The sequence below is a fragment of the Bacillus sp. FSL H8-0547 genome (genome assembly GCA_038002745.1).
Taxonomy (GTDB): Bacteria; Bacillota; Bacilli; order Bacillales; family Bacillaceae; genus Bacillus_P.
This window is the reverse complement of the sequence record JBBODD010000001.1, coordinates 3,842,912-3,958,254: the sequence shown is the minus strand read 5'-3', so window position 1 is coordinate 3,958,254 and position 115,343 is coordinate 3,842,912. Positions and strand designations below refer to the sequence as shown.

Sequence of the window (115,343 nt, the reverse complement as noted above, 5' to 3'; positions counted from 1 at the left end):
GCCGTTACGAACCTTATTGCCATTGCCATCCTTTCAAAAATTGCATTTGAAGTGCTGAAAGATTATGCACGCCAGCGCAAAGAAGGCAAAAATCCTGTATTTAAAGCAAGCTCCATCAAAGGACTTAAAAATACCGAATGCTGGGGAGACGATGAGGTTTAACCTCTGAATACGAAGCATTAACGGATTCATCCACTGCTAAAGCACACCTTTCAGTTTCTGAGTGGTGTGCTTTTTCTTTTGAAAAGCGGAGGCCGGCAGATGGGGAGGAAGCAGAATTTTTATAGAGAAGGCATAGGGGCTTTGTCAAATGTCCTGCTGTAAAAACAGCGAAGAGTTTGTGAAAATGTGAACAAACTTTATCAATTCATGTATTTCTATCGTTTTACAGATGAATTTGGGCTAAACTAATCAGTAGAAGCAGATCATTCCATTTATTTATGTGAAAACATTCACAAACACTTGTTTTAATTTTCCTGATTAGAGGAAAAGAATGGATAAACTGCTATTTATTGCGTGAAATAGGGGGGAACGAAATTGTTTGAGTATGATCCGGTATTGTACAGCAGAATTCTGACAGGCTTGACACTTGCATTTCATACGATTTTTTCCACACTTGGAGTAGGTGTGCCGCTGCTCATTGCTCTTGCAGAGTGGATTGGCATCAGGCGAAATGATGAACATTATCATCTGCTTGCAAGGAGATGGGCAAGGGGCTACATCATCACAGTGGCTGTCGGGGTTGTTACAGGAACTGCAATAGCCCTTCAGCTCAGTCTGCTGTGGCCGAACTTTATGCAGGTTGCAGGCCAGACAATCAGTCTGCCGCTGTTTTTGGAAACTTTCGCATTTTTCTTTGAAGCTATTTTTCTTGGTATCTACCTTTATACATGGGATCGCTTCAAAAAGAAAATCTACCATTTGCTGCTGCTGATTCCGGTGGCTCTCGGAGCGACGCTATCGGGTTTCTTTATTACGACTGTGAATGCTTTTATGAACGCTCCGCTTGGATTTAATATGGAAAACGGAGTTTTGACTGGTGTAAACCCGCTGCTTGCGATGTTTAATCCGGCAACGCCGACAAAAATGGCGCACGTGCTGTCTTCAGCCTACTTAACATCTGCCTGTGTGCTGGCTGCCATTGCCGCATTTATGATTCTAAGGGGCAGAAAGCATGTTTATTACAAAAAAGCACTCAGACTTTCTATGACTGTGGCTTTTGTCTGTGCAATAAGTACAGCCGTTATTGGCGATCTATCAGGAAAATATTTGGCAGAGTACCAGCCTGAAAAGCTGGCTGCTGCAGAATGGCATTTTGAAACAACAGAAGAAGCATCATTAATTCTTGGAGGAATCCTTGATGAAAACAACGAGGTCAAGTATGCACTTGAGATTCCCTACGCATTGAGCATTCTTGCGCACGGAACTCCGGATGCAGAGGTGACGGGGCTTGAAGAGTTCCCGGAAGAAGAATGGCCGCCGCTGATTGTCCATTATTTCTTTGATCTGATGGTTGGAATCGGCATGTTTTTGGCGTTTGTGTCCTTCCTGTACATGGTCATGAGATGGCGGAAAAAATCTAATGAGCTGAACCGGATTCTATTGTGGCTGATTGTCAGCACGGGTCCTCTTGCCATGCTTGCCATTGAAGCGGGGTGGTTCTTTACAGAAGAGGGCAGACAGCCTTGGATCTTAAGAGGCTACATGACAACGGCGGAAGGTGCCACGACATCAGGCTACGTTGACATCATGCTGTATTTGTTCATCGCCCTGTACGCGGTGCTTGCTGTATCAGCCGTTGCTGTGCTTCGCCGTACATTCAAGGCAAATCCCGCTGAGCGCGAGCTTGAAAAATTAGGATTGAAATAGGAGAGGACAAGATGGATTATGAACTGATTGGAATTACCGTGCTCTGGACATTTTTGTACGGATACCTTATTGTAGCGTCCATTGATTTTGGTGCAGGTTTTTTCAATTATTACTCTGCACTGACAGGACGCGGGCCTATTGTAAAAAAAGTGATTAACCGGTATTTGTCTCCGGTCTGGGAAGTGACGAATGTATTCCTGATCTTCTTCTACATTGGATTGGTCGGATTTTTTCCGTCGCTTGCCTATTATTACGGTACAGCCCTTCTCGTGCCAGGAAGCATAGCCATTATTCTGATTGCCCTGCGCGGTTCGTATTATGCGTTTCATCACTACGGTAACCGAGAAAGTCTCTGGTATCAGTTTTTATATGGAGCGACAGGCCTGCTGATTCCGGCATCACTGTCTGTTGTGCTTACACTGTCTGAAGGCGGCTTTATCGACGTCAGCGGGGATGAGGTGCAGCTGAATTACGCCGAGCTCTTTACAAGCGCGTATGCGTGGGCCGTCGTCTTTCTGGCGATAGTGAGTGTGCTGTATATTTCTGCAAGCTTTCTGACGTTTTATGCTCATAAAGCGGGAGACAGCAGTGCCTTCAACCTTCTGCGCAAATATGCGCTGTTTTGGAGCGGCCCGACCATTCTTGCAAGCCTGCTCGTTTTTGTGTCCTTAAGAGAGCATAATCCGGGTCATTTTCAGCGGATGATGGATATGTCCTGGCTTTTTGGTTTATCACTTCTGTTTTTTGCGGGTGCCGTGTATTTGATTTGGAAAAAGAAGCGTTTGGGCGTTTCGTTTATCCTGGTCATGCTGCAGTTTGCGGCGGCATTTTACGGATACGGTGCATCGCATCTGCCGTATGTGCTTTATCCGTACGTCACGATCTACACAAGCTTTACAAACGATACTATGGCCCTGGCACTCATCTTTGCATTTCTTGCAGGATTAATGCTCCTTGTACCGTCGTTATACTTGCTGATGAGGCTGTTCCTTTTTGATAACGATTATGTGAAAGGCAAAAAATAGGAGGGATACCATGCAGACTTTTTTAATAATGGTGGCACCGGTACTAATTGTCGCAGTGACCGTTACAGGATTATTTGTCTGGGGTGCTTACGCAAAAGAGCCCTATGAAAAATAAAACGTGCAAAAGCTTAATAGGCTTAAACGCATAAAGGAGTCCGTGTGATGCAGCTGAAACATCTGTCGTCAAAACATAAAAAACATATTTGGCTTTTGAGGCTGCATGCTTTTTTAACAGGTGCAGCCGTTATAGCACAGGCGTGGCTGTTCGTCAGTATCACAGATGCCGTCTTTTTAAAAGACACGTCTTTCCGGGATGTTGTTCCTGAACTTTTTATTTTGCTCGCAGTGTCCCTTTGCAGGGCAGGATTTATGTATTTCGGCAAAAAAACCGGCGTTTCATTAGCGGCAGCCGTTAAGAAAGATATACGGTCATCGCTTCTTAAAAAGATGTCCAGAGAATCTGTTTTATCCTCTTCCGGCGGACAAACCGGCAGGAAAGTAAATGTACTGCTGGATGCAGTGGATGAAATAACACCTTATTTCAGCACATACATTCCCCAAATGATCCAGACGGGAATTATTCCGCTGATGATGGCCGCTGCCGTATTTACCCAGCATGTGTACTCCGGCATCATTCTGCTGGTCACAGCGCCTTTTATACCGCTTGCCATGGCACTTGCAGGCAGGAAAAGCAAGGATAAAGCAGAGCAGCAGATGGAGAGGCTCTCGCAATTTTCCGGTCATTTTCTTGATGTTCTTCAGGGGCTTGTGACATTGAAGATGTTCGGACGTTCAAAGGAGCAAAAAGACAAGATTGCAGAGAGCAGTCTGGAAATCCGTGATGCCACAATGCAGGTTTTGAAGGTAGCATTTCTCTCAGCGCTATCCTTGGAGTTTATTTCAATGCTCAGCATTGGACTGATTGCCTTTGAACTTGGCCTGCAGATCGTTGTCTTTCAGACTGTGACATTCTTTTCTGCCTTCTTTATTCTCATTCTTGTTCCTGATTTCTACCTGCTTCTTAAAGATTATGGCAGTGCCTTTCATGCAGGCAGAGGAAGCATGGGGGCTGCGAAGCTGATAGCAGAAGAACTGGAGGAGCGGGATAAAGCTGCAGTGTGGGGAGATCAGGAGACTGGCGGAGGACCGCCTGAACTTCATCTGAAAAAGGCATCTTACTCATATAAGAACAGTTCATTTTCTTTGCATGATATTGGTGTACATCTTAAACCGTTTGAAAAAGCAGCCATTGTCGGCAGAAACGGATCAGGCAAGACGACCCTTCTTCATCTGATCAGCGGGCTGATACAGCCTGATGAAGGTGAGTTGATCATAAATGGAAAAGAGAGGGCAGCTTATGATGAAATGAGCTGGTTCAGCAGGATGGTTTACATTTCTCAGCATCCCTATATCTTCTCCGGGACAATCGCAGAAAATATTGCCATTGGCCAGCTGAAAGAGGCGAGCCGGCGGGAAATAGAAGATGCAGCCCGCAAAGCGGGACTTGCTTCCATGATTGAAGCGCTTGAACACGGGTTTGATACGGTCATTGGAGAAGGGGGAAGAGGTCTTTCCGGAGGCGAAAAGCAAAGGCTTGCTCTAGCCAGGGCATTCCTGAAGAAACCGGCATTCATCTTGTTTGATGAACCGACCACAGGCCTTGACCTTCATACAGAAAGGATTCTCCAGCAGTCGATAAAAGAGCTTGGGGAAAACGCATCAGTGATTACCGTGGCTCACAGGCTGTACACAATTAAAGACGCAGACGTTATTTTTTATATGGAAAACGGAAGACTTGCGGCTCAGGGGACTCATTTGGAACTGCTGGACCGTTCCGAGTCTTACCGCAGCATGTTTCATATGCAAGTAAAGGAGGCGGCCAGATGAAAGACATTTCTCATATTGCACGTTTAATGTGGAATGAAAAAAAGGATATTTGGCTCACAGTCTTATTGTGCTTCCTTGCGGGTATAACGGGAATCGCGCTATTTGCATCGAGCGGCTACTTAATTTCAAAAGCCGCTCTGCTGCCGCCTCTTTACACACTCACAGTTATGCTCGCTCTATTGAAGCTTGCGGGTATTGGGAGAGCTCTCAGCAGATATGCAGAGAGGCTTGTTTCCCACAGGGCAACCTTTACCATTTTGAAGGATGTGCGCGCCTCCTTTTATGAAAAGCTGGAACCAATGGTCCCTAGGATCTTCAATACGTACCGGAGCGGCGACCTGCTTTCAAGAATAGTCGGGGATGTAGAGAACCTTCAGAACTTTTTCCTGAGGGTATTTTATCCCCCGGTCGTCTTTCTGTTTGTCTTTTTAAGCACGATTGCATTTGTATCGTTTTACTCCGTCCCCATTGCCATGATGCTTTTAGCTGGTATGGTGCTGACAGGAATGGTGATCCCGGCATACTTTGCATTTCTTCAAAAAAAAATCGATGACTCTGTCCGGGACATGAGAAGCCTTTTCTCATCAGAAGCGGCTGAATTTTACTATGGATACAGAGATTTAAAGATCTATGGACAGACGGCAGAAAAAGAAGAAAAGCTTCGCAGGCTGTCTGATATGCTTGCCGATAAACAGGCGCAATTAGATAACAGGGTGAATCAGACACAATCGATTAACACGGCGATTACGGTCATTATAAACTGCGGAATTTTAGCACTCGGGGCTTACCAGGCAGCAGCGGGTGAGCTGAACGGTCTGTATCTTGCCATGCTGGTGATGATTTCTCTCAATGTATTTGAGTTTGCTGTTCCGATGGCTGCTTTTCCAGTTTATTACGAAGAGAGCAGGCGTGCTTCTAAAAGATTGTACTCACTCCCGGAAGAGCCGGTCATACAGGAAGAAAAGAAGCAGGCTGACATCACAAAGGATGGGTTCTCTATTCACGTAAAGAATGTTCATTATTCTTACGGCACAGCGGGCTCCGGTCTAAATGGTGTTACTGTCACGTTTCCGCAAGGTTCAAAAACGGCTGTTGTCGGACCATCCGGTTCAGGAAAATCCACGCTGCTTATGCTGTTAATGAAAATGTATGAACCGGAAGCTGGAGAAATTATTTTGAATGAAAAGCCGCTTTCCGACATCAGCAGTGAGAGCATGTGGGATAGCTGCAATATTGTTCTGCAGGATAACCACTTTTTCTATGGGACTATCCGTGAAAATTTGCTGATCGCTGTTAAAGAAGAAACAGAGGACTCAGAGCTGATACACGCACTGAAGGAGGCAGGACTCGAGAACAAACGGCTTGATGATCCTGTTCTTGAAAAAGGCGATAACCTGTCAGGCGGCGAAAAACAGAAGCTTGCCATTGCAAGAATCCTGCTGAAAAAAGCGGGTCTGTGGCTGCTTGATGAACCAACAGCTTCAATGGATCTCCTGTCAGAGCAGAGCATTCAAGAAACCTTATTTAAGTATGCCGGCAGCAATACACTCATCCTCGTCAGTCACCGACTGACAGGACTTGAGAAGATGGATCAGATCATCGTTATGGATCAAGGACGCATTCTTGAAAAGGGATCCTATGCAGAACTCATGGAGAGAAAAGGTTATTTTTACGGTCTGAAGCAGATTGAACAAGAGGTGCTAGTATAAAAGATAAAATCCCTCTCGATATGGAGAGGGATTTTTTTGTGTGCCTACTGTCCTTTCGACAGCAGGCTGTCTATATGGAACTTCTCAGGCGGCGTTTCAAAACCGGCAGAGGTCTGTAAATCAAGTATTTTAAAAGTAACTTCAAGGCTTGATGCAGCATCAGTTAGCGGGATAGTAAACGTTTCAGCACCTTTAGAGACAATAAACAGCTTCTCATCCGATGCCAGTTCAACCCCATCCTGGAAATAGGTGATGTCTGCTTTAATGGCAACCTGTGATTGACCGGTAGCAGCAAAGGTAATTTTATCTTTTTGAATCTTTTTTAATTGGGGTCCTGTAAGAATTCTGCCCCGGTCAGCCTTTACGCCTGTTTCTTTTTCAAGATAATCAATCAGCTCCTTATTTTCAAGCACATTAGGAAGCTCCTTGTTCTCATGCTGTGTCATTTGATAGAAAGGCTCATTGCTTGAGAGGATTTCGTTTTTGTCTGTTTTTCTCCCTGAACCGTACAACATCACATAGTCATCAGCCATGATTTCCTGAGGATACCACATATGATCTGCATCAGAATAGTTCCAAAAAGCATCCCACCGTACAGGGGCATTTTCAATGCCTCTAAGTTTACTCCACTCAGAGAACGGAAAGTGATGGCTTTTTATATAGTGATAGGCAAAATGATGCCCATATTCATGTGAGAGAGTATCTCTGTAGGAGGAGACATCTGTATATGTGTCTCCCTTATAAAGGGTAATTGTGTCTGTTAGAGCGTGAAACCTTCCTTTTGTCGCTGATCCGTTTAAAGAATCTCCTTGAATACGCACTTCCTGAAGAAGAGATATCTCTTTTCCATGTTTATTTTGAATCAATTCCTTATAAAGTTCTTTTAACTTTTCTTCATCCCATTTATCGCTGTAGCTTAGAAACATAATCCCTTCTGGAGACTGATAGCTTGCTTGATAGTGTGTATCATATACCAGCGGGTCAAGACTGAGCATAAACGGAAGGGAAAACAGCAATAGCAGATGTTTCATCATCGTGTTCACTCCTCTGTCATGAGTCTAACATGCTGAGAACCGGTAATGGATTACCAATACTTGTATGTAAAGAAAGGCATGATAAATTTCCCAGAATGATTCACATGATTGATAACATTCTGACATCTCAATTTCACATTGGATACATATTCATCCAGTAAACTGAAGCTGTTCTTACAAATGAAGACAGAGGAGACGATGAAATGATGAAAACTTGGGCAGCCGGAGCGGGAATGGCCATCATATTGCTTGGAGCACCGTTATTGCAGCCGTCAGCAGCAGAAGCTTCAGCGGTGAAAGTGGAAAATGTAGCACACAGGGGGGCTTCAGGCTATGCTCCGGAAAATACACTTGCAGCCTTTGATAAAGCGGTAGAGATGAAAGCGGATTATATTGAAATCGACGTTCAGCAGAGCAAGGACGGCGAGCTCGTGATCATTCATGACACCACAGTGGACCGGACGACAGACGGAAGCGGCAAAGTAAAGGATCTTACATATGATGAACTCAGCAAGCTTGATGCAGGCAGCTGGAAGGGCGAAGAATTTACTGGCGAAAAAATCCCCACATTTGATGATATTCTTGACCGCTACAGAGGCAAAACCGGCATTCTGATTGAGCTGAAAGCACCTGAGCTTTATCCGGGAATCGAGGAAAAAGTGGCTGAAGAGCTTCAGGAACGCAACATGGACAAGCCTCAAAATGAAAAAATCATTGTTCAGTCGTTTAATTTTGACTCGATGAAAAAGATGGATTCCCTGCTGCCAACTGTACCAATCGGTGTGCTGACATCTTCGATTCTTCATACAACTGATACGGCACTGAATGAATTCAGCACATATGCAGATTACTTTAATCCAAACTACGGCATCGTTTCAAAGGATTTAGTAGCAAATGTTCATGAAAAGGGCATGAAAATCCAATCCTGGACTGTTCGCACACAGGAAACTGCCGATTTTCTGCTTGAGATGGGTGTAGACGGAATCATTACGGATTATCCTGATTATGTTGATCCAAGAAAATAAGATGGTAAACCGGCTCTCTGCAGAAAAGAGGCCGGTTTTTTACTTTAGCAGAGAAAACAGCTGGAAATGAGTGGAATATTAAAACTAATAAAACAATGTTCTAAATAATCATTCTAATCAAACTCCAGCCATAAGAGATGATAACCATTAGTTTAAAAGCGTCAGCAAGTTGTAAAAAGAACCAGAAGAAATTATTCACTCATAAAAACGTTATGTAAACTGAGCTGGAATTAAAGAAGAGAGTCTTGGAATTAGTTCAATGAGTAACGTGCGTAATCAAGAGCTTAAATCTAACGAAAATAAAACATCAGCTGCAAAAATGCGTAAATATATATGAGCAGCTAAAATAGAAATATTTCAGTGATCTGCAGAAAAAATCTTACTAATCTATAGTGAAATACGTGCGGCAGATACAGTGTGTCTAAGACGTTATTTTTTCTTTCTGTCTCATTTACTTAAGTTTACTTGTTATTTGAGACTGGAAATGACTATTATAATACAGCTGTCTATAATTTATATTATGTCTACTGCAAAAAAGTAAGTAAGGTATTAGACTTTAAGACTCAATCCCTCCTGCCCCTGGGATAATGTTAATCAATGCTAGTTTAATTTCAAATGTAAAAAGAGCTACCTCTAATTTAGATGGTAGCTCTGATCTTTTGATAGCCAAATCATAATCTCCCGTGCTTTATAGTTGATCTTTGAAGTTCTTGTCTTTTTTTATCCATTGAGTATAAGTTGTCTTGCTTATCCCGCAAATACTGCATGCTTTATCAAGTGAGCTTGAATTTCTGTAAGCTTCAATAAACTTTTGTTTTCTGTCTTGTACGGCTTTTTTGTTCACTTTTAATGGAGCGTCGGTTAATTCAGCAGCATCAAGATCTTTGTCTGGGAAAAGATCAAACTTACGTTTAAGGTGAATGTCACTGCAATTGTAAATGTACTCATAAAATAGTTTGATCGTTTTTCTTCCACTTATATAAAGTCTTACATGTTTATCTTTTTGAACTAAGTAAGGATCAAATCCCACTTTGATAAAAACTTCTTTCAATTTCTCCATAAAAGGAAGTGAACCCCCTACAAAACTAACCATATACCCTCTGGAATAGATGTTGCCGTCACCATCGAAATAACCTCTAATAAAATGCGGCATGTATTCTTCGGGAACATCAGGAAAATCAATGGTCAATGACTTTTTTGAAGTTACTCCGTGAAGTTCAATTAAATCTCTTTTTAAGATTTTGCTGTTGAGGTTAAGAAGAAAAACACCGGTTTTTTCATTTTTATAAAGAGGTTGAATTGTTTTAAGTTCCTTTTTAATTCTTTCGAGTATTTCGCTTTCTTTTTGAGCGATGATAACGCTTTGTGTTCCCTTTGCAATCGTACCATCTGCCAGTATAAACCCGAGGATATAGGCCATATTGGGTGTCCATTTCTTAAAGTAACCTTCATCTAAACTGTACTTCCTCTTCCAGCTCCCCCTCGGCCGCATTTCTACCCCGTGTTTTGAAAGGATATTAAGTATGCTCCCTGCTGTAACACCTGCCAGTTTGGCAATTTCCGAGGTGCTCTTACCATCTTTGTAAAGCCTGATTACTTCTTCGCTTTCAAGCAAACATTTCCTGTTTTTAGATGCTGACACGGAATAACAGCCTCCAGTACAAATGGTTTTCGGTTCATTATTATTATATCGAACATTTGTTCTGTATGTCTATTTTTAGCACTTTTCTATGTAAACAAAAGAAAAAGCTCCTTTAAAGGAGCTTTTCATCGCTTATCCCAAACTTCTTTCAGCATATCCCTGAAAAGTTCATTCAATTGTGCAGTGGGATCCTTCTTGACTGTCTTCCATTGTTCTGCAGCGAGCTTCAGCCGGGTTATCTCTGCATCAAGGAACGAATTGATCACATCTATTCTAGGTTCTTTATCAAGTTCGTCTCCTTTTATTTTTCTTGCAAGCAGGGTGTGTATCTCCTGCTTAAGAGGACTTTCAGGCAGCAATTCAAGGAGTGTCTGGAATTCCATCGGCGGAAACTCATTCTTTTCCTCAATCCATTTGGCTGCAAGCACCGGGCGAAGCACATAGAAGTACTTTTTGATTTTAACGGTGCTTCCCTGCAGATAGTCCCTGTAGTTCCCGCTTGCCATGTTCAAATAATGGTACATCGCAGACTGCGGGGTAAAAACGCTGTCCTGGATCTCAGCCATGCGCTCAAGGGCTGAATAGGCACGATAGTATACAATCGGAGACTTCATCCATTCCATGAGCGGCGGATTGGATTTTCTGAATAGCTTCAGCGCTTTTGTCAGATCCCACCCTGAAACATCGAGCAGATCATTGATGGGTCTTTCTATCACATCACGGTTGGAACCTACTCCGACCGGGTCAATGCTTAAGTAATGCTCTGGTTTGTGTATGTACAGAAACCGCACGTCGTAATCGCTGTCCTTTGAAGGAAATCCCCATGCTCTGCTGCCTGATTCACAGGCGTAGAGGACTTTAACGTCGTTTGTTTCCTCTATATCATGTAAAATCTCAAGAATCTGTTCTCTCATTGCTGTTTCTCCTAATTTGTTTTGTTATAAGTATTCACCCTAAAAGGAAAGGGATGGAAAGAACAAAAGCGCAAGCGCCTTGGTCAGATCCGATAGGCAGATAAGAATCCGGCGGAAAAGTCCGGTTTTGACTTTTTTGACGGATTTGTTCTGACAGAGGATCTAGGCGCTGGAGCTGGACGATGATAACTTTGTTATGTTTTCCACAGCCTATTATTCTTTATAATTTCTTAAACAAGAAAAAAGCCGCAGAAGCAGCTTTTCTCACTGTTTATTTCAATGTAGCGAGCAGTTCGTCAAGACACTCAAATTGTGATGACATTCCTTCTACTACGCCCATTTCTGTCACCTTTTTAAGTTCTTCCTCAGTTGCGAATTGGGATTTGACGACTAGTTTTGTTGTGTCACCATGATCTTCGAAGACCATCGTAATCACCATTTCCGGCATTTGCTCTGAAACCACGCCTGTTTCATCTGAAAATGCATCCACATAAACAATTTTCTCAGGAACCGAAATTTCTTTGTAGGTGGCAATTCCCCATGATTCCATGCCGTAAAAGTCACCCTGGTCTTTGTCTTCGCAGCGCATGCAGTAATGCCAGACGCCGCCAGGCTCAAATTCAAACCGTTTGTTTGCAGTACTCCACCCTTTAGGACCCCACCAGGCTGCAAGCAGATCAGGTTCGGCGTATGCTCTGAAAACAAGTTCTCTTGGAGCGTTAAACATTCTTTCAATAATAAGTTCTTTCCCCTCAACTCTTGAAGCAACAGTAGCGGCACTCTTATTTACTGACATGGAAATTCCTCCTTTTTATTGCATACACTACTCTCTTTCGTGCCGCATAAACGAATTCCTGCACAAATCCTTAAATAAAAAAACTCTCCATGAACAGAGAGTTTTTTAGAGACAGAATCAGCTTTCTTTAACTTGAACGGTCTGCTGGGCAATCACGTTCTCATCCTTCAATTTGAACAGCGGCATGATCAGCATCGTGCCAAGCAGGAACAAAATGCCGGATACAGTATAAACGCCTGAAAGCGTCAGCGGAGTTTTTAATAGTCCCGACAGCGACATGCCTGCAACCATCATCCCCATGAAGAGCGGGTTGAGAACCCCATTGACGCGGCCGACAAATGCTTCATCTGTATTTTTTAGGATCAGCGTGTTGATGCCGATGTGAATGCACGGGAAGAAAAATCCGTTAAGCAGCTGCAGGCCGATTGTCAGCGGAAAGCTTGTGGACCAGCCGATGCTGATGGTGAAAATCATGCTTGAGAAAATACCTAAAGCAAGCAGCTTTTGCGGTGAAATTTTCTTTGAGAAGGCAATGACAATTCCCCCTCCGGCAAGCATCCCGATTCCATTGGCCATAATCAGCCACTGCAGGTAGTCTTTCGTCAGACCGAGATTTTCAATCGTAATAAAAATCATCAGCGGCGAAATCAAGCCGACAGCAAGACCGCAAACCGCAAACACTCCGCCCATTGTCGTCAGAACTTTTTTGCCGATGACATAACGGAATCCGTCTGCAAGTTCCTTTTTAAAGCTTGTTTCGTCATCTGATTTGACTTTTTCAAGATCGCGGGGCAAAAACGTCAGAACAGCAGCGGACAGCAGAAACATGACGCCCATGACAATAATGGATGTGTAAATGCCGTATGATTGGTACACAATGGTGCCAATGACAGGACCGATTACCATAAAAACAGCCATCAGTGATTGGAAAATAGCCATTGCTGACTGCAGCTGGTCTTCAGGAACGTGCTGTTTGAGCAGTCTCATCGCCGATGGCATTGAAAACTGTGACAGGATGGCGGATACGAGCGTTGCAAAGAAAATCGCGTGCCATGACCCGTATACAAGAGTTAATAAAACAACAAAGATCGATACAGCGGACAGTACGTCACACCAGACCATCGTCAGTTTCGGTTTCCATCTGTCAGCAAACGTTCCGCCGATGATGGAAAAAATAAAGATTGGTGCAAACTCGGCAATGGAAATAAGCGACACATAGACAGGATCGTTATTCGTAAGCTCTGTTACATACAGTAAAATGGCAAAGTTCCGTATCCAGATTCCGAGCTGCAGCAGGAAGTTGGATCCCATGATCGCAAGAACGATCCGGTTTTTGAATAAATTTCCTGAAGGCGTGCCTTTTGCCGGCATGGCTTCAGTCAAACTGTTTTCCATACATATCATGCCTTTCAAGCTTAATGTAAGTCTTTTACATGATTTCCGTTTCTGCAGAAACTAAGACAAGTGACGTCATACTTATTCGTGCTCCGGTCTTAATCCCCTTTAAGAATTTATAAAGAATAATCACAATGAAGATTATATACGAAACTCATAACGTTTAGATACTAAATTTTTCAAAATAAAAAAAGGGACAAAGCCTCTTATTTTACCTTCTTTACAAGTCCATGCCACACGCTGTAAACATCCGTGCATAGCGCAGCGGCATCCTGCTGGATCCATCCGATTACATCTCTCAGGCGTCTTTCGTTCTCAGAGACCGGCACAATCCCTTTACCGACTTCAAGCATGATGATGATGGTTTCCTGTTTCCGTTCAAGCAGTTCATTTAAAAATCCGCTGTATTGTGTTCTAACTTCCTTTAAATCGGTCAGATCCTCTTTCTCAATCCATTGTTCAAAGCCTTCAAGAACAAGAGGACCATCATCGACCTTTTTCCAATCAGGCATATGATCTCCGCTGTAAGCCGTAATCCATGCTGCATGGGGCCATCTGCTTTTCACAAATGCTCTTTTCCCGCTGCAGGCTCCTCCGATAATGAGATGCACGTCCATCCCTCCTCCCTTTCTTCAGCGTTTAAAATGACTGCTTTACCAAATGGTGCCGAGATGTGCCAAAAATCCGGAGTGTTCAGAAAAGAAGAGACAATCTGTCTGATCACTCCTCCGTGTGTGACGATTACTGCTGAATCAAGTTCTCCTTCAAGAAATTCTCTTAAAAAAGACGATACTCTCTCCTGAAATGAAATGCCTGTTTCTCCGCCTGGAGGGCCGGTGCTTTCCCAGTTGTCGAGCCAGGAGGAATATATGCTGCAATGTTTCAGCTCTTCATACGTCCTGCCTTCCCACTCCCCGAAATGGAGTTCTCTGAGGCGGGCATCATATGTTACCGGCTGGCTGGGAAAAAGAAAGGCTGCTGTTTCCCTGCATCTGAGGAGGTCGCTTGAATACACCTTTCGAGTGCCGTATTGATGCATAACATTTTTTAATGGAAAATAGTCCTCCAGAGAACGGCTATTCACCGGAATATCGCTGTGTCCTAAATACTTTCTTTCAGCATTCCATTGCGTCAAACCATGCCGAATAAGAAAAAGCTGTACAGTACGCCCAGATTCCAAATTTCTGCCCCCTCAATAGAGGCACCTGCAGTGTCTCCGTTTATTCCGTCAAACTGCTTTTGTGACCACCGGCCGAAAAGAAAACAAAAAAGAATCTGCAGCAGAAACATCAGGCCGACTATCCAATTGAACGCCATAAATGGAAGGAGCCAGCATGCGGCAATGATCAGTTCTTTCATTGAAAGATGCTGTTTCCAGAAGGATGCCATTCCGCCAGTCTGAAAAGCTTTAAACCCATACAGATGCATAAGGACCTGAAATCGTGAAAGTATGGGAATGACAATCAGATACATGCCTGTTTGGTCCAGGGGAAGCAAATTGTGCACAATCAACAGTTTCCAGCCCAATAAAAAAATCACGGCCAGCACGGCAAAACTGCCTGCACGTGAATCTTTTAAAATCTCTCTTTTCTTCTCAACATCACCATTTGATCCAGCTGCGTCTGCAACATCCATGACGCCATCAAGATGAAGCCCGCCTGATAAGTAAACCCAGACACTGATCAGCAGGAGCGCCAACATGGAAACTGGCAGGATATCATTCAGCAGCTGAAAAAGCACAAACATGCAGGCTCCTATGACTAGCCCCGAACCAGGAAAAAAACGCAAAGCCCACTTTAGTGTTTTTTCATCCGTGCCGCACTCGATCTTGAGCGGTATTCTCGTCAAAAACTGCAGAGCAAGAATTCCTCCGTGAAAGACTTGTTTCATTGATTATTTCCTCCCCAGATCCCTTCAGGGTATTGACCATCTTTTTTCCAGACAACCGGCAGGCCGCATAGGACTTCATAAACATCATCCGCCGCATGGACAGCTAGTTTATGAACCGACTCAAGACATTGAATATAGTGATCTATTCCTTTGTTTTTTAAAGGAATTCCTTCATTTACATCATTTGATACTAGATACAGATTAAGGTTCTTTCTTTTAGAAATGCTCAGCAGGTTGTTGAAACGGGCTGCTGTCTCCTCAATAGACAAATGCTCTGAAAACATGACATTGCTTGTCCAGACTGTCAGACAGTCAATTAAAACAACAGCTGAATCAGGAAGATTTCCGGCTGCCAGGTCTATGTGCAGCGGCTCTTCGATTGTTATCCACCTGTTTCCTCTGTCCAGCTGATGAATGGAAATGCGTTCTGGCATTTCGCTTTTCAAGGCAGTGGCCATATAAAATGGCTTCCTGTCCCCTGCGGCGTCCGCTGCCATTTGTTCAGCGAGCCTGCTTTTACCTGACCGGGCTCCTCCTGAAATAAATGTCAACATGACGTATTTCTCCATTTTCTTAACGCTTTAAGCAAAAGCATGTTTTCCTCTCTCGTCCGGACAGCGAGCCGAAGAGCGCTCCCTTCAATCAGCGGGAAATTAACCGTGTGCCTTGCCAGTATTCCTTCTCCTGCAAGAAACAGCAGAAGCGGTTCATGATCTTGAAGAAGCGGATCTCGGAGCAAATAGAAATTTACTTCTGTATCAGACACCTGAAACTTCATCTCCAGGAGTTCACCTCTTAAAAACTGCCATTCCTCCCTCAGCCATGCTTTTGCTGCAATCAGAAAGTCCTTTGTTTTCGGAAGCGCATGTATGACGGAAAGAGCTATAGAATTAACGCTCCAAGGGACTGAAAGGGACGCAAGCTTTCGTATGATTTGCTCATGTGCAAGCACATAACCAAGCCGGATGCCCGGCACGGCAAAGATTTTGGTCAATGATCTCAAAAGGATGAGGTTTGGAAATGCTCCCAGTAAATGAGCAAGACTAGAGTCAGAAAAATGGACAAAAGCTTCATCAACGACTGCATATTGACCAGTCTGTTTTGCTGTTTCAAGCAATCTGACAATCTTATCTTCAGGAACCATCTCTCCTGTAGGATTGTTTGGGCGGCATAGAAATAATAGGTCGGTATCCTGGATGAAAGCTTCAGAATCTTTTAGATCCTCATAGCTGAAGTGTTTTATGTGAAGCTGATGGATGCTGCATGCCCGCTCATACTCGCTGAAGGCCGGCTGAAAGATACCGGCACGTTTCCCTTTAAATAACTGTGCAACTAAAAAAATAGCTTCCGCACCGCCGTTAGTAAGCCAAATTCTTTCCATCTTCACGCCTTCAAAAGAAGCCAGCATTCCTCTTTCCTCTGTATAAGAAGGATCAGGATAAACTGTGATTTTTTGAAGGAGGCTGTTCTGCATGGATTGCAGGACGGTATCAGGGATGCCAAGCGGGTTTAGATTGGCGCTGAAATCAAGCATGTTACTGCCCGCTTCAATTCCTTTCATTGTCAGCAGATTCTGAATGGCAGATGAATTACCCCCATGCTGCGGCCACATAGTATATCCTCCTTAACATGAACAAGCAAAGATAGATTGCAAGTAACACAATCCAGGCACCGTTCATGATATGTATTGATTGTTTGATATGGACCGGTAAGAGACTCGACTGTGCATCACCGAGCTTTGCACGATGTGAAACCGTTCCTGAATACGTATTTGTTCCCCCAAGCTGAATGCCGAGCAGTCCTGCAGTCATCGCCTCCGGCCAGCCGCTGTTAGGACTTGGATGCTTTTTGGCATCCCTCCATGTGATCTGCCAGCCATTTCTTCTTTTCATTCCCCTGACAAAAAAACTGCCTACCCACATGCATAAGGCGCAAAGCCTTGCAGGAAAAAGATTCATAAGATCATCAAGTCTTGCGGAACCAAAGCCAAAATCACGGTATCGCACATTTTTGTAGCCAACCATAGAATCCAGTGTATTTACTGCCCTGTAGGCAAGGGCAAGCGGTGCTCCGCCAACAATGGCAAATACGAGCGGACTTATGATAGCATCAACTGTGTTTTCGGCTACTGTTTCCGCAGCTCCCCTTGTGATTTCACCGGAGGGCAAATCGGCGGTATCTCTACCCACGATCTCACTCAGTTTTTTTCGCGCTTCTGAAAGATTGCCTGCAGCAAGAGGCGTGTAAACCTCCAGTGCAGCTTTCTTCAGTCCTTTGATTGCCAAAGTTGTAGAAATCAAATAAACCTCTGCACACAAGCCTGCTGCGTAGTGGATGGAATAAAGCCACTTTAGAAGAATCATTGCTGTGATAAATACAGCTGCCGGCAAACAAACGGCAAGCATGATTCCTTTTCCTTTTCTGCAGTAACCTTTGTTCAGTGTCCTCTCTGCTGTGCGGATGATCTTACCAAATAGGATGACCGGATGAGGCAGCCATTTTGGATCGCCAATTATCAAGTCCAGCAGCACACTCCCTGCCACCAGTAATAGAGTATGTTCAGCAAATGGCTGCAAGGGAATTCTCCAGTCTTTTCAAGGCTTTCATGATCAGCGCATCAGCAGCCTGCATGACGGAAGGATCATCCGGTTTGCTGCTGCTATAGGCTCCTGCCGCAAGTTCAGGCTCTGCGTCCGGAGACAGTCTAGTTATCCCCGCATTCAGCTTAAGAGTAAGATTCATAAGACCGCTGTCGCTGACTGCAGCATCTGTTAAAAGGGCAGCAGTCAGCATGCTGTCCGAATAGGAAAAAATCATGCATAACGTGTGCATTGACTCATTTTTGATAAAGTGATCAGGGACCCTTTTATGATTGCAGATGAAAATGTTGTTTCCAAGTGACCACAGGATAAGCTGTCCGGCTGTTTCTTTCTGACCTGCGTATATTTCCAGACGGCTGGACCAGTGCAGGCCGCTGCCGTTTGGTCCAGCTGTCAGCATTCGAAATGGCTGTTCCATCGTAATGATTGGAGGATTTCCCTGGTCAATATGCAGCGCTGAAAGCAAATCGCTCCTTTTCCCTTGCAGGTAATCCGGCGATAAAGTAATGTGCGGCTTGGGAGCAGCAGGATGGGACGAAAAGTGAAGAGAAAGGTCATAAACGTCCGAGAACGTTTGCTCATTTTCTTTTTTTAGTCCAGTGTAGCAACCTGCAAGCATACCCCGGTCCAGCAATGCAATTTGATCTGCATAAAGCGAGGCAAGATTCAAGTCATGAAGGATGGCCAGGATGGTCAGATTCATTTCCTTCTGCAGGGTTTTCAGAAGTTCAAGAAGCTCTTTTGTATGTTTCATATCCAGATGGTTTGTCGGCTCATCGAGCAGCAGAAGCTCAGGCTCCTGTGCGAGAGCTTTTGCAAGAAGCACACGCTGCTTTTCTCCGCCGCTTAATGCCTGAAAAGGTCTTTTTCTGTACTGCCAGACAGCCGTCTGTTTCATCGCTTTTTCAGACGCTTTCCTGTCTGCATCAGAATGTTCTTTAAAAAACATGCCTTTTTGATGAGGGTATCTCCCGAGCATCACGATTTCCTCTGCTGTGAAATCAAGCCCTGATTGATTTTCCTGCGTCATGACGGCTGTTTTTCTGGCAAGTTCTTTTTGCGAGTAGGATGAAAGCTTTTTTCCATCTAAAAAGATGTCGCCATGACTTACAGGCAGCGCTCCCATGATTAAGCGGATCACAGTCGTCTTTCCGCTTCCGTTTGGTCCTGCCAGCGCCAGGAAATCACCTTTCTTAATGGTGAAGGAAAGATCATGGATGACTGTTCTTTTGACATCATAGCCTCCTGAAAGGTTTTTAACTTGCAGCATAGTGCCTCCTCCTTTCTCATCCGTGCTTTTGCTTCCGGTTTTTCACCAGCAAAAAAGTAAAGATCGGTGAGCCGATCAGGGCTGTGATCACACCGATTGGCAGCTCCTTCGGTGAAATGATGGATCTTGCAAGCAAATCTGCAAGCACCAGATATCCGCCGCCAATCAGCATAGACAGCGGGAGAACGTGCCGGTGGTTTGGCCCTGCAAGCAGTCTCACGAGATGAGGAATGACAAGACCGACAAAGCTGATGGCTCCTGAAACCGCAACGGCGCTCCCTGTAAGAATCGACGCGGCTATTAGAATGATCGTTTTCTTCCTTTTTACATTCATTCCTGCAAACTGTGCAGACTGCTCACCAAGTGCCAGGTTGTTCAGCTCCCTGTAATGATAGAGGATCATCAGTGCGCCTATCACAAAAAAGGGGAAAATCAGCTGGACATGTCCCCATCCTCTCATAGAGACACTTCCCATGATCCAATAGAGAATTTGACTGATGTCCTCACGCGGAACGAGGGCAATCAGCAGTGAGATAAAGGCGCTGATAAAGGAAGAGACAATAATGCCTGCAAGGATAATGGTTTCATTCGTCAGCTTTCCGCTTGCAAGCTGTGTGAGAGCAAAAACAATGAGCAGGGTAATCATTCCGAAAAGGACAGCGATTACCGGGAGCGTGTAACTGCCTAAGAATGTCAGCTGAATCTGGAAAAAGATAATGATAACTGCCCCAAGCGAAGCACCTGAAGATACACCGATTGTATACGGATCTGCAAGCGGGTTCTGCAGCAGTCCCTGGAAAGCGGCTCCCGCCAAAGAAAGGGAGGCTCCAACAAAAAAGGCAAGCATCACCCTTGAAAACCTGATTTCCCAGATGATCATTTCTGTGCTCTGCTCCCCGTCATACAGCGGTACATGAAAGATCTTGCCGGCAAGAATAGTTAAAATATCAGGGACGGTTACTTGAACCGCCCCGGCCAAAACCCCTAACAGGATGCTGCATGCTGCAAAGCAGATAGCACCAATCATTAAGAGCCATTTTTTATTTTTTGAAGATGTCTGGATAGATAAGTCTGCCAAGCTCTTCAGCTCCATCCGCAAGACGCGGTCCCGGACGGGTAACCAGGTCACTGTTTACATCAAATACCTGTTTCGACTGTACGGCTTTAATGGAGTTCCACCCGCTTCTTGAAAGGACTTGCTCTGCAGGGTTTTCAACATAGTAGCCATACGTTGTGATAATGGTGTCCGGATTGCTGCTGACGATTTTCTCCTCATCCATTTTGACCCAGCCTTCTTCAGAAGCTGCAACGTTTTCTGCGCCGATCATTTCAAGCATTTCGTTCATGAAGGTTCCTTTGCCTGTCGTGTAGATTTCAGGCTGAGGCGACACTTCAATCCAGACGCGTTTTGGGTTTTTTACTTCTTTGGCTTTTTCTTTTATGGAAGCAACTTTCTCTTCCATGTCTTTTATGATCCTGTCTGCCTCGTCCAAAGTGTTTGTTGCTTTTCCAATCGTTCTGATCGCCGTGTAAACCTGATCAAATGAAGTCTGTGAACCAACGATAAAAACCTTTATGCCGGCAGCTTCAAACTGCTTGATGATTTCGCCGTGATTTTGTGCATGGTACTCCTGCAGAAAAGCAAGATCAGGCTGAAGGGCAATGATTTTTTCTGCATTCATGTCCTGAGCACCGACTTTTTCTTTTTGTGCAGCTTCTTTTGGGTAATTGTCATAATCGGATACTCCGGCAATTTCATCTTGAAGTCCGAGAGCGAAAAGGATTTCCGTCGTGCTTGGAAGCAGGGAGACGATTTTCTCCGGCTTTTCTTCAAGCGTTATTTCGTTTCCTGCATCATCTGTGACCGTAACTGGATAGGAGGCATCTTGTTTTTCAGCCTGTTCTGTCTGTCCGCCTGCCGGCTTTGTTTGATCTCCCTGTGCACATCCTGTGAGGATGCCTGCAAGAAGCACCAGGATCAGGCTTATTCGGGTAAAATATGTAGTCGATTTCATAGATTTTTCCGCCTTTATTTGACTTTTTTCTTACCTATGTTCTTTTGAAACACATGCTGCATCAAAGGTGGCCATTCCTTTTATCATGTCTGAAGCTGCCTGGACAAAAGGAAAGACAAGAACAGCTCCAGTCCCTTCCCCAAGCCGAAGACCCATTGATACAAGCGGTTTTTTTCCGAGTTTATTCAAAATCAGGAGATGACCGGGTTCAACGGATAAGTGGCCGGCAATCATATAGTCTTTTGCATGTTCACATATGTGTGCAGCTAAAAGGGCTGCTGTGGTGCATATAAAACCGTCCAGGAGCACAGGGATTCTGCGGTAAGCAGCATACAGCATGGCTCCTGTCATGGCGCCGATTTCAAATCCTCCAACCTTTGAAAGAACATTAATCGGGTCACTTGGATCCGGCCTGTGAAGCTCGAGCGCCCTGCGGATGATTTCGGACTTGAACGCAATTTGCTTCGACTTAATTCCTGTGCCTCTTCCAGTCAGATGTTCAGGCTTGATTCCGGTAAGTGCAGCTGCTATGGCACTGCTTGACGTTGTGTTGCCAATGCCCATTTCACCGAGAATCAGCAGCTTTGCACCCTTTTCAATGGTTTCTTCCGCAAGGGTCATTCCCATTTGAATGCTCCTTAGTGCATCTTTTCGCGACATAGCAGGTTCAGCTGCGAAATTTTTTGTGCCGTATCCGATTTTCTCCGCTCTGACACCGGGTATATCTGTTTTGACGCCTGCGTCTACGATTTCAAGAAACCCTTTTACACGTTTTGTGAACACATTAATCGCAGCTCCGCCCGTTAAGAAATTCCTGACCATTTGCCCTGTCACTTCCTGGGGATAAGCAGATATTCCTTCTTCAGCAACCCCGTGGTCGGCAGCAAAGACAATCACGCCTGGAGGGGAAATATCGGGTTTTAACTCTCCCGTCATTTCAGCCAGTTGAACAGCCAAACGTTCTATTTCTCCTAAACTGTTTACAGGTTTAGTCAGCGTTTGTATATAAGCTTCTGCCTCCTGTCCTTTCGCTTTGTTTACTGGTTTAATTGCATCAATAATCTGATAAACATCTATCATTTTTTCACCTCCTTTTCATGATTTCATAGATTTTATCTAAATCCAGTGCAGCTCTTACATGATCTGCAAGTCTGTCAAATTCTCTTTCTTTCAATTCGCGAAAGTAGAGCGAGCGCTCAATCGGCTGCAGCCCTTTCTTGCTGCGGAGCCTGTTCAAAAAGCGCCATCTGAATGCATCATTGTGAAACACATCGTGCAAGTAGGTTCCCATTGCGTTTTCTTTTGCGTACCCTTCACCGGTCCCTTTTTGGATTGAAAATGGTGATGGGTCATCAGACAGCAAAGTTTGTCCCATGTGTATCTCGTAACCTGAAAGAGAAACACCCTCATATCCCGGGACGGCACAAGGTCCTTCCGTCTGAACGGTTTTCTTATCCGCATACAGGACAGTTGAAACAGGGAAAATGGCAAGCCCGTCCTGTTCTCTAATACCGGATTCAACGCCTTCTGGATCAGACAGTTTTTCTCCCATCATCTGATACCCGCCGCATATCCCCATGATTTGGGTGCCATTTTTGTAAGCAGACAGCACTCTGTCAAAAAGGCCGGTCTCCTTTAGAAATCGCAAATCTTCAGCTGTATTTTTACTACCTGGAAGAATAATCAGATCCGGCCGGCCGAATTCTGATGCTTTTCGGACATACCGGATATTCACATCAGCTTCCAGTCTCAGAGGATCAATATCCGTAAAATTAGACAGTCTTGGGTATGCAATAACTGCGACATCCAAATCTCCCTCAAGATTTGTGCCTCGGGAGTACTGATTGAGGACGAGGGAGTCTTCACCATCGATTTCAAGATCTGGTATATACGGGACAACACCAACAACGGGTATTCCCGTGTACTCCTCAAACCATTGGAGCCCCGGTTCAAGCAGGGTGAGATCTCCCCTGAATTTATTAATAACGACTCCGGCAACCCGTTTTCGGTCTTTTTCCTGAAGGAGCTGAAGCGTTCCGACAAGGCTTGCAAAAACACCCCCTCTATCAATGTCTCCCACTAGTAAAACAGGTGCATCAGCAATCTCTGCAACGCGCATGTTGACGAGCTCCCTGTCATTTAAATTAACTTCAGCAGGTGAACCCGCCCCTTCGATTACAACCGCGTCATAGTTCGTCAGCAGCTTGTGCAACGATTTTTTAATCGCTTCAAGTCCAAGTCTGAAAAAGTCTTCCCGGTAGACTGCGGCGTTCATGACAGCAAATGGTCTGCCGTGAAAAACCACCTGAGATTCCATCTCCCCTGAAGGTTTAATTAAAATTGGGTTCATATCCGTGTCAGCTTCAATTCCTGCTGCTTCTGCCTGAACTCCCTGGGCTCTGCCGATTTCTTTGCCGTCTTTTGTTATGTATGAGTTCAGTGCCATGTTCTGTGATTTAAAGGGAGCAGTTTTATACCCGTCCTGCTTGAAAATCCTGCACAGTGCGGTTGTCAGAATGCTTTTGCCCGCATCCGAATGAGTCCCCTGGATCATGAGTCTGAGCGCCTTTTTCTTTCCATTTTCTTTAATATTCAATTCCATATATGGCGTCGACACCTTCATCGTAATAATGCTTTTCAACATCGATCACAGAGACGAGATCAGCTATTTCCCTGATTTCTCTTTTGGCGTTTCTGCCTGTCAGGACAAGGTGGACATGAGGGGGACGGTTTTGAATGGTCAAAATGACGTCTTCAAGAGGAAGAACATCGTCCACAGGAAAGGTCTGAATGGCAAGGGCATTATTGATTTCGTCAAGAATGACAACATCGCTTTCCCCGCTCAGAATGGTTTCTTTCGCTGTTATCCAAGCCTGTTTTAAAGCTTCCCGGTGAATCTCAGGTGTTTTGGTCCAGGTAAATCCGGCACCGAGCTGCTGAATACTGACTCCGGGCAAAGCATTTAAAATTGTTCTCTCGCCGTATGTCCGCTCAGGAGATTTAATAAATTGCAGAATGGAAACGCTCATTTGTCTTCCTGCAGCCCGCACAGCAAGACCGATTGCAGCTGTCGTTTTTCCTTTTCCATTGCCTGTGTAGACAAGCACTCTTCCTTTTTCGTTTTTCATCGCCATACATCCATCTCCCATCTTTTTTACCAATATAAAAAGGCCCTGACTGAAGACAGTCAAGGCCTAAATAAGCATAGTGAAGTAACGCATACAGGGGTCCTGACTCGTTCTTCCCACCGAAAAACAAGCAAAAATCAATTAAAGCAGGTCTCCTGGCTTGCGCTTCATCTTAATACTGAGCCTTCCCGACATTAGAGTCAGTGGCGATTCAGTTCAATCTGCGCTTACAGTAGCGGGGGCTGCGCCGGATTTCCACCGGCTTCCCTATTATCCTGAGTATTCAGGCACTTTAAAAGAATCATATTTTTTGTTCATTGTAATCTATAAAACTGGAAAAGTCATCAAGATTTTTTTGATTTGTCGTTTTTTCTCTTAATTTGGTTTTCTCAAGCTCGAGTCTTTTTGTCGTTTCCAACTGAAGAACATTCCCGAACGTAATGTCGATTTTTTTTGTAAACAGCGGCCCGTCATAGACGAATGTATGGTATTCACCAGCCTCTCCCATCGGACAGATGTCTGTATTTAAGGCGCGGTCGATGAATGGCTGATTAACCTCCATTCCGAGCCAGGATGGATCGAGTTTGTCATCTCTGACTCTGATTACAGCGGCTTTATATCCGCTGTCTGCAAACTGCTGAAGTGCAAGTATAGCGTTCTCTTTTTCCATCCATAAAGGGTAAAGCGGTTCAAGACCTGCTTCGGCCGAAGCTTTTTCTCCCCACTCCCGGTGCTCGTCCAAATAAAGGTCGCCGAAAGCAATAGCTGTAAAGGAGTATTGCTCCTTCAACTCTTTCAGCGCACCGATAAAGTGATCCGTATAGCTTTCATAGGTGCATGATATAAAATGCACTGGTATTTCAAGAGCAAGACTTTGCTGTTTGATCGCATCTATTTTCTCTCCGTGCCCGAATGTTCTTCCTGTTTCAGCCGGAACCGTCGTTATAAGGCATGCGATTTCATGCCCCTCGGCTGCAAGTTTATGAAGGGCCATGCATCCGTCTTTCCCTCCGCTCCAGGATACAGCTGTTTTCTTTTTCAATTCCATCCACCATCCCATCAAGAGTATAGCCTTGATTATGATGGGTTCAGAATGTTTAGTCAAAAAGAAAAATAGACTGCTTTGGTTATTTCACTGCCATTTTTAAGGCTGTCCTGTACAGCAGCTCTGTTCCAAGCGAAATATCTTCCATCGTTGAATATTCTTTCGGATTATGGCTGATGCCGTCCTTGCAGCGGACAAAAATCATCCCGTAGTCACATTCATAAGACATCGCGAGCGCATCATGAAACGGTCCGCTCATCAGTTCAGGCGCATTCAGACCGATCTCTTTGCTCGCTGCCCTCATAATATCCATAATGTCTTCCGAGCAATAGCGCGGTTCACTATTTGTGTCTTCAGATACGGTATATGTCAGTCCGTGATCCTCGCAGATCAGATGCAGCCGTTTTCTCAACTGATTTTCTATGATATTTCTCCTTTCCATTTGAATATCCCTGAGGTCCACCGTAAACATCACTTTTTCAGGTATGATATTACGCGAATCAGGAAAAACCTTTAAGCTCCCGACGGTTCCGACAGTAGGTGCAGATGGATCTTCTGAAGCGAGATCATTCAGGGCAACGATGACCTTTGCCGCTCCAACTAAAGCATCCTGTCTCATATGCATGGGCACAGATCCGGCGTGGCCTGCAAAGCCTTCAAGCTCAACTGTCAGCCATAACGGGCCCGAAATGCCTGTTACGATACCGACGGGTGCATCCTTCGCTTCCAGGACAGGTCCCTGTTCAATGTGCAGCTCAATATAGGCTGAAATGCTTCCGGAGGCGTACTCTGACTCCTTAAAGCGCTCGGGATCACATCCGAATGAAAGCAGCGCATCCCTCCGTGTCATGCCGTTTTTATCTTTCCGGTCAAGTTCTCCTTCTTCAAGTTTGCCGAGAATCCCTCTCACACCAAATAACCCTTTATTAAAGCGTGCTCCCTCTTCATCACAAAAAGCAGCAACTTCGATTGGCATTTCGGGAATAAACGAGTTCTCCTGCAATGTCTGGACGGCTTCGATTGCCCCAAGAACACCGATGACTCCATCAAATCTTCCGCCATACGGCTGTGAATCAATATGGGACCCGAGCATAAGGACAGGTGCTTCAGCTCTTTTCCCCTCGAGTCTGCCGATCAGATTTCCAAAGTGATCAATCCGTGCTGTAAGGCCTGCTTCCTCCATCCAGCCTTTGACTGTTTCAACTGCAAGTTTATCTTCCTTTGACAAGGCAAGCCTCGAAACCCCGGTTTCGCCAATCTTTCCGATTTCAGCGAGTGTATGAATTCTTTCTTCTAATCGGGTTTTATTGATGGTCAGTGTCTGTTCAGGCATGTATGACCCTCCTGTGAAAGTAGTAGAATATTCTGTCTTAATACTATAGGATATCAGAGCATTTTTCATTTTTCTAAATGTAAAAGGATTCCATTGAAGTTCTTACACTTTGTCCATTTCCCGCCGGTCTATTGTGCTTTTCAGATGAAACCGATAAACTAAAAGAGATAACCAATATCGGCCACTGGAGGTCTTTTTTTCATGAAAGCAAGGTATGAACTTGATAAAATGCAAATAACATTAAGCAATGTGACGCTGAGGCATTTTGCAGACAGTTATGTTCTGCTTAAAGCAGCAGATGATAATAAAAATGAAGTGACAATCAAACTCTCACACGAACAGGCTGATTTCCTCGAAGCTGAATTCAGAGAGCTGAACCGCAGGAGGAGAACATACTCTGAAGCTGATCGGGAAATGGATGAGGAAGAAGATGCATATAATTTGTTCTCACCTGAATTTTTAACAGAAGATTAACAAAAAGGATGTCTGCTGCGAGACATCCTTTTTTGCGCTTAAAAAACAGCAGACAAGTTTCCCCCGGACGGGCATATAGTATGGTAAGTACTGCTCTGGGAGGGAAACTATGAAATTTATCGTCATAAAGAAGAAATGGATTGTGATTGCTGCTGTTTTGTTTGCTCTCATTGGCTCCGGAAGCTGGTTTTATCTGAATCAAGATGCAGCTGAGGTCCTTTCCGCACAGCATACAGACAAAAAGGCAGAAATCCATATGGTGACCGGAGAATTCACATCTAAAACAGATGACGGTCGAAAAATTGAAGCGTATCGTTTTGATCCAGGCTCCATTACGATTCAGAAAGGTGAAAACGTTACGTTGACCATCCACGGAGTAAACGGCGCGGAACATCCCTTCAGGATTGAAGGAACAGACATAAAAGGCGTGGTTAAAAAAGGTGAAAAAGCGGTCATTCCTTTAAAATTTGATGAAGAAGGAACCTACCGTCTAATTTGTGATACGCACTCCCGCCATGGCCAGGGTGCACCGATGATTGCTTATATTGTTGTGGATTAATACTTTAAAAGAGAGCTGATAAAAATTCAGCTCTCTTTTTTTTTAGCTAAACGGCCGATTCAGCTAAGTGCTGCGGTCATGCATGGCTGGTTTAGCAGCACAAATTAGCTTGCAGGACGTAACGTTAGTGCTGTAAAGGTGGTTTAACAACACAAACTCCGGTGCAGGAAGTCACGTAAGTGTTGCAAACATCGTTTAACAACAGAAACTCGGGTACAGAAGTCATGTAAGTGGTGCAAAGCTGGTTTAACAGCACAAACTCGAGTGCAGGAAGTCAATATAGTGCTGCGAACCGCGTTTAACAAAATAAACTTGGGTGCGGGAAGTCACGATAGTGCTGCAATATTTATCTAACTGTCGTATCTTTACAGCCTGTTCCGCTTTTCTTATGTTTCTTCCCCAAACACAGCAATACTCTGCCGGTCTGTTTTAAAAGATGTGCCATCCCATTTCAGAACATTCATCATGTACCCCAGACCATCAGCGCTGTATCTGCCTGCAACGTTCTGATAGGTGTCCAGTTCATAAATGCCGTCGCGCTCAAAATCGACAGGGTACAGTCCCGAAAGCGGCGCGACCCACCCTTCAACAGGCTCTTTCAGTGTCCTGTCGCTGTTATAGATTTCACTCAAATACTCTTTTCCTTTATACTGAAGATCAAGCAGGTATTTTTTCGGGGGATTTGCGCTTGTCACCCTTGCTTTAAACTGATCAAGGTAAGTAACGGTATAGGTGTTTGATTTGTTGAATGATTCATCATCAAATATCAGTTTATATTGTCCTTTTTCATAGGTGTATATATAAGCATAAATGAGGCCTCCGCTTCCTCCGGTATTAATGATGACGAGGATATCGTCTTTTTTATCTCCCGTAAAATCTCCTAAAAATACGGTCGGGTCATATCCTGCATTTTCTTTGAGCGGGATTTTCTCAACCTGCCCAGTTGCTCCGTTTCTAATCTGAAGAGTGATGTTCTGCAGAAATGGGCTGTCAGGCGTCTGTGATGCCGTCAAAAAAACGGTATCCTGTATGCCGTCTCCTGTGACATCCCCGACTGCCTCTGCAGCTACAAATCTTGCTTCTTCCTTGTAAAAGTCCATGAAATAACGACTTTTTCCTTGAAAGTGTCCTGCTGGAAACCAACCTTGTGCTCCATGTTTCAATATGAGCACATAATCATCGTTTTGGAATCTGTAGGCGGCTGCCACCTCCAGAGCATGATCGCCATCAAAATCAGCAGCGAGCACCGCCTTGCGCATCGCAGGTTCTGTTATTTCAAGCACATAAGCACCTGCAGGCAAAAATGGTGAAATAATCGCAGTATAGTCAGCTTGATACATGCTGCACCCCGCTTTCATCAGATTTGATACTTTATCCTATGCTCTTTTATAATGAGATAGGTGCATAAGTGGAATTGAAGCAAAGGATGAGATACATATGAAGAAAATTGCTGTAATCGGGGCCGGCATTTTGGGTGCTTCCGCAGCTTATCATTTATCAAAACTTGGAGCGCAGGTGACAGTGATTGACCGCAAAGACGCAGGTCAGGCGACAGACGCAGCGGCCGGCATTGTCTGCCCCTGGGTTTCACAAAGACGAAATAAAGCCTGGTATCAGCTTGTTAAAAAGGGCGCCCGCTATTATCCCGAGCTGATTAATGGGCTCAAACAGGACGGTGAAACCAGCACTGGCTATAAGCGGGTCGGCGCTCTCATTCTTCAGCAGGACCCGGAGAAAATTGAAAAAATCATGGTGCGTACGGAAAAAAGAAAACAGGATGCTCCAGAAATTGGAGACATTACACCACTGACGAAAGAAGAAACAAAAGAAATGTTCCCTCTCCTGTCAGATGAGTATTTATCTGTTCTTGTAGAAGGAGCCGCACGGGTAGATGGCAGAGCTCTGAGGGATGCGTTAATCCGTGCTGCCCGGAAAAATGGTGCAGAGCTGATTGAAGGCGAGGCGGCCCTTATTTTTCAGCATGGCCGGGTTTCAGGTGCCAGTGTGAATGGAAAAGAAATTGAAGCGGATGAAGTCATTGTCTGTGCGGGTGCCTGGGCAAATGAGCTGCTTCAGCCTCTTGGCATCCATTTTCAGGTTACCTATCAGAAAGCGCAGATTGCCCATTTTAAAATGGAAACCGAGCAGACCTCAGACTGGCCCGTTCTTATGCCCCCTGCCAATCATTATCTTCTGGCATTTGATGATGGAAGGATTGTGGCAGGCGCCACACATGAGGACGATGTGAACGGCTATGATACGCGAGTGACAGCGGGTGGAATGCTTGATGTCTTTTCTAAAGCCGTGAATGTCGCGCCAGGACTTGAAGAATGCACATTTCTGGAGGCAAGAACCGGGTTCAGACCGTTCACACCAGGATTTTTGCCGGTCATCGGGCGGATTCCCGAATGGTCAGGGATTATTGCTGCAAATGGTTTAGGCGCATCCGGACTGACGATGGGTCCTTACCTTGGGCTTGAGCTTGCAAGACTTGCTCTTGGTTTAGAACCCGAAATCGATTTAGCGGATTATCCAATTAAGGCTGCATTGAAAGAGTAGATAAAGAAATCCCCCAAAAAGTCAAACTCGACTTCTTGGGGGATTTCTATTTTTATAGCTTTTTTAGATCAGTCCAACCAGCTTCAACCCGATGAAAACAAAGATCCAGCTGTCAAGACGATCCAGAATACCGCCATGACCCGGCAATAGCTTTCCGGAATCCTTCACTTTAAAGTGACGTTTCAAAGCAGATTCGACGAGATCTCCTACCTGACCGGCAATGGACACGACGAAAATCAGCATAAGCGTTTCTCCGTAAGATGCAAATGGATGGAAACTTGCCTGCATAACCAAACCTATGATCAGAGCAATGATAATTCCTCCGACAGACCCTTCAATGGTTTTATTCGGGCTCACATTTGGCGCAAGTTTTCGTTTGCCGAATTTTCTCCCGACGAAATACGCGCCTGAATCCGTTGCCCAGATAGAAATCAGTACGGCGAGGGTCCAAATTAAGCCTTCATCAATTCTTGCCTCAGCTAAAAACACAAATCCAAATCCGATGTACAGGACACCAATCAGGAGTGTGCCTGCTTTTTCAATGGAATATTCAATGTTAAAGATTGTTGAGGTTAAGAAAAACAATACCAGTGCCAGCAGCACTTTAATCTGAATGATTTCAAATGTCACATTCAGAAACGGCAGCAGCGGCAGGAACAAAAGGATAATCCCGATAATTCCCACAAAATACTTCGTGCCGTACTTTCTGATTTTTATAATGGTCGTTAATTCATGAAAGGCGATAATGGCCAAAATCAGTGCCAAATAAGTAAACCAGAATGCCCCTACATAAAAGGGAATCATAAACAGAATTAAGATAATGATGCCTGTAATCACACGTTCTTTCATTCTTTGCTACACTTCCTTATCTTTTTTTCCATTAATTGATTGTACTATAAAGAAAGGAAAAACGAAAAACAATTCTTTGAAAAGGTGATTTTAATTCGATTTTCATAAATAATCATCCTGCCAGACCAATGAAAAAAACATGCAAGTGGCTCTTTGCATGTTTAAGTCGCTTCATTTGAGCTAATAGGTAGTGTACCCGTTTTGCTTCCTTTATATTTACTTACTGCACCAATGCCCCAAATCACAGCATTTACAGATAAGACAGCCAGTGTAATGATGCCGTCCCAGAATAGCAAGCTGTTTAAAGAATAGACGGAAAGCTGCACCATTGTCTGCTTCAGCAGCATGTAAAGCCCTGGCAGACTATACAAGAACAGTAGTCCTGCTGCAATGATGCCGCCAATAAGGTAACATGATGCAAAGCTTTTAACATAGGACATTTCTTTTTCGGATAATTCTTCTTTCAGGCTTTCGGCACGATCTTTTTTCCGCATATACCCCGTGATTATTTCTTTTGCATATCCATGGAGGCTTGGCATGTTAAGTTTGTTCATGATCAGAAAATAAATATCTGTCCGCAGAAAAATTAAAAGCTGCCAGGCAAATCTCATCACAAGAAGCAGCGTAATCATTTTCAAAAGCTTCAAGGCAAATCCTGCAGCCGTCATCTGACCGGCTAATGATAAAAAAAGAAGAAAAGAATCAATAGCCATTCCTGCAGCATAGGGCAAATACCTTTTCTGCTTGGAAACTGACCAGAGCCCTGTCATATCTGCTTCGACCACAAGCCAGTAAAATCTCAGACTCAAATTAAATTTAACCGGTATACCAAGTCTTAAAGCAGCTAAATAATGGCCCAGTTCATGAAGAATGGTCAGCGGCCAGGAAATGAAAAATAATAACAAAAGACTTAGCCCTGTTGCTTCTGCAGCCCAAAAATCTTTGTAGTCAGGACGCAATTCAGGAATACCTGCAATCATACCAATACTGAGAAGAAAAAACAGGACATAACATACTTGACTGATCGGATGAAAAATGAAGGAAGCTGCAGCAGAAAGAGATCTGCTGACAGGTTTTTCATCAGGCGGAATTAAAAAGACCTTCCCGTCAATCGAATAGATCAACTCAAGCTCATGCAGAATTTCGACAAAATCTAAAACATCCGCATCCATTTGTTCTTTTCTCAGCTGTTCAGAAATTTCGTTCAGCGTTCTGACACCGTCCAGCATATGAATGATGTGAACAGCTTCATACGGGACCCGGATAAATGTACCGCTGACTGGGTCTCCGACTGTAAATTCTTCTCCGTCTGCCTGAACAGAAAGCTTTGCCGTTACTTTAGAATCTAATGTTATATTCATTCAGACCCTGCTTTCTTTAGATAATTCCAGAATTATATTCAGTTCTGCAGGCTCATCTGAGTTCATATGGCCATTGCACGTCGGACAGCCCGATGCTTTTTTCCATAGAGTTTCAGATAATCGTTCAAATGATAGACTGCTGATTTCAAGAGACGAAGATTGATTCTCGGCTCTTTCATATCCCGCAATTTGTTTAGCCAGTTCATTTGTTACCAGACCAGTAATCATGGCAATATTAGGAGCAAAAGCTGTGTTTCTCTTTTGAAAAGAAGCTCCGTAAACCGCTTTCAGCTGGTGGATAAATTCTGGTGCTTCCCGTAAACTGTTCATCAAATAGCAATCAAAGCACCCGTTTTCTTCACCAGGAACATATTTTTGGAGAATAATACTCGTGTGTCCAATGCCTCCAAGAATGTAAGGCTTGCCTAATTTGACACAGGCAAAATTCACCCATCTTGTAGATAAAATGCTTGGCTGATCGATCCCGTTAATGACAATATCCGCTTCCTTTATTACCGGCAGCAGACTTTTTGCATCTTCAATTTTCACATTATGTACATCAACATCAATTTCACTGTTAATCTTTTTTAAGCGATTGCTTGAAGCCTCTGTTTTAAGTTTCCCAATGTCGTCCTCACAGTATAGAAACTGGCGGTTAAGGTTGCTGAGTTCAACCGAATCATAATCAAGGCCTATAATTCTGCCGGTTCCCATCCCTGCAAGTGCAGCTGCTGTTAAACTAAAGCCTCCGAGTCCAAGCAAGGCAACCGTTGTATTTTTTAAGGTCTCCTGGTAAGTGAATCTGCTTCTCTTCAAGGTTGAAAAATTGGAAAAGTAGTTGAGATTTGATCTGTACCTTTCCAGTTCATTTTCACTTAGACATGTGTGTTCGATTGCTGAAGCATCTTCAACAAGTCCATATTCATCCAGGTCATTCAGTATTTCAAGTAAATCTGCATGATCTATGTTCATTTCATTTGCCAGCTCAATTGTATTTCTTGTACCGTCCATCAGGTTCAGCAGGTGCTGGACACTTCCATCAAGATCCTCAAGTTCAAGATTGCCATCCTCTTTGCCGATCTGAACTTTGCCTTCAAATACGATGATTGGCGTATAAATGGTTTTTAAGACAGGTTTCATCTGTTTTTCAGCTCCCTTATACTAAAAAAGGCTTTAGGGACTCTGATGCTTGTCCTAAAGCCTTTTATTCATTACGCGTGATGGTTTACAAGAGCAACCAGCTTTTCAACTTTTTTGATTTTAATTTTCTTCATCCTGACAGCCTCCCCTGTTTTTATTTAATCCATATTTATGTAAATATTGAATTATAATGTAATAGTAAGAAATGGTGGGAATTATGTCAATATTTGATTTATTTTGTTTATTGTGACTTTTTACCTGTTTTTAAAGCTTACGTCAAAATAAGAATAGAAAAAATGTTGGAAAATACCAATATCTTCTTGTTGGACAACTAGAATACTCCGAGAATTATTTATGTCAGTATAGTTGTTTTCACAGTAAAAATGATTCTTTCTGCCTGCGCTATTCCGACTTTTTTCGCATAAAAAAACCGCCTGCACTCAAGCAGACGGCTCCGGGTATGTATTAGTTTGACTCTTCTTCTTCCATCATTTGGTCAAATGCAGACGACACTTTGTCGAATTCTTCGTCTGTTTCAATCGCAGAAAAATCGCCTTCTTCATCTACCTTTAAGAAGTAAATATCGATATCTTCATCTGTGTCTTCCTGAATTTCTTCCACAAACCCTACTGCAACGTATTCTGAACCTTCTACAGTCAGCACGCCAAGCACCTCTACCTCGTGCTCCTGGTTGTTCTCGTCGCTAATTGTGAAGATTTCTCCAATTTCAATTGGTTCCATGTTTTTGAACCCCTTTCAAGCATTCTTCTTGCATGCATTTTATTATACCATTTCTTACTTGCAGAAATACAGCTCAGACAGCAGCTCTTTTTTGAACCACAGTTGTTTTTTCTTCCTTAAACACGATGTAAAAGTAAATGGCGCCTGCCAGGTATATGATGCCGGTCAGGCTGAAAACATTGGCATATCCCCAATAGGAGCCATATTCAGCGACAACATAAGCAGACACAGGACCCATCGCCGCCCAGCCGAATGAAAAAGCCATCTGGCTTAAAGAATTTGCGATTCCTTTCTGATGATCCGGCACTTTTTTCATCATGAGGGAGGTTTGAATCGGATTGCCTGCGTTCATCAGCGCCTGGCGGAATAGGAATCCGATGACGGCAAGATAAATGTTTGTTGTAAAGCCTGTGATCAGCAAAAATGGCAGGGACAGCAGCTGCAGCAGGACAACCGCCTTTACTTCTCCCATTTTGCTGACAATGGCAGGTCCAATCAGCATCGCGACCGCTGTTGCGCCTTGACCGAGCGAAAGGATGATTCCGATGGCAGAAAAGGAAATGTCAAACCGGTCTGCAAAATACAGATTTAAGTACGGTATGACTAAACCTGACCCAATCCCGATGATGGCCTGTGCGCCAACAAAGAGGATGACCAGCTTCCACTTTTGATTGCCGTCCCCTGTTTCTTTTTGCTTTTTAGGACTCTGGCATTTTCTTTCTTCTTTCATAAGAATGACAGGAAAGAGTCCGGCCAGGTAAACAGCATTTCCAATCAGCAGGGTCAGTCTCAAGCTGTCTGTGGAATTTATGCCCGCAAATGTAAAGAGGTCGGTCAGGACTCCGCCCGCAAGATTGCCGATGACGCTGGCTGCCATCATAACGGCAAAATGAAAACTGAAAAGCTTGCTTCTTTCTTTTTCAGTTGAATTTTCAGCGAGCCAAGGAATCATGGACACCTGAATGAAAGACATAAAAATACCGCTGCCAAATGCGAATATAAGTAAGAGCAACTCCCATTCCATAACAGACCTGCCTATCATCAGAACAGCAGAAAGAGCGGCCCCGACAGCCATCATGTTCTTCCTTCCCTTTCGATCACTAAGAAAACCTGCAGGAACAAGAAAGAGTGTCTGAGCAAGTGCAGTCAGAGCAATGACGTTTCCATTGGTCTGTTCACTGTACCCAAGGTCTTTCAAGTACAGGTTATATAGGGTCATAAAAATACCCATTCCAATCTGAATGAGAATGTTAGCCATAATGGCCAATTTAACGTTTCTGCTGTAAGAGCCGTAGTCTGTTTTAAAACCCCGGAAATAAGTGACCATCAAGATATTTCGCCTCACTAAATAGTTGATCTTCTATTATCATAAGACAATCTCCTGAAATCGCCTATCTTTATTTTCTTAAAAATAAAAAAACATCCAGCTCCGCCGGATGTCTGTTTTCCTTATTTATAAAAAACCTTCTCAACATTATATTTCGCCTGAAGCTCATTGATCAGATACGTTTCGTAAATTTCGCGTTCCATTGGGCTTTCAACGATGCAAACAGCAATTTCGTGCACTTCATCGCGGTGATCTTTAATCGGAGAAACCTGATCCTCAAAATGCTTTTTAATGCGCTGTCTAAGCTTGCGTGCTTTTCCTACAAACAAAAGCTCATCATTAATATTAAAAAACATAAAAATTCCGCCTTTATCGCGGGGAATTCTGTTGTAATCTGTAAAGCCGTATTCGCTGCTAAGAGGAGCTTCTACAGGCTGTCCTTTTACGGGGTTTCTTGTCAGTACAACGTCTGATCTTGGTATATCGATTTTTATCATAAATTACACTTCCTATATTCTTGTTTTTTAAACAACTTATGTATTATCTCATATTGGCGCATAGGATTGCTACCGTTTTTAATAAATGATTTTACGGCCGTCAATCAGGTAAAAATGGCTGTCTTTTTCAGCAAACTGCACGTTTTCTCCTTTTTCAACCCGTTCAAAAACAGATGACGAAACGGCAAACACCTTCCCGGTTGATAACCTTATCATATACACAGCCTTTTTTTGAACGTTTATTCCAGTTTCTGCAATTGAATCTTCCCGGATTTTTTCCATGATTTCTCCACTGAGCGTGTTAACCGTTAATTCTTTTTCTATAAAGCCTGTCCAAGCAGCATACAGGAAGAATCCAGTTAGAAAAAGAACAGCTGTATGGAAGAAAACTCTCATGTTTAATCACCTCTTTATAGTTATACCCAAAATGAAACGCTGCAGACTCAGTCTGCAGCGCTCTTAAGCTTTATTTCTTTCACTTGTTGCCTGAGGTCATCCGGCCACCATGCTCCGCAGTCATCCGAAACCACACAGGCTGCGCACTTCTCTAAATCGTACACTTTCATGCCCGTGATAGGCGGTGCGTACAGATGAAGGGTAATCAGTCCAGTATTGCCGGCCTCAGCCATTTTGTGTATGCCGAATTTTGGTGCAAAAAAAGTCTTTCCTTCTCTTTTTAGTTCTGTGAAGAGTTCATAAGGAAGTGCTTCGCCTTTTACCTTATACACTGTATTTTTGGACACACCGCTTATGACCTGTATCCACCCGAATGAATGCCCGTGGTCATGAGGAGCACACTCAAGGTCAGACCAGTTCATGACAAGCAGTTCAAGCTGTTCATTTTTATAAAGAAGTTTTCTGTAATAGGGTTTGCTCCTGTCGTCTTTTATGAGAGGCATCAGCTCCTCTTTGTGAATGTTTAATTGAATCAGAGCTTTATAAAGCTCTTCCTCTGTAGCTGTTTTTACGCCATCCAGGATAAAGGTGATTCTTTCTGACAGATTCAGGCGGCATTCCTCCCTCTTTTGAGCCTTATTACATTCCTATGCTCTGAAAACTTATCCTTATGAGGCTTCTGCATGTGATATGATGAGTGATGGAGAATATTTAACAGTTAGGAGCATGAATGTGAATTCGAAAGAAACGCAAGAACAAATCATCCGCAACTATCAGCGGGATGAGCAAATGATGGTCCTTGTCTTTGCGCAGTGGTGCGTAAACAATGATCTGGATCCTGCAGAGCTGTATGCGCGTGCATACCCTGACCAAATTGAAAATGCCGAATTAAAACAGGCAATCGAGCTCACTGTCCCGAAAGAGGAAGCAGGAGAAATACCTGATCATACCCTGCTTGGCGTCCTGTCACTGTTCGGAAATGATGACTTGGCATTTATCGTGACAGAAGAAATCTCAAAAAGAAAAAAAGGATAAAAAAAGATCCCGATTATTTCATCATGGATCTGAACGTTTCATCAGCTTGTTTTTTTACTTCAGACTGCAGTTTTTTCCATTGAAGAAAGACTCTGAATTCATCCTTTGTTTTATCTGAACGTGAGGCAGTCATGACGAGCTCTCTTACTTTCTGTTCTGTATGTTGTTTGCCCATATTATGACCCTCCTGAAGCATGTTTTTAAATAATTCGTTTTAAAGAACGGTTTTATGGGCGACTGCTTTCCATTTCAATAACCAAAAAACCTGGAGCTGTTAAAGGGCTCCAGGTTTTTTCTTATCCAGTCATTTCAGAAATGATGATGCTGCAGACCCTATCGAATTGTCCTTCAGCCGCACAGCCCTTTCCTCTCTCAAGCTCCTCAAGCAGGCTTTTAGCTTTAGAAAGATACGATATTCCATCTTTCATTTTGTCTTTATAGGCTTGAGTCGTTCGGTCAATTTCAGCAGAAAAGGCCTCATCCGTTCCTGGTGCAATGCACAAATCATACATATCGACTATTTCATCCGACTCTTTTTCCGGTTCATATTCATGCGGGGCCGTACTGTCAAAAATCGCAAGTCCAAGCTCGCGCAAAATGACCATATCAAGACTGTTCGGGTCAAAACCGCAGTGATAAATTTCCACGTCGAACCCTTTGTCTGCTCCTGCAGAGGCGATCTTTTTCAGCATCGTTGATTTTCCAGATCCTGCTCTGCCTTTTATAAAATAGCGCTTATCTATGTCTGCTGTCAGATTTGGGACAAAATCTGCCGCTCCATCCGGGGTGGCTGCTCCCAAAAAACGGTGTTTGACCACTGCGGTTTTACCTGCAGTCTGTTCTCCGTAAAAGGTTTGAATCAAACGCTGTGCCAATTGATCTGCTTCTGAAAAGTCCATTTGTGAAATATATATATCCTCTATATCATCATGAGCTTTTAGGGAGGCAGAAAAAGCTGCATATGCCTTTTCATATTCAGCAGCCACTCTTGCTGTAAGTTCGCCTTTGCGATCTGCAGACAGCAATTGGCTGTTTTCAGTCTCCATAACAATCACCTGGATGGCATCGGCAGAAACAAATTTCCTGATTTCTGACACGTCGCAATCTAAAAGAGCAATTCCCTTATTGGTTATAAGCAGCCCTTCCAGCCAATCCGGATGAAATGGACAGTGGAGGATATCGAGTGATTCCCCGTTCGCTGTCAGAGTTTCACTGACAGACTGCATACATGAAGACCTTGCCCTTCTTGACCCGCCTTCTAATAAGAACACCTGATTTATGCCCTCCAGTACGGATTCGTACAGACTGTAGTAGCCCTTCGCTGTATTGCCGCAGGGGAAGTAATGAAGCGGTTTTCTGCTCATCCAATCATCCTCTCACCTTTTCTGTTAACATATGTAACAGAGACGGATGGGTGAACGCCTAAAAACAAAAGTTGAAGCAGCTTGCTCAGATTCGATAGGCAGATATGAATCGGGAATAAAAGTTCGGATTTGTTCTTACAGAGAATCTAGGCGCTTTCTCTTGCCGAGTGATTTCAATGATCATGCATGAAATAAATAAAAGATAATACTACCTTAAAGGCAATTCAACAACAAAGATCGTTCCTTCATATTCCATACTCTTCACATGAATCAGTCCACCATGCAGTTTAACAATAGCAGCAACAATGGATAGTCCCAATCCTGTTCCCTCAACTGAACGCGTCCGTGCGGTATCTACTCGATAAAAACGATCAAAAATTTTTTCTTTCTCTTCATCATTCAACCCGATCCCCGTATCTTCAAAGGTTACCAATACAGATTTTTCTTTCTCTTCAATCGATATGTCAATACTGCCATTTGATTTATTGTATTTGATGGCATTGGTTAACAGATTATCCCAAACCGTATTAAGTAAAGAAGGGTCCCCGACGATTTCCACATTTGGTAATGTAAAACTGAGCGTAATACCTTTTTCACCCATTTGCCACTGATAGCTTTTCACCAGTTCCTTCATTTGCTCCCCAACATTAAATGGCTTTCTTTTCATGATATCCTCATCGCGATCTAACGAAGCAAGAAGTAGTAATTGTTTCGTTAATGTAGAGAGCCTTTTAATTTCTCCATTGATGACAGAAATGTAATTGCTTTTTTCTTCTGGACTTATTGATTCACTTTCCAATAGGTTTGTATATCCTTTTATATTGGATAGCGGTGACTGTATATCATGAGAAATATTTGAAATGAACTCTTTCCTCATATCATCCATTTGTTCCAGTTTACTTGCCATTCGTAAAAAACTACGTGAAAGCTCTCCTAACTCATCATGACGAGTAATATCAAGGTCAACATTAAAATCCCCATTAGACAGTGACTTTGTGGCTGTTGTAAGTTTTGAGATTGGATTCACTAAATATTTTGCAGTAAAAAGAACCATAACGATACTGATAATAATTATTAATGCAAGCATCCACGCAAATAAAATATGCATCTCGTTAAAAAGGAGTTTAATATCCGGTCTAAGGAAGAGAGCATACTTTTCCTTATTATGAGTTAACGGTACACCAATCGTATTCTTCAATTCGTTTGCAAAAAAACCAGTGACGAATGTTTCCTGTGGAAAATTTAGAATGCCATGAAAAATATCACCGTTTAATACTTGTTCTTTAGCGGAATTAGACAGAGTATTTTCCCTAAAAGGTGCACCAAAATAAAATTCATTTCCAAAATTGTCAACCAAGAAAATTTGATACCCAGTGGAAGAGATATTATCCAAATAATCTTTAAGATTTATATCGGGATGGTTCTCGGCAAATTCAGCAATATCTAATGCGATTTTTGTATTTTTTTGATCATTGTAAGGTTTTAATTTTTGTTGATAATACGTATTGGAGAGTAAAAAAGCAAAGATTCCGCTAAAAATCATAATTCCAATAGTAATGACAACAAACTTCACATATAGAGATTTCATCTGCGATTTGCCTCCAGCGCATATCCAACTCCACGCACTGTCTTAATTTGAAAATCATCCGTCAATTTAGAAAAACGTTCCCTTAACCTTTTCACATGAACATCAACAGTTCGTTCATCCCCTTCATAATCCAAACCCCAAATATGTTCTATTAGGTGATCACGAGAAAATACTTGCATAGAATGGAGAGCCAGAAAATACAGTAGTTCGAATTCCTTTAAGGGTAAAAGAATTGTTCGATCCCCAATCTGAACCTCATAGTTTTTTTTATTTATCGTTGTATTTCCTAAGCGAATGATAAATTCATCTGAGTGTTTATCATATCGTCGCAATAAAGCTTCAATTCTAAAGTGTAATTCTTTTGGTTCAAATGGCTTGACCAGATAATCATCCGTCCCTGATTTAAATCCTTCTTCTTTATCCTCAATTTGATTCTTGGCTGTTAAAAGGATCACTGGTAGATCATAATCCCTTCGAATCTCCCTTGTTAATGCATAACCATCCATAAAAGGCATCATCACGTCCACTACTGCTAAATCACATGTTTCTCTATTAAGAACTCCTAACGCTTCAGTACCGTCTTTTGCTTGAAATACTTTATATCCAGCTTCGGATAAGTGGATATTTACCAGCTGTAAAATATTGATATCGTCATCTACAATTAGAATGGTTGTCATTTTGTATTCCCCTATTTTTAATTTAATCAAAATATTAGTTTTTACCATTAAATGTACATTCAGTAAATAATAACAAATAAACAGCCCCGTAGAAATATGCAGGCTGTTCATTTACATTTTACTTAAATTAATGTGTCCTCCAGCTTTCAATTTCCGTTTTGCAAAACCATTCCATCACTCATTTTGATGACATGGTCAACGTATGAAAGCATCTCTTCATCATGGGTAACCATCAATGTAGTAATATTTAATGTTTTAGTTAACTCTCGAATTAACGACATAACGTCCTTAGACCTTTTTGAATCCAGGCTTGCAGTTGGTTCATCTGCGAAGAGAATTTTAGGTTTATGGATCATTGCACGAGCAATTGCAACTCGCTGTTTCTCGCCACCCGATAATGAAGATGGATAAGCATTTTTCCGATGATCCATTGCAACTAGTTTTAGGATCCTATTAACTTCTCTTTTTTGTTCATGTTTCCTTAATTTTGATTCAGAAACCTCCAGCATCAGCATGAGTTGTTCTTCAACTGTGAGAAAAGGAACAAGATGAGCAAACTGAAAGACAAAACCAAATTTGCTTGCCCGTATTTTTCGAACCTGTTCAGAACTCATAGCAGTCATATTCTTACCATCAAATATAACGTGCCCATTTGATGCAGGCTGCAGTCCTGCAGCTATTGTAAGGAGTGTACTTTTACCAGAGCCTGAGGCACCCACTAATGCTGTTACCTCTCCTTCTTTAAGAGACAGGTTAATTCCTTTTAGTATTTCTTCCTCTACTTCACCATTAGTAAATGTTTTTCTTACTTCATCAAGTGTAAATATTGTCATATTAAGCCTCTCCTTGCTGTATTGCTTGTAAAGGTTCGATTTTTTGGATTTGTATACCTGATAGTGTAGCTCCGATAAAACCAATAATCAGGAAAATGACAGATAATTGTACTGTTGCTTCAAAGGTTAAATGGAAAGGCATTCCTTCAGGTGCAGCCATATTAAAAACTTGGCTGAGTGTAATAGACAAAGTAAGTGCAATGATTGTAATAAAAAGCATTTGTGTCCACATCATTTTAAATAGTCTGCTTGTTTTCATACCGATTGCTTTTAAAATACCGTATAAACCAATTTTTTGAACGTTCATCATGTAGAAAAAGATAGCAAACAACATTCCGCTAATGACAACCAAAAACCACACAATCATATTTAAAGACATCTGTTCTGCATTATAACTTGGAATTGTATCGAGGAAATCTTCGGTTGAAAATGATTGTAAGCCAGTAACTTCTTGTGAAGAATCTCCTCCTGGCATAAAAATCAATTGCATTTCCATCACTCGATACATTTCTTGATAATTCTTCATGTTTATATAAGCAACTGGGGTATGGCTATATTTCTTTTGATCAACAAAACCCTTTACGATAAACTCGCCACTAAATTGATGATTAGTTAAGGCATCTCCAACTTTTATACCTTTATTCTTCAATGAGCTATCTAAAATTATTTCTCCATCTTTAACATTACTAAATAACTTTGAATCAGTGGATGTAACAAAGGCGACGCTTTGTTGTTTGTCATCCTTGTCATTTAGAAAACCCATTTGAATAGAAAATGCCACAGCATCTTTTTGTTTGTTTAGTATTTCTTTTTGTATATCACTGTCTATTTTTGATAGGTTATAAGTTTCTTCTGCGTCTTTATTCATATAAAAATGCCCTTTTGGCAAATCTTTAATGAGGGCGGCATTGTCTTGCGATAATCCATTTGCCAAACCAGATATGATAAATGTTAATAAACTAACGAGAAAAACAATTGAACTTAAAATCAAAAACCTTACTTTATTTTTCTTGATTTCTTTCCAAGCAATATTCATCTTTCATTTCCTCCCATCTCATCTCGACATCCATAGTTTATAAATCGAATATGAACGGAAGATGAACAGTAAATGACATTTGAACTGAATTTTATTGAACAATGAAAAGAAAAAACCTGCATGGCTGCAGGTTTTAACAAAGTTTATCTATTCATTTTTTTCTAATGCTTCTGCAAGCTGAAAAAGAAAGCTGTAAAGCTTTTCAAAAATTTCCTCAAGTGCATCTTCTTCGCTGAAGTCCGCGAGCAAGCTGCAGTCAAAATTAACATCCCACATTCCGTCCTTATCATTGAAAAGAACCTCGAATTTTTCAGAATTACCCCCGGCCTTTTGCAAGAAGTATTCTTTTAGCGCTGTTCCTTTAGCCTTTTTATATTTTAAACCAAGCAGGAACTTATAAGTTGAAAACACGTCATCATGCTCAAAAGAAATGTTTTCTGCCCCGACATAGTCGAACCAGTCAGATTCAATATAGATGAATTCCGACTTGTTCACTCTTGCATATGAACCTTTTTCCTTAAGGAAGGATTCAGGGTTCTCAGCGGAGATCAGCTCCTCTGTTTCCTTGTTTACGCGCTCAAGGTACGCTTCTGCAAAACGGGGAAGATCAGGTTCCTCAAGTTTCACGTGCTCTGGCAGAAAACCGTTCTTTTCTGCATACATTTTTTCAGTGGTATAGATTCCAATTGCATCCGGTTTTTCATCAATCAGATGCTGGATATACGTTTTCATTTTACTTTGCAGCATAGTTCATATCCTCCATTACTTCCAATTCACTTCTTATCATAACCCAACAGCAGACAAGATGAAACAAAGAGAGAATCCTCTCGCGGATTCTCTCTTATGTGTAATTATCCTGAAGCGCTTTTCCGAGCAGTTTTTGGCATCTGTCAAGCTCTGTTTTCAGCTGCTTTTTATATAGCTTTGCTTTTTCGTAATCCTCGAATTGATAATACACAACCTCCTGAAGCTTCATCCCCTCTTTTTTCCGCTTGACCTGTTTAAGAATGCCGTCCTCGATCAGTTCGTGCAGGGACTTGTAAACCTCTGAATGATTTGGCCTGTATCCGTAAATTCTGAACTCATCGCGCAGAACATCAAGAAGCTTCAGGCCGTAGAGTCTGTCCTGCTCTGTCATTCGAATCATATAAAGCTTTAAAAAGGCTCTTTGCTTCAGCAAAAACCCGCTGGCACTTCTCTTCTCGCCCATTGAAGACATCTCCTTTTTGTTTTACATGTTCTAACTATTCAATGTTTTATAAGAAATTCCTGCATCTTAAGGGAAAATAAGACTTTTGACCCTTTTAAATACTTGGGCGAGATTAAAATGAAGGCTATACTGAAATTTGGGCACGTGTTTATATTTATCATTGATTATTTGGAACATAGTTTAAGAAGAATGTTTCTCCCGGTGTTCTTTTGCTGATAGCTATTTTGTCCTTTTAGTTCTTTTATTTAAACCTTTATTTATTATTTAGAACATGGTTCAATTAGTAAGGGTTTTTAAAAGAAAAGGACTTGATTGAATGATCAAGTCCTTGCTGTCTATTCATTTTTTTCAATAAAGTATGGATTAAATCCAAGATTTTTTCTCATTTCATCGGTAATTTGCAGATCTTCTGCAGCACCTGCAGCTCCATTTTCATTTTCTGCCTGAATGCTTCCATCGTAATGCATTGGTTTTTGATCCATATGGATGACCACTCCTGCCTTTTTGTGTAAATTATACCATTTTCATCCAAAAATATCCTTATTAATAAGAAAAATTTCCTGTGAAGAATGTGGCATTATATCTTTGTTAGAATGCCCAGAGCCGGCTTTCTTAATCAAAAAAGACAGGAAAAACCCTCCTGTCTCAAAAACCTTTATTCCAATGTCTGATCTTTATACCGTGCCTGATCCTCTTTGCTCCTGGTCCCTTTCTCTACATGCTGCGTTTCTTCCCCCATTCCCTTTAAAAAGGTAAGGAGCAGGGTAACTGCCCGGTTCACTTCAGGGTCTTTGAGAGATTTCGCGAGATCGAAATAGCCCGTTTTTTCGTTCGTTTCTTTGTTTTCAGCCACTCTTGCAATTCCGGCGTTCACTTTCATTAAGAACGGCTCAAGCTGTTTGACGTTAATCATGCCCAAAACACCAGTCATCAGAAGCAGATTTTTTATGGTATTTGCCGTTTCTTTGTTGTCAGCGGTTTTCACAAGTATGTCCAGGACTTTGTCCCCCTGGCCAAAAAGTCCTTTCATGAGCGAGAGAATGCCCTTATCCTGCATATGATCAAGGACTTCAAGTGTGTCCTTGATCACTTCTTTATGAGTGATCAAGGCATCTTCAATTTCTCTTAACTCCCGGCTTCTTTTTTCTTCGTCCGATATTTCCTGCCGGACAATGGTCTTAGTCGCTTTTGCCACTGCTTTTCCCCTCCTTTTGAACAAGGTCTCCCGGAAACACGTAATCTTTTCGTTTCCACTTTCGTTCAACTTCAACGCCTCTTTGCGGATTTGGATGGCCAAAACGGAAGTTTGTCCGCGGCAGAGGATTCACTCCTTCTGTCTCAAGAACTTCAAGCTTGGCCTTCACTTCTTTATAGGCAGGGGTATCTGTATCTTTATCGGCATAGCTGCTTGTAATCAGATTGATCGCCGCCTCCCCGGAGTCATTCATCGGCAAGTAAACTTCTTTCCCCTTCACCCTTTCTGTTACGATGCACTGCACTTTCACCTTTCCATACGGTGAAATGAGTCTTACAAGAGAGCCGTCTTTTATTCCCCGCTCCAAAGCGAGCTCTGGTGAAACTTCAAGGAAGGTCCGCGGTGTTTTAGATGTAATCCCTTCGGATTTGTATGTCATATTGCCTTCATGGAAATGTTCCAGCAGACGGCCGTTGTTTACATGGATGTCAAATTCTTCGTCAAATTCAACCGGTCTTGTCCATTCCACCGGATGAAGGCGCGCCTTGCCGTCCGGAAAAGGAAACTCATCCAAAAAGAGGACGGGTGTATCTGTACCGTCCGGCTTTACCGGCCAGACAAGACTGCTGTAGCCTTCAAGACGTTCGTAAGTGACTCCTGCAAAAAGAGGAGCAAGCTGTGCTGCTTCTGCCATAATGTCTGAAGGGTGATCATAGGTCCAGCCTGCGCCAAGCTGATTGGCAACATCCATAATGATCTTCCAGTCAGGTTTAGAATCTCCGAGAGGTTCCAGCACTTCGTAGAGTCTTTGAACTCTCCTTTCTGTGTTTGTGAAGGTCCCTTCTTTTTCAAGACTTGGACTTGCCGGCAGGACAACATCTGCAAATTCAGCCGTTTTTGAAAGAAATAAATCCTGCACAACAAAAAAGTCGAGCTTTTCATAAGCAGCATGAACATAGTTCATATTAGAGTCCACTACACCCATTTCTTCCCCTTTTAAATACATCGCTTTTACACTGCCGTGATGAATGCCGGCAACCATTTCATGATTGTTGAGGCCTGGCTCGGCAGGAAGTTTCACTCTCCAGGCTCTCTCGTACTTTTCTCTGACAGTATCGTCCGTTATTTTTTCGTAGGACGGCAGCCGGTCAGGCATGCTGCCGAAGTCGCTTGCCCCCTGGACATTGTTATGGCCTCTCAGCGGATACGCGCCGGTATGAGGTCTGCCATAGTTGCCCGTTACAAGAAGCAGATTTGAAATGGCCGTGCTTGTATCACTTCCGCCTGAGTGCTGCGTCACGCCCATGGCCCACAGGACAACCGTGCTTTCCGCTTCGTGAATCATTTTTGCGATTCGAATCATCTGCTCTTTCGAAATTCCTGAAAGCTTTTCTGCTTCATCAAGCGTGAATTTCTTGATACTTGAGAGGTAGTCTTCAAATCCATTGACTCTATTTTTAAGAAACTGGCGGTCTTCCCATCCCTGTTCAATCATGTAATTTGTTACAGCTGAAAGCCACACAAGATCCGTTCCGGAAGCAGGCTGGATAAACAGATCAGACCGCTCTGCCATTTCATGCTTTCTGAGATCCGCCACGATCAGCTTTTGACTGTTCATCTTGTTGGCCCGCTTAACCCTGGTTGATAATACAGGATGCGATTCAGAAGTGTTCGAGCCGATGATCAGGACCAGTTCTGCCCCTTCAATGTCTTTGATTGTTCCAGAGTCGCCGCCGTACCCGACTGTGCGGAAAAGTCCCATTGTGGCCGGAGTCTGACAGTACCTGGAACAGTTATCAATGTTATTCGTCCCGATTACAGCTCTTGCAAGCTTTTGCATCAGATACGATTCTTCATTCGTACATTTGGAAGAGCTGATGAAGCTCAGAGCATCCGGACCGTACTCACTTTTAATTTCAGTGAATTTTTTTGCAATCAGGGACAGAGCTTCATCCCATTCTGCTTCTCTGAAGTGGTTTCCTTCTCGAATCAAGGGTTTTGTCAGCCGTTCTTCACTGTTTACAAAATCCCAGCCGAACTTTCCTTTGATGCATGTGGAGATTCCGTTTGAAGGAGCATCCGGATGGGGTTCCACTTTAAGGATCTTGCGGTCTTTTGTCCAAATGTCAAAGCTGCATCCGACTCCGCAATAGGTGCAAACCGTTTTTGTTTTCTTGATGTTCTCATCCCTCATCGCAGATTCCATATCCGAAATGGCGAGAATAGAGCCGTAGCCGGTTTCCACATTTTTCGTCAGTTCAATCATGGGACGGAGAGTCTGTTTGCTGATACCAGTCAGATAACCAGCTTCCCCCAGCATGCCTTTTTCCATCATGGCATTGCACGGACACACAGTTGAGCAGTGGCCGCAGGAGACGCATGAAGATTCATTAATGGGAACATCGTTGTCCCAAATGACACGGGGCTTCTCTCGCTCCCAGTCAATGGAAAGCGTTTCTGTTACTTGAACGTTCTGGCACGCTTCCACACATCTTCCACACAGAATGCACTGATCAGGATCATATCTGTAAAATGGATTGGACATATCTTCTTTGTAAGGTTTCTGAGTAAAAGGAATGCTCTGATGATTGATTTTCATCGCTTTTACCGTATTATGTATATCGCATCCTCCGTTGTTGTAGTCGCAAACCGTACAGTACAGTTCATGATTGTGCAGAATTCTGTCCATTGCGATGAGCTGTGCTTCTTTCACCTCGGGAGATTCTGTGTCCAATACATCTCCTGGATGTATCTCAGTTGAACAGGCTCTTCTAAATTCACCGTTCACTTTAATAAGGCATGTGTCGCACGTCTCAATCGGCCCAAGACTCTCGTGGTAGCAAACGGAAGGAACGTCTGTCCCCTGACTTTTTAACAGCTGAAGTGCTGATTGGTTTTCATCAGCATAAACCTTCCGCTTATTCACTTGAATAAACTGTTTTTCAGACAAAAGAACCTCTCCTTTCTAAGAAACCTCTCTCTCTGTATTTCTTTTTCCATCGTTTGAATTCCTTTTCGGCAATTATCTGAAAGCGCTTACTGAATAAAAGTAAACGAAACCCGGGCATGTTCCCGGGTTTACCCGCCGCTCACAGGCGGTATAAAGGCGATCGTATCTCCATCATGCAGCACGGTGCTGTCATCTGCAAATTCTTCATTCACTGCAATCATCGCCGTATGAATGCCCTTAAGCCTGTATGTTTCAGAGAGAACCTCTTTCATTTCACCTGCAGTCATGCCGGCAGCCTGCATTTGAACGCTGCTTTCTCCGGCCTGGTCCCCAAGATGGGCGAAAAAAAGAATGGTAATCATGCAAGCTCTCCTTTCCCCGTTTTGCCTTCCGGGTAGGAAACAGTCTCAAGCTGGTTCCCGATCCATTCCGTACCGTCATCCCAATGCTCTTTTTTCCAAATAGGGACGATTTCTTTTATCCGCTCAATCGCATATTCATTGGCTTCATAGGCGGCCTTTCGGTGAGGGGATGAAACGGCAATGACGACAGCCGCTTCTGAAATCTCGAGCCTGCCGGTTCTGTGTGTAATGGCTGCTGCTGTCCCCGGCCATTTTTCACTTATTTCTTTTCCGATTTGCATGAGCATTTTTTCTGCCATCGGCTTATATGCCTGGTATTCCAGAAACAGCGTTCTCTTTCCATTTGTCATTTCGCGAACCGTTCCGATAAATAGGGTAATGGCACCGGCATTTCGGTTTGCTACTTTGTTTGCCGTTTCTTCTGCTGATATCGGCTTTTCTGTTAGTTCAAATAGACTTTGATTCATACTGTTTTTTCACAACCTTCATTAAAAAATCCAAATAGAGATGCTCCTCATCATGAAAACTGAAAACAGGCACACTTGTATGAACCATTTCCTTCTTATCCGCAATGACACAAACAATTCCATTTAGTTCAAGGAGACTCAGGTCCTGTTCGTTTCGTATGCACACTGCTTTTGGATACAGTTCATGTTTATAGCCTTCAATTAAAATGAGATCCAAATCAAGCATGCTGTAGATCTTCAGCAGTTCTTCAAGCGTCCATGATCCAGATCCAAGCGACAGCTGAAGAACGCCGCCTCCTTCAACTCCTGCAAGCTTTGAGCCGGCCATTAAATGCTTCCCGCTGTCCTTTTCTTTCACGATCTGATCAGGAGTTCCGCCGTGGCCATGATGTTTGATTGTCCCAGCCTTATAGCCTTCATTGTGTGCCTTTTTGATCAGCTGTTCCATCACGGCGGTCTTTCCTGAATTCTGAAAGCCTGTTATCTGCAGGATGGCGCGTTGTTCACCCAAGGCCATTCACTTCCCTTTTGATCGTCCAGCAAAAGAATGTCCGTCATCATTCCTGCTTTATATCCTCTTGTTCCGCCCGGAAGCACGATCAGGGCATTCGCATCAGCCAGCGAAGATACGGCACTTGACTTATCGAATCCTGACGGCACGGCTTTTATAACTCCGTCTTCATAAACGATGGTTCCGCGAACAAATCTTGTAAAGGGATTTGCTTTCTCAAAATGCGTTCCTAAAACGGCTTTTTCTTTTCTGATGTGGGGCTTTCTGCTGAAGCAGCAGAACCTGATCACGGGCCTGACAAACAGTTCAAAACCGACGAAACAGGCTGAAGGATTTCCCGAAAGACCAAAGAGGAGCTTCCCGCGGTGTTCAGCCACTGTCGTTACGCTTCCGGGTCTCATGGCGACTTTATTAAAGAGGACGGATGCGCCAATTCTTCTATAAATATCAGGCAAATAATCATAGTCACCGACAGAAACTCCGCCTGTCGTCAGCAGCACATCCACTTTTGAGAGCGCGTGCTGAACGGCCTCTGTGCACTGATCAAGGTCATCGCTGAATTTGCCAAGGTAAAGAGGTTCTCCTCCTGCCCGTTCAATTTGGGAGAGGAGCATATATGTATTGCTGTTGCGGATTTTTCCGTCCTCTAGGGGTTCATCAGGATTCAGAAGCTCGCTCCCTGTTGTAAGAACGCCAATAACCGGTTTTTTAGCAGCGGGAACTTTTGCATACCCGAACGCTGCCAGAAGGGCTGATAGTCCCGGTGTAATGAAAGAGCCCTTTTCAGCAAGGACTGTACCGCTCCTCGTATCTTCTCCCCGGAATGAAATGTTTTCGCCCTGCTTCATCTCTCTCTTTAATTCCACTTTTGACCCATCAAGAGGTTTTGTCAGCTCGAGCATCACAACGGCATCAGCCCCTTCAGGCAGCTTGGCGCCGGTCATAATTCTTACTGCCTGCATGTATCCGATTTCCCCTTCAAAGACAGATCCGGCACCGATTTCTCCAACAACTTGAAAGGCTGCTCTCTTTTCTCCTGAGAGTCCTGCTGTATCAACAGATCTGACAGCATATCCATCATAGGGGGAGCGGTCAAACGGCGGAACATCATGATCTGCAATGAGATCTTGTGCGAGAAATCGGCCGTAAGACTCCTCAAGAGGAATATGTTCCGCGCCGCCGCGAACGGCATGAGCCATTACTAGACTTACAGCTTCTGAGACTGGGATTGGGGTTCTTATTTCGATCATGGCTACCCTCCTATATGGGACATTTCAATCTTATGTCTCGCTTCTTTTTTATTCATCCGTTCATCTGAATAACGGTCATGGCGGAGATTCCAGACATTCGCAATCTCTGCTTTTAGCATTGCGTCATCTATATTTGAACGAAGCAAAGATCTTAAGTCATGGCCTTTTGAAGCAAACAAGCATGTGTAAAGAGTTCCCTCAGCTGAAATTCTGGCCCTGGAGCACGTGGAACAAAAAGAATCCGTCACTGATGAAATGACGCCAATCTCACCGGAACCGTCCATGTATTCATACCTTGAGGCAACCTCGCCCGGATATGCCGGCGGTATCGCTTTAAGAGGGTATTTATCCTCAATCACCTGCAGTATTTCCTGCTTTGATGCCACTTGAGAGAGCTCCCACCCGTTTGCATTGCCGACATCCATATATTCGATGAACCTCAGCGTGTGTCCTTTTTCTTTAAAAAAAGAAGCCATGGGCAGAATTTCCGTCTCATTTACACCTTTTTGGACAACCATGTTTATTTTCACAGAAAGGCCGGCTCCTGCCGCTGCCTCAATTCCTCCCAGTACCTGGGCTGCTTCACCTCTCTTGCCATTCATGGATAAAAAGAGATCTGGATTCAGCGCATCAAGACTCACCGTTACTCTCTTTAATCCTGCTTCAGCAAGCTCCGAGGCAAACGTTTTCAATAATGACCCGTTTGTGGTCAGTCCGATGTCGTCTATTCCGTCGACATTTCTAAGCATGGCAATCAGTACCGGAAGTTCTCTTCTAAGAAGAGGCTCGCCTCCTGTAAGGCGGATTTTCTGCGTGCCGAGTGAAGCAAAGATCTCAGCCAGTCTATGAATCTCTTCAAATGTGAGAATGCGGTCAGATGATAAAAAAGGATAATCTTTTCCGAAAAGATGTTCTGGCATGCAGTAGCTGCAGCGGAAATTGCATCTGTCTGTAACAGATATGCGCAAATCTCTTAACGGCCTGTCCAGTGAATCCAGGATCATTAATTTTCCTCCCTTCTATAAAATCTTAATTCTATTGGAATGTGTATATATATTTAATGAACAGTTCCGGATAAATCCAACGGCTGTAATCCCAAGCTCCTCAGCCAGATTAAGTGCAAGCGTTGTCGGAGCTGATTTTGAAAGCACGATTTCACAGCCGATTTTTGCGGTTTTGAGAAGAATTTCAGAGGATATTCTTCCGCTGAAAACAAGAATTTTCCCTCTTGTGCTGATGGCGTTTTTTAAGCAATAGCCGTAAAGCTTATCAAGGGCATTGTGCCTGCCAATATCCATTCTGCTTACGATTATGCCGTTTTCATCGCAAAGCGCTGCATTGTGAACGCCTCCTGTGCTTTGAAAAATGTCCGCAGTGCGCTGCAGTTCATTCATCAGGGAAAAGCACGCATCCGCATGAATCGCTGTAGTTGGTTTGAGAGGTTTTACGACTCTCGCATCGTTGACAAAAACAAAGCCCGGCCTGCTCATGCCGCAGCACGAGGTAAGATAGCGTTTGTTCTGCATGTGGATGATGCGGTTTTCTTTAGAAAGGGTGACGTGGGCAAATCCTTCTTTTTCCTGAATCCATATCTCCTTGATGTCTTCAAGCTTTGAAATAAAGCCTTCAGATGCCAAATACCCGATCACCATATCTTCGAGAAATTCGGGAGAGCTGACCATTGTGACAGCTTCTTCCCCGTTCAGTTTAACAGTGAGGGGATATTCCGTCACAATCTCATCTTCCGCCTGAGCCGCACTGCCGCCAGACAGTTTCATAATGCTTCTGATTTCCGTTACCGGCTTCATGCTTTGTCCCCCCATTCCCTGCCATTCTTTGACCTAATGATAATCCAACAGCCTGCAATTGAAAAGCAGAAAGGGGTCTCCTTTTTAGGAAACCCCTGAAGTATTATCCTTTAAACGGCTTCATATTTTTTCCGTAAAAGATTTCATCCATTTCAATTTTCAGTCTGTCTGTTATCTCGTTCCGTTCGTTTTTCGTCAGCTTGTCCTTCGTGTAGCCAAACAAATAGTTGTTCAGGTCAAACTCCTTCAGTTTGCATTTCGTATGAAAAATATTCTGGGGGTACACGTTCACGTCAATCATGTCGTACGCCTCTTTTACCGGTTGGGGTATGTAGTTCTGAATGGAATTAATGTCATGGTCGATAAACAGCTTTTCCCCATTGATGTCGCGCGTGAACCCTCTTACCCGGTAATCCATTGTCATAATATCCGTATCAAACGAATGAATCAGGTAGTTCAGGGCTTTAAGCGGTGAAATTTCTCCGCATGTAGATACGTCAATATCTGCTCTGAAGGTGCTGATGCCTTCATTCGGATGATACTCTGGATACGTATGAACCGTTATGTGGCTCTTATCAAGCTGCATCACCACAGAATCAGGCAGCGGTCCCGGAGATTCCGCATAGGACTCTTCAGGCACTTCAACAACCGGTCCTTCAGATACAAGAATGGTCACACTTGCACCCTGGGGCACATAATTCTGCTGGGCAATATTCAGGACATGAGCGCCGATAATATCTGTCACATTCTTTAAAATCTTTGTCAGCCTTTCGGCATTATACTGCTCGTCTATATAGTTTATGTAGGCTTCCCGTTCTTCTTTTGTTTTCGTATAGCAAATGTCATACATGTTAAAGCTAAGCGATTTCGTCAGATTGTTGAATTCGTGGAGCTGGACTCTCTGCTCAGACACAGGCATTTTCCCCTTTCTTCGCTGAATCTCTGATGCACATACGTTTTTATAATACCCACTTTGCCATTCAGCAAACGGCCACTTTTTCATTTCTATTTTCGAAAAGCGTGATGATTGCCAATGCCTTATGAGCTCAATTCTCATATAAATAGGAATAGATAAGATAGATAAGGAGATGTAAACCGTGTCAAATCAGAGACAAAGACAAAGAAGGTCCCGCTGTATTTTTCCGGAGTACAGATGGTGCGGCCCAGGGTGCAGCGGACCGGGTATGCCGATCAATGATGTGGATGCATGCTGCCAGAAGCATGATCTGTGCCTCGACAGCGGGCGTTCATCCTGTGATTGCGACCGTGCTTTTATAGAATGCCTCCGGCCTAAAATAAACCGGGAAACGGAAAAAGGCCGCAACGCTGCATTTATGTATAGAATTATGAAGCTGAAAATGATGTTTACGTGCGGAAGATAAATTCAGGACTCAACACTCGGGGATTCCCTCATAGAATACAGTAAATCTGTTCGAAATGAGGGGAAAGCATGAATGAAGAAAAAAAGAACATTGATGTTTTCGGCGCCTGGCTGATTGTGGCCGGCACCCTCCTGAATGCTTCGGGTGAAACCATTGCCCTTACAGGGTCTGAACGCGCTGCACTTAAGGCAACCGGAGCAGGAAACGCCGTTGAAGCATCCGGCAACGCACTTCAGGCTGCTGTCAGATCCGGTGAACCCCAAAACCGTCTAAGTGCTTTTGGCGCATGGGTGCAGGCTGCCGGCAATTCTGCAAATGCTGCGGCGAGAGTCCCTCTCTTGTCAGGCAATCTTCGGGAAGGTTATCAACTTGATGTGATTGGGAATACTGTTCAGTCAATCGGCGCCGCTGCAGAAGCTATTGCTGCTTCTTACGCCCTGGATCGGCTTTTTAAAGAACAGCTGACCGCAGGATATGTGCTGATTGCCGGCGGAGCTTTCATTGACGCTGTCAGCGGCGTCTATTTTTTAAAGGAACTGCCTGAAAAAGGCCGGGCGCTGGGCTGGTTTGGCGGATACTTGCAGGCAACAGGAGCTTTACTTGCTGCTGATGCCCTGACATCTGAACCATAATGGAAACCGCCGCTCAGGCATTCCATTATACATAATTCAATAAAAAGGCTGTTTAGGAAAGATCATCCAGGGTAAATAGAGAGTACTAACAACAGATTGAGGAGGAACTCTTATGAGCTGGAAGAAAAAAGGACTTGCTGCAGGAATGACTCTCGCCATTATGCTGAGCGGACTTGCCGCATGCAGCGACAGCGAACAGGAAGAAATGGACAATGAAATGGAAGAAGAAGTGAATGAAGAAACCGACAGCGATGTCGTTGATGAAGACAAAGAGGAAATGGAAGAAGAGGGGCAATGATGCCCCTCTTCTTTTTGGTTGAAAGCTGCTGTAGTTTGAAGCACTTACGTGACGTCCCTGGACCGAGTTTGTGCTGTTAATCTGAGTCTGAAGCACTAAGTTGACTTAGCTCAATTGAGTTTGTGCTGTTAACCCGAGTCTGGAACACTAAGCTGACTTCGTCCAATCGAGTTTGTGCTGTTAACCCGTGTTTGCAGCACTAAGCTGACTTCGCTCAACCGAGTTGGTGCTGCTAACCCGTGTTTGCAGCACTAAGCTAACTTCGCTCAACCGAGTTTGTGCTGTTAACCCGAGTTTGCAACACTAAGTTCCCTTCGCTCAACCGAGTTTTGCTGTTAACCCTAGTTTGCAACACTAAGCTAACTTTACTCAACCGAGTTTGTGCTGTTAACCAGAGTTTGCAACACTAAGTTCCCTTCGCTCAATCGAGTTTGTGCTGCTAAACCTAGTCTGCTGCACTAAGTTCCCTTCGCTCAACCGAGTTTGTGCTGTTAACCCGAGTTTGCAACACTAAGTTCCCTTCGCTCAACTGAGTTTGTGCTGTTAACCCGAGTTTGCAACACTAAGCTGAATTCACTCAACTGAGTTTATGCTGCTAACACGAGTCTGCAACACTAAGTTCCCTTCGCTCAATCGAGTTTGTGCGGTTAACCCGAGTCTGCAGCACTTCTCCAGATTTTTAATGCCTTCGATCCAGCACCCTCACTCCTCCCTGAAAATCGTCACATCGGAATGCTTCTTTTTCATTTGTGCGGCTTTTTTCCGGTTTTCTGCACTTTCAAACAAGATGTCAAAATCATAATCTTCCGGGTACAGCTCTTTTGCGGCAATATGGAACTGTATCCGCTTGTGGTTAATTACCTGTTTCTCGCCTTTTACAAAAACCGTATAGTTTCCGGCTTTATCAGGCCCGGTGTAGACAATGGCGTATTCGCCGGTAGCTTTGATGATCACATTGTCTCCCTGACTAAATGTTTCAAGAACCGCTTCATCTGTCTTTGTACGCTTTGGCCTGTGCTTCACTACGGAAATTTGCTTTTCAAGCTCTTTCCGTTCTAAAAGATCATAGCTATCTTTTGCATACTTTTTCGCTTCCTTGTATGTGATCTGATGGGCTTTTTCAATCAGCTCGGGATGCATGCCGAGACGGAGTGCGATGGAAAAAGCCTGGCTTTCTCCCCCCTGGCCGATCTTCAAGTGGTATGTGGGCTTAAGAGTCTCCAGATCAAATTCCATAGACCCATTCATAAATCCATCCGTACTGTCAGCAAATTCTTTTATTTCACTGTAGTGTGTTGTCGCAAGCAGCGTCGCGCCTTTTTGATGAATTTTCTCCAGAATGACCTGCGCAAGACCCATTCCCTCTCCCGGATCTGTTCCTGATCCAAGTTCATCAAGGAGAACAAGTGTGTATTCGTTTGTCTGCTTTAAAATCGAAATGATATTGGTCATGTGAGAGCTGAATGTGCTCAAGTTCTGCTCGATGCTCTGCCCGTCCCCGATATCAAGCAGAATCTGTCTGCAGATTCCGATTGAACTGTCTTTTTTTGCAGGAATGTGAAAGCCCGACTGAGCCATTAAAACGAGCAGGCCGACTGTTTTCAGAACGACCGTTTTTCCGCCAGTGTTAGGACCGGTGATGACAAGAGACTGAAATTCACCCCCTATTTCAATTGTAAGGGGAACAGCACCAGAGCCAAGCAACGGATGTTTGGCATGAATAAGTGAAATGACCTTCTCTTCATTGATAGACGGAGATGCCCCGTCAATTGATCTGCTGTACTTTGCTTTGGCAAACAGAGCGTCATAATGCACCATGACTTCAATGGACTGCTGCAGCTCTTTTTCACTTGCTTCTGCAAGTCCCGTTAAGTAGCTCAGCACTTTTTCTGTTTCAACATCCTCCTGAGCTGCTAAAAAATCGATTTGATCCTGCAGGGCTCCTGCTTCTTCAGGCACAATGTAAATGGTTGATCCTGAAGCAGATGTATCCAGAATCGAACCCCTAATTTTGCCTTTGTACTCTCTTTTCACAGAAAGGCAGAGCCTCCCTCCGCGTTCACTGATGGCGCTGTCCTGCAAGTAGGTTTTGTATTTTGGCGATTTCACCATGCTGTTCAGCTTTTCTTTTAGTCTGTCAAGTGCGATTGCAAGCTGCTTTCTCACTTTTGAAAGGTCTTTGCTTGCAAGATCATCCACCATTCCGTTTCGGATGCAGCGCGTAATTTCATCAGCCAGATCCGGCAGTTCTTCTATTCCGTAAACATACGAAGCCACTCTGGGTGCAAGCGTTTCTTTATCCTTCATAAACCTTTTCATTTTCAGGCAATCTTCAATAAAAGAAAGAAGCTGAGTCAAATGATGGGGCCTCAGTGGTGTTCCTTTGTGCAGCATGCCTGTGATTCCTTCTATTCCTTCAAGCCCTGAAACCGGCACACTTGAGCTCTTTTCCAAAATGGCGCAGGCTTCATCCGTTTCCGCAAGCAGCGCGCGGATTTGCTTTGCATGAAAAAGCGGCTGCAAGCCCCTGATTCTTTTTCTCCCGGACTCTGTCAGGGCAAAAGAAGCGGCCGTTTCCTTAATCGTTTCAAAATTCAATATCTCAATTGTATGCTTATTCAATGGTATAACCTCCAAATAGTAAATGAACACAAAAAAGCCGCAATGAACAAACCTGTTCATTGCGGCTGAAATGGTTAATGGAATGCTTTCATTTTCCATACTGCTCATCCTTTGGTGAAAAAAGAAAAAACTGTGCAAATAGACACAGCCCTGAGCAGGTACCTCTCATATGCTATGATTTGTTCTTAACTTATCCTTCACGCGCATGATTAAATAAGCGCTTAAATTACAACATTTTGAGCGCTGGCGCTACCTGAAAGACCGTATGAAATTACGGATTAGTTAAGAACGGCACCTAACATATAACAAAACCCCTTTTTTGAGGATGATGGTATGGAAAATTTAAATAAAAGCTATTTATAATGTATGTCACAGCGTCTCTTTTGTCAAACCCGATTGCAGCGGTAAATTTGAAATGTTTTCTTTCTTATTATAAGATGAATGACATCTGCAAAAAAGAATTCAGGAGGTGCAGAAATGGATTATACAGTGAATCATATGGGAGACAGTACGGTGGTCATTGAGTTTGGTAAAACGATTGATCATAAAGTGCACGAGCATGTTCAGCAGGTGTTCTCATTTTTTGAAAAACAATCGCCCGACTGGATGATTGAGTGTATTCCTGCTTTTACTACGGTTGCCATCCTTTATGACCCTGTCAAAGTGTACAGCCATACGAAAAAAGCACTTCCCCATGAAACGGTAACAGATTACATAAAAGACACATTAAGAAACATTAGCACGCTTCAACCAGCTGAAGGAAGAAAGATTGAAATCCCTGTTTGCTACGGAGGCGAGTTTGGCCCTGATCTGGCATTCGTTGCAGAACATAACAGCCTCACTCAGGATGAAGTCATCAGAATCCATTCAGGAACAGAATATTTAGTCTACATGATCGGCTTCGCTCCTGGCTTTCCCTACATTGGAGGAATGTCAGAAAAAATTGCCGCACCGAGAAAAGATACTCCGAGAGCGAAGATTCCTGCAGGTTCAGTAGGAATTGCAGGGAACCAAACAGGCATTTATCCGATTGAAACGCCAGGAGGATGGCAGCTCATCGGACAGACTCCCCTCCCGCTTTTTCAGCCTGAAAGTGAATCTCCGAGTCTACTAAAAGCAGGAGATATGATCACATTTAAACCAATTACAGCTGAACAATTCAAGGATGAAAAGGAGAAGAGACCATGACCATGCTTGTTAAAAAGCCGGGTCTTCTTACAACCGTGCAGGACCTCGGACGCTATGGCTTTCAAAAATACGGAGTCATTGTAAGCGGATCAATGGATACCCTCTCCCACCGGATTGCCAATCTCCTCGTTGGAAATGATGAACATGAGGCAGTCATTGAAATGACGATGATCGGTGCGCGGTTTGAGTTTCAGGACGATGCACTGATCAGTATATGCGGCGGAGATTTTTCCCCTAACATTGACAGCAGGCCCGTAAAAATGTGGAGACCCGTTTTAATCAGAAAAGGAAGCATTCTCTCTTTTGGACATGTAAAAAAGGGCTGCAGAGCCTATCTTGCTGCCGCTGGCGGTTATCTTACTCAAAAAATCATGGGAAGCAAATCAACCTATTTAAGGGCCGGAATTGGCGGAGTTGACGGCAGGGCGCTGGAAACGGGGGATGTAGTCGAAATTGGCGAAAGATCACCGTTTGCTGACTTTTGGCTCACGCAGCTCCAGCAAAGGGCGCCTTATACAGAACTTGACTGGTCCGTATCACCCGAATTTCATCCTTTTGTCAGAGAAGAAGAAAAAGTACAGCTGGTGAAAGGAAGACAATACGGTGATTTTTCAGACGAAAGCAAAAAAGCACTGTTTTCTGAACCGTTCAAGATCACTCCGCAATCAGACAGAATGGGCTATCGCTTGGAAGGACCGAAACTCCAATTAAAGAAAAAAGAAGAAATGGTTTCTGAAGCCGTCAGCTTCGGCACCATTCAGGTTCCGGCGGATGGAAATCCAATCATCCTGCTTGCAGACAGGCAAACGACCGGAGGCTATGCGAAAATCGGACAGGCAGCATCGATTGATCTTCCATACCTCGCCCAATTCAAGCCTGGAGATACGATTCACTTTAAAGAAATCTCTATAGATGAAGCCCAGAAGCAATTGCTTGAAAGAGAAAAAATGCTGCATCATTTAAAAGAAGGACTTCATCTGAAATTACATGCCGGGAGATGAGACTATGCGGAAAGTAGATATTAACTGTGACATGGGAGAAAGCTTTGGTGCATACACCATCGGAAGCGATGAAGACATTCTCGGATTTATCACTTCAGCAAACATAGCATGCGGTTTTCATGCAGGCGATCCATCCACAATGAGAAAGACTGTACAGCTTGCTCTTCAGAAAAACGTGGCGATTGGAGCACATCCCGGTTTTCAGGATCTTGCCGGTTTCGGAAGAAGAAACATGGATTTAACGCCGCAGGAAATATATGATCTGGTCGTCTATCAAATCGGATCACTTGCTGCTTTTACCGCTTCAGAAGGCGGAAGAATGCATCATGTTAAGCCGCACGGGGCACTTTATAACATGGCTTCTGTTAATCGACTTATTTCTGAAGCGATAGCTGAAGCTGTTTACAAAGTAAATCCTGAACTTATCCTTTACGGACTTTCAGGAAGCGAGCTTGTAAAAGCCGGAGAAAGAATCGGTCTGAAGACGGCAAATGAAGTCTTCGCTGACAGGACCTATCAAGATGACGGCACTCTTACTTCTAGAAAAGATCCACAAGCACTTATAACAAATCATCAATCAGCTGCAGATCAGGTCATCCAAATGGTTCAGGACGGCACTGTGATTTCTGCTGCTGGAAATACGGTATCCCTGAAAGCTGATACAATCTGCATTCACGGTGACGGTACACATGCACTTGAATTTGCACGCTACATAAACGCAAGACTTTCTGAGTCGGGCATTAGGATTCTTTCCACATTAGACGTTTTAACATAAGATTCTGGAGGTACAGCGATGAAACAACAATCGAATTTCAGTCTGCTTCTTGGAGCTGCATTCCTGATGGCGACATCTGCCATAGGACCAGGCTTTTTAACTCAGACCACCCATTTTACACAGGCTCTTGCCGCAAGCTTTGGTTTTGTCATTTTAATGTCCATTTTAATTGATATTGGGGCTCAGCTTAACATCTGGAGAATTATTGCGGTATCAGAAAAACCCGCACAGGAAATCGCGAATGCCGTCCTGCCCGGTCTTGGAACGTTTCTTGCCATTTTGATTGTTCTTGGCGGACTTGCTTTTAATATCGGGAATATCGGCGGTGCGGGACTTGGAACAAACGTCATCTTCGGCGTTTCGCCTGAACTCGGCGCCCTGCTCAGCGGAATTGTTGCCATCGGTATTTTTCTGGTTAAAGAAGCGGGGAAAGTGATGGACCGGTTCGCTCAGGCAATGGGCTTTATCATGATTGCCCTCACTGTATATGTGATGTTTTCTGCACAGCCGCCGGTCGGAGAAGCAGCTGTTAAAACGTTTGTGCCTGATGAAATCGATTTTCTAGCCATTGTAACACTTGTCGGCGGAACGGTCGGAGGGTACATTACATTTGCCGGGGGTCACCGCCTTTTGGAAGCAGGAATTAAAGGAAAGGCTGCTCTTCCTCAAGTAACGAAGAGCTCAATCTCTGCCATCGGCATTGCTTCTCTAATGAGAGTTTTCCTTTTCCTTGCGACACTTGGCATCGTTTCTCAGGGACTTCAGCTGGATCCTGCCAATCCGCCTGCCTCTGTCTTTAAGTATGCAGCGGGCAACGCAGGATACAAAATGTTTGGTGTCATCATGTGGGCAGCAGCCGTCACATCTGTCGTCGGCGCAGCTTATACATCTGTTTCCTTCATCCGGACATTCAGCCCTGTGATTGAAAAATACCACAAATGGTTTATTGTCGGTTTTATTGCCATTTCAACTGCCGTATTTGTTAGCATCGGCCAGCCGGTAAAAATCTTGATTTTAGCCGGTTCCCTGAACGGATTAATCCTGCCTCTTGCCCTTGGCGTCATGCTGATTGCGGCTCATAAAGTGAAGCTTGTCGGTGATTACAAACATCCTGTCTGGCTTACTATTTTTGGAGCAGTGATCGTTGTTGCCATGGCCATCATGGGAGGATATTCACTCTTCACAGGACTTCCTAAACTGTTCTAAACAAAGAAAAAAGCCCTCACAGGCTTTTTTTCTTTGCTCATTTTCCGAGTTTTTTTTCAAAATAAGCTTTATTGCTCAGCACACTTTTGTCTTCCGGCCTGTATTTTCTGGCTTCTTCATTATGCTGATACGCTTTTTCTGTCTCACCGAGCCTGTCATAGCAGACACACATCTGAAGATGCGGATACCATGTTGAGTAGGCAGGATAGCTGAAACTCCACCTGTTTTCATCCGGCACTTCCTCTACCGCTCTTTCGTACCAGTAGATAGCTGATTTGTAGTCTTTTTTCCGCTGAAAATTGTAGCCAATCCGGCTGCACGTTTCGGACCTAGGTGTTTTTGAAAAAGCAAACGATGCAAAAAGAGACTTTAATTCCTGGTCCAGGTCTCCCAAAAACCGGTAGCAGTCCGCTCTGTTGATGCAGGCATAAACTTTATCCTCAACCCACCCTTCTTTCAAGTCAATATTTTTCGTATATGCTTCGATCGCTTCCTGATAATGACCGTTCTCGCGCAATTCATTGCCGTAGTAAAAGTAATCTCTTGCACCGAATACGTCTCCGCGTTCAATTTTCATCTTGTAAATATTCAAATTACGGCCGACCGCATGCCCTGTTTTTTTATGGGTAATGGCGATATCTGAATTAATAATGTTGCCTGTGACATTCAGATAATTATGGACATCTCCCTCCCACTTGTAGTTTTTCGATGTTTTCACAAGTCTGTTCCGTCTGTAGCGTAGAGTCACATTTCCGAACTCATCGGTTCCGGCATTATAGAACATGGACACGGAATCAACCGCAGGATCTAGCGTTTCCTTTAATTTCTTTAATTTCTCCTGATCCTCTTCAGACAAAATATCGTCTGCATCCAGATAGAAAATATACTCCTTAGTCGCGTGCCTGAATGACTCATTTCGTGCCGGGGCAAAACCGGTCCATTCATGGTGAAATATCCGGTCTGTATACTGCTTGGCAATTTCAACCGTTTTATCTGTCGAGCCCGTATCTACAATGTTGATTTCATCCACAATATCTTTTACGCAGTCCAGACAGCGTGCCAAAACTTCTTCTTCATTTTTGACGATCATGCATAAGCTGATGGTTACCATCTTATCTCTCCCTTGTAAGTACTATCCTCTAACAATGATTTTATGCTGAAGGGATTTGTACACTTGCAGTAAAAAAACCTGCATATAAATACTGCAGGTTTCACACGCTGTTTTTTACCAGTTCTCTGTAACTCTGAACATTGCTGTGACCGTATTCGTTCCGGATCCGCTGACTCTGGCAACAGCCAGCGTAACGATTTCATCGTCCGGAAGCTCTGTATCCAGCAGTAGTTCAGTTGTAAGGACACGGGTTCCAGTCCCAGACCCTGCAGCTGCGAGTCCCTGGAAAACAACTTCCCCTCCCGTTATTGTTGTTGAGGTTGTGTTAACAAGGAGAGCTGTTTCATTGTTCGGAATGTTGGTCGTAGCTGTGGGATAAGCTGCAAATGTACCGTTAACCGTTCCGCCGACAATAATCTGGAATGCCAGATCAACATTTGTGATGATTTCTGCAGATTCAAACAATACCTGTACAGAGTTCGGCCTGCCGGAACCTGCAGGAAACTCCGCTTTTCTTGTAAAAGAAATAGCAGGTATCAGTGTTGTAGGAATGTTGGATAACGTTCTTCTTTCAGAAGTATTCCGGTAAACAGGCTCAAACTTACCAATAATGCTGTACTGCCTTCCTCCGACGTAAAGATCAAAATTTCCGGCTGTCCCGTTGTTAGATACTTCTGCTCTTAGCGGAAGATTTGGGTCTGTAAAACTCGTTTGGCCTGCTGGATCATATCTGTGTACAGTAAAAACTTGCTGTGCAAGAGTAACAGGATCAGAAACAACGACACGAAACTCAACAATTCCATAACCGTACCAAGTAAACACGATCTGAAAAATGAACCCCTCCGTCAGATCCAGTACTTCATTGCTCGGACCTGAACCGTTAAGAGTGTCCACATTCCAGGATGCCTGCGGAATGATTGTGTCTGTCCCAGCTCTTCTGATGCCTACATAAAAACCCGAGCTGCTGTTCCCGAAGAATGCGCCGTTTTCATCATCGTAAAGCCCCCACTGAGCCACTTGATTTCCAACCGGGGCAGCGGGCTGCCTGACGGCAATTCCAGTTTCGCACGCATATCCAGGCTCATATCTGCCTCTTTGCGCACTGTCAAGAATGGCTGAATCTGCGGCTGCAGACGTATTCAATAGATATTCAGTCGCATCATTGGAAACGGTTCCTGTACCTGCAGTAGATACAATATCTCTCAAATCTGAAATGCCATACGTAGAGACAAGTTCAATGATGGAAGTCTTACTGGAGGTCATAAGTTCGCTGAACTGAGAACTGACATTGGGACCTACATTGGTAATCCGTATATCAGCCATTTATATCACTCCTTTTTAATCGATGACAGTATCTCATCTACCACTCCTCCGTTACTCTGAATGCTGCGGTCACTGAATTAGATCCGCCAAGGAGATTGGCTACCGCAAGTGTGACTGTGGAGTCATCCGGAAGTTCGAAATCAAGAAGAAGAGCTGAAGCTAATATCCTGCTTGAACCTGCTACGCCAGCAGCCAATCCCTGCAGTATGACCTGGCCTCCAGTAATCGTTGTCAGCGTGTTGTTAACAAGAAGAGCTGTTTCATTAACTGGAATATTTGTTGTTGCTGTAGGAAAATTCACGAAAGTACCATTAATCGTGCCATCAAGAATGATTTGGTAATAAATATCATCTGAAGTAACCAAATCGATTCCTTCAAGCTTTACACTTACGGAATTTGCTCTTCCTGATCCTGCAGGAAAGACTGGTTTTCTCTGAAACGAAATGATAGGAGTCAGCGTTCCGGTTGCAGTAACTGTTCTCCGGTCAGAAGTGATCCTGTAAACAGGATTATAGTTGCCAATAATGCTGTATTGTCTCCCTCCTACATACAAAGTCAGAGGGGAAGCAGTTCCGTTGTTAGTAACTTGTGCTCTCAACGGCTGATTTGGATCAGCAATACTTGTTTGTGCAACAGGATCAAACCGGTTTACTGTTATGACTTCCTGGGCAAGGGTAACGACATTGGGAATTACAACATTAAATTCAATAATTCCATACCCGTACCATGTATAAACAATTTGAAAAATGTTTCCTGAAGCTAGATTTAGTGTTGCTCCGCTTGGACCTGTGCCATCGAGAGGGTCAACATTCCAGCTCGTCTGCGGAATGATTGTGTCTGTTCCTGCTCGCCTAATCGCAACAAAAATACCATTTACAGCATCCTGCCCGAAGAAATACCCATTCTCATCATCAAAGTATCCCCAGCGAGCGACTTGGTTGCCAGCAGGTGCAGCAGGGAGCCTGATTCCAATTCCTGCCTCACACGCATAGCCCGGCTGATATCTGCCTCGTTCAGCACTGTCTAAAGTTGCGAAGTCACCGCCACCAGCTGAGGTAGTTACAAGATATTCTGTTCCATCATTTGTTACAGCCCCAGTACCAGAAGTACTAATGGTGTCTCTTAAAACGGAAATTCCATAAACGGAAGTAAGCTCAATTACTGGAGTCCTTTCTGCGGTTCTAAGCTCAGAAAATTGCGAACTAACTTCCGGACCAACGTTCTCAATGGTTGCATCGGGATCAAATACCCCTGTGGCTCCAGTTACTCCTGTGGCTCCAGTTACACCAGTTGCTCCTGTGACTCCGGTTGCTCCTGTAGCTCCAGTTACTCCTGTGGCTCCAGTTGCTCCTGTAGCTCCTGTGACTCCCGTTGCTCCTGTGGCTCCAGTTACTCCTGTGGCTCCAGTTGCTCCAGTTACTCCTGTGGCTCCAGTTACTCCTGTGGCTCCAGTTACTCCTGTAGCTCCAGTTGCCCCTGTGGCTCCAGTTGCTCCAGTTGCCCCTGTGGCTCCAGTTGCTCCAGTTACTCCTGTGGCTCCAGTTGCTCCTGTAGCTCCAGTTGCCCCTGTGGCTCCAGTTGCTCCAGTTACTCCTGTGGCTCCAGTTGCTCCTGTAGCTCCAGTTGCTCCTGTAGCTCCAGTTGCTCCTGTAGCTCCAGTTGCTCCTGTAGCTCCAGTTGCTCCCGTTGCTCCCGTTGCTCCAGTTGCTCCCGTTGCTCCTGTGACTCCAGTTGCTCCCGTTGCTCCCGTTGCTCCTGTGACTCCAGTTGCTCCTGTAGCTCCTGTAGCTCCAGTTGCTCCAGTTGCTCCTGTAGCTCCTGTGGCTCCTGTGGCTCCTGTAGCTCCTGTGACTCCAGTTGCTCCCGTTGCTCCTGTAGCTCCAGTTGCTCCTGTAGCTCCTGTGACTCCAGTTGCTCCTGTAGCTCCTGTAGCTCCTGTGACTCCAGTTGCTCCTGTGACTCCAGTTGCTCCTGTAGCTCCTGTAGCTCCTGTGGCTCCTGTAGCTCCTGTGACTCCAGTTGCTCCTATGGCTCCAGTTACTCCTGTGGCTCCTGTGGCTCCAGTTACCCCTGTGGCTCCAGTTACTCCTGTGGCTCCAGTTACTCCTGTGGCTCCAGTTACACCAGTTGCCCCTGTGGCTCCAGTTACTCCTGTAGCTCCTGTGGCTCCAGTTGCTCCTGTAGCTCCTGTGGCTCCTGTGGCTCCAGTTGCTCCAGTTGCTCCAGTTGCTCCCGTTGCTCCCGTTGCTCCTGTAGCTCCTGTAGCTCCAGTTACTCCTGTGGCTCCAGTTGCTCCTGTGGCTCCAGTTGGTCCAGTAGCACCTCCGCCTGCCAACGTTCCAATTAAAGAAATGTCATCGACGTAAATATCTGCAGTTCCGGCTAAAGGCAGTTTGTTGACCAGCACCATCGCATGAACAGTTCCTGCAGGAGCAGCTGATGTTGTCTGATAAACCTCTATCCATGTATCGTTTTCAGAGAGAGGAATTGTGTTTGAAGCAATATTAGTAATAAGTCCGTACCCCAAGAACGTAAAAGAAGCATCATAATAATTGACTGCAAGTGTCATAGGCGGTGAAGGCAGACCACTTGATTTCGTCAGCGAAACAACCATTTCAAACGAATCACCTGGATCTACGTCAACAAGCTGGTAAACAAATGAATTGACATTTCCCCCAAGCAATCTTACAGACCGAAAGCCGCTGTGGGGAAACAATGTATTTACAGAAGCATTCAGCCCGATCCATGGCGTCAATGTTCCCGATTCAAATCCGCCATTTATAACAAGATTTTCAATGGACACTTCATAACCTCCAATCTTCAATAGTACCTAAATATAATCTTACAGATTATTATATGTGCAAGCTGTCATGTTGAATGGACTTCTATCTATTACTAAAACACCAAATTGCTTGAATCTCTTTTAATACCAAAAAAAGGCTGCCGCAAAGTCAAAATTCTGACTTTACGGCAGCCAATTAAATCCGCCTATTGCAGACGGATCGCTGTTAACACTGCACCAGTAGAACCGTCGCTGCTTAATGTGGCTGCACCCAGAAGCCCGAATAGCTGAAGTGAGAGAGTGTCCCCTGCAGCCAAATTCACAATAAGCTGATTGTTAAATTGTGAAACACTTAATGCAGGAGTAAAAATAGAGCCTGGAATCGGATTACCGTTTAAGACAAGTCGTGAACTCAGCAGCAGAGCCGCTGTTGTGTTAACCTGGTAAGAAAGATAATACCTTCCTGCTGCAGGCACAGTGAAAGATGTATTTGCCCCATTAGCAGTAAAACTATCAAGACTCTGATTATCTGGAAGCGGAACATCCGTGCCCCCTAGAACCACAGCAATAACCGAACCACTTGTATTTGAAGCGGACATTGAGTTTTGGGTCACACCTTCACCTGTAGGTCCTGTAGCTCCAGTTACCCCCGGCAACCCTTGCGGCCCCGTAGGTCCAGCTGGTCCAGTTGCCCCTCCACCAGCTCCTGTAGGTCCCGGTGCTCCTGTTGGCCCAGCTTCTCCTGTAGGTCCAGGAGCTCCTGTAGGTCCTGCTGCTCCTGTAGGTCCAGGAGCTCCTGTAGGTCCACCAGTTGAACCAGTCGGGCCCAAAAAGCTTTCAACTGTACTCAAAAATACATCATCGACTAAAACATCTGAAGAAGATATACGAGGGAGGTTATCAACAAGAACCAATGCTTGCGCACTCCCGAGCGGAGCTATTGAGGTAAGTTGATAAATTTCCTGCCAGCCTTCGTTCCCTATAAAAGGAATTCTTTCTTGGTCGATAACTGTTATCAGACCATATTCAATGAAGGTAAACTCATCGTCATAAAACGCTACCGACAGTGTTATTGGCGCACTGAATTCCACACTGGTTCTGGCCAAAGATACTTTCAGCTCGTACCGCTCACCAGGATTCGCTTCCACGATTTGAAACACATATCCATTTTGAAAATCACCTGTTAATCTTGCTGCAAAATATCCACTGTGTGAATATTCCCTTGTAATCTCTGCATTGAATGGAATCCATGAACCAAAATCTCCAGACTCAAAACTGCTATTCGTAATTCTATTAACTAACGTCACTTGCATTCCTCCGTTTAAATGTATTCTATTAACTTTCAGTCAGCATTCTCTTTATAGTATGTAAAACTATTAATTTGGCTATAGGTTAACTTCATGAAATAGATAAATAGTAAACAAATAAGCTGACTTGATCGTATCGCTTTCTAACGAAACTTATAAGTCAGCTATATCCATCAATCATATAAATCTCTAATCTAAAAGATTATACAAACCTGATAATGTTTTGAGTTCTTGTTTCTGCACTGACACTTGTTACGTTTGATGCTGTAGTTACTAAAATACTGACCGTGTAAGAGCTGCTTGCATTAGTTGAAGGCGCGGTGTCTACAAGCGTATTTGCATTTAAAAATCTTTGCGTGCCTGAAGGGCTTCCTGATCGTGAAGTCGTCAACTCTTCTATGAGCACTCCATCTCTTCTAATCCTCATATTATAAACAATACTCCAGTTCGCCGTTGTAACAAATGCCAACTGCACATTGTTATCCACTTTCATTTTATTACCAGTAGCGACAGATAATGTAACCGTTGTTACGGTTGTCTCAACACCCACAGTGATTGGTACTGCAGCTGTTTGCTGGATGTCAAAAATTGAAGAACTAACTGGCTGAGCCGGGCCTGTTGGACCTGTTGGACCTCTTTCCCCTGTGGCACCTGTAGCTCCGGTTGCTCCTGTGGCTCCGGTTGCACCCGTTGCTCCTGTTGCTCCTGTGTCTCCCGTAGCTCCCGTTGCTCCCGTTGCTCCTGTTGCTCCAGTCGCTCCTGTTGCTCCCGTTGCTCCTGTGGCTCCGGTTGCACCCGTAGCTCCTGTGGCTCCTGTGGCTCCCGTTGCACCTGTGGCTCCAGTCGCTCCTGTGGCTCCGGTTGCTCCCGTTGCACCTGTGGCTCCGGTTGCACCCGTAGCTCCTGTGGCTCCGGTTGCACCCGGAGCTCCTGTGGCTCCAGTTGCACCTGTAGCTCCTGTGGCTCCTGTTGCTCCTGTTGCTCCAGTCGCTCCTGTGGCTCCGGTTGCTCCTGTTACACCTGTTGCTCCAGTCGCTCCTGTGGCTCCCGTTGCACCTGTGGCTCCCGTTGCACCTGTTGCTCCAGTCGCTCCTGTGGCTCCCGTTGCACCTGTGGCTCCCGTTGCACCTGTTGCTCCAGTCGCTCCTGTTGCTCCCGTTGCTCCCGTTGCTCCTGTTGCTCCCGTTGCTCCCGTTGCTCCTGTTGCTCCCGTTGCTCCGGTTGCACCTGTTGCTCCCGTAGCTCCCGTAGCTCCCGTAGCACCAGTCGCACCTGTAGTTCCAGCAGGTCCCGTAGCACCAGTTGCACCTGTAACTCCCGCCGGTCCCGTAGCACCAGTAGCTCCGGCAGGGCCCGTGGCTCCAGTCACTCCTCCGGCACCTGCTGAACTTAACAGCGCTACGTCATCGACGAGGATATCAGCTGTATTTGCCTGTGGAAGTTTATTGATCAATACAAGTGCATTTGTTGTCCCAGGCGGTGCTGGAGTTGTTGTCTGATATACCTCAAGCCAGGTATCATTCCCGGCTGTAGGCAGATTATTTGCGGTAATATTGGTAATGACGCCATATCCTAAAAACGCATTTGCAGCCGAATAATAAGAAACTTGGAGAGTTACAGGACCACTTGGAAGATTTCCATTTTTCGCTAAAGATACGATAAGCTCAAAGGTTTCTCCCGGATTTGCAGCAACTCTCTGTAATATAAATGAGTTGGCAGAGCCGCCAAGCAAGCTGGCTGAGAAAAAACCGCTGTGTGCTTGGGCTGAGGTAATCGATGCGTTCTGCCCTGTCCAGGGAGACAGACTTCCCGTTTCGAAACCGCCATTTATGATTCTGTTTTGTATAGTCAAATTCTCGCCTCCTACTCGCCAAAAAACATGCGTCTTATTTACTTTATGGAAATAAAACAATGGGAGTGTTAGGCCAAACATCCATTTCTGATTTACACACTGTATATATGCAAAATCTTTTGCTTTTCAACCAAATAATTTTGCATATATATAAGAAAACTACTTCATCAGGGGGACTTCATGAAAAATCTTCAGGATGATATCTTACACATTCTTAATCTTCCGTCCTTAAATGAGGCTATTTTGGAAAACAAAATGAAAAATACGAAAAGCAGGGAATATATGCTGAACGCTGCTGTGTCATCGGGTAATGCCCAGTACCCACAAGCGTGGCTCTGGCTCTTTAGAGGAAGAGAAGAATGTCCGGAAGAAAGCATGTTTTCAAAGCTGATCCAACAGCATTTTCAAACGGATAAATCCTCCTTACATGTTCTGCATGGATCCATTGAAATCGCCAATCAGATGAATACCTTGTCAAAAGGATTAAGAAAAATGGGGATAGTAAGTGATTCGCTGAACTACTATCCGTACTACTTGAATTTTCAAAATGACTACACATGGGACTTAAGAAATCAGCGCAGCACCACTGAACTTAATATTAAACTCAGAAAGCTTGCTGAAGAAATGATCATGAAGTATGATTTGTTCCATTTTCATTTCGGAACAACCATGACCTTTGATTATTCTGACTTCCAGTTGCTGAATGATGCAAAAAAGCCAATGGTCATGCACCATTGGGGGAGTGATGTAAGAATGCACTCGATCGCTTTAAAATCAAATCCTTATGCTCTCGTTAAAACAAATAATGAGCGGGCTATTCAGCAAAAACTGCAGACGCTCTCCGGTCACATTAAGCACTGCATCATTCCTGATTATGAGCTATATCCGTATGTAAAAGACTACTATGAACATGTCCATATTGTTCCATCAGCCATAGACCTGACAACTTATCAGCCTGCCGCGGCAAACAACAAAAATGATATGCCGCTTTTTGTTCATGCTCCGACTTCTCCTTATATTAAAGGAACCGCCCACATCCTCAAGGCAATTGATAAGCTGAAAGAAACATACAGCTTTCAGTTTCGGCTTGTGCAGGGTATGAGCCACAAAGAAGCTAAAAAGATCTACGAAAAAGCAGATGTCATTATTGATCAGCTCCATATCGGCAGCTACGGTCTATTCAGCGTCGAATCTATGGCACTTGGCAAGCCGGTCGTCTGCTATATTTCAGATGAAATGCAGCATCACTATCCAAAAGGCCTGCCAATTATTACTGCAAATCCGGATACAATAGGCTCTGTGCTGGAAAACCTGCTGCAAAACCGGGATGGTTTTCCCGAGACAGGCAGAAAAAGCAGGATATATGCAGAAAAGCATCATGACTCATCCGCCGTTTGCCCGCTCATTCAAAACATCTATCAATCTGCACAAAATAACCCCTGCTGATGCCGGCAGGGGTTTTACCACTTATTTAATGACTCTTGCAGGGTTTCCAACCGATGTCTTATTCGCGGCCACATCCTTGGTTACGACAGCTCCTGCCCCAACAACGGCATCTTCATGAATCGTAATCCCCGGAAGCAGTGTTGCATTATTGCCGATCTTTGCACCCCTTTTAATAATTGGCCCCTGATAAGGATAGTTTCCGGCGCCCATGTATTTATCATTGGAGGTTGATACACATGGCCCAAGAAAAACGTTATCCTCAATAATCATATCAGCGGTTACATAGCAGCCGGTCTGGACAGTGACTCTGTTTCCAATCAGCGTATTTGTCTCTACGATGACATTCCTGCCGATGATTGAATCCTCTCCTACCTCCACTTTTTCACGGATGCTTGAGAGATCACCGACAAAAGCCCCTTGCTTCAGCAGCAGGTTCCTGTACAGCACCGTGCTGCAGCCGATGCGCACGTCATCTTCAATGACAAGCGGAGTAAGAGCTGCTCCGGGCTTGCGCGCCATTTTTTTGTTTTTGGATGTTGTTTTCCCAAGAACGGACAAGTCGCCGATTTGCACCCTGTTTCCAATCTTAGTGTCTTTTTTGATGATAACATGATGGCCGATTTCGGCGTCATTGCCAATTTCAACATTTTCTTCAATGACAACATGCTCACCGAGGACGACATTGTTTCCGATTTTTGCTGAAGGATGAATCATACAGCCACTCCTTTACGAGGAAACTTCCTTATAAATATCCAGCAGAAACGGCATGACTACAGAAGCTTCATGATACCTTTCTACATATTTCCTGCCCGCCATGCCAAGTTCTTTAAATCGATCAGTGTTTTTAAGAAGACCTTTAAGTTCCTGATATAGCGTATCGGGATTTGCTGAAACAATCGGCAGACTTTGAGGAAGGTTTTCCTTAATATCCGGGCGGATGTAGCAGACAACCGGCTTGCCGAGCGCCATGGCTTCCACACTCAGATTTCCATATGCCCCGCACAGAATTTGATCGATGACAATGTCCGCACGCTTATAAACGGCAACCGCTTCTTCATGGCTCATTTTTTCTACACGGATATATTCAAAGGAAAATTTCGCCTTCAGCTTTTCAATCGTCTGCTCAATCTGCTCCGTCCCTTTGAACTTTGGAAGAGTCGGTGCATGAACAATCAGCGGTTTTTTCGTTTTAGCTGGATACACAGGAATATACTTATCTGTTTCAATCAGTCTTGGGAGAATATAGACTTTCTTTTTTCTGGCATGATAGTACTCTTTCACATACTCGTATAATTCATGATCCTGGACAATCGCAGCGTCCGCCACTTCTGCAAACAGCTGCAGGCTGTTATGAATTTTTTCGGCATCATGGGACGCTTCTGTATTCACATAAGGGTTTTCGTAGTTAGCTCCCTTTCTCGCAAGTTTAGGAGCTCTCACATCATTTCCCCTGTGATGCATAATGATTTTTTTCCCTGCCTGTTTTAATAGTTCAAGATCCTTGTAGCTGTCCATAAACGAATAGCCGTTGTGAAGATGGTAAATGTCATAATGATCAAATGAATTTTCAAAGATCTCCATTAACTCAAAAGCGTCAGTATTAAACGTTTGCTTGTAATCCAGGTAACTGATAAAGAAATTATACGCTCCGGATTGATACCCGTATTTTCTGAGCTGGGAGCTGATCAGGCCTACTTGCCCCGCAATCTCTACAGGAGCATGCATAATTTTAATGTTTTTATCAAGCATTCTGATCAGCTCCTTACAATGATTTGTAAATCTCGAGAAGGTAATCGGCAACGACGCTGCTTGCATGGTACTTTTCAGCATATTTTCTGCTTGCTTTTCCGATTTCCGTCATGCGACTCCGGTCTTTTAAAAGATCCATGAGCACCTGGTCGAGGTTATCAGGATTGGCGATGACGATTGGAAGTTCACTTGGAAATTTCTCCTTCACATCATCCCTCACGAACGCAACCACAACCTTGCCCATTGCCATTCCCTCCACACTCAGCATGCCGTATGATCCGCACATGATCTGATCGATGATGATGTCCGATCCGCTGTACATGGCAAGAGCTTCTTTATGGCTTTTCTTTTCAACCATCTGATAGTCAAACGGTACTTTCCCCTTAATTTTATCAATGGCAGCTTCTACATGTTCTGATCCTTTAAACTCACGGTTTGTAGGAGCATGGATGATGACAGGCACTTTGTTTTCTCCAGGGTATCTAGGACTGAACTTATCAAGGTTGCAGGCGAGCGGCATAATATAAACTTTCTCATAGAAATCGGCGACGTGGTTGATCATTTCTCCGTCCTGAACAATGGCTGTCTTAATGTATTTGGAGTTGAATGCAAGGTGCTCATGAATTTTTTCATCCGAATAATATCCGATCGGAAGTGGATATGGATTGTATTTCTTCACGTTTCCGGCTGTGCGCACATCTGATCCCCAATGCTGCATGATCAATTTTTTGCCTGTTTCCGCAAGACTCGGCAGGTCATAATTACCCGTTAGAAATGTATTCCCATTATGAAAATGGAGAACATCTGCATTTGCGACAATGTCTGATACAACATTTTTAAGCTCAAATAAATCAGTATTAACAACATGGGAATGATCATAGTTAATATAGCTGTGAAACCAGTTAAACCCTGCTGCATCATACCCTTTTTTTCTTAATTCATTGCACAGAGTACCCATCTGTCCGGCAATTTCAGTTGGGCAATGGACAATCTTCATTTACAACACTCCTTCTCGCATATCTTATTCCGTCTCCGAAAGAAAGGTTATAAAATTGATGTTTTCACACATAACCTTTTATAGTAAAGCGCCATATGCTGTACAGGAATGACACTTAAAGGAGTGATTGCACGTTGTCTGGATATTTAACGGCAAGTGAGCTTTCCATCCACAAATCGATTTGCATGCTTCCATGCGGGGGCATTTCAAGTCATGACAGAACAGACTGGACGGCCGATGAATTAGCATTTTATCAGACTAATCAGGAAAATCCTGCTACACCTCAATCTTTATTCAAAAGTTTTATCTTTAATCCTGTTTCTTTCAGAAAAGACCATTTTATTCACCCGATGTTCACCGGCTTCGGCGAGCAGGCGGATGTAGCGGACTGGACCCTTGCGATTGAGCACTTCTTTAAAAAAGATGCAAATCTTTATGCACTGAATCAGACAGCTCTTGAACGGACTGAAGTATGGGCAGCCGTTCCATACCCTGCTCACCATCAGAAAGATTTCGGTTCAGTTAATGGAAAGAAACTGGATTTCTCTTCAAATGATGACCGCCTGCTGGCTGTTAAATGGTGGATCGATCAGTTCCTTTCAAGATGGGAAAAAGAAAAAGCCAGTTTGTCAAAGCTTGATTTTAAAGGGTTTTTGTGGCAGCGCGGCTCGATTCAGGAGAATGATGAGCCTGTTGTAACCGGCTTTACCAGCTATACGAAGGAAAAGAACGTTTACTCTTTTTGGCTGCCGTTCTTAGGATCCTACGGTGCCATCAAATGCAGGGAGTTTGGGTTCGATGCGGCTTGTGTCCACTCCAATTATTACGGAAATACTCATCTTGATTACAATTGGATTATTCACTCTACTAATTTTGCGCAGTTCTACCACACCGGTCTTCAAATTGTATACGGCAAAGGTGTCACCTTTAACGACACCCACATTCTGGACTATTTGAACTGGGGAACAAAAGCTCTGTATATGACAAACGACGCAGTGATCGTCTATCATTTTCCTAAACAGACTATGAAAAGTATTTTCACAGAAAACCGTACCACATACGGGCAAATCGCCTCATTTTTAAACAAAACATACAAATGGACTCCTTATCCAGGTATGCCATACAAATAAGGACAGAAGAAAAGCCGCTCTATTCAGCGGCTTTTTTCCATGTAAGAAACCGGCTTTTCAGGCCGCTCTTATAAATTTTTATAAATGCTTATCAGTTCATCTACAACAACATGCTTGCAGTGGTAGGCTTCTGCGTACTGCCTGCCCTGTCTGCCGATGGTCTCCCTCAGCTCGGGATGCTTAAGCAGACGCTCTACTGCATCGTATACGGTTTCCGGATTAGCATTTACGATAGGAAGCGTGTCAGGAAATGTATCTACAAGGTCAGGTCTGACAAACGTCACGACCGGCTTGCCGAGCGCCATGGATTCAACGCTTAACAGGCCGTATGAACCGCAGAGAATTTGGTCCACAATAATATCTGCTTCTTTGTAAAGGGAAATGACTTCATCATGATTCATTTTTTCAATGCGCCTGTAGGTAAATTCATAGCGGCCCCTGAGCTTTTCAATAGCCGCTTCAACATGTTCTGTCCCTTTAAAGTCAGGATTTGTTGGCGCGTGAAGGATGAGCGGAACTTTCTTATGCTTTGACGGGTATGACGGCGTGAACTGGGAAAGATCAATCGCGATTGGCAGGACATGCACTTTTTCATAATAATCCTTTACATACTCATAAACTTCATAATCCTGGACAATCGCTTCTGAAATAAATTCAGACACTTTGGTTAAACGTTCATGCATGACCTCGTTTGGCGGAGAGTCACCTGTATAGGCAAACGGATTTTTCTCTTTTGCCTGCTCATGAAAACGCACATCGTTTCCCCAGTGATGCATGATCATCTTCTTTTGCTTCGCAAAGATTTTTTCAAGGTCACTGTATTGTTTGCACATCGTGGTATTGTAATGAAAATGAAAGAGATCATGCTCCTCAATCAGCCGGTCCTGATTCTTTTTCAGAAATTCTTCATCGGTGTTCACCAAATAATCCTTATACCCTAGATACGAGTGAAAGGTGTTGTAGCCAAGGGACTTATAGCCTTTTTTCTCAAGGGCAGAACTTAAAATGCCCATTTGCCCGGCGATCTCAGTCGTTCCATGAAAAATGTTCATCGTTCACGATCCTTTCAGCCATTGATGCGTTTTTGTAAGCCCATCAAGAAGAGAATGCCGGTTTTTCCATCCAAGCTCCCTTTCTATTTTCCCGGTATGAATACATCTTCTTTGCACCACATCGACCGTTCTCTTAGGCGCAAACGTATTGCCGAGTGTCTCGTTTGCTGCTGCTTTTTTCACACTCGCTGCCAGCTGCAGAATGCTTGTTTCTGTACCCGTGCCGACATTGTATTTTTCACCAAGGGCAACATCCGACACGGCCGCAAGAATCACCGCATCCATCGCATCCTCAACATACGTAAAATCGCGTGTCTGCTTTCCGTCCCCAAAGATCTCAAAAGGCTGATTGCTCCCCGCTGCATCGAAAAATTTGGCGATGACACCGCAATATGGATTCGATATCAGCTGTCCCGGACCGTAAACATTTGAAAAGCGAAGGGTTGTGACAGGCAGTTGGTACATATTAAAATAAACGTCGCAATAATGCTCGGTTGTAAATTTGCTGGCTGAATAAGGAAGCTTAATGTTGTAATAGGTTTCAGGTGTAGGAAGGATCTCTGCATTGCCGTATACAGAAGCTGTAGAGGCATAAACAAACCGCTTCAGCTGCGGAGACAATTCCTTTGCCTTTCTTAAAAGCGTGAATCCCCCAAGAACGTTCGTGTGAAAGTCTGAATAAATGTTGTCTACAGACAGGACAAGATTTTTGCAGGCGAAATGAAAGATATAATCGACTTTCGGGAGGATGTCATCCAGCACTTTTTCATCTGTTATACAGGCTTTATAAAACGTGATTTTATCTGTCTCAGGAATAGCTTCAAGCGTACCGGTAGACAGATTGTCAATAATAAAAAGATGGTCTGAAGTTGGAAGCAGTGTTTTTACAAGCTGCGAACCGAGAAAGCCTGCTCCACCTGTGACAAGGACATTTCCGAACATGTCAATCCCTCTTTTCTATTAACATCGATAAAGTGGAGAAATCGTTCATTGGCAGATAGACAGGCTGACCGGTTAGGGCTGACTCGTAAAGGGCAAAAATGATTTCCATCGCTTTCTTTCCCTCATCTCCCGAGATAAGCGGTTCAGAGGATTCATGACGTATTGAATCAATCAGGTTTTCATACATGGCAAGCTGCTCATCAAACGTACGGGAATACGCTTCAAGTTCCTGAATATCCAGTTCACATCCTTCTGCATGCCACCTCGAGACTCTGCTCAATGAAGGCCCTTCTACCGAGAGCGTTCCTTTTTCGCCGAAAACTGAAAGGGCATACCCGATATTTGCAGGCTGGGAGATCACGTTTGCCTCAATCACTCCCTTAGCTCCGTTTTCAAACGTAACCATTCCAAGCGCGGCATCTTCTGTTTCTTTCGTCATATTCTTCTGAAGAATTTCTCCCGAGACCTTTTCTGCATTTCCAAGAAACCATTGCATGAGATCAATCAGGTGAATTCCCTGATTAAGCAGCATTCCGCCGTCATGCTTCCATGTTCCTCTCCAAGGTGCAGACTCATAATACTCTTTCGACCGGTTGATTCTGATTGAAGCAATCGCGTAATAAGGTGTACCGATTTTTCCCGCTGCAATAACTTCCTTCATCTTTGAGAGCAGCGGCAGAAACCTTAGCTGGTGGCAAACCATTACCCGTTTTTGCCTCATTTTGCTCAGTTCAATGATCCCATCTGCTTCTTTTATAGATAATGCCATAGGTTTTTCTAATATGACGTGTTTATTTGCATTCAGTGCCTCTATGGCCATTTTGAAATGAAGACTTGAGATGACTGTAATGACGATGACATCAATGTCCTGATTTGAAAGCATCTCCATATAGTCTGTATACGGGACAACGTCCTTATCTTCACCTGCTGCTTTTTTGTAGTCTGCAATGGCTTCAGCCATCCGGTCTTCTTTTAAATCACTTACGGCTTCTAGAGAAGCCTGAGAGCAATCTGCAATGGCTTTCACATGGCGTTTTGAAATAAATCCGCATCCAATCAGTCCGAATCTAACAGTCATTTTACATCCCCGCCGAACGCCAATTTCAAGGTTTGGATGATTTTTTCCTGCTCCTTTTTAAATAAGAAAGGATGCATCGGCACCGCAAACAAAGTGTCTGACAGCTTCTCCGCTGCAGGGAAATCGCCTTTTCTGTAGCCAAGAGACCGATATACGTCCTGCAAATGAAGACACTGCGGATAATAGACTCCAGATGCTATGCTGTTTGCCTGAAGCAACTGCAGACATTCATCTCTTTTTTCAGATTGAAGGCAGTAAAGATGGTAAATATGAGTTCTGTCTTCGGATACTGCTGGACATGAAAGTCCTTTTATGGAAGCAAGTTCCCGTCCGTATTGATCGGCAAATCCCTGGCGCATGCCGTTCCACTCATCAATCCGTTCAAGAACTACAAGCAGAATGGCCGCATGGATTTCATCAAGCCGGCTGTTGTATCCGATTGAATCGTGATAATACTTCTTCGACGTGCCGTGCATTCTGAGCTTTCTTAACTTCGCTGCAAGCTCAGCATTCGAGGTTGTGATGATGCCTCCGTCGCCAATTGTGCCTAAATTTTTTGTAGGAAAAAAAGAGAAGCAGGCAACATCTGCGAGACTGCCGGCTCTTTTCCCCTTGTAAGATGCGCCAAAAGCCTGGCAGGCATCTTCTATGACCGTAAGTTTGTGTTTTTTGGCAAGAGCATTCATCTCATCCATATCAGCCGGCTGACCGAAGATATGAACGGGAATGATGGCTTTTGTTTTTTCCGTGATCGCTTTTTCCACTTTTACAGGATCAAGATCAAAATTCTTCGGATCGACATCTGCAAATACTGGAGTTGCCCCGACCCTTGAAATGGCTTCTGCACTTGCGAAAAACGTAAACGGAGAAGTAATGACTTCATCGCCCGCTCCGATGCCAAGTGCATCAAGCACCATGACGAGTGCATCTGTTCCATTTCCGACAGCGATGCTATCCGTCACTCCGATTTTCGCTGCAATTTTCATTTCCAGCTCAAGCACTTTCGGGCCGAGAATATACTGTCCGGAATCATACACTTTTTCTATTTCCTTAAACACTTCTTCTTTTATCGCTTGAAATTGTCTCTGTAAATCTACCAGATTGATCATAATCTGCTCCTTCTCTGATGAATTCAAGTTCGCATACACCACCATTAATGTATGAAAAAGGGAAGGCGGGTGCTACGGCATGTGACCAATTACCTGAGCTAACCTTGTACTTTTCTCCGTTTTTTTCGTTATCTGCCTATTTTTCATATCTAGTTGATTGTCTATGGCGGATAAAAAGATTGTGCATAACATAACGAGACTAAACTACCAAGATAATGCGAGGAGATTTGAAAGTGGCAGATAAATACAAAGGTAAACTTGCAGTCATAGGTTTAGGTTTCGTTGGCCTGCCCCTATCTGTTACATTGGCGGAAAAAGGATTTCAAGTGTACGGAATTGATGTGGACGGAAGAAAAATTGCCTCTTTAGCAAATAAAGTCAGTTATATAGATGATGTGAGCCATGAGCGGCTGAAGAACGCAGTGGAAAATCAGAATTTCATTCCGACCGGCGATTTTGACATCATGAAAAGTGTACAATCGATAATTGTATGTGTGCCAACACCTTTAAAAGATAAGAACCCGGATTTGAAATACGTTGAGAGTGCTGGAAAAGAAATTGCCAAACATCTTCAAAAAGGGCAGCTGGTCATTTTAGAAAGCTCCACATTTCCAGGAACGACAAAGGACGTCCTGCTTCCAATGCTCGAACGGGACGATATGAAGGCGGGAATCGATTTTTATCTGGCAAATTCACCGGAGCGAATCGATCCAGGCAATAAGCAGTATGCCGTGACACAAATACCAAAAGTTGTGGGTGGCATTACACCTGCTTGCCAAAAAGCGGCCTACGATCTTTATTCGCAAGTATATGATCAGGTCGTGCTTGTGTCCTCTGCTGAAGCGGCAGAATTAACGAAACTGCTGGAAAACACCTTCCGTTTCATTAATATTTCATTTATGAATGAAATGGCGGTTTTATGTGATGATCTTGGCATCAATATTTGGGAAGTCATTGATGCGGCTTCTACAAAACCATACGGGTATACACCTTTTTATCCCGGACCGGGCATTGGGGGACACTGTATTCCGGTAGACCCGCTTTACCTGCAGTGGAAGCTTCAGCAGTCACAAAAAAGCAGCGGATTTATTTCACTGTCTGATCACGTGAATGACAAAATGGTGACGTATGTGGCGGAGCGCACAAGAAAGCTGCTCGGGGAAAAAACGGATCCGAAAATCCTTTTATACGGGGTAACGTACAAAAAAGACGTGGCGGACATAAGGGATTCTACTGCTGTTGAAGTGTTTGAAACAATAGCAGAGTCAGAAACCGATGTATCCTATCATGATCCTTTTATTCCGGTCATGACCATCCATGGAAAAGAGTACAAGAGCATCGATTTAACAGAAGAGGTTCTGAAGGAAGCGGACATTGTGGTTATTTTAACGGATCATACCCAGATCCCCCTTGACCTGATCGCACAGCACGCATCCATTATTTTTGATACGAGAAACGTGACCAAAAATCTGCCTGATGCAGACACATTGTTCCGTCTTGGAGACGGCAGGAAAGTCTGAGCTGCCGATGCAAAAACCCCCGTCTGCCCATGCAGACGGGGGTTCATTTTACAGATCTGTGACGACAATATAGGATGCTTTAATTGGTCCATGTACACCGACAATCAAATTGAGCTCTATATCCGCACTGTTGCTCGGACCGGTAATAAAGTCTGCGCATGACGCTAGATGTTCTCCGTTTTTCAGGTGTCTGCGTATATGTTCAGCCGCTTGAGTGAGCCTTGGTACAAGAGTGCTCAGCGGCACAATACATAAATAGGTCTTTGGAAGAAGATGGATCGATCTGCCTTTATCCCTGCTGCTGAACTGGACAACCGTTCCTGATTCAGCAAGCGTAAGATCGCTGAAAGCAATTCCGATGTCAGCCCGTTCGCACGCGGTGATATTTTCCTCAGCAAGTTCATGGTTCCATTCATGAACGGAGGTCCCCTTCTCCTTCCACAAAGCCATATAGTTCTCGCCTAATGCTTCAAAGCGGGGATCCTTGGGAATGACTGCTGACTTTGCGCCGTAGTCATTTATCACATGCTGCACTTTTTCAAAAAGACCTTCTTTGTCCGTTTCCATATACTGCGTATGAATAAGCAGACATTGTTTTTTCAGAACGCCGGCAAGCTCTTTTTTACTGCTGTTTCTGTATACATCCCATTGGGGATTCGTCTGCCAGTCCGGTTTCGTCACTCCAGAAGATCTTCTGCTTCGGCCAAGCTTTGCTGCAACATTTTCAAGGAAAGAGTCCCGGTTTTCAATGGTGCCTGTTTTCATCACGCTTCTCCTCCCTCTTTTTCATCCAATCTCTGAATCTTTCTTTGCTTGGTGCCGGGAAATCTCTCACATCTGTCCACGGCTTGATTGGACCCGGGCCTTTTTTGACCATGCCTGAGCTCGTAAATGGAGACATAACAGCGGAGGCTGATTTCGTCCCCGCGCTGTAGATGCCCGGAGAGCTTGCGGCGAGCTGATAGCCTTTCATGGCAAGCTTTTCGCCAAAGGCAGATCTGCCTTCTTCTTCTACCATTTTTCTTCTATGTTTGATTAAAAGCTCATGCAGCGGTATTTTCACAGGACAGGCATCCGTGCAGGCTGCACAAAGCGAGGAAGCATAAGGAAGCTCCTTATAATCGTCATATCCCCCGAGCAGCGGCGACAGAACAGCTCCAATCGGGCCTGCATAAATCGATCCATAGGAATGCCCTCCGATATGGCGGTAAACCGGGCAGACATTGACACATGCCGCGCATCTTATGCAGTGAAGCGCACTTTGAAACTCGGTGCCGAGAATAGCGGATCTCCCGTTGTCGACAATCACCAGGTGAAACTCCTCAGGTCCGTCTGCATCACCGTCATCTCTTGGCCCTGTCAAATTCGTAATATAACTTGTCAGTTTTTGACCTACCGCACTGCGGCAAAGGAGACTCACAAGCACATCCAGCTCCTCAAAAGTCGGGACAATGCGCTCCATTCCCATGACTGTAATCTGCGTTTTCGGCAGTGCCGTGACAAGGCCTGCATTTCCTTCGTTCGTGACAAGACAAATCGAGCCTGATTCCGCTACGGCGAAGTTGCATCCTGTAATTCCAAGATCTGCGCTAAGGAAATCCTTCCGCAGCTGTTCTCTTGCAAACAGGGCAAGCTCTTCAGGCAGCTCAGTTTTGTCGTACCCCCGTTTTTCTTTAAACGTGTCACGGATTTGCTCCTTGTTTTTGTGCAGGGCAGGCACAACAATATGTGAAGGCGGGTCATGATCATCGAGCTGGAGGATGTATTCTCCGAGGTCGGTTTCAATCACCTCGCACCCTGCTTTTTCAAGCGCTTCATTCAGATGGATTTCCTCTGTGACCATGGATTTGGACTTCACGATTTTTTTTGCCTTTTTTTCAAGGGCTATTTTAGTGATATATTCGTTTGCTTCTTCTTTCGTAGAAGCAAAAAATACGTGTCCGCCCCTTTTGGATACATTCTCGCTCAATTGCTCTAAATAATAGTCAAGGTTTTGAAGAGTGTGCGTGCGGATCTCTTCCCCAAGTTTTCGCCATTCTTCCCAGTTGCCGAGCTCTTCTGTTGCCTGCAGTCTTCGCCCCTGCATCCTCTCCTGCGCAGAAGCGACTGCTTTTCTCATAAACGGATTGCTGACGCCGCTTTCAACCCGGTTGAAAAAGGAGTCATTGCCTATTTTCATCGGCATATCACTTCACCCCGCTGTTCAGCACTTCGGCTATGTGCATAACTTTAATTGGAATGCCTTTCCGGTTGATTCTTCCGCCGATGTTCATCAGACATCCGCAATCGGCTCCAATCAGAACATCAGCGCCGGTTTCCTGAATATGAGTGACTTTCTCATCCACCATCTGTTCTGAAATCGGAACCATTTTCACAGAAAATGTGCCTCCGAATCCGCAGCAGTCCTGACTGTTTGGAAGAGGCGTCACTTCAAGGCCGTCTACATGCTGCAGCAGCTTGTCCGGTGCGTCTTTCACACCGAGCAGGCGGGTCATGTGGCAGGATTTGTGATACGTCGCATTTGCAGGGAAACTAGCATTTACATCTTCTATTTTCAAAACCTCTACTAAAAACTGAGTCAGTTCATAGGATTTCTTTGATAATTGGCGGGCACGGTCTCTCCATAGAGGATCCTCCTTGAAAAGCTCCTCATACTCATGCAGCATGGCCACACATGAGCCTGATGGACCGACAACATAATCAGATGCTTCAAATACCGAGATCATATGCTTGGCGACTTCCCGTGTTTCTTTATGATAGCCGCTGTTATAAGCAGGCTGACCGCAGCACGTTTGTGCAGCCGGAAAATCAACCTCGCATCCTTGCTTTTCAAGAAGTTCGACCGTGTTTTTTCCTACATTTGAATAAAAGACATCTGCAAGGCACGTGATAAACAATGATACTTTCACTGGTTCCCCACCTCTTTTGCAAGAATTTTCTTACTTTTAGTATACATGAACTTCGAGGGCTAAACGAAGGAAAAGCGAAAGCTGCCTGAGTTCGGCAGCTTTCTGATTGTTTATAATTTCATCGTTTTGCTGTCTGATAGCTCCGCAGCGCGCTTTTGCCCTGTTGCCACGATGTAAATCGCTGCCATCGCGATGGCGACGGCCACATAGGACCCTAAATTAAAGATGCCCTTTTGCGAATACCAGACGATTGAATACCCAACCGCCCCTGATAAAAGCGCGTAATACGTAAACGGGAAGATTGTTTTTCTGATGACAATACCTTCTTTTCCAAACAAGCCGACGACGGCAGATGCAGCGACTACGTTATGTACGCAGATCATGTTTCCAGCTGCACCGCCGACTGCCTGAAGCGCTACGATCCATGTTGGATCCACGCCGATTTTTGAACCTACATCGTATTGAAAAAGACTGAACATCATGTTGCTGACTGTGTTGCTTCCGGCAATGAACGCCCCGATTCCTCCGATAAAAGTAGCAAAGAACGGCCAGAATTCCCCTGCAATGGCAGCTGCACCATTTGCAAGTTCAATCGGCATTTTATCAAATCCTGCAGCCCCGCCGCCTGAATTGATAAATACCTGCACCATCGGCACAGTGAATATAAGCGCAGTAGATGCGGCGAGAGTTGTTTTGGCTGATTGTGACCATGCATTTTTGTATGCGCTTCCATTCATACCGTGCAAAAAGTACGTGATGAGGGATACAAGGATAAAAATCGTACCCGGAAGATAAAGCGGCTGAAAGCTCGCGCTGACTTCAGAGCCGAACATGTTGGGAAACGAAACGACCCATGACTGCAGCCAGCCCATGACAGGGAGCGTTTTTAATCTTGAGATGACCAGAAAAAGACCTACCAGAACATATGGAGCCCAGGCCATCATCATGCTCATGCTTCCGCTTTTGTGTGAAATATCCTTGATTTCAAGTGATCCGCTCCACTCAGGATCCCACTTTGATTTCGCCTCAAAATCCCATGCTTCTTCTTTTGGAGGCATGAGAAACCCTTTTTTCGCTGCAAAGACCACGATGGCAAGACCGGTCAGACCTCCGATCATGGAAGGAAACTCAGGACCGAGAGTATTGGCGGTAATGACATATGGAATGGTCATGGCAAACGCAGAGAAAAGGGCAAATTTCCAGACCTTTAATCCTTCAGCAAACGATTTGTTTTTTCCAAAATATCTTGTCATTAGTGCAACGACAAACAGCGGAATCAGCGTACCTGCTATCATATGAAGAATAGCAACTTGTCCTCCAATTGCGGTAACAAGAGCGAGAAAGTCTCCTGTTATGGATGTGTCTGCAGAAAGTCCAGTTTGTACACCCACAAGCATTGGCGTGCCAACCGCACCGAATGAAACGGGTGTGCTCTGGATCACCATTCCGGCAATAACCGCTGCCATTGCAGGAAAACCGAGGCCGACCATAAGCGGCACTGCAACTGCTGCAGGCGTGCCGAATCCGGATGCTCCCTCGATAAACGATCCGAACAGCCATGCTATGATGATCACCTGGATCCGTCTGTCAGTCGAAATATCTGTGAATCCCTGGCGGATCGTTTTTATTCCGCCGCTTTCCTGAAGTGTATTTAAAAGCAGAATGGCACCGAAAATGATGTAAAGAAGTGTTCCTGCGACAACCAGTCCATTGACAGATGCTGCTGCAACTGTTGCTCCGGGAACCTTCCACACGAACAAGGCAAGCGCAATGGCTGTTATGTACGAAATGGGCATTGCTTTGCTTGCCGGCCATCTTAACCCTACAAGAAAAATTCCTACTACTAAAATCGGCAAAAGTGATAATAGTCCCAGCATACCCGTGCTCACTGATATTCCCCCTTTTCTGTATTGTATTGCGCAACACAATTTCACTTCGTTTGCGAGGGTGCAACATGTTATATAACAATACTTAAAATTGTTATATAACAACTGCCGTCTCACATCTATTATACAAACTGGACGCTTAATTACGATAATAGTTAGAAAATTAACACAACTATTTCAGGGCAAAAAAAGGGCCCGTTTTTGCTATAGTAAAAAAACAGGCAATCTTATGCTTACTTCTCAAAACCCAATCTTGCTGAAATCAGTTTTCCGGTCTCAATTATTCTTGGCTCAAGACCTTTCAGCCTGTCCTCAGACATTCTTATTGTTGGTCCGGAAATGCTGAAAGCAGCGATGACCTGACCTGAATGGTCAAAAATCGGAGCTGCAATACAGGTAATGCCGGGTTCATTTTCTTCCAGATCCAGAGCGATTCCTTTTTTCTTTACTCTGGAAAGCTCCTGAAGAAAATCATCCCTGTTAATGATTGTATTCGCCGTATGAACAGGCAGGCCTTTCCGGTCAAGGATATCCTGGACCGTCTCTGCCGGAAGATGGGCAAGAATGGCTTTTCCGACAGACGTGCAGTGCATCGGTGCACGCTTGCCGACCTTAGAGTGCATCCTCAGCGTTTCACTGCCGTCAAGCTTTTCAATATAGACCACTTCACCCTGATCATATACGACAAGGTGAATCACCTCATTTGTTTCCTGCTCGAGCTTTATGAGGTGAGTTTTCGCTTCTGCTCTTAAATCAATGGAATCAAGCAGCCTTGTGCTGATTTCAAGAAATTTATAGCCAAGCCTGTACTTGCCCGTTTCCTCGTTCTGTTCGGCATATCCGTATTGCACTAAGGTCGCAAGAATCCGGTAGACAGAGCTCTTGTTAATATCCATCTGCCCGGCGATTTCCGTTACGCCAAGACCGCTTTTTTTCATGCTGATAAGCGCAATAACGTCCAGTGCCCTGCCGACTGACTTCACCATGTTTTCCCTTTCCATACTGTTCACCCCGGATGCGCGTTTTCGCTGCGATGACAGGAATTTTTAGCTTTTTACACTCTCGCGGGCTTCAGAGAATGAATTTCTCAGTGTGCCGATACCCTCTATGCTGCACTCAATGACGGATCCCGCTTTTACAAATTCTGCCCCAACCGGACTGCCGGTTAAAATCACATCCCCCTCATTAAGCGTCATGACATTTGAGAGGTACGAAATCATTTTTTTGATGGGAATGATCATTAAATCCAGCGGGCTGTCCTGCTTCAATTCCCCGTTCAGTCTGGCTTGTACATTTATTGCAAACGGATCCAGCTCCGTTTCAATGACAGGGCCAAGAGGTGTAAAAGTATCAAACGATTTCCCGATCGTCCAGTGTCCGTCTCCGTGGAAAAAAGCAGGTGCTGTCACATCATTGCCGACTGTATAGCCGAAAACATGGTCGAGTACTTCATCTTCTGACAGGTTCTTTGCTTCTTTTCCAATAACAACGGCAAGCTCAGATTCAAACTTTACTTCTTCCGTACCTGTGGGAATTACTATTTTTTCATCAGGACCGATGACAGATGAAACAGGCTTGAAAAAGAAGACAGGAATGTCAGGGAGTACTTCAGGCAGATCACCCTGATCGGCAACGAAATTCGCACCGATGCCGATGATTTGGTTTGGTACAAGCGGTGCAAGCAGCTGTACTTCTGATACATTCAAAACACGCCCGGTATACTCCCATTCTGAAAATAGGTTCCCGCTTATTTCTTTTATTTCTGAATCCAGCAAAACACCTTGGCGAACGGCTGAGTCAGCCGTATAACGAACAAATTTCATGATAGTGCTCCTTTCTTTAGGAGAATCGGGACAGATGATGCCCCGATTCAATGATTAGTTTTTAACAGCAAATTTCGCTTTTGCTTCAAGACGGCGGCGGTGAAGAATCGGTTCTGTATATCCGTTCGGCTGGTCATATCCTTCAAACACCAGGTCACATGCGGCCTGGAAGGCAACAGAGTTTTTGTAATCCGGAGCCATCGGCATATACAGCGGATCACCTGCGTTTTGTTTGTCAACGACTTTTGCCATGCGTTCGAGCGTTTCCTGCACCTGCTCCCTTGAGCAAATTCCATGGTGCAGCCAGTTGGCAAGATGCTGGCTTGAAATCCGCAGTGTTGCGCGGTCTTCCATTAATCCAACATTGTAGTAATCAGGCACTTTTGAACAGCCGACTCCCTGCTCTACCCAGCGCACAACATAACCCAGAATTCCCTGTGCATTATTGTCAAGCTCCTGCTGGATCTGCTCTTTACTCCAGTCAGCCTGTTCAGCAACAGGAACTCTCAGAATATCATCACGCAGATCCTTTGCTTCTTCCTTCAGCTGATTTTGCACGTCTGTCACATTTACCTGATGGTAATGAAGGGCATGCAGAGTGGCGGCAGTCGGTGAAGGAACCCATGCTGTATTTGCTCCTGCTTTCAAATGTCCGATTTTCTGGTCCAGCATATCTTTCATCAGATCAGGCATTGCCCACATGCCTTTCCCAATTTGTGCCCTGCCCTGAAAACCGCTCTCAAGGCCTGTGAAGACATTCGACTTTTCATAGCCGGTCAGCCAGACAGAAGACTTCATTTCATTTTTAGGAATCATCGGGCCAGCTTCCATTGAAGTATGAATCTCGTCGCCGGTACGGTCAAGGAATCCGGTATTAATAAAGGCAATCCGGTCTTTCACCTCGCGGATGGCAGCCTTAAGGTTAAGCGAGGTGCGTCTTTCTTCGTCCATTACGCCGATTTTAAGCGTATGGCGCTCCAGTCCAAGAAGATCTTCAGTGCGGTTAAACAGTTCGTTTGCAAACGCCGCTTCTTTTGACCCGTGCATTTTCGGCTTTACGATATATACGGACCCTTTTGAGGAGTTTTGGTAGTTTCCGGTTCCTAAAAGAGAATGCTTTGCAAGCAGACCCGTCATTACACAGTCAAGAATACCTTCCTGAATTTCATTCCCGCTGCTGTCGAGGATCGCATTATTCGTCATGAGATGTCCGACGTTTCGGACAAACATAAGTGATCTGCCGGGCAAAGTAAATTCTTCCCCGCTTGCGGATGAATACGTGCGGTCAGGATTCAGGGTACGGGTCATCGTGTTGCTGCCCTTTTTAAAGCTGGCAGAAAGATTGCCGGTCATCAGTCCGTGCCAGTTGCGGTAAACAAGGACTTTATCTTCTGCGTCAACTGCCGTGACGGAATCCTCGCAGTCCATAATCGTTGTGAGAGCAGCCTCAAGAAGAATATCCTTCACGCCGGCCATATCCGTTTTACCGATGGAATGGCTTCTGTCAATCTGGATTTCAAAATGCAGACCGTTATTTTTCAACAGAACAGCAGACGGTGAATCGGCATTCCCCTGATAGCCTGCAAGTTTTTCAGAATCAGCAAGCGACGTTTTTGTTCCATTGCTCAATGTGACAAGCAGCTTGCCGTCTGAAATGGCGTATTCCGCTGCGTCTCTATGGGAGCCGTCTGCAAGCGGCACGGTTTCATCAAGGAAATTCCGGCCGAACGCAATCACTTTTTCGCCGCGGACGGGATTGTAGCCGCCTTCTCTGTGTGCGCCGCCTTCTTCACTGATGGCATCTGTTCCATAAAGAGCATCATACAGGCTTCCCCAGCGGGCATTGGCTGCATTAATGGCATACCTAGCGTTGTTTACAGGAACGACCAGCTGCGGCCCAGCCTGTGAAGCAATTTCATCATCCACATTTTCAGTAGCAATTTTAAAATCAGGTGCGTTAGGTTCCAGGTATCCAATCTCATGCAAAAACGCTTTATATGTCTCAAAGTCAGCTTCTTTGCCGTTCTCTCTGTGCCAGGCATTGATTTTGTGCTGAATCTCATCACGGACGTTAAGAAGCTCGCGGTTTTTCGGAGTCAGCTCATCGATGATGTTTTCAAACCCTTTCCAAAACGCCTCTTCTTCCACTCCTGACTGAGGAAGTGCTTCTTTTTGAATGAACTCATACAGCACCTCAGCGACCTTTAAATTCCCCTTTTGAACGTACTCTTCCATAATGTCTCCTCCTTTGAAATCCGGTTCATTGTTTCGTATTGCGCAACGATGTTTTCTATTATGCTAAAAAAAGCATAGCATGACTGGGACAGCGCTTTCAATAGATGTTAGAACATTCTGTTAAATAATCGGTATGCCATTCTTTCAAACTCCTGCTGTTTTCATTTCTTTCATCTCTTTTTTCACTTCAGCACACCTTCCCGGGCTCGGAAAAAGCTTTCCTGCATTTAACAGATTCTCAGGATTAAAGACGGACCTGATGTCTGTCTGGGCGGAAATTTCTTCATCTGTAAAAACAAATCTCATTTCCTCCCGCTTTTCAATGCCGACGCCATGCTCTCCGGTGATGGTCCCCCCTGCATCTGCACAAACCTGAAGACAGGCGCTGCCGGCTTCAAGTGCAAGCTCTGTCTGCCCCGGAATTCTTGAATCAAACAAAACGAGCGGATGAAGGTTTCCGTCACCGGCATGAAAGATGTTGGCGATCCGCAGGCCGGATTCCAGGCTGATTTCATTAATCTTTTCAAGAACTTCAGGTAATTTGCTTCTCGGGATAACGCCATCTTGAACAAGATAATCCGGTGAGATCGCCCCCATTGCCCCAAATCCTGTCTTCCGGTTTGCCCACCAGCGTGCGCGCTCAGCTTCGCTCTGTGCGGCCTTCACCTCACGAACGTTCCATTTTGAGCAAACGGCGAGTATCTGGGCAATCTGATCTTCAATCCCGGCTGAAATGCCGTCTACTTCTATTAAAAGGACTGTTTCAATATCTTTCGGGTGGCCGACTGGAAACGCAGCCGCCTCTACCCCTTCGATTGCTGTTTTGTCCATCATTTCAAGCGCTGCCGGCACGATGCCTGCGGAAATAATGTCTGAAACGGCAGCGCTGCCGTCTTCCACCCGGTCGAAATAGGCAAGAACCGTCTGTTTGGCTTCTGGATTTTTCAGGATTCGGACCGTTATTTTTGTCACAATTCCAAGCGTTCCTTCTGAGCCTGTCAGCAAACCAAGCAGGTCATAGCCAGGCGTATCCGGTATCCCGCTGCTCCCAATCTCCGTAATGTCACCGTTAGGAAGGACCACTTGGAGGCCGAGGATGTGATTCGTTGTTACCCCGTACTTCAGGCAATGGGCACCTCCGGCATTTTCCGCTACATTGCCGCCTATTGTGCAGCAATACTGGCTGGACGGGTCCGGAGCATAATAGTAGCCCCTATCTGCAATTGAGTTTGTCAGTTTGAGATTTACAAAGCCCGGTTCAACGACTGCTCTTCTGTTTTCAAGATCAACGCTGATCAGCTTTTTCATTTTCACAAGGCTGATAATCACTTCTCCGTTAATCGGGATGGCGCCTCCGCTTAGACCCGTGCCCGCGCCTCTTGCTAAAAACGGAAGCTTGTTCATGGAGCAGTATTTGACAACAGCCGCAACTTCCTCCGTATTTTTTGGGAAGACAACCGCTTTTGGCAAATGCTTGTGGATCGTAAATCCGTCGCAGTCATAGGCGATCAAATCTTCCTTCTGGTAAAGAATATTGCCGGGGCCTCCAACAAGAGAAGCGAGGCTGACAATATGTTTGTCCTTTGTCCGGATTTTTTTGACGGCCATTGCTTACTCCCCCTCGAGTTTTTCTTTTTGATACGCCCAGTCAAGAAGCTGCACGGTGTGTACGACCTTTTGGCTTCTTCCGTATTTCTGAACGCCCATTGCCATTTGCAGCATGCAGCCCGGGTTGCCCATGGAGATCATTTCAACATCTTCAGGTACATTCTCCATCTTGCTCTCAAGGACCGCACCTGCCATTTCTGGGTTTGTAATATTGTAGATTCCGGCACTTCCGCAGCATCTGTCGGCATTCGGCATGTGCACCATCTCTACTCCAGGGATGTTTAAAAGCAAGTCTCGCGGCTCTTCTCGCACCCCTTGCCCGTGTGCCAGGTGGCATGCATCGTGATACGTAATTCTCGTGTTCAGTTCTGCTTTCGGCTTTTCATATCCCGAATCATGCAAGTATTTAGAAACATCCACTACTTTCTCTGCAAAAGCTTCTGCTTTTTCATGCCATTCTGTGTCTACTTCCCTGAAAAGCTCGCCGTATTCCTTCAGCATACAGCCGCAGCCTGCGGCATTCACGACAACAGTGTCGGCATCTTTAAACGCTTCAATGTTCTGTTTGGCAAGCTTTCTGCCCGTGTCCCTGTCGCCCGCATGCACATGAAGAGCTCCGCAGCACGTCTGATTTTGCGGAATCGCCACATTGTTTCCGTTACGGGTTAACACATTGACCGTTGATTGATTGATGTCTCCAAACATCACATCCATAACACAGCCTGTCAGAAAGGCGACATCAGCTTTTGGGGTTCCTTCAGCTTGTACCACCGGCTGCTTTTTGTATTTTGACCGTACCGGCTGTTTGATCTCAGGCATGATGGCTTCCATTTCTGCAAGATGTTTTGGCATAACGTTAAGCATTCCTGTCTTCCGGACCGCTTTCTGCAAGCCGCTTTTCTGGTAAAACTTCAAAAGGCTTCCGACAGCATGAAGCCTGTTTTGATGAGGGAACAGGCCTTTCAGAAAGAAATGACTTACAGCTCCTTTCGCACCTGTAAGCGGCATGGCCTGGCGAATCTGCCCTCTTGCTTCTTCAATGAGACCGCCGACATCAACGTCTGCAGGACAGGCAGTCGTGCAAGCCCGGCAGTCAAGACATGCAAACACCGGATCCATAAACTGTTCATTGACTTCAAGTTTGCCGTCTGCCACTGATTTTATTAGATGCACCCTGCCCCGCGGCGAATGCTGTTCCTGGCCGGTAATTTCATAAGTAGGACACGATTCAAGACACATTCCGCAGTGCACGCAGTCTGCCCATTTGCTCTCATCCGGATGATCTTTCCAAAGGTAGTTGCTGAGAGTGGCATCTGCACATGAAGGAGCGCCCTGCTTCAGATCGCTTTCTCTTATACTCACGTCAGATTCCTCCCAAATAGCGTTTATCGTTTAAAACAGAATAAGGATCAACCGCTTTTTTAATGCCTTCAATGAGGAAAAAATAATCCGGTTTTTCGCCCCATACCTCTGTTTTGTGGCGCATGGCATAAGGCAAATGGGTGACGATGGCGTAGCCGCCGAGATCCTTTGCTAAAGCTCTGACCGCTTCAATCATGGCAAGCACATCCTGGCTGCTGCCTCGCAAATGAACTTTTGACAATCCGTGTCCTAAGCCTCCGTGGGCTTCAGGTGAAGTGCCTGCTGATTTTGCCACAATCTCCATAAGATTAAATACATCCAGGTTTTTAAGCCCGACCTTAAGTGATGCCTCTGTAACTGAACCTGGCTTGCGCGTATAAGCATTTGGAGCAGCTGTGTAAAAGCGTTCCCAGAATTTCACTGTCTCAACTTCAGGTAAAATGGCCATCTGCACATGTTCTGGAACCATTTTTTTCAGAACTTCTTCCTGATAGCGGACAGAAGGCTCGAAATCTTCAAAGCTCACAGCCAGTGTATTCATTTTCTGTCCAGTTAAGCGTTTGGATAAAGCAGGATTTAATAGTTCCAGTGCAACAGGTTCAAGCGCTGAATCGAGCAGCTGTACGGAAAACGTTCTCATCGCTTCCTGCATTTCTTCAGGATATGAAAGCAGCACAAGGCTTTGACAGGCAGGGAGCGGCCTTAGTTTTAATGTAACTTCTGATAGAACGCCCAACGTCCCCATTGATCCAACGAACAGCTTGTTCATATCGTAGCCTGCCACGTTTTTTACGACCCTGCCTCCGGAGCGTATGACTTTCCCGTCTGGATAAACGATGCGGAGCCCGATGACAGAATCCCGTGCCGATCCGTATCCAAGCCTTTTGGGACCGCTTTCATTTGCGGCGACAATTCCGCCGATTGTTGCATGTTCCGGCCAGGATGGATCAAGTGACACCATCTGTCCGAATTGTGCCAGAAAGCTTTGCAGTTCTTTAAACGGCGTACCTGCTCTAACTGTCACGGTCATATCTCCAGGCGTATGTTCTGTTATCCCCTTGTAATTGGACAAAGAGAGCTGTATGTCTGCCGAATCTGATAATCCGCCAAATCCCCTCTTCGTTCCGCCGCCAATAATGGAGATCTTTTTTCCATGGTCACTTGCGTAACGGACGACTTCTGAAATTTCTTCCTCTGTTGTAGGAAAAACGGTGATGTCGCCGTTATTTCCAAGCAAGTGGTTCCATTCTGTTTTATGAAGCACTTTTTCATCTGGCAAGATGGCCGTTAAGTCTGCCGGCATGAACCTTCCTCCTTCAATAAATAAGTTATTGCAGCAAACAGGATTGGAATCAGGTTATTCTGCTGTCAGTCTATGAGGATTGGTTCTGGTGCAGACTCTTATGGAGGATGGCTTCTACGAATGTTAAATGTTCCAGCATGCAGGCTTTTGCCTCACTGGAATGTCCTGAAGAAATGCTCTCGAAGATTTGCTCGTGGTGTGCGGAAATCGTTTTGACGGTTTCCGGGCTGTTTTGTATAAACCGGTGAAAGTCAATCATTGAGTGTTTAATCGTTTCTGAAATGAAGGTAACAAACTGCATCAGAAGCGGATTGCCCGTCGCTTTTGCAATCGCCGAATGAAAACGGTAATCATCTTCCCATGGTGAATCTCCGGGTGAATCCAATATATGCTTCATCTCAGCAAGATCACGTTCGCTCCTGTTGCCTGCAGCCATTTCGGCCATTCCTGTCTCCACGATTTTTCGTACTTGAAAAAGCTCAGTCACCTTTTTCGGGTCAGAAAAGTAGAGGTTCTGATTAAAGATCCTGGAAGAGTCAAAAGGGGTTACATAGGTGCCTTCCCCCTGCTTCACGGTAACTAAACCCTTTCCTTTTAAAACAGTTATTGCATCACGGACTGCAGAGCGTCCTACCCCGAACTGATCGCAGAGCTCTCTCACAGAAGGAAGTTTCTCGCCGTGAGAAATCGCCCCTGAAGCAATCAAGTGTTCCAGCTGCTCGCTCACCGTTTCAGAAACCTTCTTTGTGACAATCTTTTCAATTTGCACGGTTCACCCCTCCTTCCTTTTCGGATATCACATATCAGACAAGTTATAACTCTATTAAAACACTCAATTCGACAGACTTCAATTATTTTTTGAATTTACTGAAAAAAACAGCCCTAAGGCTGTTTTTAGAAATCTTGAAGAACGATTTTTCCAATTGTATTTCCGGATTCAATCTTTTCATGAGCTTTTTTCAGGTTATCGGCATTTATAGGGCTTAATGTTTCGTTCACTGTTGTTTTTAATGCCCCTTCTTCGATCAGTTTGCTGATTCTGTTCAAGAGGACCTGCTGCTGATCCATATCTTCTGTTTCAAACATCGCTCTAGTGAACATAAACTCCCATACAAATGCAGCACTCTTGTTTTTAAGAAGATTCAAGTCAAGAGGCTCTTTATTTTCCACAATCGAGCAGACCGTTCCCTGGGGCTTAATGATTTCACTCATTCCTTCCCAGTGCAAGTCTGTGTTGTTTAGGCAGAAAATATAGTCAGGGTCAGCGAGGCCGAGATCCTGAATCTGACTTTTCATCGGGTGATGATGGTTAATCACAGCATCTGCTCCATGTTCCTTTACCCATTTCACCGTTTCTTCGCGTGATGCGGTTGCAATGACATGAAGCCCTGCCCATTTTGCCAGCTGAACAGCTATTGAGCCGACACCGCCTGCCCCGCCAATAATCAGCACGGATTTCTGCTGATTTCTGCTGCGGTTATCTGGATCAATCCCCATTCTGTCAAAAAGGCCTTCATAGGCTGTAATGGCAGTTAAAGGAAGAGCTGCCGCTTCAGAGAATGAAAGATTAGCGGGTTTTTTGCCGGTTATCCGTTCATCAACCAGCTGAAATTCACTGTAAGAACCCTGTCTTGTAATACTGCCTGCATAATACACTTCATCTCCTGGTTTAAAATCTGTGCAGTCTGGACCGCATTCGACTACGATTCCGCTCGCATCCCATCCAAGAATTTTAGGCGTTTCTTCTGTTTGATCCTTTGGCGCACGGACCTTCGTATCAACCGGGTTAACAGAAATGGCTTTAACCTCCACAAGCAAATCTCTGCCCTGCGGCTTTGGTGTTTCCATTTCCAGATCAATCAGGCTTTCCTCATGTTCAATCGGCAAATACTTGTACAGACCTACTGCTTTCATTTCGTTCACTCCTTCGCATCATTTATGATTAAGTATGCTTGCCTCCAAAAAAATTATCAAATGATAAGGTTTGTGATGGATTGTGCGATAAGTACTGGTATGTTCGGTGTGATGCTGTTTGAATAGTGCCGTCAAGGACAGAGAATTTGATTTTGGTGGTTTTAGACTGCGGGATAAGTGCTATCAAGAATACAGATTACGGTTTTGATGGTTCTAAACTACTGGATAAGAGCCATCAAGAAAAGAGATTTCAGTTTTGGTGGTTCTGAACTGCTGGATAAGTGCCATCAAGAAAAGAGATTTCAGTTTTGGTGGTTCTGAACTGCTGGATAAGTGCCATCAAGAAAAGAGATTTCAGTTTTGGTGGTTCTGAACTGCTGGATAAGTGCCACCAAGTACTCAGATTCTAGTTTTGATGGTTCCTTTCCGCTGGATAAGTGCCATTAAGAACACATATTCCAGTTTTGGTGGTTCCTTTCTGCTGCATAAGTGCCACCAAGAACACATATTCCAGTTTTGATGGTTCCTTTCTGCTGGATAAGTGCCATCAAGAACGCGGATTTCAGTTTTGATGGTTCCTTTCCGCTAGATAAGTGCCACCAAGAACACAAATTCCAGTTTTGATGGTTCCTTTCTGCTGGATAAGTGCCACCAAGAACTCAGATTCTAGTTTTGATGGTTCCTTTCCGCTGGATAAATTCCATCAAGAACCGAGATTACGATTTTGATGGTTCTAAGCTGATAGAATAGTGCCATCAAGTACAGAGTTCCCACATTTGATGGACCTAAACATCCTATTGCCACCATCAAGAACATCAAAAAACACCCCTCCACTTGGTGAGGGGTGCACCTAATTAAGCAAACACAGGAACCTTAATCTCCACTTCCCGCCCCTGTTCAGAGGAGCGCAGAATGCCATCGATAATCGCCTGGTTAATTAAAATTTCCTCTGCCGGGATCGGGGCAGGACGCTGCTCAATGATCGCTGCTACGAAGTCTCTTACTTTTTCATGGAAAATATCAATCTTGTGGTCAATTACCGGGATTGTCGTCTCAGCATGCTGACCGGCTATATCATGGAACATGGAAATGCTCCCTATACCGCCGTCCCACACACCGCTCCACGGTCCCGTTCCTGCAGGTGTAAGTTTGAGTCCCGCATTTTTGCCGAGAAACAGCGTCGGGCCGAGTGAATCCATATGCATCGCCCAGGAAATTTTGAAGTTCAGCACTTTTCCGCCTTCAAGTCTGACCATCGCCACACCAAAATCTTCTACTTCAAATCGATCTGCTTCATGATGATAGAGTGGATTTGTTCCGAAATGATTGGATGTGTAGGCTGAAACGGTCAGCGGCTTAGGATAATTCAGTGCATGCAAGGCAAGGTCGAGTGAATAGCAGCCAATATCAGCCATAGCTCCTGCACCGGCAAGATCTTTGTTTATAAAAGTACCTCCAGGCATGCCTCTTCTTCTTCCGCCGCCAGTCTGTATGTAGTACACATCCCCGAGCTGGCCGGATTGAATGATTTCTTTTATGTTTTTCATATTCGGATCATAGCGCGGCTGAAATCCAACCGACAGCATTTTCCCTGTACGGCGTGCTGTTTCAACCATGTCAATCGATTGCTGGAGAGTGACTGCGAGCGGTTTTTCAACTAAAACATGTTTGCCTGCGAGCAGCGAATCAATGCTTGTTCGGTGATGTGTGACGTTTGGTGTACAGACACTTACACCATCAAGATCAAGCTCAAGAAGATCCAGGTGATTGTCAAACGCTTGAGCACCTTCAATTCCAAGCATCTGAATAAATTCCTGCGCTTTTCCTGGAACTACATCAGCCACTGCTGCAATGGTTACATCTTTCATTTGCTGATAGGCTTTTGCATGAAGGACGGCAATTCCGCCGCTTCCGATAATTCCAATTTTAATGGTTGACATTAGCGATTCCCTCCGTTTTCTCTTTCTGAAAAGTTGTTTTTAAATAGTCTTTAGCTTTTTTGATTCCCTCTTGCTCTTTAGCAAGCGACCCCCAGTAGTTGTGATCTTCAAGCTCTATGCTGACGGGTCCCGCGTATCCAAGCTGTTCAAGTTTTGCAGCTGTTTTTTTCCAGTCAACTTCACCTTCTCCAGGAATTGTGTATCTCCACGGCCCTTCTGAAAAATCATATTTAGCGCCAAAAACGGAAGGCAAGTGTCCGGCATCATACTGTTCCTGCTGGAGAAGCAATGTATCTTTCCCATGGCAGTACAGCACCTTCGATCCGAACTCTTCGAGGAACTTGAGCGGATCAATTCCGAGCCTGACCAAATGGGACGGGTCATAATTGATTCCGAAATGGTTTGAAGGGACTTCTTTAAACATATACCTGAGAACTTCAGGAGTAGCGCCCAGTGTCGGGAAAAGCGGTGCAGGACCCGGCCATCCTTCAAGCGCGATGTATAAATCGTTTTTCTCTGCGTGCTTTACCACTTCAGGAAACGTCTGTTTCCAAATCTCAAGCGAGCGGCTGACAGGCTGAAGACTGTTTTCAGGAACGAGACACATAAAAACCACTTTTCCGCCTAATGAAGAGATTTCCTGAAATTGATTTTTTAAGGCAAGTAAAGCCTGAGCGCGTTTTTCTTCATCTTCGCTGAGCAAGGCTGTACCGCCTACTGCTCCTCTTCCATCAATGGAGCCCGCTTCAAGACCATAATCGGACAGAATGGTTTGAACATCTTGATCTAAATAAGGAAGATCAAGAACGCCGATCCCGTTTTCTTTTGCCCATTTCGCTGTGTACTCCAGTCCTTCTGCTGTGAAATGCGGAGGAATTCTCATGCCGATTTTATTCTTCATCATACTTCACCATTCCTTTCTATTTGTAAATGTGTTTTATCCTTTAATGCCGCTGAAGGTGATTCCTTTAATAAACGTTTTTTGAAGGAAGAAAAACAGCAGGATAATCGGCAGCGTCATTAATGTCGACACAGCCATCATTAATCCCCACTCTGTTCCCCGCTGGCTTTGGAATTGCTGCAGACCAAGCGACAGGGTATAAGAAGCTTCATCTGTCAAATACAGGAGCGGACCGAGGAAATCTGTCCAGCTGCCCATGAATTGAAACAATCCGACTGCGAGAACCGCCGGTTTTGCAAGCGGCAGCATAATCTGCCAGTAGATTCTGAACTCGCCTGCTCCGTCAATTCTTGCTGCGTCCATAAGCGTATCAGGAAGTCCGAGAAAGAACTGTCTGAGGAGGAATATGTAAAAAGGTACCCCGAAAAAGACCGGAACAATTAAAGGCAGCGGACTTCCCACCCACCCCAGCTTTTCAAATAAGATAAACAAAGGGATCATAGTCACCTGACCTGGAATCATCATCACCGCAATCGTGATAATAAAAAGCGCATTGCTTCCTTTAAACTTAAGCTTTGCAAATCCATACGCAACAAGCGGACACGTAATAACTGCCCCAATAGTGCTGAAGACTGTGATGACAGCCGTATTTTTCAAATAAGTAAAAAACGGAATATACTCAATTGCATCCCCATAGTTGCTCCATTTAAGCGGCGATGGCAGCCATTCAGGAGGGAACGTGAAAATCTGAGTCTGATCCTTGAGAGAGGTCGACAGCATCCAGATAAACGGCACCAGGAAAAAGACAGACATGATGATCAGCACGGTATGAGCAAAAATGCTTTTTGACGTTTTTTTCTTCATTTCATTCCCTCCTTATTTGCCCTGATAGTGAACCCAGCGTTTTGAGGTGGAAAAAATAACAGCTGTCAGAAGCATGATGATGGCAAATAAGATCCATGCCATGGCAGATGCATAGCCCATTTTGAAAAATTTAAATCCATTGTCATAGAGATACATGACATAGAACGTCAGAGAATTTGCCGGAGTTCCCTGCCCGCCGGTTAGAGCATAAGGCAAAGCAAACTGCTGGAAAGCACCGATGACACCCATTACAAGGTTAAAAAAGATAACAGGCGTTAAAAGTGGAAGCGTGATATGCACTGTCTTTTGAAACCAGTTCGCACCGTCCACTTCTGCAGCATCGTAATAGTCTTCCGAAATATCTGTCAGTCCCGCAAGATAAATGACAACTGCTTGACCGATGCCCCATAATGACATGATCACTATGGAAGGTTTTGACCATGTTTCGCTTCCGAGCCATGCAGGACCTTGTATGCCAAAGAGGTCAAGCATTCCGTTGACAAGCCCGAACTGCGGATTAAGCAGCCACATCCACAAAACAGCAAGCGCTACTTGAGGCACCAGAGTCGGGAGGAAAAAAATTGTTCTGTATACGGTCATGCCCCTGATCTTCAAATTCAGTACCATGGCAAGACAGACTCCGAAAATAATGCTTAACGGAACATATAAAGCGGCGAAATAAATCGTATTGGCTACAGCTTTCCAAAACAAATCATCATTCATCAAATCCCTGTAATTTTGAAGGCCGACGAACTCGCCGGGCTGAAGAATGCTGTAAGTCGTAAAACTGAAATAGATGGAAGACAGTAAAGGAAAAGCGTAAAAAATAATAAGACCAAGAAGCCATGGGGTGACAAAGAGCCAGCCGTACAAGGATGTTTTATTTCTCCATTTTTTCTTTTTAACAGCTGCTGTCTTATTAGCGGTAACCGATGTGCTCAGTTTTGGCTGCTGCATTCTTACTTCCCTCCTTAACAGAGGGGATTCTTTGGAGCAAGAATCCCCCAGGCCTTTTATTTCAATGCTTTCTCCACTTTTTCATTTACTTTTTTAAGAAGTTCATCAGGCTCGCCATTCCCCCGTGTTGCATTTTCCACGGCACTCGCTAATTCATTCCAGTAAAGAGTTCCCTGAGTCATAACCGGTCTGTGATTGCTCGATGGCAGGATCTCAACAAACTCATTTAGAATCGGGTCATCTTTATAACCTAATTCTTCATTGACAGAATCTTTAATTGAGAAATCTTTGGCAATGCCGCTGAAGATTTTCTGCCCTTCTTCTCCGCTGAAGAACTTAAGGAATTCCCAGGCTGCTTCTTTCTCTTTTGCTCCTTTAGGGATGACGACAGACCAGCCTCCTGACCAAGTCGAGTAGTTATCGCCTGTCGGAGTTGGTATCGGGAATACGCCGTATTCAAGATCCGGCTTGAATTTATTAATAGCCGAGACCGTCCAGGGTCCGCTGATTTTCATGCTGATCTGCTCTGTTAAGAACGGATCCATCGCGCCTGTCCCCTGTGAATTCGTAAAGGCTGTAATGTCTTCAATGTTGTATTTCTTTGCATAATCGGCAATCCATTGAAGCGCTTCAACATTTTTCGGATCGTCAGCTGTTACTTCTTTTGTTTCAGGATCATAGAAATCGCCACCGAAAGCCCAGCCCCATCCATAGAACCAGCCTTGATCAAGCCATGGAATGAAACCGATTTGGGAAAAGCGTTTTCCGTCTTTAATCGTCAATTTTTCTGCTGCATCTTCGAGTTCCGCAATTGTTTTTGGAGGATTTTCCGGATCAAGCCCGGCTTTTTCGAAATGCTTTTTATTGTAGTAGACGAGCCTTGAATCTGTAGTGGTCGGCAGTCCGTAAAGTTTATTTTCATATGACGCTTCTTCCCATGCAAAAGGGTAGAATTGGTCTTTCGTAATCTTATCTTTTTCAGCAAGATCACTTAAATCTTCAAGTGAACCCTGTGCGGCCCACGAAGCAATTTCAAAACGGTCAAAATAGGCAACATCCGGGGGATTTCCACCCGCAATAGAGGACAGGAGCTTTTCGTTGGATCCTTCACCCTGGTTGGCAATATAAACAGACTTGACTTTAATATCCGGATGTTTTTTTTCAAATGCTTTTACAACCTGATTTACAGCATCACCAGTAATATCTGTCATCGGATGCCAAAATGTAATAGTCGTTTTTCCGTCTTCGCTTTTACTAGAAGATGATTCAGAACTGCAGCCTGCTGCGACAAGCAAAAAACAAATCATTACTACTGTAAGTAAACTTTTTACACACTTCATCAAAACTCCCCCTGTTTTAAATGAATGGAAAACTGTGAACATAACCTCCCTCTAAAATTATAAAAGCGCTTACAAATAACATAATGACTTGTCATGTTGATATGTTTTATAGTTAATATATTAATTGGTTGATAATTTATAAGTCAACCTATTTTTCCGAATTTTATAAAAATAAAAAAATAGGCCTGCATATTCAGGCCTAGTACGTCACGCGATGCATTGGTTTTTCTGTTTCACCCTCAACAACTTTGTGAGGAACAAAGATATGCTGAACTGCAAACTTGTGATTAGACATCTTTTCCATCAGAAGATTTACCGCATTAAAGGATATTGTCCATTCATCCTGCTTAATATGTGTGAAATGAATTCGGCCATTGCCGGGAGAATCAAAGCAGACGACAGAAATATCTTCAGGAACTTTTCTGCCTGCTGCACGCAGTCTTTCAACCGCCAGTTCTGCAATTGAATGCTCGCATGCCGCCACAGCTGTAAGTTTTTTGTGCTTTGCAAAATAAGAATCAAGTTTAAGAATGTCTTCCTTAAAAATGTCTGGATTGCCTGCACTGTGAACAGGCATGCTGTTTTTTATTTCGGTCAGAATATATTCTCTGTTAAGCTTAATTCCAAACTCAGAATGCGCAAGCTGAAATCCCATGATGCGTTCTTCAATGGCTGTCGTGCCATCCGGCGGCGGAGACAAAAAGCCAATTTCTTTATGACCCAGGTCAAAGAGATGAGCAGTGAGCTCTCCAGCTGCTTTTTGATGGTCCGTGCAGACAAATGAGGCAGGTATCCCTTTAATAAAACGGTCAATGAGAACAATGGGAAAGTTTCTTGAAACAAGTTCAAGCAATTTGTTGTTCACATGCTCACCATGAACAGGAAAAACAATCAGGCCCTCTGCCCCTATGTCAAGAAATTCATTAACAGCTCGTTCCTCTACTTCTTTTTTCCCGTAGCTCAATTTGAACAAAACCGTAAAACCATAGTCACTGCAATGTTTTTCAATCCCTTTGACAAGATCCATTCCGTAGCTTTCATCAAACCCGGGGAGAATAAAGCCGATCAATTTGCGGGTCTGACTTATGCGTTCAGGAGGAGGTGCAGCATCCTTCCCCGAGCCGGCATACGTAACAAACGAACCCTTCCCCTGAATTCTTTCAATATAATGTTCTTCTGATAAGAGATCGAGTGCTTTTTTTGATGTAATTCTGCTCACTTCAAATTGCTCTGCCAATTCTTTCTCAGAGGGAACTTTCTCTCCATGTTTAAGGGTGCCGCTTTTTATTTGATTCAATAGAGATTGATACACCTTCAGATAAAGAGGGTTAAAAGTTGTCATATCGTCACCTTTCTATGATTGTTATATTCAATATAACAACTTTATTCGGGTAAGAAAAGAAATTTTTACTGAAAGATTACACCCGGATCTGTTTAGCCCTCTGCGGGATGCTTACCCACTTTTTATCTATGGCTGATTGTTCAATCGCATCAAGAATGAGCTGATTTTGCAGGCCGTCAAAGAAATCAGGTTTTTGGGATTTCTTTTTTGAAATCGCTTCCATTAGTTCGGATATTAAATTGACGAACGTATGCTCATATCCAATAATATGACCGGCCGGCCAGTAAGCATCAGCAAACGGATGCACTTCCTCTGTGCAATTGATGACCCTGAAGCCCTGCAGGCCTTCGTCATCTTCCGATAAATAAACATGAAGGTTGTTCATATTTTCAAGGTCCCATTTAATCGATCCATATTCGCCATTAATTTCAAAACAATTGCGGTTTCTGCTGCCGGCTGCAAAACGTGTTGCTTCAAAAACCCCCATCGCACCGTTTTCAAATCTTGCAATAAATGAAGCAGCATCGTCTACATCCACTATGCCCGTTTTTCCAGGCTCATTTTCAATTGGCCTTTCTTTTATAAAGGTTTCCATAGCCCCAACGACTTCTATCATTTCTCCTACTAAAAACCTTGTAAGATCAATGATGTGTGCACCAATATCACCGAGGGCTCCAGATCCTGTTATTTCTTTTTTCAGCCTCCATGCAATCGGGAAATCAGGATCCATGAGCCAGTCCTGCAAATAGGTAGCCCTGACATGATAGATTTTTCCGAGCCTGCCCTCTTCAATCAGCTTTTTGGCATATTGAACGGCAGGAGCAAAGCGGTAATTATGGGAAATCATATGAACAACACCGTTTTTTTCAGCGGCTGCAAGCATTCTCTCAGCTTCCTCCGCATTTAGAGCAAGAGGCTTCTCGCAAATGACATGTTTTCCTGCTTCTGCGGCAGCTATGGCAATTTCAGCATGAGAATGATTTGGAGTCACTATATCAATTAAATCAATGTCATCTCGCTTGATTAATTCTCTCCAATCTGTTTCATAGCTCTCAAACCCAAGTTCTTTAGCAGCTTTCATAACACCTTCTTCGTTCCTTCCTGCGATTGCCTTCAGAACAGGCTTTGATCTGTCAGGAAAGAAAAACGGCACATTTCGATAACCTAGACTGTGAGCCTTTCCCATAAACTTATACCCAACCATTCCAACTCTGATCTCATTCAAAACAATCACCAGCCTTCACTTATAGTTGATATAAAAAAAACTGTCATTATATTGACTAATTAGTCTTCCGCACTAAAAATCCTTTTTTAGACGCTGAATTTTTTTATAAAAACGGATAAAGAAAGCCCTGCAAAGCTTGCAAGGCTGTCTAATACTATTCTGACAAAATGCTTTCAATCTGTGAGAGCTCGTCTTTAGTAAATTCAAGATGATTCAGAGCCGCCACATTTTCTTCAATCTGGCTCACTTTGCTCGCTCCGATCAAGGCAGAAGTTACACGGCCTTCCCTGAGCACCCATGCCAATGCCATTTGTGCAAGATTCTGTCCGCGTTTTGCAGCCAGTTCGTTCAACTTCTTAATTTTTCCTACAAGCTCTTCTGTTACGCGCTCTTCCTGAAGTGCTCCTGTTGCTTTTGCAGCGCGTGATTCCTGAGGAACGCCTCCGACGTATTTGTTTGTGAGCAGACCTTGCTCAAGCGGACAAAATGCAATCGAACCTACCTTATTTTCCTGCAGCACATCCTGCAATCCTTCTTCAATCCAGCGGTTCAGCATGGAATAGCTTGGCTGGTGAATTAATAGCGGTGTTCCAAGACGGTTCAGGATTTTCACCGCTTCCTCTGTCTGCTCAGCAGAATAACTTGATATTCCGACGTACAGGGCTTTTCCCTGACGGACAATCTGATCGAGTGCTCCCATTGTTTCTTCTAGCGGCGTATGAGGATCCGGCCGGTGAGAATAAAAAATATCTACGTAGTCCAGTCCCATTCTCTTTAAGCTTTGATCAAGACTTGAAATCAGATATTTCTTTGAACCCCATTCCCCGTACGGTCCGTCCCACATCCGGTACCCGGCCTTAGATGAAATAACCAGTTCATCTCTGTATGGCGCGAAGTCCGTTTTCATAAGCTGTCCGAACATTTCTTCAGCAGAACCAGGCGGCGGCCCGTAATTATTGGCAAGATCAAAATGAGTAATCCCAAGGTCAAAAGCCCTGCGCAGCATGGCACGCCCGTTTTCAAAAGAGTCCACTCCGCCGAAATTATGCCAAAGCCCAAGCGAGATTGCAGGCAGCAGCAACCCGGAATTCCCGCAGCGGTTATACGTCATCGATTCATAGCGATCGGAATTAGCTTGATACGTCATATGTATTTCCTCCTTTGTAGTCTTCTTTAGTATCGTAATGGAAGAAAGCGGTTTCGTAAATGAAAAAGTCTTCAGGCTTATCCACATTAGATCGATTGCACTAAAAAAGAACTCTCAGGAATGAGAGTTCTCAGCAAATAGAATCTGTTGGTTTAGGGTTTTTCAGTCCGAAAATCGGCCGGATAAATAAGGCGAGGAATGTTCCAAGCATAGCCATGACCATCCAAACCCATCCATGAAGACTGAATGAAGCAATTCCTCCAAAATAGGCACCGATGTTGCAGCCGAAAGCAAGACGGGCGCCATAGCCCATAAGCAGGCCGCCGATAATGGATGCACCTGCTACGCCAGGTTTAATTTTTCCCGGCTTAAACGTTCCTTGCGCGGCTGCAGATATGAATGCGCCAAGGATGATGCCGAAATTCATTACACTTGTTGAATCCGCAAGAACGGTTTTTGTTAATGCTGCTCCGTTTGCACCGGTGAAATAACCCCATGATGAAACGTCAATTCCTGCGGCCATCAATGCTTTTCCACCCCAAAGGGCAAAAGCTGATGTTATGCCCCAAGGGTTTCCCCTGATAGACAGTGTCAATGCATTAAGCAGCGCAAGAATGATCGCTGCTGCAAATAGCGGCCATGATCCGCGGAGAATCTTTTTCCAGCCCTTTACGGTAGGAAGCTGTTTCATCATAGGCGGATTTTTCTTTTTGGCAATCTGTATGGTGATCCAGTAAATAAGAGCAAATACAGCAAGCTGGACGATCAGTGCACCGCCATAGCCGAGACCCGTGGATGTTGCTAGAGAGACCGGCGGAAGGGCCGGCATATCTTCCATCCAGAAAGTAAAATGGTAGGCTCCAATAACAGATCCTGCAATAAAGGATACAAGGGTCAGGATCATGGATGATGATCCGCCGCCCACTGAATAGAGCGTTCCTGAAGCACAGCCATTGCCCAGCTGCATGCCAATGCCGAACATAAATGCGCCTACGATAACACTTACCCCTACAGGAGATACGTATCCTGCCGGGGCTGTTCCTGTAAAACTGAAACCTGTGCTTAATATGACGGCAAATAAGACGGATGCTATGGCGAGCATCAGCATATGAGCCTGAAGACCCTGAACATTCCCTACAGAAACGAGTCGTCTAAAGGCAGAAGTAAAGCCAAATCGTGCATGAAGCAAAGTTGCACCAAGAAGCAATCCGATTATATAAAGAACGCTCTGTGTGCCTCCCGCTGCCAGTAAAATGGCAGCAAATAATAGAACTGCTGCAAGCAATCCCGCCGCAACGAGCGGTTTTTGAACAGGCTTCATTTCAGATACAACGGTGGTTTTAGCCCATGAAGGTGAATGAATTGCTGTTTCAGCCATATTTAAAACTCCTTTTCATATAAATTTAGTCGGAATAACATGTGCTATTACCATAACGCGTCTACAATCATTTGTAAACCGGATTGCTCATAGTCAGAACATTAAAATACCTGATTGATTGAATAAAAAAACCCAGGCCTGAACCTGGGATTTTAAGTAGCCTCGCCTACCTATTAAATGGATTTTTCCATTCCATCAGGGCGGCAAAGTTACATGATTCATCATCTTCAAGATAGTCAGGGATGACAGAAAGCGGAGTTCTTCCGCATCTAAGCAGAAAGGTCAGGACGGGGTCTTTCAGGTTTCCTTTCACTACTTCCTCTAAATACTCATCAGGACTGAGATGATCTGAGTGCTGTCTGTAACCCGGCATTCTTCCTCCGCCAACCAGCCGCTTCAGGTTAAGCTTCACAACCGTTTCATACATGGAAAACATAAGCCATTTCCCAAGACCCAGCTTTCTGAACTTTGGCCTGACGCTAATATCAACAACATAGAGCGTATCTCCGTCCGGCTTATGGCTTCGGGTGATATAGCCGCTGTCGGTTATGTCTTCCCAAGTATGATGGGGGCGGGCAGGATCAAAGTGTACGCGCAGAGCTGTCATTGATCCTGCGATTTCTCCATCTGCTTCTATACAGAGAGCGCCTTCCGGAAACAAATGCACATGCTGCTCAAGCTGTTCCTTTTTCCACCATAGATCAGGCGGAAACGGCGGCGGAAAACTTTCCTTTTGAATCTGAATCAGTGAATCAAAGTCATTTTTTTCATAGCTTCTTACAACTGCTTTAACAGGAACACTGTCTTCGAAAACAAAAAATTCTTTTCTGTACAAGGATTCTCCTCCTTACAGCAGCGTACGGTCCCCCTGCTTGGCTTCCCAATCGGGATATAAATCGGTGCGGCGGTCGCGCCAGGTTGTAACCGATCCGCTTGCACGCACTTTATAAAGAAGCTCTAAATCGAGGTCAGCGGTTACGATCATCGGCTGATTAATTTCGCCTTCTGCAGCCAGCCCCTTTGGAGGGAACGGCACATCATTCGGTGTGATGATGGCAGCCTGACCGAAATTCCCTCTCATGAAATCGACAGTCGGCAGCGAGCCGACAGTACCGGTCGTCACAACGTACACCTGATTTTCAATCGCGCGGGCATGGCTTGTATAGCGGACGCGGTGAAATCCGTGGCGGTCGTCTGTACATGAAGGGCAGAAAATCACATCAGCACCTTTCGCTTTTGCGATCCGCACGATTTCAGGAAATTCAATGTCATAGCACGTCAGCATGGCAATGGTCCCTTTGTCCGTTTCAAACACCTGGAGTTCGTCACCCGGCGTCATATCCCATTCATGAACTTCAGTCGGCGTGATGTGGAGCTTTGCCTGCTCTGCCACCCGTCCGTCCGGATAAAACAGATGAGCAACATTATAAAGGCGCCCTTCTTTTTTGATTACATGTGTCCCGCCGATGATATGCATGCCTGTACTTGCTGCGAGACCTTTAAAAAGCTCCAGATACTGCTCTGTATAATCAGGAAGTTCATCAATTGACAGTACCTGTCCCTCAGCATTGCCGATAGACATAAGCTGAGTAGTGAAAAATTCGGGAAAAAGAACAAAATCCGTTCCAAATTCCTCTGCGGTTTTAATATAGTGCTCAACCTGATCTGCAAATTCCTTAAATGAGTGAATTGTGCGCAGATCATACTGAACGGCCGAAACTCTAAGCTGCATGGAGTTCATCTCCTTTTCCTTAGTGATGTCAAAAACAAAGATATAAATATTATTAAGCATGAGAGAAGAACTTACAAGCAGAAGGTACTGACAATCTGACTGCATCAGATGACAATGCGGGGGGAAAATAATGAACATGACGGAAATTAGAGGGATTTCATGTTTTCGAAATATGATTTTACTAAAAAAAAGCTCTTTCTTTATCTAATCCTAAACGTTCTGATGATCAGCCTGCTCGTCGTTGAGTCCATTTTTGAAATCACTGCTTCCAGTATAATCATGATCACTCTCACTACAGCTGTCCTTGCTGTCTGTTTTTATTTCCTGTTTGAATTTATCGTGGCTGTACCAAAAACGGAAGAAAGGCTGCAGAGCATTTTTATTGGTTCAGGTCTTCTTCTCATGCTTATCGTAACATCATACGCGAATCTTTATTTTCAAATTTATGGATTTTTCGGTGACAAAGCCTTTAAATTCTCAGGTGACCATTTGTCCGGCAATGATTTTTTATATTACAGCATAACGACCTTTACAACCACTGGCTTTGGGGATATTTCCTCCATTGGTCTTATCTCAAACATAGCCGCTGCTTCTGAAATGCTGACGGGTTTTATTGCAAGCACTTTGTTCATGGCAGTCATTACATCGAAGCTCGTCACAAACCTAAAATAAGCCTGAAGAGATTCAGGCCAATTATGAAGTACTTATAGGGAGAGCAATCGTAAAGGTTGTCGTCCTCTCATCCGACAGGCAAGAAATGGTGCCGCCGTGGCTTTCGATGATTTTCCTGCAAATATACAGGCCGATCCCTGTGCCCAGTTCTTTCGTTGTAAAAAAGGGCTCAAAAATCGTTTCAATCTGTTTTTGGGGAATCATCGGTCCGTTATTTGAAATATGTACGTATGCCGTGCTGCTGTCTTCTTTAAAATCAATGGTTATCGTTCTGTTGGCGTTAACCTTCTGAAGAGCGTCAATGGAATTGAGCATCAGATTTAAAAACACCTGTCTCAGTTCATCTCTGCTTGCATAAATAGAAGAATTTTTCTTAGGACCCTCCTGCACTTTAACGCTCCCGTCCAGCAGACTGGGATACATAAAGGCGAGCACCTCATCAAAAAGCTCTCCAAGTTTTAACTTTTCGCGCTTGCTTTCAATCGTTTCTTTTTTGGAAGCATGCAGAAACTGAGACACGCGGAAGTTCAGCTGGTCAACTTCATGGCTGATGATGTCAAGGTATTTCAGATTCGGATGATCGCTTTGCATTAGTTTAATAAATCCTTTTACAGCCGTCAGCGGATTACGGAACTCATGTACAAAACTTGAAGACATCTGCCCGAGAATCGTCAGGCGCTCTTTATGGCTCTGATCGATAAATGAGATCTTATCCTGCAGAATTTCTTCTTTTACCTCCGTGTACTTCTTTACGGAAAAATACGAAAATTGATCAAAAAGGATGTTAATTTCTTCGATAAAAGGCTGAAGTTCTTCCCTGGAAATGCCGGAACTCACAATGTAGCGGATAACCTCGCGGCGGCCAAGGTTAACATTATTGATAAAATCGCCGATATTAACATTAGCTTCTACTCTTTCAAGTGCGACCTTGCTGGCAAGAACATCGATTTCATCCGAACTCAGCGGCTGAACAATCGTCTTTTTCACAAGCTCGTACATTTTCATCCCGTTTTTTTCTACCTCTTCCTGATGCAGATCATCATCTGAAATGGTAATTTTCTGCCGCCATGCAGAAATAAAAGTTGAGATGTTTTCATCGAGAAACCGGATTAATTCATCTGTAGCTGTCATGTAAAAGCACCCCTGATTCTTGCAAAAAATCATATGTAAGATCTCCATCCCTTTGACTATAAAAAAACAGGGCTAAAGTTTCTACTATTCTTAAATCTTTACAATTTACATTCTATCATAAGATGAAATCATTCAGTTAATCCGAATTTTACTTTTGTATGGCTGGGAGAGAAAAAAAGGGCGGTAACCAGTAAACAGTAAATAGACCCTTGTTGTACAAGGGTCTATTTTCATGCTCTCTATAAATTTATCTCTTGGCCTAATCCGGATTTTATTGCTTTTTTATAAATGCTGATAGCAGCCATCGTATCTAAATAGCCAATTCCAACTGATTTATAAAATGTGATCTCATCCTCATCTGTCCGGCCCAGTTTTTCACTGCAGATGATTTCACTGATTTCTCCATAAATCGACTGGGGCTGCCACTCATTATTTGCTATAGGAATAAGAAAATCACCCGCTTCTTGTAAAACCCCTTCAATTGTATCAACAACAATTTTACTGCTCTTATTTAATGTCTTAGAGTCTACTTCCTGCATATGAGGGAGGTAGGAGCCTATCGCATTGATGTGAGTACCAGGTTTAATGATGTCTCCGTTGAACAGCGGCACAGAGGATTTTGTACTGCAATTTACAATATCAGCTCTATGAACAGCTGCATCTGGATTTCCTTCAATATAAACCTGACAATCAGGATAAAGCTCAAGCAGGATTTCTCTTAATGCTTCAGCTTTGCCAGACGTCCGGTTATAAAGAATGATTTCATTGATCTCCCTGACAGACATAACAGCTTGAATCTGTCCAATTGACTGTGCGCCGCATCCAATAACCGCCAGAATTTTCGAGTTCTTTCTTGACAGATATTTAGTGGCTGCACCGCTTGATGCACCTGTCCGCAGTACTGTAAGGTAACTCGCTCCCATTATGGCTTTATGTTCTCCAGTTACCGCATCTGTAAGCAAAATCACGCTTTGGAGCACATCTCTGCCTTCCTCTGCATTTTTCGGGAAAATACTGACCACTTTTACAGACATGTATTTCTCTGCTTCAATGAATGACGGCATGTAAAGAGTTTCTGCCTCCGCTTCCGGATATGAAACTGACATCCTGACAGGAGCTTTTGTCTGCTTTGATTGATAGTATCTAAATGCCTGCTCCGTATCCTTTAAACAATCCTTCATAGAATAAATTTTCTTTATTGACGCTTCATTTAGCACAAGCATGGATGATTGCCTCCCTGATTTTCCATTTATACTGCCTTTGATTGAGGTTCTCCATCCGTTTCCACAGGTCTTGTTTCCTTGGTAAACAAAACAGCTGTAAGTGAGATAATTGCAGCCGCAATCATATAGATGGCAACAGGAATAAATGAATTGTTATAAGCGCTGAGTAAGGCAGTTGCAATCAGAGGCGCTGTTCCTCCGGCAAGGGCTGCACCCAGCTGATAACCGACTGTTACTCCTGTATAGCGCACGCTTGTTGAGAAGATTTCAGAAAACATCGTACCTAAAACAGCAGTAATAGGAGCCCATATAATGCCAAGGCCGATAACAGTAGCCACTGTCAACCAGAATACTGAATCAAGTGACAATAAGTAAAAATATGGGAATGCATATAGAATCATACCAATAGTGCCCCCAATATATAGAGGTTTTCGACCAACTTTGTCAGAAAGCTTGCCCATAAAAGGAATCATAATCGTTGTGACGAACGTTGCAATTGTGACAGCATTTAAGGTATCACTTCGGTCAAAATTCAAATTCGATGTTGCATATGAAATGATGAACGTGCCGAATATATAAAACGGAGCTGTTTCGACAACCTTAGCACCTACAGCAATTAAAACTTCCTTCCAATGATATTTAAACGTGTCAACCAGAGGAACTTTCGAAATGGTGCCTGACTCTTTAGCTTCTTTAAATGCAGGTGTTTCATCTATGCCGTTTCGGATCCATAAACCAAGAAGTACTAATAAGGCACTTAGAACAAATGGTACCCGCCATCCCCAGGCTTCAAATTGATCATTAGGCAGAAGCGTCATGACTGAAATCGAGAGCGTACCAAGAAGAAGGCCGATTGTAACACCCATTTGAGGAATACTTCCGAAAAACCCTCTCTTTTTTGGAGGTGCATATTCGGTTGCAAGCAGCAATGCACCACCCCACTCGCCTCCAATACCAAGCCCCTGAACAAGGCGAAGAAGGATTAATAAGATTGGAGCCCAAATACCGATTGATTCATATGTAGGCAGAAGGCCAATAAGAACTGTGGCACCGCCCATAAGTGACAGTGTCATAACGAGTGTCTTTTTCCGTCCAATTTTATCCCCTATATGACTGAAAATTATTCCTCCAAGCGGACGGATAAAGAATGGCAATGCAAATGACGTATACGCAAGCATCAAACCGACAACCGGATCTCCAGACGGAAAATACAGCTTGCTGAAAATCAGAGCTGCGATTGTTCCATAAAGAAAATAATCGTACCATTCAATTGAACTTCCTATTAAACTTGCAACTAACGCTTTTTTTGCAACCTTTTGATTATCCCTGTTTTGTCCCATCCCTCTACCCCGTTTCTCTATAGTAGTTCTCTTATCTTTGCTTCCAGCACATCCACCATAAGTTGAAAGGCTTCCTTAGCTCTATATCCATCCTTCTCTCTTATCCAATGAAATAGGTCTTCATGAAACTGATAGGTATCTTCAAAAAAAGACGACAAGTCTGCATGCTTTTCCCAAAATTCGTAAAAATCATTGTATACAGTAATAATCATTTTTGTCAGGACAGGATTATGTGAAGCTTCATATAAAGTTTGATGAAAAAGATAATCAGCCTGAACAGATTCAGCAGTCAGGATTTTGACTTTTTTAAAGATCATGAGATTATGTTCCATTTTCTCCAGCTGCTCTTCTGTTATCTTTTTGACTGCAAGTTCAATTGCCCTGCCCTCAAGCCCCCTTCTCACATCACATAGGTTCAATAGATACTCCAGATCGCATTCAATTTTAATTCGTGTCTGAAGGTGATGAAAATCAGCATCTTTCACTAAAATTCCTTTTCCATTAATAATCTCAACAAAGTGTACGGCTTCAAGCTGTCTCAGAGCTTCTCTGATACTCGTCCGGCTTACTCTGAACATTTCTGCAAGCTCTCCCATCGAAGGGAGCTTATCCCCTTTTTGAATGCTGTGAGTTCTAATATATTGCTTAATTTCATCAGCAACCAGTTCATGTACAAGCTGTTTTTTAATAAACGCCTTCATCCCCTTTCAATCCTGTATACCTATCATATAGGTAATTATAAGATAAATTCTGAATTTTACAACTACTAGTTACAAGAAAATGAATTTTTATTCAAAAAAACCCTATCATTAAATAGTTATCAAGTATATATATGTACTATTGATGCATATAAAAAACATCTGTGTCATCACAGATGTTTTTAGCTTTAAGAAAACAGGGTCTTAAGATCCCATTTCTTCTATTGGAGATTTATGTTCGTTTCGTTTCACCATTTCAATAAGTCCCCGAATTGCAAGAAGTGTAAAAGTTACACAGCCGAACGTATGAAAAATCGTCCACCTTTTCCAGTGAAATAGGTTCGTCGTCTTTTCCAAATACCACTGCCCAATGGACATCGGCACACTCCAGGTAAGGCTTTTCAGCAGAACCATCGGCAGCCTGTCTTTATAGCACTGTCTGATCCAAAAAACACTCAGCAGCGGGAAAAAGAGAAAATCATATAAAATATTGGTTTTATAAATATGCGGTAATGGCCTGACAGGATAGGCAATTCGCTTTGTCCTGACATAAAACACATCCATTAGTGTCGAGATGACGCCTTTCCCGAGAAAGATAATCAGCACTTCTTTTAGAGCTGATCGTTTCATTGCAAAAGGAAATAATACCACGCACAAACCAAAAAGGCCTTTCAGCAACTTTTTTTCCATTAAATGACCCTGCCCTTGCTCTTTTTGGTTAGTATTAGCACAGCTTTAAAAAAGATGCATCTATTTCCTGCTTACTAAAAATCCTCATTAAATCCGGAACTCTGCAATCGGGTTAATCATGGCAGACCGCCCAGGTACATCATTTGCAGAGGTTCCTCATGGATTCTGCCTGCGTTTTCCTCCAAAAAATAGACCTTGGCATTAGGCCTCGAACTGATGCATTTATAAACTTGTCCGTCTTTAAAATGCACGGCTGCCCCATCTTCCATGCCAAACCCAGCTATCATACTGCCAGAACGTACAAGTTTATGAAATGACGGTCTTCTCTTTTCCTCGCCATCATAATGAGGACAAATACTCCCTTTGATAAATCCCAGTCCATTTATTTTGTACAGCGGAGCATTTAAAGGATCAGTCAATCCCTCTTCAAACCAGCAATTCGCTCCAGCACTAAG

General features: G+C 44.1%; 109 protein-coding genes and 1 riboswitch (2 of these 110 running past the window's edge). Of the genes, 21 read left to right on the top strand and 88 right to left on the bottom strand.

Annotated features, from left to right (window positions below; all coding sequences use genetic code 11):
• The 5 genes from MHB63_19930 to cydC form a co-directional block, all read left to right on the top strand.
• A protein-coding gene (locus MHB63_19930; GenBank protein MEK3808801.1) for an alanine/glycine:cation symporter family protein crosses the window boundary here: on the top strand, nucleotides 1-162 show its end. 1,248 nt of this gene lie to the left of the window's left edge; 162 of the gene's 1,410 nt are visible here — the last part of the coding sequence; its start codon lies beyond the left edge, outside the window; its stop codon occupies nucleotides 160-162.
• A 375-nt stretch (nucleotides 163-537) separates the two neighbouring features.
• Nucleotides 538-1,869 carry a cytochrome ubiquinol oxidase subunit I gene (locus MHB63_19925; protein MEK3808800.1) on the top strand — a complete coding sequence of 444 codons (1,332 nt, stop codon included), beginning with the start codon at nucleotides 538-540 and terminating at the stop codon, nucleotides 1,867-1,869.
• 11 nt (nucleotides 1,870-1,880) lie between these two features.
• Nucleotides 1,881-2,894: a cytochrome d ubiquinol oxidase subunit II gene (locus MHB63_19920; protein MEK3808799.1), complete on the top strand. Its 1,014-nt coding sequence runs from the start codon at nucleotides 1,881-1,883 to the stop codon at nucleotides 2,892-2,894.
• A 162-nt stretch (nucleotides 2,895-3,056) separates the two neighbouring features.
• Nucleotides 3,057-4,781 (top strand): thiol reductant ABC exporter subunit CydD, encoded by a 1,725-nt coding sequence (cydD, locus tag MHB63_19915; GenBank protein ID MEK3808798.1) that lies wholly within the window; start codon nucleotides 3,057-3,059, stop codon nucleotides 4,779-4,781.
• A complete protein-coding gene (cydC, locus tag MHB63_19910; GenBank protein MEK3808797.1) occupies nucleotides 4,778-6,490 on the top strand; it encodes a thiol reductant ABC exporter subunit CydC in 1,713 nt (570 codons plus the stop codon). Before cydD ends, cydC begins: the two co-directional genes overlap by 4 nt.
• Nucleotides 6,491-6,534: 44 nt before the next feature.
• Here cydC and MHB63_19905 read toward each other — a convergent pair whose 3' ends face one another.
• Nucleotides 6,535-7,524, bottom strand: coding sequence for a hypothetical protein (locus MHB63_19905; GenBank protein MEK3808796.1), 990 nt, complete (start codon nucleotides 7,522-7,524; stop codon nucleotides 6,535-6,537).
• A gap of 206 nt (nucleotides 7,525-7,730) precedes the next feature.
• On the opposite strand from MHB63_19905, the gene MHB63_19900 reads away from it, so the two are divergent.
• On the top strand, nucleotides 7,731-8,549 hold the full coding sequence (locus tag MHB63_19900) for a glycerophosphodiester phosphodiesterase (GenBank protein ID MEK3808795.1): 819 nt from the start codon (nucleotides 7,731-7,733) through the stop codon (nucleotides 8,547-8,549).
• 688 nt (nucleotides 8,550-9,237) lie between these two features.
• Here MHB63_19900 and MHB63_19895 read toward each other — a convergent pair.
• From MHB63_19895 to MHB63_19810, 18 genes are all read right to left on the bottom strand, one after another.
• Complete coding sequence (locus MHB63_19895) at nucleotides 9,238-10,191, bottom strand: LAGLIDADG family homing endonuclease (protein ID MEK3808794.1); 954 nt, start codon at nucleotides 10,189-10,191, stop codon at nucleotides 9,238-9,240.
• 125 nt (nucleotides 10,192-10,316) lie between these two features.
• On the bottom strand, nucleotides 10,317-11,105 hold the full coding sequence (locus tag MHB63_19890) for a nucleotidyltransferase domain-containing protein (protein ID MEK3808793.1): 789 nt from the start codon (nucleotides 11,103-11,105) through the stop codon (nucleotides 10,317-10,319).
• A 271-nt stretch (nucleotides 11,106-11,376) separates the two neighbouring features.
• A complete protein-coding gene (locus MHB63_19885; GenBank protein ID MEK3808792.1) occupies nucleotides 11,377-11,901 on the bottom strand; it encodes an SRPBCC domain-containing protein in 525 nt (174 codons plus the stop codon).
• Between the two features lie 117 nt (nucleotides 11,902-12,018).
• Nucleotides 12,019-13,296, bottom strand: a complete 1,278-nt coding sequence (locus MHB63_19880; protein MEK3808791.1) for an MFS transporter — start codon at nucleotides 13,294-13,296, stop codon at nucleotides 12,019-12,021.
• A gap of 206 nt (nucleotides 13,297-13,502) precedes the next feature.
• A complete protein-coding gene (locus MHB63_19875) occupies nucleotides 13,503-13,913 on the bottom strand; it encodes a bifunctional adenosylcobinamide kinase/adenosylcobinamide-phosphate guanylyltransferase (GenBank protein MEK3808790.1) in 411 nt (136 codons plus the stop codon).
• Nucleotides 13,859-14,476 carry a histidine phosphatase family protein gene (locus MHB63_19870; GenBank protein MEK3808789.1) on the bottom strand — a complete coding sequence of 206 codons (618 nt, stop codon included), beginning with the start codon at nucleotides 14,474-14,476 and terminating at the stop codon, nucleotides 13,859-13,861. Before MHB63_19870 ends, MHB63_19875 begins: the two co-directional genes overlap by 55 nt.
• On the bottom strand, nucleotides 14,428-15,186 hold the full coding sequence (gene cobS / locus MHB63_19865; GenBank protein ID MEK3808788.1) for an adenosylcobinamide-GDP ribazoletransferase: 759 nt from the start codon (nucleotides 15,184-15,186) through the stop codon (nucleotides 14,428-14,430). Before cobS ends, MHB63_19870 begins: the two co-directional genes overlap by 49 nt.
• The gene (locus MHB63_19860; protein MEK3808787.1) at nucleotides 15,183-15,740 is read right to left on the bottom strand and encodes a bifunctional adenosylcobinamide kinase/adenosylcobinamide-phosphate guanylyltransferase; all 558 of its coding nucleotides are present in this window, start codon (nucleotides 15,738-15,740) and stop codon (nucleotides 15,183-15,185) included. Before MHB63_19860 ends, cobS begins: the two co-directional genes overlap by 4 nt.
• Nucleotides 15,734-16,798 carry a threonine-phosphate decarboxylase gene (locus tag MHB63_19855; protein MEK3808786.1) on the bottom strand — a complete coding sequence of 355 codons (1,065 nt, stop codon included), beginning with the start codon at nucleotides 16,796-16,798 and terminating at the stop codon, nucleotides 15,734-15,736. The genes MHB63_19860 and MHB63_19855 overlap by 7 nt, the downstream gene beginning before the upstream one ends.
• Nucleotides 16,776-17,762: an adenosylcobinamide-phosphate synthase CbiB gene (gene cbiB / locus MHB63_19850; GenBank protein MEK3808785.1), complete on the bottom strand. Its 987-nt coding sequence runs from the start codon at nucleotides 17,760-17,762 to the stop codon at nucleotides 16,776-16,778. The genes MHB63_19855 and cbiB overlap by 23 nt, the downstream gene beginning before the upstream one ends.
• Complete coding sequence (locus MHB63_19845) at nucleotides 17,746-19,056, bottom strand: ABC transporter ATP-binding protein (protein ID MEK3808784.1); 1,311 nt, start codon at nucleotides 19,054-19,056, stop codon at nucleotides 17,746-17,748. Before MHB63_19845 ends, cbiB begins: the two co-directional genes overlap by 17 nt.
• Nucleotides 19,057-19,072: 16 nt before the next feature.
• Nucleotides 19,073-20,083, bottom strand: coding sequence for an iron ABC transporter permease (locus MHB63_19840; protein MEK3808783.1), 1,011 nt, complete (start codon nucleotides 20,081-20,083; stop codon nucleotides 19,073-19,075).
• 13 nt (nucleotides 20,084-20,096) lie between these two features.
• Entirely contained in the window at nucleotides 20,097-21,071 is a 975-nt protein-coding gene (locus tag MHB63_19835) for an ABC transporter substrate-binding protein (GenBank protein ID MEK3808782.1), read from the bottom strand.
• A 30-nt stretch (nucleotides 21,072-21,101) separates the two neighbouring features.
• Nucleotides 21,102-22,151, bottom strand: coding sequence for a nicotinate-nucleotide--dimethylbenzimidazole phosphoribosyltransferase (gene cobT, locus MHB63_19830; GenBank protein ID MEK3808781.1), 1,050 nt, complete (start codon nucleotides 22,149-22,151; stop codon nucleotides 21,102-21,104).
• Between the two features lie 4 nt (nucleotides 22,152-22,155).
• Entirely contained in the window at nucleotides 22,156-23,673 is a 1,518-nt protein-coding gene (locus MHB63_19825; protein ID MEK3808780.1) for a cobyric acid synthase, read from the bottom strand.
• Complete coding sequence (locus MHB63_19820; GenBank protein MEK3808779.1) at nucleotides 23,657-24,199, bottom strand: cob(I)yrinic acid a,c-diamide adenosyltransferase; 543 nt, start codon at nucleotides 24,197-24,199, stop codon at nucleotides 23,657-23,659. The genes MHB63_19825 and MHB63_19820 overlap by 17 nt, the downstream gene beginning before the upstream one ends.
• A gap of 127 nt (nucleotides 24,200-24,326) precedes the next feature.
• Nucleotides 24,327-24,509: riboswitch (cobalamin riboswitch) on the bottom strand.
• Nucleotides 24,501-25,241 carry a diphthine--ammonia ligase gene (locus tag MHB63_19815; protein MEK3808778.1) on the bottom strand — a complete coding sequence of 247 codons (741 nt, stop codon included), beginning with the start codon at nucleotides 25,239-25,241 and terminating at the stop codon, nucleotides 24,501-24,503. (Overlaps the previous riboswitch by 9 nt.)
• A gap of 85 nt (nucleotides 25,242-25,326) precedes the next feature.
• Complete coding sequence (locus MHB63_19810; protein ID MEK3808777.1) at nucleotides 25,327-26,577, bottom strand: M20 family metallo-hydrolase; 1,251 nt, start codon at nucleotides 26,575-26,577, stop codon at nucleotides 25,327-25,329.
• A gap of 201 nt (nucleotides 26,578-26,778) precedes the next feature.
• On the opposite strand from MHB63_19810, the gene MHB63_19805 reads away from it, so the two are divergent.
• Complete coding sequence (locus tag MHB63_19805) at nucleotides 26,779-27,051, top strand: hypothetical protein (protein ID MEK3808776.1); 273 nt, start codon at nucleotides 26,779-26,781, stop codon at nucleotides 27,049-27,051.
• A gap of 109 nt (nucleotides 27,052-27,160) precedes the next feature.
• Nucleotides 27,161-27,610, top strand: coding sequence for a cupredoxin domain-containing protein (locus MHB63_19800; GenBank protein MEK3808775.1), 450 nt, complete (start codon nucleotides 27,161-27,163; stop codon nucleotides 27,608-27,610).
• Between the two features lie 386 nt (nucleotides 27,611-27,996).
• On the opposite strand, the gene MHB63_19795 is transcribed toward MHB63_19800, so the two are convergent.
• Nucleotides 27,997-28,950: a VCBS repeat-containing protein gene (locus tag MHB63_19795; protein ID MEK3808774.1), complete on the bottom strand. Its 954-nt coding sequence runs from the start codon at nucleotides 28,948-28,950 to the stop codon at nucleotides 27,997-27,999.
• A gap of 97 nt (nucleotides 28,951-29,047) precedes the next feature.
• On the opposite strand from MHB63_19795, the gene MHB63_19790 reads away from it, so the two are divergent.
• Nucleotides 29,048-30,169 carry an FAD-binding oxidoreductase gene (locus MHB63_19790; GenBank protein ID MEK3808773.1) on the top strand — a complete coding sequence of 374 codons (1,122 nt, stop codon included), beginning with the start codon at nucleotides 29,048-29,050 and terminating at the stop codon, nucleotides 30,167-30,169.
• 63 nt (nucleotides 30,170-30,232) lie between these two features.
• Here the strand turns inward: MHB63_19790 and MHB63_19785 are convergent, their stop codons facing one another.
• The 8 genes from MHB63_19785 to MHB63_19750 all read right to left on the bottom strand — a co-directional run bounded on the left by MHB63_19785 (nucleotide 30,233) and on the right by MHB63_19750 (nucleotide 36,983).
• Nucleotides 30,233-31,018, bottom strand: coding sequence for a phosphatidate cytidylyltransferase (locus MHB63_19785; protein ID MEK3808772.1), 786 nt, complete (start codon nucleotides 31,016-31,018; stop codon nucleotides 30,233-30,235).
• A gap of 161 nt (nucleotides 31,019-31,179) precedes the next feature.
• A complete protein-coding gene (locus tag MHB63_19780) occupies nucleotides 31,180-32,379 on the bottom strand; it encodes a hypothetical protein (GenBank protein ID MEK3808771.1) in 1,200 nt (399 codons plus the stop codon).
• Nucleotides 32,380-33,519 carry a ThiF family adenylyltransferase gene (locus MHB63_19775; GenBank protein MEK3808770.1) on the bottom strand — a complete coding sequence of 380 codons (1,140 nt, stop codon included), beginning with the start codon at nucleotides 33,517-33,519 and terminating at the stop codon, nucleotides 32,380-32,382.
• A 465-nt stretch (nucleotides 33,520-33,984) separates the two neighbouring features.
• Entirely contained in the window at nucleotides 33,985-34,260 is a 276-nt protein-coding gene (locus tag MHB63_19770) for a DUF1292 domain-containing protein (GenBank protein ID MEK3808769.1), read from the bottom strand.
• 73 nt (nucleotides 34,261-34,333) lie between these two features.
• Entirely contained in the window at nucleotides 34,334-35,587 is a 1,254-nt protein-coding gene (locus MHB63_19765; protein MEK3808768.1) for an MFS transporter, read from the bottom strand.
• A gap of 122 nt (nucleotides 35,588-35,709) precedes the next feature.
• Nucleotides 35,710-36,084, bottom strand: coding sequence for a nucleotide excision repair endonuclease (locus tag MHB63_19760; GenBank protein MEK3808767.1), 375 nt, complete (start codon nucleotides 36,082-36,084; stop codon nucleotides 35,710-35,712).
• Nucleotides 36,085-36,162: 78 nt separating this feature from the next.
• On the bottom strand, nucleotides 36,163-36,480 hold the full coding sequence (locus tag MHB63_19755; GenBank protein ID MEK3808766.1) for a hypothetical protein: 318 nt from the start codon (nucleotides 36,478-36,480) through the stop codon (nucleotides 36,163-36,165).
• Nucleotides 36,481-36,527: 47 nt separating this feature from the next.
• Complete coding sequence (locus MHB63_19750) at nucleotides 36,528-36,983, bottom strand: cysteine dioxygenase family protein (protein ID MEK3808765.1); 456 nt, start codon at nucleotides 36,981-36,983, stop codon at nucleotides 36,528-36,530.
• 229 nt (nucleotides 36,984-37,212) lie between these two features.
• Here MHB63_19750 and MHB63_19745 point away from each other — a divergent pair, with 229 nt between their 5' ends.
• Nucleotides 37,213-37,515, top strand: a complete 303-nt coding sequence (locus tag MHB63_19745) for a hypothetical protein (GenBank protein ID MEK3808764.1) — start codon at nucleotides 37,213-37,215, stop codon at nucleotides 37,513-37,515.
• 13 nt (nucleotides 37,516-37,528) lie between these two features.
• Here MHB63_19745 and MHB63_19740 read toward each other — a convergent pair whose 3' ends face one another.
• The 18 genes from MHB63_19740 to speD form a co-directional block, all read right to left on the bottom strand.
• On the bottom strand, nucleotides 37,529-37,690 hold the full coding sequence (locus tag MHB63_19740; GenBank protein ID MEK3808763.1) for a hypothetical protein: 162 nt from the start codon (nucleotides 37,688-37,690) through the stop codon (nucleotides 37,529-37,531).
• A gap of 121 nt (nucleotides 37,691-37,811) precedes the next feature.
• A complete protein-coding gene (locus MHB63_19735; protein ID MEK3808762.1) occupies nucleotides 37,812-38,879 on the bottom strand; it encodes a hypothetical protein in 1,068 nt (355 codons plus the stop codon).
• A 208-nt stretch (nucleotides 38,880-39,087) separates the two neighbouring features.
• Entirely contained in the window at nucleotides 39,088-40,467 is a 1,380-nt protein-coding gene (locus MHB63_19730; GenBank protein ID MEK3808761.1) for a HAMP domain-containing sensor histidine kinase, read from the bottom strand.
• A complete protein-coding gene (locus tag MHB63_19725) occupies nucleotides 40,464-41,144 on the bottom strand; it encodes a response regulator transcription factor (GenBank protein ID MEK3808760.1) in 681 nt (226 codons plus the stop codon). The genes MHB63_19730 and MHB63_19725 overlap by 4 nt, the downstream gene beginning before the upstream one ends.
• A 146-nt stretch (nucleotides 41,145-41,290) precedes the next feature.
• Nucleotides 41,291-41,977, bottom strand: coding sequence for an ABC transporter ATP-binding protein (locus MHB63_19720; protein MEK3808759.1), 687 nt, complete (start codon nucleotides 41,975-41,977; stop codon nucleotides 41,291-41,293).
• Nucleotide 41,978: 1 nt separating this feature from the next.
• Entirely contained in the window at nucleotides 41,979-43,013 is a 1,035-nt protein-coding gene (locus MHB63_19715) for an ABC transporter permease (GenBank protein MEK3808758.1), read from the bottom strand.
• A gap of 147 nt (nucleotides 43,014-43,160) precedes the next feature.
• On the bottom strand, nucleotides 43,161-43,760 hold the full coding sequence (locus tag MHB63_19710) for a hypothetical protein (protein MEK3808757.1): 600 nt from the start codon (nucleotides 43,758-43,760) through the stop codon (nucleotides 43,161-43,163).
• Between the two features lie 94 nt (nucleotides 43,761-43,854).
• Nucleotides 43,855-44,223, bottom strand: a complete 369-nt coding sequence (locus tag MHB63_19705) for a helix-turn-helix transcriptional regulator (protein ID MEK3808756.1) — start codon at nucleotides 44,221-44,223, stop codon at nucleotides 43,855-43,857.
• 335 nt (nucleotides 44,224-44,558) lie between these two features.
• Nucleotides 44,559-44,705, bottom strand: a complete 147-nt coding sequence (locus MHB63_19700; GenBank protein ID MEK3808755.1) for a hypothetical protein — start codon at nucleotides 44,703-44,705, stop codon at nucleotides 44,559-44,561.
• 173 nt (nucleotides 44,706-44,878) lie between these two features.
• Nucleotides 44,879-45,418 carry a DUF1641 domain-containing protein gene (locus MHB63_19695; protein MEK3808754.1) on the bottom strand — a complete coding sequence of 180 codons (540 nt, stop codon included), beginning with the start codon at nucleotides 45,416-45,418 and terminating at the stop codon, nucleotides 44,879-44,881.
• Nucleotides 45,402-48,368: a formate dehydrogenase subunit alpha gene (fdhF, locus tag MHB63_19690; GenBank protein ID MEK3808753.1), complete on the bottom strand. Its 2,967-nt coding sequence runs from the start codon at nucleotides 48,366-48,368 to the stop codon at nucleotides 45,402-45,404. The genes MHB63_19695 and fdhF overlap by 17 nt, the downstream gene beginning before the upstream one ends.
• 128 nt (nucleotides 48,369-48,496) lie before the next feature.
• The gene (gene moaD / locus MHB63_19685; GenBank protein MEK3808752.1) at nucleotides 48,497-48,730 is read right to left on the bottom strand and encodes a molybdopterin converting factor subunit 1; all 234 of its coding nucleotides are present in this window, start codon (nucleotides 48,728-48,730) and stop codon (nucleotides 48,497-48,499) included.
• A complete protein-coding gene (locus tag MHB63_19680; protein ID MEK3808751.1) occupies nucleotides 48,727-49,197 on the bottom strand; it encodes a molybdenum cofactor biosynthesis protein MoaE in 471 nt (156 codons plus the stop codon). The genes moaD and MHB63_19680 overlap by 4 nt, the downstream gene beginning before the upstream one ends.
• Nucleotides 49,178-49,714, bottom strand: a complete 537-nt coding sequence (gene mobB, locus MHB63_19675; GenBank protein MEK3808750.1) for a molybdopterin-guanine dinucleotide biosynthesis protein B — start codon at nucleotides 49,712-49,714, stop codon at nucleotides 49,178-49,180. Before mobB ends, MHB63_19680 begins: the two co-directional genes overlap by 20 nt.
• Entirely contained in the window at nucleotides 49,678-50,955 is a 1,278-nt protein-coding gene (gene glp, locus MHB63_19670; GenBank protein ID MEK3808749.1) for a gephyrin-like molybdotransferase Glp, read from the bottom strand. The genes mobB and glp overlap by 37 nt, the downstream gene beginning before the upstream one ends.
• Before the next feature lie 5 nt (nucleotides 50,956-50,960).
• Nucleotides 50,961-51,962 carry a GTP 3',8-cyclase MoaA gene (gene moaA / locus MHB63_19665; protein MEK3808748.1) on the bottom strand — a complete coding sequence of 334 codons (1,002 nt, stop codon included), beginning with the start codon at nucleotides 51,960-51,962 and terminating at the stop codon, nucleotides 50,961-50,963.
• A 15-nt stretch (nucleotides 51,963-51,977) separates the two neighbouring features.
• Nucleotides 51,978-52,766: a formate dehydrogenase accessory sulfurtransferase FdhD gene (fdhD, locus tag MHB63_19660; protein ID MEK3808747.1), complete on the bottom strand. Its 789-nt coding sequence runs from the start codon at nucleotides 52,764-52,766 to the stop codon at nucleotides 51,978-51,980.
• Nucleotides 52,767-52,869: 103 nt separating this feature from the next.
• Complete coding sequence (speD, locus tag MHB63_19655; protein ID MEK3808746.1) at nucleotides 52,870-53,685, bottom strand: adenosylmethionine decarboxylase; 816 nt, start codon at nucleotides 53,683-53,685, stop codon at nucleotides 52,870-52,872.
• 178 nt (nucleotides 53,686-53,863) lie between these two features.
• Between speD and MHB63_19650 the strand changes: the two genes are divergently transcribed.
• From MHB63_19650 to MHB63_19640, 3 genes are all read left to right on the top strand, one after another.
• Nucleotides 53,864-54,148, top strand: a complete 285-nt coding sequence (locus MHB63_19650) for a phospholipase (protein MEK3808745.1) — start codon at nucleotides 53,864-53,866, stop codon at nucleotides 54,146-54,148.
• 68 nt (nucleotides 54,149-54,216) lie between these two features.
• Complete coding sequence (locus MHB63_19645; protein ID MEK3808744.1) at nucleotides 54,217-54,780, top strand: hypothetical protein; 564 nt, start codon at nucleotides 54,217-54,219, stop codon at nucleotides 54,778-54,780.
• A gap of 112 nt (nucleotides 54,781-54,892) precedes the next feature.
• Nucleotides 54,893-55,078, top strand: coding sequence for a hypothetical protein (locus MHB63_19640; protein ID MEK3808743.1), 186 nt, complete (start codon nucleotides 54,893-54,895; stop codon nucleotides 55,076-55,078).
• 702 nt (nucleotides 55,079-55,780) lie between these two features.
• Here the strand turns inward: MHB63_19640 and MHB63_19635 are convergent.
• Nucleotides 55,781-57,700 (bottom strand): endonuclease MutS2, encoded by a 1,920-nt coding sequence (locus MHB63_19635; protein ID MEK3808742.1) that lies wholly within the window; start codon nucleotides 57,698-57,700, stop codon nucleotides 55,781-55,783.
• A gap of 477 nt (nucleotides 57,701-58,177) precedes the next feature.
• On the opposite strand from MHB63_19635, the gene pxpB reads away from it, so the two are divergent.
• From pxpB to MHB63_19615, 4 genes are read left to right on the top strand one after another with little or no spacing between them, the layout of a single operon-like run.
• Nucleotides 58,178-58,888, top strand: a complete 711-nt coding sequence (pxpB, locus tag MHB63_19630) for a 5-oxoprolinase subunit PxpB (protein MEK3808741.1) — start codon at nucleotides 58,178-58,180, stop codon at nucleotides 58,886-58,888.
• Nucleotides 58,885-59,889 carry a biotin-dependent carboxyltransferase family protein gene (locus MHB63_19625; protein MEK3808740.1) on the top strand — a complete coding sequence of 335 codons (1,005 nt, stop codon included), beginning with the start codon at nucleotides 58,885-58,887 and terminating at the stop codon, nucleotides 59,887-59,889. The genes pxpB and MHB63_19625 overlap by 4 nt, the downstream gene beginning before the upstream one ends.
• A gap of 4 nt (nucleotides 59,890-59,893) precedes the next feature.
• Nucleotides 59,894-60,664 carry a 5-oxoprolinase subunit PxpA gene (locus tag MHB63_19620; protein MEK3808739.1) on the top strand — a complete coding sequence of 257 codons (771 nt, stop codon included), beginning with the start codon at nucleotides 59,894-59,896 and terminating at the stop codon, nucleotides 60,662-60,664.
• 18 nt (nucleotides 60,665-60,682) lie between these two features.
• Nucleotides 60,683-61,870 carry an NRAMP family divalent metal transporter gene (locus MHB63_19615; protein MEK3808738.1) on the top strand — a complete coding sequence of 396 codons (1,188 nt, stop codon included), beginning with the start codon at nucleotides 60,683-60,685 and terminating at the stop codon, nucleotides 61,868-61,870.
• A 37-nt stretch (nucleotides 61,871-61,907) separates the two neighbouring features.
• On the opposite strand, the gene MHB63_19610 is transcribed toward MHB63_19615, so the two are convergent.
• The 5 genes from MHB63_19610 to MHB63_19590 form a co-directional block, all read right to left on the bottom strand.
• On the bottom strand, nucleotides 61,908-62,981 hold the full coding sequence (locus MHB63_19610; GenBank protein ID MEK3808737.1) for a glycosyltransferase: 1,074 nt from the start codon (nucleotides 62,979-62,981) through the stop codon (nucleotides 61,908-61,910).
• A gap of 114 nt (nucleotides 62,982-63,095) precedes the next feature.
• The gene (locus tag MHB63_19605) at nucleotides 63,096-64,304 is read right to left on the bottom strand and encodes a hypothetical protein (GenBank protein ID MEK3808736.1); all 1,209 of its coding nucleotides are present in this window, start codon (nucleotides 64,302-64,304) and stop codon (nucleotides 63,096-63,098) included.
• Between the two features lie 37 nt (nucleotides 64,305-64,341).
• A complete protein-coding gene (locus MHB63_19600; GenBank protein ID MEK3808735.1) occupies nucleotides 64,342-67,107 on the bottom strand; it encodes an NTTRR-F1 domain in 2,766 nt (921 codons plus the stop codon).
• Nucleotides 67,108-67,292: 185 nt separating this feature from the next.
• Nucleotides 67,293-68,393 carry an NTTRR-F1 domain gene (locus MHB63_19595; protein MEK3808734.1) on the bottom strand — a complete coding sequence of 367 codons (1,101 nt, stop codon included), beginning with the start codon at nucleotides 68,391-68,393 and terminating at the stop codon, nucleotides 67,293-67,295.
• A 202-nt stretch (nucleotides 68,394-68,595) separates the two neighbouring features.
• Nucleotides 68,596-70,245: an NTTRR-F1 domain gene (locus MHB63_19590; GenBank protein ID MEK3808733.1), complete on the bottom strand. Its 1,650-nt coding sequence runs from the start codon at nucleotides 70,243-70,245 to the stop codon at nucleotides 68,596-68,598.
• Nucleotides 70,246-70,425: 180 nt separating this feature from the next.
• Between MHB63_19590 and MHB63_19585 the strand changes: the two genes are divergently transcribed.
• Nucleotides 70,426-71,691, top strand: coding sequence for a glycosyltransferase (locus MHB63_19585; GenBank protein ID MEK3808732.1), 1,266 nt, complete (start codon nucleotides 70,426-70,428; stop codon nucleotides 71,689-71,691).
• Nucleotides 71,692-71,712: 21 nt separating this feature from the next.
• On the opposite strand, the gene MHB63_19580 is transcribed toward MHB63_19585, so the two are convergent.
• Genes MHB63_19580 through MHB63_19570 form a run of 3 tightly spaced genes read right to left on the bottom strand, consistent with a single transcriptional unit; the run spans nucleotide 71,713 to nucleotide 74,437 of the window.
• On the bottom strand, nucleotides 71,713-72,405 hold the full coding sequence (locus tag MHB63_19580; GenBank protein ID MEK3808731.1) for a DapH/DapD/GlmU-related protein: 693 nt from the start codon (nucleotides 72,403-72,405) through the stop codon (nucleotides 71,713-71,715).
• Between the two features lie 12 nt (nucleotides 72,406-72,417).
• A complete protein-coding gene (locus tag MHB63_19575; protein MEK3808730.1) occupies nucleotides 72,418-73,440 on the bottom strand; it encodes a glycosyltransferase family 1 protein in 1,023 nt (340 codons plus the stop codon).
• A 13-nt stretch (nucleotides 73,441-73,453) separates the two neighbouring features.
• A complete protein-coding gene (locus MHB63_19570) occupies nucleotides 73,454-74,437 on the bottom strand; it encodes a hypothetical protein (protein MEK3808729.1) in 984 nt (327 codons plus the stop codon).
• A 134-nt stretch (nucleotides 74,438-74,571) separates the two neighbouring features.
• Here MHB63_19570 and MHB63_19565 point away from each other — a divergent pair, with 134 nt between their 5' ends.
• Entirely contained in the window at nucleotides 74,572-75,567 is a 996-nt protein-coding gene (locus MHB63_19565) for a DUF4855 domain-containing protein (protein MEK3808728.1), read from the top strand.
• Nucleotides 75,568-75,635: 68 nt separating this feature from the next.
• Here the strand turns inward: MHB63_19565 and MHB63_19560 are convergent, their stop codons facing one another.
• From MHB63_19560 to MHB63_19545, 4 genes are read right to left on the bottom strand one after another with little or no spacing between them, the layout of a single operon-like run.
• Nucleotides 75,636-76,619: a glycosyltransferase family 4 protein gene (locus MHB63_19560; GenBank protein MEK3808727.1), complete on the bottom strand. Its 984-nt coding sequence runs from the start codon at nucleotides 76,617-76,619 to the stop codon at nucleotides 75,636-75,638.
• Nucleotides 76,620-76,622: 3 nt separating this feature from the next.
• Nucleotides 76,623-77,561, bottom strand: coding sequence for an NAD-dependent epimerase/dehydratase family protein (locus tag MHB63_19555; GenBank protein ID MEK3808726.1), 939 nt, complete (start codon nucleotides 77,559-77,561; stop codon nucleotides 76,623-76,625).
• Nucleotide 77,562: 1 nt separating this feature from the next.
• Nucleotides 77,563-78,639: a Gfo/Idh/MocA family oxidoreductase gene (locus MHB63_19550; GenBank protein MEK3808725.1), complete on the bottom strand. Its 1,077-nt coding sequence runs from the start codon at nucleotides 78,637-78,639 to the stop codon at nucleotides 77,563-77,565.
• Nucleotides 78,636-79,748: a DegT/DnrJ/EryC1/StrS family aminotransferase gene (locus MHB63_19545; GenBank protein ID MEK3808724.1), complete on the bottom strand. Its 1,113-nt coding sequence runs from the start codon at nucleotides 79,746-79,748 to the stop codon at nucleotides 78,636-78,638. The genes MHB63_19550 and MHB63_19545 overlap by 4 nt, the downstream gene beginning before the upstream one ends.
• Before the next feature lie 233 nt (nucleotides 79,749-79,981).
• Between MHB63_19545 and MHB63_19540 the strand changes: the two genes are divergently transcribed.
• On the top strand, nucleotides 79,982-81,268 hold the full coding sequence (locus tag MHB63_19540; GenBank protein ID MEK3808723.1) for a nucleotide sugar dehydrogenase: 1,287 nt from the start codon (nucleotides 79,982-79,984) through the stop codon (nucleotides 81,266-81,268).
• Nucleotides 81,269-81,316: 48 nt separating this feature from the next.
• Here MHB63_19540 and MHB63_19535 read toward each other — a convergent pair whose 3' ends face one another.
• The 23 genes from MHB63_19535 to MHB63_19425 form a co-directional block, all read right to left on the bottom strand.
• Nucleotides 81,317-82,033: a lactate utilization protein C gene (locus tag MHB63_19535; protein ID MEK3808722.1), complete on the bottom strand. Its 717-nt coding sequence runs from the start codon at nucleotides 82,031-82,033 to the stop codon at nucleotides 81,317-81,319.
• Nucleotides 82,014-83,453, bottom strand: a complete 1,440-nt coding sequence (locus MHB63_19530; protein MEK3808721.1) for a LutB/LldF family L-lactate oxidation iron-sulfur protein — start codon at nucleotides 83,451-83,453, stop codon at nucleotides 82,014-82,016. The genes MHB63_19535 and MHB63_19530 overlap by 20 nt, the downstream gene beginning before the upstream one ends.
• 1 nt (nucleotide 83,454) lies before the next feature.
• Nucleotides 83,455-84,177 (bottom strand): (Fe-S)-binding protein, encoded by a 723-nt coding sequence (locus MHB63_19525; GenBank protein ID MEK3808720.1) that lies wholly within the window; start codon nucleotides 84,175-84,177, stop codon nucleotides 83,455-83,457.
• A gap of 110 nt (nucleotides 84,178-84,287) precedes the next feature.
• Nucleotides 84,288-86,066 (bottom strand): L-lactate permease, encoded by a 1,779-nt coding sequence (locus MHB63_19520; GenBank protein MEK3808719.1) that lies wholly within the window; start codon nucleotides 86,064-86,066, stop codon nucleotides 84,288-84,290.
• A 230-nt stretch (nucleotides 86,067-86,296) separates the two neighbouring features.
• Nucleotides 86,297-87,064: an IclR family transcriptional regulator gene (locus MHB63_19515; GenBank protein MEK3808718.1), complete on the bottom strand. Its 768-nt coding sequence runs from the start codon at nucleotides 87,062-87,064 to the stop codon at nucleotides 86,297-86,299.
• Between the two features lie 45 nt (nucleotides 87,065-87,109).
• On the bottom strand, nucleotides 87,110-87,886 hold the full coding sequence (locus MHB63_19510) for a fumarylacetoacetate hydrolase family protein (protein MEK3808717.1): 777 nt from the start codon (nucleotides 87,884-87,886) through the stop codon (nucleotides 87,110-87,112).
• 54 nt (nucleotides 87,887-87,940) lie between these two features.
• Nucleotides 87,941-90,121 (bottom strand): malate synthase G, encoded by a 2,181-nt coding sequence (locus tag MHB63_19505; protein ID MEK3808716.1) that lies wholly within the window; start codon nucleotides 90,119-90,121, stop codon nucleotides 87,941-87,943.
• 144 nt (nucleotides 90,122-90,265) lie between these two features.
• Nucleotides 90,266-91,729 (bottom strand): FAD-linked oxidase C-terminal domain-containing protein, encoded by a 1,464-nt coding sequence (locus MHB63_19500; protein MEK3808715.1) that lies wholly within the window; start codon nucleotides 91,727-91,729, stop codon nucleotides 90,266-90,268.
• Between the two features lie 3 nt (nucleotides 91,730-91,732).
• The gene (locus MHB63_19495) at nucleotides 91,733-93,091 is read right to left on the bottom strand and encodes a (Fe-S)-binding protein (GenBank protein ID MEK3808714.1); all 1,359 of its coding nucleotides are present in this window, start codon (nucleotides 93,089-93,091) and stop codon (nucleotides 91,733-91,735) included.
• Nucleotide 93,092: 1 nt separating this feature from the next.
• Nucleotides 93,093-94,394 carry an FAD-binding oxidoreductase gene (locus tag MHB63_19490; protein ID MEK3808713.1) on the bottom strand — a complete coding sequence of 434 codons (1,302 nt, stop codon included), beginning with the start codon at nucleotides 94,392-94,394 and terminating at the stop codon, nucleotides 93,093-93,095.
• Between the two features lie 70 nt (nucleotides 94,395-94,464).
• The gene (locus MHB63_19485) at nucleotides 94,465-95,163 is read right to left on the bottom strand and encodes a FadR/GntR family transcriptional regulator (GenBank protein MEK3808712.1); all 699 of its coding nucleotides are present in this window, start codon (nucleotides 95,161-95,163) and stop codon (nucleotides 94,465-94,467) included.
• Nucleotides 95,164-95,288: 125 nt separating this feature from the next.
• Nucleotides 95,289-96,308: a zinc-binding alcohol dehydrogenase family protein gene (locus MHB63_19480; GenBank protein ID MEK3808711.1), complete on the bottom strand. Its 1,020-nt coding sequence runs from the start codon at nucleotides 96,306-96,308 to the stop codon at nucleotides 95,289-95,291.
• Nucleotides 96,309-97,162: 854 nt separating this feature from the next.
• On the bottom strand, nucleotides 97,163-98,248 hold the full coding sequence (locus MHB63_19475; GenBank protein ID MEK3808710.1) for a Gfo/Idh/MocA family oxidoreductase: 1,086 nt from the start codon (nucleotides 98,246-98,248) through the stop codon (nucleotides 97,163-97,165).
• Entirely contained in the window at nucleotides 98,235-99,152 is a 918-nt protein-coding gene (locus tag MHB63_19470) for a sugar phosphate isomerase/epimerase (protein MEK3808709.1), read from the bottom strand. Before MHB63_19470 ends, MHB63_19475 begins: the two co-directional genes overlap by 14 nt.
• Nucleotides 99,153-99,185: 33 nt before the next feature.
• Nucleotides 99,186-100,013, bottom strand: coding sequence for a carbohydrate ABC transporter permease (locus MHB63_19465; protein ID MEK3808708.1), 828 nt, complete (start codon nucleotides 100,011-100,013; stop codon nucleotides 99,186-99,188).
• 12 nt (nucleotides 100,014-100,025) lie between these two features.
• Nucleotides 100,026-100,970: a sugar ABC transporter permease gene (locus tag MHB63_19460; protein MEK3808707.1), complete on the bottom strand. Its 945-nt coding sequence runs from the start codon at nucleotides 100,968-100,970 to the stop codon at nucleotides 100,026-100,028.
• A 56-nt stretch (nucleotides 100,971-101,026) separates the two neighbouring features.
• Complete coding sequence (locus tag MHB63_19455) at nucleotides 101,027-102,310, bottom strand: ABC transporter substrate-binding protein (GenBank protein MEK3808706.1); 1,284 nt, start codon at nucleotides 102,308-102,310, stop codon at nucleotides 101,027-101,029.
• A gap of 199 nt (nucleotides 102,311-102,509) precedes the next feature.
• Nucleotides 102,510-103,652 carry a GntR family transcriptional regulator gene (locus MHB63_19450; GenBank protein ID MEK3808705.1) on the bottom strand — a complete coding sequence of 381 codons (1,143 nt, stop codon included), beginning with the start codon at nucleotides 103,650-103,652 and terminating at the stop codon, nucleotides 102,510-102,512.
• A 76-nt stretch (nucleotides 103,653-103,728) separates the two neighbouring features.
• Nucleotides 103,729-104,856 carry a Gfo/Idh/MocA family oxidoreductase gene (locus MHB63_19445; GenBank protein ID MEK3808704.1) on the bottom strand — a complete coding sequence of 376 codons (1,128 nt, stop codon included), beginning with the start codon at nucleotides 104,854-104,856 and terminating at the stop codon, nucleotides 103,729-103,731.
• A 175-nt stretch (nucleotides 104,857-105,031) separates the two neighbouring features.
• Nucleotides 105,032-106,024: an L-glyceraldehyde 3-phosphate reductase gene (gene mgrA / locus MHB63_19440; protein ID MEK3808703.1), complete on the bottom strand. Its 993-nt coding sequence runs from the start codon at nucleotides 106,022-106,024 to the stop codon at nucleotides 105,032-105,034.
• 130 nt (nucleotides 106,025-106,154) lie between these two features.
• Complete coding sequence (locus tag MHB63_19435; GenBank protein MEK3808702.1) at nucleotides 106,155-107,402, bottom strand: YeeE/YedE family protein; 1,248 nt, start codon at nucleotides 107,400-107,402, stop codon at nucleotides 106,155-106,157.
• 166 nt (nucleotides 107,403-107,568) lie between these two features.
• Complete coding sequence (locus tag MHB63_19430) at nucleotides 107,569-108,237, bottom strand: GNAT family N-acetyltransferase (GenBank protein ID MEK3808701.1); 669 nt, start codon at nucleotides 108,235-108,237, stop codon at nucleotides 107,569-107,571.
• A 12-nt stretch (nucleotides 108,238-108,249) separates the two neighbouring features.
• Nucleotides 108,250-109,134, bottom strand: a complete 885-nt coding sequence (locus tag MHB63_19425) for a carbon-nitrogen hydrolase family protein (protein MEK3808700.1) — start codon at nucleotides 109,132-109,134, stop codon at nucleotides 108,250-108,252.
• A gap of 159 nt (nucleotides 109,135-109,293) precedes the next feature.
• Here MHB63_19425 and MHB63_19420 point away from each other — a divergent pair, with 159 nt between their 5' ends.
• The gene (locus MHB63_19420; GenBank protein ID MEK3808699.1) at nucleotides 109,294-109,806 is read left to right on the top strand and encodes a hypothetical protein; all 513 of its coding nucleotides are present in this window, start codon (nucleotides 109,294-109,296) and stop codon (nucleotides 109,804-109,806) included.
• A 21-nt stretch (nucleotides 109,807-109,827) separates the two neighbouring features.
• Here the strand turns inward: MHB63_19420 and MHB63_19415 are convergent, their stop codons facing one another.
• The 6 genes from MHB63_19415 to MHB63_19390 all read right to left on the bottom strand — a co-directional run.
• Nucleotides 109,828-110,937, bottom strand: a complete 1,110-nt coding sequence (locus tag MHB63_19415; GenBank protein ID MEK3808698.1) for a histidine kinase N-terminal domain-containing protein — start codon at nucleotides 110,935-110,937, stop codon at nucleotides 109,828-109,830.
• 239 nt (nucleotides 110,938-111,176) lie between these two features.
• Nucleotides 111,177-112,160 (bottom strand): ornithine cyclodeaminase family protein, encoded by a 984-nt coding sequence (locus MHB63_19410; GenBank protein ID MEK3808697.1) that lies wholly within the window; start codon nucleotides 112,158-112,160, stop codon nucleotides 111,177-111,179.
• Nucleotides 112,161-112,186: 26 nt separating this feature from the next.
• Nucleotides 112,187-113,500: an MFS transporter gene (locus tag MHB63_19405; protein ID MEK3808696.1), complete on the bottom strand. Its 1,314-nt coding sequence runs from the start codon at nucleotides 113,498-113,500 to the stop codon at nucleotides 112,187-112,189.
• A gap of 17 nt (nucleotides 113,501-113,517) precedes the next feature.
• Nucleotides 113,518-114,201, bottom strand: coding sequence for a FadR/GntR family transcriptional regulator (locus tag MHB63_19400; GenBank protein ID MEK3808695.1), 684 nt, complete (start codon nucleotides 114,199-114,201; stop codon nucleotides 113,518-113,520).
• A gap of 201 nt (nucleotides 114,202-114,402) precedes the next feature.
• Complete coding sequence (locus tag MHB63_19395) at nucleotides 114,403-114,888, bottom strand: CBO0543 family protein (GenBank protein ID MEK3808694.1); 486 nt, start codon at nucleotides 114,886-114,888, stop codon at nucleotides 114,403-114,405.
• A gap of 116 nt (nucleotides 114,889-115,004) precedes the next feature.
• Nucleotides 115,005-115,343, bottom strand: the final stretch of a protein-coding gene (locus MHB63_19390; protein MEK3808693.1) for a peptidase E. 366 nt of this gene lie beyond the right edge of the window; only the last 339 of its 705 coding nucleotides appear in the window; its start codon lies off the right edge, out of view; it ends in the stop codon at nucleotides 115,005-115,007.

What these genes read in the sequence shown, in the direction of transcription:
- MHB63_19825 (MEK3808780.1), bottom strand. Translation starts at nt 23,673, where the DNA reads ATGGAATTGAATATTAAAGAAAATGGAAAGAAAAAGGCGCTCAGACTC.
- MHB63_19775 (MEK3808770.1), bottom strand. Translation starts at nt 33,519, where the DNA reads ATGAAACCTGTCTTAAAAACCATTTATACGCCAATCATCGTATTTGAA.
- MHB63_19855 (MEK3808786.1), bottom strand. Translation starts at nt 16,798, where the DNA reads ATGTGGCCGCAGCATGGGGGTAATTCATCTGCCATTCAGAATCTGCTG.
- MHB63_19720 (MEK3808759.1), bottom strand. Translation starts at nt 41,977, where the DNA reads ATGACAATATTTACACTTGATGAAGTAAGAAAAACATTTACTAATGGT.
- MHB63_19890 (MEK3808793.1), bottom strand. Translation starts at nt 11,105, where the DNA reads ATGAGAGAACAGATTCTTGAGATTTTACATGATATAGAGGAAACAAAC.
- MHB63_19880 (MEK3808791.1), bottom strand. Translation starts at nt 13,296, where the DNA reads ATGGAAAACAGTTTGACTGAAGCCATGCCGGCAAAAGGCACGCCTTCA.
- MHB63_19845 (MEK3808784.1), bottom strand. Translation starts at nt 19,056, where the DNA reads ATGCTGCAAGTTAAAAACCTTTCAGGAGGCTATGATGTCAAAAGAACA.
- MHB63_19700 (MEK3808755.1), bottom strand. Translation starts at nt 44,705, where the DNA reads ATGGATCAAAAACCAATGCATTACGATGGAAGCATTCAGGCAGAAAAT.
- MHB63_19875 (MEK3808790.1), bottom strand. Translation starts at nt 13,913, where the DNA reads ATGGACGTGCATCTCATTATCGGAGGAGCCTGCAGCGGGAAAAGAGCA.
- MHB63_19420 (MEK3808699.1), top strand. Translation starts at nt 109,294, where the DNA reads ATGTTTTCGAAATATGATTTTACTAAAAAAAAGCTCTTTCTTTATCTA.
- MHB63_19900 (MEK3808795.1), top strand. Translation starts at nt 7,731, where the DNA reads ATGAAAACTTGGGCAGCCGGAGCGGGAATGGCCATCATATTGCTTGGA.
- MHB63_19450 (MEK3808705.1), bottom strand. Translation starts at nt 103,652, where the DNA reads ATGACAACTTTTAACCCTCTTTATCTGAAGGTGTATCAATCTCTATTG.
- MHB63_19550 (MEK3808725.1), bottom strand. Translation starts at nt 78,639, where the DNA reads ATGACTGTTAGATTCGGACTGATTGGATGCGGATTTATTTCAAAACGC.
- MHB63_19530 (MEK3808721.1), bottom strand. Translation starts at nt 83,453, where the DNA reads ATGCCGATGAAAATAGGCAATGACTCCTTTTTCAACCGGGTTGAAAGC.
- MHB63_19820 (MEK3808779.1), bottom strand. Translation starts at nt 24,199, where the DNA reads ATGAAAAACGAAAAAGGAAGAGTGCTTGTCTACACAGGCAATGGAAAA.
- cobT (MEK3808781.1), bottom strand. Translation starts at nt 22,151, where the DNA reads ATGATAGATGTTTATCAGATTATTGATGCAATTAAACCAGTAAACAAA.
- MHB63_19810 (MEK3808777.1), bottom strand. Translation starts at nt 26,577, where the DNA reads ATGCCTGAACAGACACTGACCATCAATAAAACCCGATTAGAAGAAAGA.
- MHB63_19490 (MEK3808713.1), bottom strand. Translation starts at nt 94,394, where the DNA reads ATGCCGGCAGACTTAACGGCCATCTTGCCAGATGAAAAAGTGCTTCAT.
- MHB63_19835 (MEK3808782.1), bottom strand. Translation starts at nt 21,071, where the DNA reads ATGAAATCGACTACATATTTTACCCGAATAAGCCTGATCCTGGTGCTT.
- MHB63_19500 (MEK3808715.1), bottom strand. Translation starts at nt 91,729, where the DNA reads ATGGCCGTCAAAAAAATCCGGACAAAGGACAAACATATTGTCAGCCTC.
- MHB63_19405 (MEK3808696.1), bottom strand. Translation starts at nt 113,500, where the DNA reads ATGGGACAAAACAGGGATAATCAAAAGGTTGCAAAAAAAGCGTTAGTT.
- MHB63_19585 (MEK3808732.1), top strand. Translation starts at nt 70,426, where the DNA reads ATGAAAAATCTTCAGGATGATATCTTACACATTCTTAATCTTCCGTCC.
- MHB63_19555 (MEK3808726.1), bottom strand. Translation starts at nt 77,561, where the DNA reads ATGTTCGGAAATGTCCTTGTCACAGGTGGAGCAGGCTTTCTCGGTTCG.
- MHB63_19730 (MEK3808761.1), bottom strand. Translation starts at nt 40,467, where the DNA reads ATGAAATCTCTATATGTGAAGTTTGTTGTCATTACTATTGGAATTATG.
- MHB63_19470 (MEK3808709.1), bottom strand. Translation starts at nt 99,152, where the DNA reads ATGATGAAGAATAAAATCGGCATGAGAATTCCTCCGCATTTCACAGCA.
- MHB63_19640 (MEK3808743.1), top strand. Translation starts at nt 54,893, where the DNA reads ATGAGCTGGAAGAAAAAAGGACTTGCTGCAGGAATGACTCTCGCCATT.
- mobB (MEK3808750.1), bottom strand. Translation starts at nt 49,714, where the DNA reads ATGGCCTTGGGTGAACAACGCGCCATCCTGCAGATAACAGGCTTTCAG.
- MHB63_19560 (MEK3808727.1), bottom strand. Translation starts at nt 76,619, where the DNA reads ATGAACATTTTTCATGGAACGACTGAGATCGCCGGGCAAATGGGCATT.
- MHB63_19395 (MEK3808694.1), bottom strand. Translation starts at nt 114,888, where the DNA reads ATGGAAAAAAAGTTGCTGAAAGGCCTTTTTGGTTTGTGCGTGGTATTA.
- MHB63_19735 (MEK3808762.1), bottom strand. Translation starts at nt 38,879, where the DNA reads ATGAGCAGAAAACCGCTTCATTACTTCCCCTGCGGCAATACAGCGAAG.
- MHB63_19455 (MEK3808706.1), bottom strand. Translation starts at nt 102,310, where the DNA reads ATGAAGTGTGTAAAAAGTTTACTTACAGTAGTAATGATTTGTTTTTTG.
- moaA (MEK3808748.1), bottom strand. Translation starts at nt 51,962, where the DNA reads ATGATCCTGGATTCACTGGACAGGCCGTTAAGAGATTTGCGCATATCT.
- MHB63_19785 (MEK3808772.1), bottom strand. Translation starts at nt 31,018, where the DNA reads ATGAAAGAACGTGTGATTACAGGCATCATTATCTTAATTCTGTTTATG.
- cydD (MEK3808798.1), top strand. Translation starts at nt 3,057, where the DNA reads ATGCAGCTGAAACATCTGTCGTCAAAACATAAAAAACATATTTGGCTT.
- MHB63_19790 (MEK3808773.1), top strand. Translation starts at nt 29,048, where the DNA reads ATGAAGAAAATTGCTGTAATCGGGGCCGGCATTTTGGGTGCTTCCGCA.
- MHB63_19770 (MEK3808769.1), bottom strand. Translation starts at nt 34,260, where the DNA reads ATGGAACCAATTGAAATTGGAGAAATCTTCACAATTAGCGACGAGAAC.
- mgrA (MEK3808703.1), bottom strand. Translation starts at nt 106,024, where the DNA reads ATGACGTATCAAGCTAATTCCGATCGCTATGAATCGATGACGTATAAC.
- MHB63_19410 (MEK3808697.1), bottom strand. Translation starts at nt 112,160, where the DNA reads ATGCTTGTGCTAAATGAAGCGTCAATAAAGAAAATTTATTCTATGAAG.
- MHB63_19795 (MEK3808774.1), bottom strand. Translation starts at nt 28,950, where the DNA reads ATGTATCAAGCTGACTATACTGCGATTATTTCACCATTTTTGCCTGCA.
- MHB63_19605 (MEK3808736.1), bottom strand. Translation starts at nt 64,304, where the DNA reads ATGGCTGATATACGGATTACCAATGTAGGTCCCAATGTCAGTTCTCAG.
- MHB63_19515 (MEK3808718.1), bottom strand. Translation starts at nt 87,064, where the DNA reads ATGGAAAGGGAAAACATGGTGAAGTCAGTCGGCAGGGCACTGGACGTT.
- MHB63_19445 (MEK3808704.1), bottom strand. Translation starts at nt 104,856, where the DNA reads ATGGTTGGGTATAAGTTTATGGGAAAGGCTCACAGTCTAGGTTATCGA.
- cydC (MEK3808797.1), top strand. Translation starts at nt 4,778, where the DNA reads ATGAAAGACATTTCTCATATTGCACGTTTAATGTGGAATGAAAAAAAG.
- MHB63_19680 (MEK3808751.1), bottom strand. Translation starts at nt 49,197, where the DNA reads ATGAATCAAAGTCTATTTGAACTAACAGAAAAGCCGATATCAGCAGAA.
- MHB63_19760 (MEK3808767.1), bottom strand. Translation starts at nt 36,084, where the DNA reads ATGATAAAAATCGATATACCAAGATCAGACGTTGTACTGACAAGAAAC.
- MHB63_19905 (MEK3808796.1), bottom strand. Translation starts at nt 7,524, where the DNA reads ATGATGAAACATCTGCTATTGCTGTTTTCCCTTCCGTTTATGCTCAGT.
- MHB63_19740 (MEK3808763.1), bottom strand. Translation starts at nt 37,690, where the DNA reads ATGGGCAAACAACATACAGAACAGAAAGTAAGAGAGCTCGTCATGACT.
- MHB63_19840 (MEK3808783.1), bottom strand. Translation starts at nt 20,083, where the DNA reads ATGATTGGTGCTATCTGCTTTGCAGCATGCAGCATCCTGTTAGGGGTT.
- MHB63_19800 (MEK3808775.1), top strand. Translation starts at nt 27,161, where the DNA reads ATGAAATTTATCGTCATAAAGAAGAAATGGATTGTGATTGCTGCTGTT.
- MHB63_19545 (MEK3808724.1), bottom strand. Translation starts at nt 79,748, where the DNA reads ATGATCAATCTGGTAGATTTACAGAGACAATTTCAAGCGATAAAAGAA.
- MHB63_19645 (MEK3808744.1), top strand. Translation starts at nt 54,217, where the DNA reads ATGAATGAAGAAAAAAAGAACATTGATGTTTTCGGCGCCTGGCTGATT.
- speD (MEK3808746.1), bottom strand. Translation starts at nt 53,685, where the DNA reads ATGCCTGTGTCTGAGCAGAGAGTCCAGCTCCACGAATTCAACAATCTG.
- MHB63_19575 (MEK3808730.1), bottom strand. Translation starts at nt 73,440, where the DNA reads ATGCTTGATAAAAACATTAAAATTATGCATGCTCCTGTAGAGATTGCG.
- MHB63_19535 (MEK3808722.1), bottom strand. Translation starts at nt 82,033, where the DNA reads ATGAAAACAGGCACCATTGAAAACCGGGACTCTTTCCTTGAAAATGTT.
- MHB63_19570 (MEK3808729.1), bottom strand. Translation starts at nt 74,437, where the DNA reads ATGAAGATTGTCCATTGCCCAACTGAAATTGCCGGACAGATGGGTACT.
- MHB63_19615 (MEK3808738.1), top strand. Translation starts at nt 60,683, where the DNA reads ATGAAACAACAATCGAATTTCAGTCTGCTTCTTGGAGCTGCATTCCTG.
- MHB63_19620 (MEK3808739.1), top strand. Translation starts at nt 59,894, where the DNA reads ATGCGGAAAGTAGATATTAACTGTGACATGGGAGAAAGCTTTGGTGCA.
- MHB63_19435 (MEK3808702.1), bottom strand. Translation starts at nt 107,402, where the DNA reads ATGGCTGAAACAGCAATTCATTCACCTTCATGGGCTAAAACCACCGTT.
- MHB63_19780 (MEK3808771.1), bottom strand. Translation starts at nt 32,379, where the DNA reads ATGAATATAACATTAGATTCTAAAGTAACGGCAAAGCTTTCTGTTCAG.
- MHB63_19460 (MEK3808707.1), bottom strand. Translation starts at nt 100,970, where the DNA reads ATGCAGCAGCCAAAACTGAGCACATCGGTTACCGCTAATAAGACAGCA.
- MHB63_19580 (MEK3808731.1), bottom strand. Translation starts at nt 72,405, where the DNA reads ATGATTCATCCTTCAGCAAAAATCGGAAACAATGTCGTCCTCGGTGAG.
- MHB63_19805 (MEK3808776.1), top strand. Translation starts at nt 26,779, where the DNA reads ATGAAAGCAAGGTATGAACTTGATAAAATGCAAATAACATTAAGCAAT.
- cobS (MEK3808788.1), bottom strand. Translation starts at nt 15,186, where the DNA reads ATGAAACAAGTCTTTCACGGAGGAATTCTTGCTCTGCAGTTTTTGACG.
- MHB63_19625 (MEK3808740.1), top strand. Translation starts at nt 58,885, where the DNA reads ATGACCATGCTTGTTAAAAAGCCGGGTCTTCTTACAACCGTGCAGGAC.
- MHB63_19610 (MEK3808737.1), bottom strand. Translation starts at nt 62,981, where the DNA reads ATGGTAACCATCAGCTTATGCATGATCGTCAAAAATGAAGAAGAAGTT.
- MHB63_19425 (MEK3808700.1), bottom strand. Translation starts at nt 109,134, where the DNA reads ATGCAGCTTAGAGTTTCGGCCGTTCAGTATGATCTGCGCACAATTCAC.
- MHB63_19860 (MEK3808787.1), bottom strand. Translation starts at nt 15,740, where the DNA reads ATGTTGACATTTATTTCAGGAGGAGCCCGGTCAGGTAAAAGCAGGCTC.
- MHB63_19725 (MEK3808760.1), bottom strand. Translation starts at nt 41,144, where the DNA reads ATGACAACCATTCTAATTGTAGATGACGATATCAATATTTTACAGCTG.
- MHB63_19710 (MEK3808757.1), bottom strand. Translation starts at nt 43,760, where the DNA reads ATGCTGCAAAGTAAAATGAAAACGTATATCCAGCATCTGATTGATGAA.
- MHB63_19400 (MEK3808695.1), bottom strand. Translation starts at nt 114,201, where the DNA reads ATGAAGGCGTTTATTAAAAAACAGCTTGTACATGAACTGGTTGCTGAT.
- MHB63_19885 (MEK3808792.1), bottom strand. Translation starts at nt 11,901, where the DNA reads ATGTCAGTAAATAAGAGTGCCGCTACTGTTGCTTCAAGAGTTGAGGGG.
- MHB63_19755 (MEK3808766.1), bottom strand. Translation starts at nt 36,480, where the DNA reads ATGAGAGTTTTCTTCCATACAGCTGTTCTTTTTCTAACTGGATTCTTC.
- MHB63_19750 (MEK3808765.1), bottom strand. Translation starts at nt 36,983, where the DNA reads ATGCCTCTCATAAAAGACGACAGGAGCAAACCCTATTACAGAAAACTT.
- MHB63_19505 (MEK3808716.1), bottom strand. Translation starts at nt 90,121, where the DNA reads ATGGAAGAGTACGTTCAAAAGGGGAATTTAAAGGTCGCTGAGGTGCTG.
- MHB63_19480 (MEK3808711.1), bottom strand. Translation starts at nt 96,308, where the DNA reads ATGAAAGCAGTAGGTCTGTACAAGTATTTGCCGATTGAACATGAGGAA.
- pxpB (MEK3808741.1), top strand. Translation starts at nt 58,178, where the DNA reads ATGGATTATACAGTGAATCATATGGGAGACAGTACGGTGGTCATTGAG.
- MHB63_19715 (MEK3808758.1), bottom strand. Translation starts at nt 43,013, where the DNA reads ATGAATATTGCTTGGAAAGAAATCAAGAAAAATAAAGTAAGGTTTTTG.
- MHB63_19920 (MEK3808799.1), top strand. Translation starts at nt 1,881, where the DNA reads ATGGATTATGAACTGATTGGAATTACCGTGCTCTGGACATTTTTGTAC.
- MHB63_19765 (MEK3808768.1), bottom strand. Translation starts at nt 35,587, where the DNA reads ATGGTCACTTATTTCCGGGGTTTTAAAACAGACTACGGCTCTTACAGC.
- MHB63_19415 (MEK3808698.1), bottom strand. Translation starts at nt 110,937, where the DNA reads ATGACAGCTACAGATGAATTAATCCGGTTTCTCGATGAAAACATCTCA.
- fdhD (MEK3808747.1), bottom strand. Translation starts at nt 52,766, where the DNA reads ATGAAGCCGGTAACGGAAATCAGAAGCATTATGAAACTGTCTGGCGGC.
- MHB63_19705 (MEK3808756.1), bottom strand. Translation starts at nt 44,223, where the DNA reads ATGGGCGAGAAGAGAAGTGCCAGCGGGTTTTTGCTGAAGCAAAGAGCC.
- MHB63_19475 (MEK3808710.1), bottom strand. Translation starts at nt 98,248, where the DNA reads ATGTCAACCATTAAAATTGGAATTATCGGAAGCGGCGGAATTGCCGTC.
- MHB63_19510 (MEK3808717.1), bottom strand. Translation starts at nt 87,886, where the DNA reads ATGAAATTTGTTCGTTATACGGCTGACTCAGCCGTTCGCCAAGGTGTT.
- moaD (MEK3808752.1), bottom strand. Translation starts at nt 48,730, where the DNA reads ATGATTACCATTCTTTTTTTCGCCCATCTTGGGGACCAGGCCGGAGAA.
- MHB63_19465 (MEK3808708.1), bottom strand. Translation starts at nt 100,013, where the DNA reads ATGAAGAAAAAAACGTCAAAAAGCATTTTTGCTCATACCGTGCTGATC.